We start from the raw sequence: 115,343 nt of genomic DNA, 5'->3' as shown, positions 1-115,343 counted from the left end.
TGAATAAGGAGGTTGTAAATGTTTATTACAAACGATTTAATTACAAGTTTACATTCCATTTTTGGTTCAAAGTTTAGAGAACAACTCGAAAGCAATTTCTTTAAAATAAATAATTATCTAAAAAATAATGAAGAATATAAAAATGAGCATAAATCGAAAGAAAAAAACGCTCATTTATCTGAACAGATTAAACATGACAAAACTAATGTTCACAATGAATTACTAAGATTAAATGGAAGAATAGAAAACCAAATCATCGGAAGAATAGGAGATAACGCAGAAATCAGCGATGCTAGAGTCTCGATTGATGGAACAAACTTCCCGATTCTTGAGAGTAGATTATATTACGATTTAACTAGAATTAACAAATTAGCAGAAATAGCAGATGAGCTTTCAAAAAAACATGAAGAAGCAATAAATGAGACGGCTTATTATAATGAAATCACTTATATTAGTGGTCGGAAATTTGATACGTCATACAAAATTGTACACATACCTCATAAAGATAATGAAGGTAATATTATCAAACTTAAAAGAGGAATTTTAGGAAGCGACAAGAGTCATCCGGAACATATAGTAGCTACTGAATTTTCTAAAAGAAGTGGTGCAACATATGTTTCAAACGCCTCAACTGGAAGTGGCTCTCGTTTAATGTTGCATGGTCAACAAATTTATGAAGGCGAAATATTAGATAGTGTTAAAGATTATGAACCATTAAAAACTAGATGGACATTAGCAATCGGTGATGATAATACTTTAGAAGCTTTTCAACCTTCAGTAGATGCTAAAACCATTAAAGATAAAGGATATAACAATACTGTTAGTGGTTTTGGTCCACTTATTTCTAATGGTGAAATTGTATATAAAAAAGGCGATTACAGTGATAATTCAGAAGAATCGCATCCTAGACAGGTAATCTGCCAATTATACAATAAAGATCTTTTGTTTTTTACTTGTGATGGTAGAGCAAAAGCGCAAGGTGTTTATCAAAAAGGAATGACACTCACTGAAGTAATTGAAACACTAAAATCTGAATACAATATAGGAAAAAATGGAATCACATTTTCTTATAACTTAGATGGCGGGGGCTCAAGTTCTTCAATTCTTAGAGGTAGACGATTAAATAAAGTAACAGATAACAATAATAAATCTGAACGTAAATTACTAGATTTTCTTTATATCGGCAAAGAAAAGAAACAACCAAGAGATAATGATTTACAACAAATACACGATGCTATCGGTGATATTAGACAAGATTTTCTATTTTTATACGGCCTTTATATGAATATTAATTCTATTAATAATAAAGAACTCATCCTTAGCGATGGTGATAAAGGATACGCTGGTATCGTTTTAAACGATAGTAAAGGTGAACTGATGACTAAACTGTATTTAGACACAAGGTTGGCTTTTTATAATTATAAAGATAAAAAATCTTATTTTATAGCAGATAAAGATAAAATTTGGCACAATGACAGAATGTTGGGTAGACATTATAGCAACCCTGAAGCGATTGATAATTGCAACAACATTCAATATGGTGGTGATTACCAAGTTCTTAGTAGCGCTAAAGGCTCACCATATCCCGGCATTTCATCTTCTTTAGTAACACACAAAAATATAGGTTCATTAGAATTTTCTAAAGCTACGTCAGCGTTCCAATATGCTATACCATTTTCTAGAAGTTCAGCAGTAAAATGTAAACGAAGAACTTACACTAAAAAAGATGGTTGGTCAGAATGGTTCGATTTTTAAGAAAAAGGAGTGTTTAGATGCACAATAAAGATGGTTATATGCAATTAAAACTAACTTCAAAAAAGCAAGATCCAGTAAATACAAATGTTGTTTTTTACAATACTGACACAGGCACTGCAACTTTAAATTTTATGTTGATAGAAGATGATTTACCTTTAATGATTAGCCAAAAAAATACGCATACTTTTTTAATATTAAAAACAGCTCCGGATCATTATATTGTAGATGACGTTGAGTATACAGATCCTATCAACGGTAAAGTTTCTTATACAATTCCAAACGATTTTTTATCACTTCCTGGTAAAGTACATGGTCAGTTATATATTGGGATTCGCGGGACGGATGAAGTTTTAACTGAAGTAGATTTTTATTTTGAAATCAAAGATGCGGTAATTAACACAATACCGACCGTTGATAAAATCAAAAGCATCAGAACGTTTGCAGAATTAGAAAAAAACATTGCTTTAAAAGTAGAACAAATTGAAAGTTATTTAAAAAATAGTGATAAAAGCTACAACGATTTAAAAATGCAACTCGAGAATGGCATCAGTTTGATAAACAGAACGAAAGAGAACGCTATAAAAGATGTAGATTCTTCCAAAGCAAACGCTACATCAAGTATCATTGAATTAAAAGACAAAACGCTTAAAGAAATGGATGACTCTAAAAAAGATATAATCCAAAGTGTAAATTCGATCAATACTAAAAATACAGATGATTGGCAAAAAATATCTTTAACTCAATCGAACGGTTCAACCATTTCAATATATGACTTAGATTTTGACAATCCTACTCAAATTAACAAATCTGGTTTTTATTACTTATACAACCCAATTAACGGACCAATAGATAAAAATGGAATGCTTAGCGTAACTTATACCAACAGTAATTACATTAAATTTATATACATGCCATATTCATCAAATGATATGTTTGTTCGTAGCAAAGTTGGCGAGGGAAATTGGTTGCCGTGGCAAAAAATAGAGTCGACCGAAACATCACGAAAATGGTTAGGAACTTTAGACGGGGATATCTTCAAATTAAAAGCTGGTTTATACGAATGTTATATCTCTAACAACAAAAAAGGTACAAATTCACCTAAGACTGATAACACATTAGATTACAACGCTTATATTGATGTTTACGATACTACTAAAGGTAAGTTAGTAGAATTTTATGATTTGAAAAATAACGATAAATATAGAGGAACTTATGATAAAGGGACGAATGTTCTTAGTTGGAAAAAAGAGTATAGTCACGCCGACAATGTTCAGCCATTTTATGAAACGGAATGGATTAATTTTCAATTAGAAAACGGAGTTAAAGATCGTTCGCTTAATTCCGATGTAGAAAAGTTATATTCAAACCAATATAAAGTAGTAAAATCATTTAATGTTACACAAGTGTTTTTTAGAATAAACATTAGCAATCTAGTTAACTCTATCAGTAATGATAATACTATTGGTCGTATTCCACCAAAATTAGTAAAAGACTCTCAAAGTTTTTATATTAGAAGTAGTATCACTAGGTCGCCAGTAATTTGTACGATAAAAATCGACGGTACAATTAAAGTTTATGTAAATAGTAATGATAAATCGAATTGGACAAATGAAGATTATGCAATCGGTTCAACGTCATGGCTATTAGATAACGATGATTATTTTGCTAAAAAACCCACTTCTATTTATATAGAAGGTGAAGGACCTGACGATTTAGAAAATACTAATTTTGTACCTAATATAACAGGGATGGTTTGATATTATTTTTGAAACGGAGATGATATTTTGACTGAAATTTATTACAGTTATAATGGAACACCACACATTGTTATAGATGCATCTGATTTAAAAACTTTACCTAAAAAGGTAACACAAACACCACCACCTAACGGTATCTATTCACCATATATTTTTGATGAGGTAAAAAATGAGTGGATTGGTGGCACACTAGAAGAATACAAAAAGAATTACAAAAGCGAAAACGAAACGTCCGAACCCAAAAATGATGAAAAGGACATCGTAATATCAACTCTATTACAACAAAATTTAGAACAACAAACACAAATTGAAGAAATGAAAAAAGATATGGCTACCGTATTAGAATTATTGGTTGAAAAAGGAAGTGTTGATGATGTACAGAATAGTTGAACGATACTATAACATGGGGTTATTCCCGTTAGAAAAAGTTAAGCAATCTGTTACAGTTAAATGGATTACTAAAGAAGAATATAAAGAAATTACCGGTCAAGATTACGAGCCACTAGCTGAATAGCTGGTGGTTTTATTTTGGATAAAAGCAGGTGTTATATGAAGAACAATATGAAAGATTTAACACTGGCCGAAACTATAGCATCAATAATGGTTTTTAGCTATGGTTTTAGAGAGTTTTTAAGGGGGTTCTTTTGGTTCAAAGAACAAGATGACGTTTTAGATGATAGTTCTTTTTATCTAGCGTTACATCATATTATGCCTATTTGGAGTTGGGGAATTGTTGTGATGTTTGCAGGTTTAATCGTAATGATTTCATCTATATTCCTTGCATCAAGTGATCAAAATACTAAATTTAGCAAACTTATTACATTTGGTGGTTTTTTGTCAGCTATTCTCTATTTTTTGATGACCAGTGCAAGTATTTATCACTCAATCAACTGGCTCACCACTGTACATATGGGGCTAATGTCAGCAACAGGTTTTGTTGCGTCCTTTGTTGGAGGTGCTGACTTATATGCCAGACGAAAATAAGTATGTGCTACGTCATGAGTGGGTTAAATCAAACGGTGATATATATGAAAAAATTAATGAAAATGATAAAAAGAACATCAAAGAAATAGGCGAGTTAAAAACGAAAATTGAGACGCAAACCACATTACAACGGCAAACCTATGAGGCTCAAAAAGAGACCAATTACAACATCAAAGATTTAACCAAAGTTATGACCAACGTAGGTAATGAAATGACCGATATTAAGTACAAAGTTATGTCTCATGACGAAAAAATTGAAAATATTCAAGGGACGATAGAAACAAAACAAAAAGGTAGTGTTCAAATCATTGTAGCGCTCATAGGTTTGGCCGGTACTTTAGTGGGTGCTGCCTTTGCTTTTGCACAAGTCTTTTTTTAAGTCGACTTTAATTAGTCGGCTTTTTATTTTGGAGGTGGATAAATGGGATTACCAAACCCGAAAAAACGAAAACCTACAGCATCAGAGGTTGCAGCATGGGCGAGAAGCAGGATAGGTAAAAGGCTAGATGTCGATGGTTATTATGGCGCGCAATGTTGGGACTTACCTAACTTCATTTTCAAAAGATATTGGAATTTTTTTACAACAGGTAACGCTATCGCTATGGCATGGTATCGCTATCCTAGAGGGTTTAAATTTTACAGAAATACAGCGTCATTTGTTCCCAAGCCTGGTGATTTTGCTGTTTGGGGGACAGGTTCATTTAACAACGGTACAGGTCACACAGCTGTAGTTGTAGGACCAAGTAACCGCAATTATTTTACTAGCGTTGACCAAAATTGGCGAAATGCCAACGGCTATACAGGTTCTCCTGGTTCGTTAGAAAAACATAGTTATTACGGTATTAGCGGGTTTGTTAGACCACCATATCAAAAAGAAGTTAAAAAGAAACCTAAACCAACAACTAAGCCTACTAAACCTGTACCTAGTACATCGCCTACACCAGACAAAAATACCACTGAACAAACAAAGCCAACTACCAAAAAAGTTAAAAAAGTCCAATACACTGACTTTCTATACTCTCTAGATAAAGAATTAGAATACAACGACCATTTAATCGTAGATGACGGCAATTTGATGACTAAGCCTAAAGGTATATACATCAAAGAATGTCCTCATTTGCGTGATGTTGAAGAGTTGTATTTGCAACGTAATAGGTTTGTTAGCAAAGATGAATATCCACACGTCTATATTGATCGTGAACAAATATGGACCCCAAGACCACCTGATACAGAGGCGCCCTCACACCCAGGTTGGTTAGTGTTAGAAGTTTGTGGCGCGCAAACAGAAAGCAAACGCCAATTCATGCTAAACCAACTACAAGCGTTGATATATGGTGTGTGGTTAATGAGTTGGTCAAAAATTAAGCTATCTGAAAGCACAATTAAAGCCGACCCTAATATATGGCGTTCGATGAAAGATTTAATCAATTACGACATGATAAAAAACGGCATTCCAGACGAAAGTAAGTATAAAGAAGTCGAGAGCAAGATTATCGAGATGTATCTCAAAAAAGATAATTTACTAAAAGAGAAAATAGTGACGACTACAAGCACAAAAATAATTAAAATTAAATCTGATAAAGAGGCTAAAACAACTAAACCGACAGTTACAACACCATCTACTTCTAAATCTAAATCAAAACAAACTAAAGCTAAGGTTACAGTAGAAAAGAGTGGGTTTACATTTACTCAAGCGCTTAACTTACAGATGAGTAGAGGGTACCCACAAAAAAGTAATGGTTATAGTTGGTACTTCCCTAGCCGTTCAGCTGTTAGTGCAGCGATGAACCCTACATCTATATGGAATAGCTCATCACAACGATACCAGATGCTTAATTTAGGCAAGTATCAAGGTATTAGCGTATCAAAATTGAATGTTATCTTAAAAGGACGTGGAACGTTATCAGGTCAAGGTAAGGCGTTTGCAGACGGTTGTAAAAAATATAACATTAATGAGATATATTTGATTGCGCATGCGTTACTGGAAAGTGGTAATGGTACAAGTAACTTTGCTAGTGGGCGTTATGGTGTATATAACTACTTCGGTATAGGTGCTTATGACAACAACCCTAACAATGCTATTGCTTTTGCGCGTGGTAGAGGTTGGACGACACCGGCAAAAGCTATTATCGGTGGCGCTAAATTTGTTAGACAAGATTACATCAACAAAGGGCAAAACACATTATACCGTATGCGTTGGAACCCTAAAAACCCTGCCACACATCAATATGCAACAGACATACGTTGGTGCGAACATCAAGCAAGTACAATATACAGTTATTACAAAAAAATAGGGTTAAAAGGTCTCTACTACGTTAGGGACAAATATAAATAAGGCTATCTACTGTGAGTAGGTAGCCTTTAATTATTCAAAGAAGGTGCATATATGATAATCAAAATGACAGATGTAGAAACACATATCAACCCTAGAAATGTTGATATAGGGGATATTGGTAGTCGTTTCTACACAGAAGATGAAAACACTGCATTTATCAGAATTAGAATCAATTACGATGGACAACCAGTCAATCTAAACGATACTGATATGAAACCGAAACTAGATTTGTTCATGCAAGATGGCTCTATATTCATTGATGAGCCTACAGAAATGTTAATCGCAGAAAGTGGATTGATTCAATACAACATACCTACTAAAGTCATCAAACATGCTGGTAGAGTATCGTGTAAATTATTCATGGAAAATTCTAACAAGACTATTCACGTAGCTAATTTTACGTTTCAAATTATTGATAGTGGTATAGAAAATGCGGTTACTAAAGTTGTAGACGAAAGTATTTTACAATCATTAATCAAAAAAATTATGCAAGAACAAGGTTATCACACACCAGAAAACCCTACAGACCATAACGACAATACACCAATTAACACATCTTCAACATCGCAACTGAATGGCTTAACTGGAGTGTTTATTGGCGATAGTATTACAGAAAAGAACTTCAGAACAACTACGAATTACCATCAATTCATTGCAAATAGAACAGGACTAAAAAACGTAAATATGGGAATTAGTGGTACTGGTTATCAAGATAGAAAAAATGTGGCGTACGATATCAAAGAACAACCAGATTTTATAAGCGTGTTCTTAGGTACAAATGACTGGGGATTAGTTGGCGATAAAATTAGACCGTTAGGAGATCCAGATAATATATCTCCTAGCACTGTTGCAAGTGCAATCTACTATACTTATAAACAACTAACAGAGCAATTTCCAACAACGCCTATTGTAGTCCTAACGCCATTGCCAAGATTGGAATGTAATCCAATGAATGAACAACAAAACAAAGCGGATTACACACTAGGTGACCTTGTAAATGTAATTAAAAAGGTTGCTAGCAAATTCTCATTGCCAGTTTTAGATTTATATCACGATAGTAATTTGAAAGTATGGATTGACTATGTTAATAAAACATATTTTTCATACGAACCTGGTAAAGAAGATGGATTACATCCAAATGCAAAAGGTCATGAGTTTATATCTCATCAAATACAATCGTTTTACGAAAATTTTGCGGTAGTTTCTCCTAAGGTTGAGTATAAGAAACCTAAACGAAATGATGAAACATTAGATAATGGTGCAATAGTAAGTTATATAACACCTAAGTCGATTTATTGGAAACCAAAACAAAGTTTAATTCTAAATTTTGATAAATCTACTTTAGATTTAACAGGTCGAAAAATCATCAAAGTAGAAAGTGATAATGGTAGTTTAATCAACCAAATGGGTATGACTGCAAATTCACCTTTCTGGTATACAATCCCAGATTATCCAGATGGTTCTCAATACAACAGAACTAAAGAGGTTATAGAATTCACAAACACATTAGAAACAATGGACTATACAAGTGGTCGTGGTTATGAATATTTACCGACAGTCTTGAAAGTTACGCATGTTGACGCAAACAGTAAGGTTGTAGGTTCGTATAGTGATACTGATGGAATGTCTACGGCAACTAATAGCGAATCTCCAAAAGTTGATGTTGATAGTCCTTTATATCGCACGCCTAAATCAGATAAACCAGATGAAGATTTAGGCAACGGATTATTTGCCACTTATTTATATCCTAAAAGAATGTTTTGGATTAAAGGACAAAGTTTCGCTATCAATATAGATCCTTTCGATATGAATGTAGAAGAAATTTATATAAGTAGTATTGAAACAGCCACAAGTAAAATCGGCAAACCTAGCAGTGTATCTGTAAACACACCGGCTTATTATCAATTGAACAATTACGCAGATGGCAATGATTATAATAGATTAACTGAAATTACAAACTTCTTAAAAGATGTACCAATTGAAACGTCGACATCTAGCAGAATAGATTATAAACAGATAGAATTAAAAATCATTTATAGCAAAACACCTATAAAGACAACTGCGACCAACAATACCACTACAGTCACACCAGTAATACCAATAGCTAACAGTGACGGCACATATACTGCGACGCTCACACCTACTGGCATTTATTGGAAGAATGACCAAAGTTTTACAGTGAATGTAGATTCTAAAGCGTTAGATTTAACTAATAAAACTGTTACGAAAATAGAGTATCAAAACAAAACATTGAATAATGCTAGCGCTATATTTAGTAACTCTCCTACTTGGTACACGGTGCCTAAGTATAATGATGGAGAAATGTATAACAAAACATCTAGCGTTCAAGACTTCGTAAATGTTTTAACACAAGAAAGCGTTGATACTAACGGAAGAGTTAAATATAAAAATGTAGAGATTAAAATAACATATAAATAATTTAAAGCTAACCTTTAAGGTTGGTTTTTTATTTTGAATAAGGAGTGAAAGAAATGGAAAGTATTATCGCATTTGCAACAGTGATTTCAGTTATCACAATCGCATTAACACAATTAGTTAAGCAAGCTGGAGTACCTAAAAATATTGTACCTTTAATAGCTATTGGTATAGGTATCGTTTTAGGTGGTATTACAGCTTTTATTCCCGAAATTGTAACAGAGTTATCAATTGGTGGTCGATTGCTTGCTGGTTTAATAAGTGGGCTAATGGCTACTGGTATTTGGGAAACAGTTCGACCACGTACAGGTTCAACTAAAGATAAAAATAATAAAATTGGTGGAGGTCGTGCATAATGGCAGAAAAATGGAATGGCGTTCCCGTTAAATATGATTTTTTACCGATTGGGACACGTAGAAGTGGGCAACCCTTAACAAGTAAAAAACCATTATTTGCGGTAGCACATGATACAGGTAATCCTGAAACAACAGCACAAACAAACGTGAATTATTATAAAAATACGTATATGATTGATTGGTCGATTGTTGCTAGCGCTCATATATTCGTTGATGATAAGGAATGTATTGTCTGTATTCCAGTTACCGAAAAAGCATGGCATGTTTTATACAATACACCGACAGACAATCAATGGTATAACGCCGATGCAAATGATGTAGCGTTTGGCGTGGAAGGTAGTTACTTCCCTAGTAGTCAAAAACGTTCTCGTAAGTCATTAGATAATATGGCACGTGTATTAGCTTATTTATGTAACTATTGGGGCATTGATTACAAAACAGAAGTGCCGGGACACCAAGACATTCAAGATGATAAAATTGATCCCGGAAACTTATTAGAGGCTTGCGGATATTCACGAAACGTTAAGCATCTAGATAAACAGATTGCTAAATACATCAATGGTGTTAAGTCCTCACCAAGTAAGAAACTATCAACGAAAACAAACAAAAAGCCGACACCTTCGCCACAAAGTGTGGTTAAGTATAAACAAGCAATTGAATACATGCACAGCTTGAAAGGTCAGTTTGTAGACTTTGATAATATGTATGCTTTTCAATGTGCTGATGTCGTTGTAGACTTCATATATCATGTGACAGGTGGCGTAAGATTTTATGGTAATGCCAAAGAATTGCATACTTTAAATGCTATGCCTAAAGGTTGGAAAGTAGTTAAAAATACAAGAAATTATGTTCCTCCTATTTGCGCTATTGCAGTGTATACTGAAGGTATTTATAGAGAATGGGGACATACAGGTTTAGTTTGGGACAATTCGGGTGGTACAAATACATTCACAATCTTAGAGCAAAACTATGATGGAAATGCCAATACACCAGCTAAATTGCGTGAAGATGATTATACAGGATTAACCCACTTCATTGTTCCAGACTTTGCTGATGATAGCGTAGATTTAACAGATATTAAAGAAGTTAAAACAGCGACACGTAAATCAAATGGATCATTGACTATAAATGCAACGCCTCCTAAAAAACTTACATGGAGTAACCAACCATACTTCAAAGCTGTTGCAGATAATGCTGGTGTAAGTATTTGTAGACCAAATCATAACAATGTCATGGTTGTTACAAACGAAACATACAAACCGGGTGAGGTATTTTATGTTTATGAAATTCGTGATGGTTGGGCTAGAGTATACAGTGCTAGCAATAACGGTTTTGTATGGTATGAACGTCTTATCGTTAAAGATATTTATAAAACTTCAGGTGGAAGTAAATTAGCGAATAAACCGAACAAACAAATAGTTAATCAGAAAAACAAACTAGATAGCACTACTGGCTTAAAAGTAGGTAACATTCCTCCTAAAACGATGAAGAAATCATCTAAAGCTAAATTTAGAGCAAGAGTTGACCATTACGGAGCCACTTTAGTTAAATTTAAAGGCAAGGAATGGTATACGACAAACGACGTATATAGAGCAGGTTATAACCAATTCTATGTGTTTGAAATTAAAAACGGTTGGTGTCGTGTTTATTCTAAAAATAACAATGGTTATATTTGGCATGAACGTTTAAGAATTACAAAAGTGTATTAACATGTTATAGTAATAGTACGACATTATACAAAGATCTCCAAATTAGGGTAGTCACTAGGACTACCCTCTTTTTTATGCTATAATTAAATAGAAATTGCGGTACACATCTGCGGAGTGTACTTGAGGTTAACTGTTGCGACGGTTGCCTATTAATTATGTTATAATTAACTTACAAGGGTTTTGCGCCCAGTTAAAAATTTAATGATCTTTTGGAACAACTCGATTGAGCATGTTCCCTTCTAAGCTACCTAACATGTCACTGGGTAGCTTTTTTATGTTATAATAGATACATGCCCAATTTGTGATAGTAGAGATTTTTAAGATTTATTTATGAGGTTAAACCACGTTCTTATGAGCGTGGTTTTTTATGTGAGGGACTCGGGTCCCTAAAAAGTCCCTAAAAATTTGTATTATATGGTGTGTTATTAATAGGCAAAATAAAAAGAACCCCGTCGTTATGGGATTCTTAATTTCGAAAAGTGTTTAATTTTCGGTTAATAGCGTCCTGGGAGGGATTCGAACCCCCGACCGATGGCTTAGAAGGCCATTGCTCTATCCAGCTGAGCTACCAGGACATGATTTTTTAACACAAGAATAATTATAGCTAAAGAAACCTTATTTATCAATAGCTTTGATATAAAAAAAGTTTATATTTTTCACTAATTATGCGTATTTGTAACTCTTGCGAAACGAATTGACCAAAATTAGACGTTAAACCTTCTATAGGCTATCTGCCGATTTTGAATTTCAACGTTAGTCATCAATAGTAGTACGATGAAATGCGTGAACAGAAATGGTATTGATAAAGTAATGTCGTTTAATTAGTATTATCATTTATTAATACGCGTTTATTTACGATTATGCTTTGTTTTATGGATGAAAATAGACACAGATTAACTTAGCAAGGACTATAATTGATGAAATAAACTGTTTAAGCGAGGGTTTTATAATCTAATTTTAAGCGAATGTAAAGGTATTGTAAACGTTTGCAGAATTGTCTGATTTTGTACAACATATATGAATGCCTAAGTGTATTCTAAGAAATCAAATGCCTACAGTTTTGATGTTTAATGTTTGAGTTAAGAAAGATAGAACGCAAAACGAACAAATCGGTATATAGTATAAGTATCAAAACGATAGGTAAACAAAAACTTACCAATTCATCGTTTTTAGTTTTAAGAAATAGCTTAATGTATTTCGAACAAACGAGTGCATTAAGATTCAAATATTCTAACTAAAAAGAAATGGAGCGATTTAAATGTCAAAATTAGTACAAGCAATTTCAGATGCAGTTCAAGCAGGCCAAAACCAAGATTGGGCTAAATTAGGTACAAGCATTGTAGGTATCGTAGAAAACGGTGTTGGCATTTTAGGTAAATTATTCGGATTCTAATATTTCGACTAATAACATTTCATTAAAATATAAATCTACATTATAAAGGAGATCATTATCATGGAAAAAATCGCAAACGCAATCAAAGGCGCAATTGAAGCAGGCCAAAACCAAGACTGGACTAAATTAGGTACAAGCATTTTAGATGTAATTTCTAACGGTGTAACAGAATTAAGTAAAATCTTTGGTTTCTAATATCTTAAAACATACAGTTTAAATATATAAATAAAAGAAATGGAGCGATTTAAATGTCAAAATTAGTACAAGCAATCTCAGATGCAGTTCAAGCAGGCCAAAACCAAGATTGGGCTAAATTAGGTACAAGCATTGTAGGTATCGTAGAAAACGGTGTTGGCATTTTAGGTAAATTATTCGGATTCTAATATTTCGACTTAAACATTTCATCTAAATATAAATAAACAGTACAAAGGAGATTATAATCATGGAAAAAATCGCAAACGCAATTAAAAGTGCAATCGAAGCAGGTCAAAACCAAGACTGGACTAAATTAGGTACAAGCATTTTAGATGTAATTTCTAACGGTGTAACAGAATTAAGTAAAATCTTTGGTTTCTAATTCAACGCTTTTTTTAAACTTAGTTAATATCATAAATATACAAACAGAAATGGAGAGATAAATATGCAAAAATTAGCAGAATCTATCGCAGCAGCAATTCAAGCAGGTCAAGATAAAGACTGGGGTAAAATGGGTACTGACATCGTAGGTATCGTAGAAAACGGTATTAGTGCTTTAGGTAAAATCTTCGGTTTCTAATATACATTTTAAGTCATATGGACCAGGGCAAGCGCTCTGGTCTTTTTTTAATTTATAGATCAATTTCTGTTAAAATACATAGTAGTAAATAATGAGTAAGGATGAAACGATGAAATATAATACAATTCTATTAGACTTCGATGATACTTTAGTTGATTTTTATGATGCTGAAGATAAAGCATTTCATAATATGGCAAAGCATTATCAACATTATCCAACAGCTGAAGACTTTCAATTTTTTAAACAAATTAATCAAGCACATTGGGAGGCATTTCAAGAAAATAAACTTACTAAAGAAGAAGTTCTATCCCACCGTTTTATTGAATATTTTAATCATTATGGTATAGAGGTTGATGGCAAACAAGCGGATATTATGTTTAGAGATGAATTAGCAAAGGCACCTATTAAGCACTTTGATTCAACATTAGAAACGATAGATCGCTTAGCTCAAAATAATGAACTGTATATCGTAACGAATGGCGTTACGGATACGCAAAAAAGACGTATTGCGCAATTACAGTTTAAAGATACATTTGCGGGTGTGTTTATTTCAGAAGAGACTGGCTATCAAAAGCCTATGATAGAATTTTTTGATTATGTGTTCGATGAAATAGGTGAAGCGAAACGAGAAAGTGCCATTATCGTAGGAGATTCGTTAACTTCAGATATATTAGGAGGCAAAAATGCTAATATCGCTACATGCTGGTTTAATATAAGAAACAAGAAGAACACCTCTAACATAGAGCCGGATTATGAAATTAAATCATTAGACGAATTAGTTAAATTAATTGAAATGGATAATGAAACATAGCTGAGTGCAGGGCTTAACGTAGAAGGCTCCGAACAGAGACGTCACACATATGTTAAGTTGAGCTAGTGAGCTATTAATTCTCAGTTATTCAAAAATTGAAGCCAGTAAATGAATTAAGTCAAAACACATTTACTGGCTTTTTTCTAGTAATTGAATTTTGGTTTTATATAGAAACGATTTGAATCACTTTTTTGTTCACGTTATAAAACGATTATTTAGGAGACCAAACAAGTACATCGTGGCCTTCAGGATTTTTGGCATGAACATCCTCAAAATCTTGATTGATTAAAAAGTTTTTAGAATTTTGACGTGCAATCGCTTTGATAGGCATATTATAAGATTTGGCGTAATCAATGAGTGATTGGCCGTATCCTTTGTTTTGGTACTTCTCTAATACTTCCAATTTCCATAATAGTAAATAGTCGTCAAATTCTGGAAAATAAATTTCTTCAACATCACCTTTTTTTAACAACGCCATACGCGCAACAAGGTTTTCACCATGGAAAATGCCATAGAATGGTGAATCGGAACTAGCGTCTATCATTTGACCTTGTAGTTCTTCTACCATGTATAAATCTTTATTTCCAAACGCTCTAAAAGCTTCAAATAACTCGTCTGTTTTATAATTTATTTCAAGATGTTTAACTTCACTCATTTTCATTATCCCCCTTATTTCTTTTGTTTTATTATAACTTAAATAATATGTAAATATCATTCAATTATATTTACCTTAGCAAAGGCATCTTTTACAATACTATTTATAATTTTTTAAGCCGTAAAATTGTCATATAGTGCTATAATCTTTATACTATATGAGTAATAGCTATGTTGAAGGAGTATGGATATGGACTGTCGAGTAACTCAGTTTAAAGAAAAAGATTTATTTATTTCAAAATTAAAAGAAAGTGACAAGCGATTATTAGCGTTTTATCAGTATGATTCTGTTGCATCATCTAGCTTCACTGCTAGAATGGAACGTCCAAATAATGGTAGAGAACAACAATTAGCACAAATCATTAAAGACCATATGGCAGATTTAAAATTAACGACTTCTCAACTAGAGCACATAGAGGCGCTTGGACAAGGTGCAAAAGTAGTCATCGGTGGTCAACAAGCCGGTCTATTTGGTGGACCTTTATATACGTTCCACAAAATACTTTCAATTGTTACGTTAAGTAATCAACTAACTAAAGCATACGGTGAAACGGTTGTACCAGTATTTTGGATTGCTGGGGAAGATCATGATTTTGATGAAGTCAATCATACGTATGCATATAATGCCAATGAGGCACAATTAAAGAAAGTTAAATATCATACAATGACACCACCAGAAACTAATGTTTCAAGATATACACCTGATAAAGAAGCGCTACTTAATGCATTAAATCTTTTCTTCAAAGAATTAAAAGAAACTAAGCATTCTAAACCTTTATATAACTTATGTGTGGATATTATTAATACGTTTGATACATGGACAGATATCTTTAAAGCTTTATTACATGAAGTCTTTAAAGATTACGGTTTGTTACTCATTGATGCACAAAATAATAACCTAAGACAACTGGAGAAACCATTATTAAAAGAAATTGTAAATCAACACACTAAAATTGATCAGGCATTTAGACAAACACAAGAACAAACTATTGAGGCTGGGTTAATACAAATGATTCAGACTGACACGAATGTTCATTTATTCCTTCATGAAGATGGGATGCGACAATTAATAACAAGAGATGGTGACCATTTTAAATTAAGTAAGTCAGAGAGCACTTTCTCAGAAAAGGAACTCATGGAATTGATAGAAGCTGAGCCAGAGCGATTCTCAAACAACGTTGTCACAAGACCAGTCATGGAAGAATGGTTATTCAATACTGTAGCATTCATAGGTGGCCCAAGTGAGATTAAGTATTGGGCAGAATTAAATGGTGTGTTCCATTTACTAGATGTTGAAATGCCTATTGTTTTACCACGTATGAAAATCACTTATATGATGGAGAGAACAGAAAAGCTATTGAAGCAATATAATTTGAATGTTGAAAAAGTAATTCAAACTGGTATTGATGATGACAAAAATAAATTTGTACGAGAAAAAGCATCCAACACCTTCATTCAACAAGTAGAAGAATTGCAAGCCAAACATGACAATGTATATGAGCAATTATTAAATGAAGTTCAAGGGAACCAAGACAATTTAAATTTAGTTACTAAAAATAGAGACATTCATAATAAACAATTTGATTATTTACTTAAGCGCTATTTATTAAATATTGAACGAGAAAATGATATTAGCATGAGACAATTTAGAGAATTGGATTTCGTATTACATCCTCACCACGGACTGCAAGAAAGAATTTGGAATCCACTCCAAATTATGAATGATTTTGGGATTGATGTGTTCAGTCCCTCCACTTATCCACCACTTGAATACACATTTGACCAAATTATTGTAAAACCTTAATAAATCAGGCATTAGCCCTATTTTATCGGAATGATAAAATAGGGTTTTTTTGTATAGAAAAAAGAATTTTAAGATATTTTACAGAATTAGTGGAGGATAGTGGGGATATGTGGTAAATTATAAATAAGGTGAGGTGATAATAATGTTCATGGGAGAATACGAACATCAACTTGATGCTAAAGGACGTATGATAATTCCATCTAAGTTTAGATATGACTTAAACGAACGTTTTATTATCACACGAGGCCTTGATAAATGTTTATTCGGTTACACACTTGAAGAATGGCAACAAATAGAAGACAAAATGAAAACCTTACCTATGACAAAAAAAGACGCACGTAAGTTTATGCGTATGTTCTTCTCAGGTGCGATTGAAGTGGAATTGGATAAGCAAGGGCGTATTAATATTCCTCAAAATTTAAGGAAATACGCTAATTTAACAAAAGAATGTACAGTAATAGGCGTCTCAAATCGAATTGAAATTTGGGATAGAGAAATTTGGAAAGATTTTTATGATGAATCTGAAGAAAGTTTCGAAGATATTGCTGAAGATTTAATAGATTTTGATTTTTAATGGAGGAATAGGTCGTGTTTCATCATATTAGCGTCATGCTCAACGAAACAATAGATTATCTAGACATCAAGGAAGATGGTATTTATGTAGACTGTACGCTTGGTGGCGCGGGTCATGCTCTCTATTTATTAAATCAATTAAACGATGACGGTAGATTAATTGCGATTGATCAAGACACAACAGCATTAGATAATGCTAAAGAAGTATTGAAAGATCATCTACACAAAGTCACGTTCGTACATAGTAATTTTAGAGAATTGACTGACATTTTAAAAAATTTGAACATTGAAAAGGTAGACGGAATTTATTATGACTTAGGCGTTTCGAGTCCACAATTAGATGTTCCAGAGCGAGGATTTAGTTACCATCATGATGCCAAACTGGATATGAGAATGGACCAAACGCAGCAACTTAGCGCATATGAAGTAGTCAATCAATGGCCATATGAAGCGCTTGTTAAGATTTTTTATCGTTATGGAGAAGAAAAATTTTCTAAACAAATAGCGAGACGAATCGAAGCACATCGTGAACATCAGCCTATCGAAACTACATTAGAGCTAGTTGACATTATTAAAGAAGGCATTCCTGCTAAAGCTCGAAGAAAAGGTGGTCATCCTGCAAAACGTGTATTTCAAGCTATACGTATAGCAGTCAATGATGAGTTATCTGCATTCGAGGGTTCAATTGAACAAGCGATTGAGCTTGTGAAAGTTGGAGGCAGAATTTCAGTAATCACTTTCCACTCTTTAGAAGACAGATTATGTAAGCAAATGTTCCAAGAGTATGAAAAGGGTCCTGAAGTGCCACGAGGGTTACCAATTATTCCTGAAGCTTACACACCTAAACTTAAAAGAGTAAATCGTAAACCAATAACGGCAACTGACACAGATTTGGATGAAAATAACAGAGCGCGCAGTGCAAAATTACGTGTTGCAGAAATTTTAAAATAAGGAGTAATTGACGATGGCTGTAGAAGAAATATATGAACCATATGAAGACGTTCAGCACAATAGTATACCGAAACAACAACCTCAACCAAAACCACAAACACGAACTGTCACAAAAAAGGTTGTAGTTCAACTCACAAGGTTTGAGAAATACTTATACATAACACTTGTTACTGCAATTGCAGTTATTGCTATCTATATGCTATCTTTAAAAATGGATGCGTATGATACTAATGGAAAAATTGCAGATTTAGATTCTAAAATTGAACAACAATCAAGTGAAAATAGCGCGATTCAATCTGAAATAAAGAAAAGTTCTTCTTACCAACGCATTTACGACAAGGCTAAAGCACAAGGTATGAGCCTAAATAACGACAATGTAAAGGTAGTGCGTATAAATGGCGAAGCGAAAAATTAAAATTAGAAAAAATAAATTAGGAGCAGTCCTCCTTGTTGGTATATTCGGACTGCTCTTTTTTATATTGGTTTTAAGATATGCGTACATAATGATTACAGGTCATTCAGATGGACAGGATTTAGTTATGCGAGCAAATGAAAAGTATCTTGTTCAAACCAATGAACAGGCGGAACGAGGTAAGATCTACGATAGAAACGGTAAAATTCTCGCAGAAGATGTAGAAAGATACAAAGTTGTGGCTGTTGTTGATAAAAGTGCAGGTAAAAGTGGTGATAAACCACGCTATGTCGAAGATAAGAAAAAAACTGCTAAAGCATTATCTAAAATTATAGATATGAAACCTGAAGAAATTGAAAAAAGGCTTAATCAGAAAAAAGCATTCCAAGTAGAATTTGGGCAAAAAGGAACCAATTTAACGTATCAAGATAAACAAAAACTCGAAAAAATGGATTTACCTGGCATCACATTATATCCAGAAACTGAACGATTTTATCCAAATGGTAATTTCGCGTCTCATTTAATTGGGATGGCTCAGAAAAATCCGGATACAGGCGAATTAAAAGGTGCACTTGGTGTAGAAAAAATCTTTGACAGTTATTTAAGTGGTACTAAAGGTGCGTTGTCGTATATTCAAGATATTTGGGGATATATAGCTCCAAATACTAAAAATGAAAAATCACCTAAACGTGGCGACGATGTTCATTTAACGATTGACTCTAATATTCAAGTGTTCGTAGAGAAAGCACTGGATGATATGGTTAAGCGATATCAACCAAAGGATTTATTTGCTGTTGTGATGGATGCACAAACGGGTGAGATTTTAGCTTTTAGTCAACGACCTACGTTTAATCCAGAAACTGGCGAAAACTTTGGGAAAAAATGGGCGAACGACTTATATCAAAATACGTATGAACCTGGTTCAACGTTTAAATCATTCGGTTTAGCAGCAGCTATACAAGAAGGTAAGTTTGATCCTGATAAGAAATATGAGTCTGGACACCGTGATATTATGGGGTCTCGAATTTCTGACTGGAATAGAACTGGTTGGGGAGAAATCCCAATGTCTCTTGGATTCACTTACTCTTCAAATACATTGATGATGCATTTACAAGACCTTGTAGGTGCTGACAAAATGAAATCTTGGTATGAACGATTTGGCTTTGGTAAAAAAACAGGCGGTCTATTTGATGGTGAAGCTGAAGGTCATATTGCCTGGTCAAATGAATTACAGCAAAAAACATCAGCATTTGGACAATCTACAACTGTAACGCCAGTACAAATGATTCAGGCACAATCTGCTTTCTTTAATGATGGCAATATGTTGAAACCTTGGTTTGTTGAAAGTATTAACAATCCAGTTTCTAAGAAAACATTCTATCAAGGCAAAAAAGAATTTGCAGGCAAACCCATCACTGCTTCAACTGCAAGTAAAGTAGAAACTGAACTAGATAAAGTAGTTAATAGTAAGAAAAGTCATGCGATGAACTATAGAGTAGACGGCTATGATATTGAAGGTAAAACTGGTACCGCCCAAGTAGCAGATGAAAAAGGCGGCGGTTATGTTAAAGGTGAGAACCCTTACTTTGTAAGTTTCATAGGCGACGCACCTAAGAAAAATCCTAAGGTTATCGTTTATGCTGGAATGAGCTTAGCTCAGAAAAACGACCAAGAAGCCTATGAAATGGGTGTAAGTAAAGCATTTAAACCAATCATGGAAAATACACTTAAATATTTAAATGTAGGTTCTAAAACAGATGAAACAAAATCAGCACAATATTCAAAAGTTCCGAATGTATCAGGACAGTCTACAGATAAAGCGAAAGAAAGTCTGCAATCTGAAGATTTACAAGCAGTAGTTATTGGTAATGGAGATAATGTTAAATCGCAATCGATTAAACCAAACAAAAAACTATTGCCTAACAGTAAAGTGCTTTTATTAACTGATGGTGATATTACAATGCCAAATATGAAGGGTTGGACAAAAGACGATGTGCTTGCCTTCCAAGAATTAACGGGCATTAACGTTACAACAAAAGGTAGTGGTTACGTCACAAAACAATCGGTTACGAGTGGAACAACATTAAAAGATAATAGTAAAGTTGAAATTGAATTATCTACTGAAGACCCTGATGACACGTCGACGAATGCTAGTGCTAATGATTCAACATCAAATGATGCTTCTAATAAAGAACAATCAAGTGATGATTCGTCAGATAAAGACAAATCAAATTCGTCTTCTGACACTAGTGGGGAAGACAACAAAGAAGATTCATCTCGTTCATCTAGCCAAGACGAGTAGTCCAGTACGACACACGATGCTAATGAGTAATCAGATCTTGTCTTGAAAAGGTAGATGATGAGGTACAGGTATTGGATGAACACTGATGTTTTTATAAATTACGTATCATCAAAGTGTTTCATTCAATACTGTACTCATATTTAAATGAATTTACTTACAAATATTGATAAAATAAATAAGATATTATAACGAAGTTAACTCAGAGTACAACGTTTAAAAATTAAATATATAAAGGAGACCATTATGCTTTTTATACTCGCGTTTATCGCACTACTAATTACTTTTATTTTAGTACCAATATTAATCCCGACACTTAAGCGAATGAAATTTGGACAAAGTATTCGTGAAGAAGGTCCGCAAAGTCACATGAAGAAGACAGGAACACCTACAATGGGTGGTTTGACCTTTTTAATTAGTATTATCATCACATCAATTATTGCAATTTTCTTTGTAGATAATTCAAATCCAATCATATTATTATTATTTGTAACAATTGGTTTTGGTTTGATTGGCTTTATCGATGATTACATCATCGTAGTTAAGAAAAACAATCAAGGTTTAACAAGCAAACAGAAATTTTTAGCACAAATCGCTATTGCAATAGTATTCTTTGTACTTAGTGACGTATTTCATCTTATAGCGTTTTCAACTGATTTAAATATACCTTTTACAAATATTAGCATTCCATTATCATTTGCTTATGTTATTTTTATCGTATTTTGGCAAGTTGGATTCTCAAATGCTGTGAATTTAACAGATGGTTTAGATGGCTTAGCAACAGGACTATCAATCATTGGCTTTACAATGTATGCCATTATGAGCTTTGTTTTAGATTCACCAGCAATTGGTGCATTTTGTATCATAATGATTTTTGCTTTATTAGGATTTCTTCCATATAACCTTAATCCTGCAAAAGTATTTATGGGTGATACAGGTAGTTTAGCTTTGGGTGGTATTTTTGCTACAATCTCAATTATGTTAAATCAAGAATTATCATTATTACTAGTTGGATTAGTATTTGTAATCGAAACAGCTTCAGTTATGTTACAAGTTGCTTCTTACAAACTTACAAAAAAACGTATCTTTAAAATGAGCCCAATCCATCATCACTTTGAATTAAGTGGTTGGGGAGAATGGAAAGTTGTAACAGTATTTTGGACAGTTGGTTTAATTTCAGGATTAATCGGATTATGGATAGGAGTGCATTAGCATGCTCGATTATAAAGGATTAGAAAATAAAGATGTCCTTGTGGTAGGATTAGCAAAAAGCGGATATGAAGCGGCTAAGTTACTAATTAAACTAGGTGCAAATGTAACAGTCAATGATGGCAAAGATTTATCTCAAGATCCACATGCCAAGGATTTAGAAGCATTAGGTGTTAAAATTGTTGATGGTGGGCATCCTTTATCGTTACTTGATAATAATCCTATTATTGTCAAGAACCCTGGTATCCCATACACCGTTTCTATTATTAAAGAGGCTTATCAACGTCATTTAAAGATTTTAACTGAGGTCGAATTAAGCTATTTAATATCTGAAGCACCTATTATTGCAGTTACTGGTACCAATGGTAAAACAACTACCACTTCTTTAATAGGGGATATGTTCAAGAAAAGTAGATTGACTGGTCGTTTATCTGGAAATATAGGTTATGTGGCATCTAAAGTAGCACAAGAAACGTCACCAGATGAATTTCTCATAACTGAATTGTCATCTTTTCAATTATTAGGTGTAGAACAATATCGTCCTCATATTGCAATTATTACAAACATATATTCAGCGCATCTTGATTATCACGAAACGCTTGAAAATTATCAAAATGCTAAGAAACAAATCTATAAAAATCAAACTGAAGATGATTATTTAATATGTAATTATCATCAAAGACAATTAATTGAGTCAGAGAGTTTAAAAGCTAAGACACTGTATTTCTCTACACATCAGGAAGTTGACGGTATTTACATTAAAGATGGCTTTATTATCTATAAGGGCATAAGAATCATCAATATTGATGATTTAGTTCTACCAGGTGAGCACAATTTAGAGAATATTCTCGCTGCAGTATTGGCCTCTATTCTAGCTGGTGTCCCAATAAAGGCCATCGTTGATAGTTTAACGACATTCTCCGGTATAGATCATAGATTGCAATATATTGGCGCCAATCGCACGAATAAATATTATAATGATTCTAAAGCTACGAATACATTAGCAACACAGTTTGCATTAAATTCCTTTAAACAACCTATAGTATGGTTATGTGGTGGTTTAGATCGTGGGAATGAATTTGATGAATTAATCCCTTATATGAAAAATGTTCGTGTTATGGTTGTTTTTGGTCAAACGCAAGAAAAATTTGCTAAACTTGGCAATAGTCAAGGCAAAATCGTCGTCAAAGCTACAGATATTGAAGATGCAGTCAAAAAAGTACAAGATGTAGTTGAACCGAATGATGTTGTCTTATTATCTCCAGCTTGTGCAAGTTGGGATCAATATAATACATTTGAAGAACGTGGAGAAAGATTTATAGAGAGCTTCCGTGCCCACTTACCATCTTATTAAAGGTTGTGAAATCAAGTGAAAGATAAACGACGTAAACATAATAAGGTGAGCTCGATTCAAAGTCTTATCGAAAAGAGAAATCGAGAACTAAATAATGAAGACCACCTTTCAAATCATGTAAATAATAATGACTTACCCACTGATGATGACCAATTGTACAAAATAAAAAAGCAAACCGTTGAATCAAATCAAGAACAAGACAATGAGAACAATTCAGCAGACAAACAGAAAACGGAAAGCCAAATCAAGGACTCTGAATCATTAGAACAAAATGCATTTAGTGATCCATCGCATAAAAACATAGGAAAAAAAGCAAAGAATGATCATCGTCATGATAGTGAAAAACTAGAAAAAAGGCGTACGCTTTCTACTCAGTCAGAAGAACCTACGCACAAATTTACAGTCAAAGATAGGTTGAAAGAATTTAACGATAATCGTAAGAGACGAAAGCGTGAAAAGGATGCTCGATTCGATCATTTATCACCTCAAGAAAGAAAAGAACAACTAAGAATTCAGCGAAGGAAACGTCAAAAAAGAGTTCAGTATATTATCCTAACCGTTTTAATACTGTTAATTATCTTATTTTTACTTTATATGTTTACACCACTAAGTAGAATTTCAAATATTAAAATTAGTGGAAATAACAACGTAACCGATAGTCAAGTTAAAAAAGCTTTAGATGTTAAAGACAATTCAAGAATGTATACGTATAGTAAACGTAAAGGGATTCAAAATCTGAAGAAAAACGATTTAATCAAAGACGTTAAAATTAAAAAACAATTACCTAATACATTGAAAGTACAAATAACTGAAAATCAAGTTGTGGGTGTTGTCAAAGAGAAAAATAAATATGTGCCAATCATTGAAGGCAACGAAGAATTGAAAAATTTTGATGGTAATATTGCAGGCAGCGGTCCAATTATAGATGGATTTAAAGGTAAAGAAAAAGATAACATGATTAAAGCGTTGTCTAAGATGTCTCCAGAAGTTAGAAATATGATTTCAGAAGTGAGTTACGCACCCAAACAAAATAGTCCTAATCGAATTCTTTTATATATGCAAGATGATATGCAAGTAGTAGGTAATATCAAAACAATTGCTAATAAAATTAAATATTACCCTCAAATGTCTCAATCTTTAGCGAAAGATGATTCAGGAAATCTAAAAACACAAGGATATATAGATTTATCTGTAGGTGCATCATTTATCCCGTATAATGAAAATAGTAGCGGAGATTCTAAATCTGATCAAAATGTTCGTCAAAAATCACAACAAGAAACAGATGCAAAAGATGAGTTACAAAGTGCTTTAAATAAAATTAACGAACAATCAGATTCAAATAATTAAAAAATTTCGATATTAATATGTGTTTATAGTTCACAAGCCTTTCGACGTATTGTAAACTAAACATAGTGTATTTTAATAGTAATTTGTCAGGAGGTGCCTATCTATGGAGGAACATTACTATGTAAGCATAGATATTGGTTCATCAAGTGTAAAAACAATAGTAGGCGAGAAATTTCACAATGGTATCAATGTGATAGGTACAGGACAAACCTACACTAGCGGTATTAAGAATGGATTAATTGATGATTTTGACATTGCTAAACAAGCAGTTAAAGATACAATTAAAAAAGCTTCTATCGCATCAGGTGTAGACATTAAAGAAGTTTTCTTAAAATTACCTATCATAGGTACAGAAGTATATGATGAAGCAAATGAAATTGATTTTTATGAAGATACTGAAATAAACGGCACACATATTGAAGAAGTGCTAGAAGGTATTCGTCAAAAAAATGATGTAGCGGATACTGATGTCATTGATGTTTTCCCGATTCGTTTTATAGTAGATGGGGATAACGAAGTATCAGACCCTAAAGAATTAATTGCTAGACACTCATTAAGAGTTGAAGCTGGGGTTATTGCAATTCACAAATCTATTTTAATCAACATGATTAAATGTGTAGAATCATGTGGTGTAGACGTTTTAGATGTTTATTCAGATGCATATAACTATGGTTCAATTCTTACTGCCACTGAAAAAGAATTAGGCGCGTGTGTTATTGACATTGGTGAAGATTTAACACAAATAGCCTTTTATGAACGTGGCGAATTAGTAGATGCTGATTCAATTGAATTAGCAGGGCGCGATATTACTGATGATATTGCTGAAGAATTAAATACTACATATGAAACAGCTGAAAAGATTAAACATCAGTATGGTCATGCTTTTGCTAATTCAGCATCAGAACAAGATGTATTCAGCGTTGACCAAGTAGATAGTGATGAATTAGTAGAATATACTCAAAAAGACTTAAGTGCAGTAATTGAGAGAACAATGCAAGATATCTTTAATGAGGTATTTGATGTATTAGTCGACTTAGGTTTAACACGAGTAAACGGTGGTTTCATTGTAACAGGTGGTTCTTCAAACTTATTAGGCGTTAAAGAATTACTCAATACGATGGTAAATGAAAAAATCAGAATTCATACACCATCACAAATGGGTATTAGAAAACCAGAATTCACATCAGCGATTTCTACTATATCTAGTAGCATCACTTTTGATGAACTGCTAGATTATGTTACAATGAGTTATCAAGATAATGATGAATTTGAAGAAGAAGTTATTGAAGATAACGAAAAAGAACATACTTCTAAATCTGGTGGATTTGACTGGTTTAAACGTAAGTCAAATAAAAATGAAGATACTTATGAAGAAGACTACAACGAACCACATGAAAGAGCAGAAAAAGTAGACAATGATGATAAGTATGAAAGCCATGAAACTCATCACGATACGACAGAACATTATGATGATGATCAAGAAAAACCTCAAAAAGAAGAGGGTAAATTTAAAAAACTTATGAAATCTCTATTTGAATGATGGGCCATTAAGACTAGGAGGAAATATAAATGTTAGAATTTGAACAAGGATTTAATCATTTAGCGACATTAAAAGTCATCGGTGTAGGTGGTGGCGGTAACAACGCTGTTAACCGTATGATCGACCATGGTATGAATAATGTGGAATTTATTGCAATTAACACAGATGGACAAGCTTTAAACTTATCTAAAGCAGAATCTAAAATCCAAATTGGTGAGAAATTAACACGTGGACTTGGTGCAGGTGCTAACCCAGAAATTGGTAAAAAAGCAGCTGAAGAATCTCGTGAACAAATTGAAGATGCTATCCAAGGTGCAGATATGGTATTCGTAACTGCTGGTATGGGTGGCGGTACTGGTACAGGTGCTGCACCAGTAGTAGCTAAGATTGCTAAAGAAATGGGAGCATTAACTGTAGGTGTTGTAACGCGTCCATTCGGATTTGAAGGACGTAAACGTTCAACACAAGCAGCTGCTGGTGTTGAAGCTATGAAAGCAGCTGTAGATACATTAATCGTTATCCCTAACGACCGTTTATTAGACATCGTTGACAAATCAACACCTATGATGGAAGCATTTAAAGAAGCAGATAACGTATTACGCCAAGGTGTTCAAGGTATCTCTGACTTAATTGCTGTATCAGGTGAAGTAAACTTAGACTTTGCTGACGTTAAGACAATCATGTCTAACCAAGGTTCAGCATTAATGGGTATTGGTGTATCTTCTGGTGAAAACAGAGCAGTTGAAGCAGCTAAAAAAGCTATTTCATCACCATTACTTGAAACTTCAATCGTTGGTGCTCAAGGTGTGTTAATGAACATCACTGGTGGAGAATCACTTTCATTATTCGAAGCGCAAGAAGCAGCTGACATCGTACAAGATGCAGCAGATGAAGATGTGAATATGATCTTTGGTACAGTTATCAATCCTGAATTACAAGATGAAATCGTAGTTACTGTAATTGCAACAGGCTTTGAAGATAAACCAACTTCACAAGGACGTAAAGCTTCAAGCACAGGTTTCGGATCAAGTGCAACTTCAGGTACGTCATCTCAAGCAAGTACACCTAGAGAAGAATCATTCTCTCAAAGTTCATCAAGCACGCGTTCTTCTGAAAGCGTATCTGAAAGAAGTCATACTACTAAAGATGACGACATTCCTAGCTTCATCAGAAATAGAGAAGAAAGACGTTCTAGAAGAACTAGACGTTAATTCAAATAAGTTTAGACTATATTTCGTTGTATGATTAAGTGTTTTTATCGTCTTAATCATTCCTAAAAGGGAGTAGAACGACGAATTCACTTGTGGATTCATGTTCGCTCCCTTTTTATTTACTTTCAAGTAAAGTGAAGATTGTTATATAATATAATTATATTCAATTTTAGAGTAAGGCTTTTTAAATCGATAAATATAAAACATTAAATTAAGGTGGTTTGATTTCGTGTCAGAGAAGTTTGTGAAGTATCCCCATTACTTAAATTATGAATCTAAAGACTTGATGCGTGTAAATTTGGGATTCACTACAAGAGAGGGTGGCTATAGCCTATATCCTGAAGCGTCATTTAATATGGCTAGATATGTGGATGATGAACCTGAAAATATTACGAAACATCAAGAAATATTGGCGGATGCAATTGGATTTGAAAGCGCGCATTGGGTATTCCCGATTCAAACACATGAAAATCGTGTGATTGAGATTACACAAAGTCATCGTGGGACTAACATTGATAGTTTAACAGATGAACTATATGGTATTGACGGGATGTATACATATGAATCTGATACGTTATTAACTATGTGTTATGCAGACTGTGTACCCGTTTACTTTTACAGTGAGAAACACCACTATATAGGTTTAGCACATGCAGGATGGCGAGGTACTTATGGCCAAATCGTTAATGAAATGTTAAAACAAATTGATTTTGATCTAAAAGATTTAAATATAGTGATAGGACCATCGACATCAACGACGTATGAAATTAATGATGATATTAAATCGAAGTTTGAAACGTTACCAATTAATGTAGAGTCATATATTGAGACACGTGGAGAAAATCGACATGGCATTGACTTAAAGCGTGCTAATGCATTATTACTTCATCATTATGGTGTGCCAATGGACAATATATATATTACTGACTATGCTACATCAGAAGATTTGTCTCTTTTCTTTTCATATCGTATTGAAAAGGGCCAAACAGGAAGAATGTTGGCATTTATAGGACAAAAATAAGCTATTTAAAGTATTGATTGTCGTAATACAATAGATATGTGAAAGTCAATATTAATAATCATTGTACTTAACAAATGTTGAAGAGGTTGGGTAGAATATGGACGTAAAAGATAATTTAAAAAATATTGAAAGTGAAATTCAAGCACACTATGAAAATAGTGAAGCAAGTTCCTTGCCAAACGTGATTGCAGTGACAAAATATGTTACAATAGACCGTGCTAAAGAAGCTTATGATGCTGGGCTAAGACATTTTGGTGAAAACAGATTAGAAGGCTTTTTACAGAAGAAATCTGCGTTACCTGACGATGTTACGATGCATTTTATAGGTTCTTTACAATCTAGAAAAGTAAAAGAAGTAATTAACGACATTGATTACCTGCATGCATTAGATCGACTTAGTCTAGCTAAGGAAATTAATAAACGAGCTGATCATGAGATTGCCTGCTTCGTACAAGTTAATGTCTCAGGTGAAGAATCTAAACATGGTATTGCTTTGAATGAAGTTAATCACTTCATAGAACAAATGAAACAATATGACAACATTAAAATTGTCGGATTAATGACTATGGCACCCTATACAGATGATACAGCTTATATTCGTCAGTTATTTAAACAATTACGATTAAAACGAGATGAAATTAAAAACCTTAAATTAGATTATGCACCATGTGATTATTTATCTATGGGAATGAGTAATGACTATGCAATTGCTGTAGAAGAAGGTGCTTCATTTATAAGAATAGGGACTAAACTTGTTGGAGAATAGGAGTGAGCCCCGTGGCTATTAAAGATTTATTTAATAATTTTTTTCTAATGGATGATGAAGAGGAAGTAGAAAGCCCTGAAGAGCGACAACGTCGTGTAGTTCAGAATGAAGAAACAGAAACAAATCATGTTCAGCAGAATCAACCACAACAATCTGAACGTTCATATAGCAATCAAAGTAAATTAAAGAGCGTACCGCAAAAGAAAACATCAAGAAATTATAACTCAGAAGAAAGGAATGTGCGTATGAATCAACCACCATCAAAGTCAAACAGTAAAAATGTTGTGACGATGAATCAATCGTCACAAAGCTATAGTGGCAATGAAAGTTCAAAAATGTGCTTATTTGAGCCACGTGTATTTTCTGATACGCAAGATATCGCAGATGAATTAAAAAACCGTCGCGCTACATTAGTTAATTTACAACGCATTGACAAAATTTCAGCTAAACGTATTATTGATTTCTTAAGTGGTACAGTTTATGCGATTGGTGGGGATATTCAACGTGTAGGTACTGACATATTCCTTTGTACACCTGATAACGTGGAAGTTGCGGGAAGTATCACAGACCACATTGAACAAATGGAAACGCAGCACTACGAATAAGGAGACATTATATGGATGTAGGTTTATTAGCTACTATTTTTAATTTTATAATATTTCTAGTACAAATATATTATTTTGGAATGATTATATATTTCTTTACATCTTGGGTACCAAGTGTTAGAGAATCTAAATTAGGCCAAATACTAGGTAAATTATATGAACCATTTTTAGAACCATTTAGAAAGATTATCCCACCAATTGGAATGATTGACATTTCTTCACTTGTAGCTTTGTTTGTACTTGTATTATTCCAAGCTGGGTTAAGAAGTATTTTTAATATGATACTTATTTATTTAGTGTAATAATTAACGAAGTTAAAGAGGCTGAGACAATACAAATGTTTGTTTCAACCTCTTTTATCATTTGAATTAGATATAAGAGAGGTGTAACAGTAATCGATATTTATCAACATTTTAGAGATGAGGAGCAAGTGCTAATCGATCAATTAATAGATAAGTGTGATCAGGTCGAACAGCAGTATGCACCTATTTTGACAAACTTTCTTGATCCGAGAGGGCAATATATTCTTGAAATTATCACAGGCAGTTATGAAGATATGCATGTGACATTTTTTGGTGGAAATCACGCTGAAAGAAGAAGAGGAATAATAGCACCGAGTTACTTTGATCCGGAGGAAGACGATTTTGAAGAAGTATTAATTCAGATTAATTACCCTGAAAAGTTTGTTCATCTTCAACACCAGCATGTGTTAGGCACACTCATGTCATTAGGAATTGAAAGAGAACAAGTCGGAGATATCATTGTAGGAGAACGTATTCAATTTGTTTTGACAAAGCAACTAGAATCATATATTATGTTGGAATTAACAAAGATAAAAGGTGCTACAGTTAAACTTAATTCTATTCCATTTAAAGATATGATACAATCAGTAGAGAATTGGAAAATTCAAGGAAGTACTGTAAGCGCATTGAGATTAGATGTCGTCGTAAAAGAAATGATTCACAAATCTAGATCAATTGCGAAACAATTAATTGAAAAGAAACGTGTCAAAGTAAATCATACTATTATTGATTCACCAGATTTTCAAATACAAACCAATGATTTATTATCTATTCAAGGATTTGGAAGAGCCCAAATTACTGATATAGGTGGTAGAACTAAAAAAGACAAAATACACATTAATTATCGAACATTGTTTAAGTAATAAATAGAAGTCAATTTAAAATTGATTTAAGGAGGATGTAGGATGCCTTTTACACCTAGTGAAATAAAAAATAAAGAATTTACAAAAGTGAAAAATGGTCTTGAACCAGCTGAAGTAAGTGATTATTTAAATCAATTAAGTCATGAAATTGAACGATTAAAAGATGAAAAAAAACAACTTGAAAAAGTAATTGAAGAGAGAGATACTAATATTAAATCTTACCAACAAGTACATCAATCAGTTAGCGATGCACTTGTTCAAGCACAACAAGCTGGTGAAGAAACAAAACAAGCAGCAAATAAAGAAGCGGAAGCTGTGATTAGTAAAGCACAGGCACAAGCAGATTTAATCGTAAATGATGCTATTGAGAAAGCGCGTCATTTATCATTCCAAACGGAAGATATGAAACGTCAATCTAAAATCTTTAGATCTCGTTTCCGTATGTTAGTGGAAGCTCAATTAGACTTATTAAAAAATGACGATTGGGATTATTTACTAAACTACGATATCGATGCAGAACAAGTTACGCAAGAAAATTTTCAACATTTAAATAGTCAAGATATTACACCTGAGGAACAACTTAACGCTCAGGCTCAGCAATCTGAAAGTACGGTTACGAGCGAAAGTGATAGCCAATCAACCGATTCACTAAGTACAAGTGACGCTACTAGTACAAGTGAACCTGTTGCTTCAGAGGCAAGTGTGAGTCAAAGCGAATCAACATCAAATACAAATAAATAAATGTTATCAAATAAGACAGACACGTAGGAGATAATCAACTTTTTACAGCGAATTAGGGTCGGTGAAAGCCTAATAAAAGTCTATCTCTTATATCACTGACTTAGACAAAGTAATACGATATATATGAGAGAACTCTAAGTTGAGTTAACAAGGGTGGTACCGCGGTCATTCCGTCCCTTTTTAATTGAACTTAGAGTTTTTTTTTACATTTAAGGAGTGAAAACAATTATGAACTATAAAGATACTTTATTAATGCCAAAGACTGACTTTCCAATGCGTGGTGGATTGCCAAATAAAGAACCTCAAATCCAAGAACAATGGGAAGCTAACAACCAATACCAAAAAGCACTAGAAAAAAATAAAGGTAACCAATCTTATATCCTACATGATGGTCCACCGTATGCAAATGGTAATTTACACATGGGACATGCATTAAATAAAATCATTAAAGATATCATCGTCCGCTATAAAACGATGCAAGGATTTTATGCACCATACGTTCCAGGTTGGGATACGCACGGTTTACCAATTGAACAAGCTTTAACTAAAAAAGGCGTTGATCGTAAAAAAATGTCAATTGCCGAATTTAGAGAAAAATGTAAAGAATTTGCATTAGAACAAATTGAATTACAAAAGAAAGATTTTAAACGTCTTGGTGTGCGTGGTGACTTCAATGATCCATACATCACTTTGAAACCAGAATATGAAGCGGCACAAATTCGTTTATTCGGTGAAATGGCTGATAAAGGATTAATTTATAAAGGTAAAAAACCTGTTTATTGGTCACCTTCAAGTGAATCATCTTTAGCTGAAGCGGAAATTGAATACCATGATAAACGTTCAGCATCAATTTATGTTGCGTTTGATGTAAAAGATTCAAAAGGTATTGTAGATGAAGATGCACAATTTATTATTTGGACAACTACACCATGGACTATTCCATCAAACGTTGCGATTACTGTTCACCCTGAACTTAAATATGGTCAATATAACGTGAATGGTAAGAAATATATCATTGCACAAGCTTTATCTGAAAATGTAGCAGAAGCATTAGAATGGGATAAAGAAGCAATTCAATTAGAAAAAGAATTTACAGGTAAAGAATTAGAGTACGTTGAAGCCCAACACCCATTCTTAGATCGTGTATCACTTGTAATTAACGGTAACCATGTTACAACTGATGCAGGTACAGGTTGTGTTCATACCGCTCCTGGTCACGGGGAAGATGACTATATCGTTGGACAAAAATATGATTTACCAGTAATTAGTCCTTTAAATGATAAAGGTGTGTTCACTGAAGAAGGCGGACAATTTGAAGGTATGTTTTACGATAAAGCTAACAAAGCAGTTACTGATTTATTAACTGAAAAAGATGCTTTATTAAAACTTAACTTTATTACACATAGTTATCCTCATGATTGGCGTACTAAGAAACCAGTTATTTTCCGTGCAACACCACAATGGTTTGCTTCAATCAATAAGGTAAGACAAGATATCTTAGATGCAATTGAAGATACAGAATTCAAAGTAGATTGGGGTAAAACACGTATCTATAATATGATTCGTGATCGCGGAGAATGGGTTATTTCTCGTCAACGTGTATGGGGTGTACCATTACCAGTATTTTATGCTGAAAACGGCGATATTATCATGACTAAAGAAACGGTTAACCATGTAGCAGATTTATTTGAAGAACATGGCTCAAATATTTGGTTTGAAAAAGAAGCGAAAGACTTATTACCTGAAGGATTTACACATCCTGGTAGTCCAAATGGTACGTTTACAAAAGAAATGGATATCATGGATGTTTGGTTTGACTCAGGTTCATCACACCGTGGTGTATTAGAAAATCGTCCAGAATTAAGTTTCCCTGCAGATTTATACTTTGAAGGTAGTGACCAATATCGTGGTTGGTTTAACTCTTCAATTACTACTGCTGTGGCAACAAGAGGACAAGCACCATATAAATTCTTATTATCTCACGGTTTTGTAATGGACGGTGAAGGTAAGAAAATGAGTAAATCACTTGGTAATGTTATTGTTCCAGACCAAGTTGTAAAACAAAAAGGTGCTGATATCGCACGATTATGGGTTAGTAGTACGGATTACTTAGCTGACGTTCGTATTTCTGATGAAATCTTAAAACAAACATCTGATGTTTATCGTAAAATAAGAAATACATTAAGATTCATGTTAGGTAATATTAACGATTTCAATCCGGAAACAGATGCAATTCCTGAATCTGAATTATTAGAAGTAGACCGTTACTTATTAAACCGTTTACGTGAATTCACTGCAAGCACAATTAACCATTATGATAACTTTGATTATTTAAATATTTATCAAGAAGTTCAAAACTTTATTAATGTTGAATTAAGTAACTTCTATTTAGATTATGGTAAAGATATCCTTTATATCGAAGAGAAAAATGCGCATAAACGTCGCAGTATGCAAACAGTGTTATACCAAATCTTAGTTGATATGACGAAATTATTAGCACCTATTTTAGTCCATACAGCTGAAGAAGTTTGGACACACACACCACATGTGAAAGAAGAAAGTGTTCATTTAGCTGATATGCCTAAAGTAGTTGAAGTTGATCAAGCATTACTTGATAAATGGAATCAATTAATGGCATTACGTGATGATGTTAACCGAGCATTAGAAGTAGCACGTAACAATAAAGTAATCGGTAAATCACTCGAAGCAAAAGTTGTTATTGGTAATAACGACAACTTTAACGCTGCAGAGTTCTTACAACAATTTGATGATTTACAACAATTATTCATAGTTTCACAAGTTGAAGTTACAGATGCTGTGGACAATGCAGAGACTTACAAACATGGTGATATCAGAATTGACCACGCTGAAGGCGAAAAATGTGAAAGATGTTGGAACTACACTGAAGCATTAGGCGCAGTAGGTGAATTAGAACACTTATGCCCACGATGCCAACAAGTAGTTAAAACGTTAATTTAATAGTATGTGAGCAAAAAGGAGCTGGACAGAAATATTTTTTCTAAAATTTATTTCATTGTCCTGCTCCTTTTTAATAATTACAATATAATTTATACATAAAAAGAATATTAATATACAATGTTTCACTTTATGATTTAAGGTTATTTAGAAAGATATATTCATAGTTAAATGACAGAGCGAATTTCTAATAAACAGAGGTGGAACGATGAGTAAAATTTTATTAACAGGTGCATCTGGCTATATTGGTGGACACTTGCAAGCGCAATTAAAAGAGAATTACGAAATTATCGCAATTTCACGAAATATTAAAAATAAAGAAAATGAACAGAATGTCACTTGGAAAGCTGCTGATTTATTTGATTTAGATGAAATCACAGAGGTAATGGAAGGGGTAGATACTGCAATTTACCTTGTTCATTCTATGATGCCTAATGCAAAATTGACGCAAGCAAATTTTGAAGATATGGATGCCTTATTAGCGGATAATTTTGCGAGAGCTGCTAAAAAACAAGGCGTAAAACATATTGTTTTTATGAGTGGTTTAATTCCCAATGAAGACAAGCTGTCGGCGCATTTACGTAGTCGTTTAGAATGTGAGAAAATTCTTGGGTCTTATGGCATACCGGTTAGCACATTGCGAGCAGGTTTAATTATTGGGGCAAAGGGAAGTTCTTACCCGATTTTAAAACGTTTGGTTGAACGTTTACCCGGAATGGTCTTACCTAGTTGGGCATATAATATGATTGCGCCCGTTTCAATCAACGATGTTATTGATAAACTCGCACTATTAGTCGAACGTACACCACAACATAATGAGGCTTTTGATATTACAGGTCCAGAAATTATGAATTATAAGGAATTAATACAACGCACGGCAGTAGTGTTAAATAAACGTTTACCAATCGTTGACTTACCAATTATCCCTATTTGGGTTAGTCGATATTGGGTACAACTTATTTCACAGGTGCCTAAAGAGATGGTTTACCCACTTATGAATAGTTTAGTTCATGATATGATTCCACAACCAGAACGCACACATCCTGATATATCTATTGGTAAGATGTCATATGAGGAAAGTGTAGAACAAGCGCTAAATGAAGAAAATAAAATGAATCAAAAACAAAATAAAAACAAAAAATCATCAAGTAAAAGTAAAAAAGAAAGCATCAAAGATGTAAGAGCAATATCACGTTTTAGTATTCCGGCCAATTATTCAATGGAAGATGTGGCTAAAACATATGCAACGTTTATTAACAATATTACGTTACATTTGATCAATGGCACTATAAATGAAAATAAATTTGATATTACACTGCCGTTTATGAATCAATTTATCTTAAAAATGGAACGTGATATGGAAGATTCTTCTGAGGATATGATTGTTTACAAAATCGTAGGTGGTAATTTAGCATTATCCAACAATGGTGGAAATGCTCGATTTGAATTTAGACGTATTTTAGATACGAATGAAGCAATCGTTGCGTTACAAGAATATGAGCCGACATTGCCTTGGGTAGTTTATAAATATACACAAGCCAATATTCATAAAACAGTTATGGAATTATTTGTTAATCATATGAATAAACTTGCTGAAGAAGATAAACAAGCGTCATCACACAATAATCAGCTATTCAGTACTATTGCGATGACTACAGGTGCGATTGTGGGTGCTTATGTTGGATCAAAAATATATCATCTGATTAAAGCATAAATCATCCATAATGATATAATGCATACGTTAATTTATTTTAAAAGAACGTCCGAGTTATAGTGTTGATATAGTTGAAAAGGGAGTGGAACAGAATTCTTTTAAATTCGTCGTCCGCTCCCAGCTTCTTTGCTTGTGGAATTTCTTAATGAAATTCTCTCTGCTGGGCACCGACCCCAACTTGCTTAGCTTGTAAAATCACTTTCGTGATTTTTTGTGTTGGGGCCCCGCTCACCTCCGCAAGGATGACTGGAATTGAGAAAAGCTTGATTTAAGTGCCTTCTCAGTTCAGTCCGCTACTGCGAATTCGCAAAATAGCTTCATTATATTATTTATGTCCTAGCCTCTTTTTAATTCATTAGCATAATTTAAAAAAGTAAACTAAGTAAAATGTAAATACTTTATCTTGAAGTCCATATTTAGAAGGGCGAACTAAAAAACATAAATTGTAATATACATACAAAGACTGATAAAATTTGATAGATTTTAAGGTAAAATAAAAAGTATTATTTTCATCAAAGTGTTTAATGCATCCGATAAAAATGATGCAGTTGATTTACAGTCATATTAGGAGGCCACAATGTTTCATTCCAAGCATGCACATTTCGTAAATGGTATAACATTAAATGTGAGAAATTTAGCTAATTTAAGACCATTTTATGAAACGGTATTAGGATTTGAAGTGATTACCGAAACACACCAATCTGTCCAATATGAGATTGGTCAATCTAATCATTTTATAACTTTAAAAGAAATTGTAAATGGTAGGGAACCGCTATTATCTGAAGCCGGATTATTTTATATAGGTATTTTGCTTCCTAATATAGAAGATTTAGCAGATTTACTTGTACAAATGACAGATTTTGAAATTCCAGTAAATGGTGGAGAACAAAGTGTCTGTACCTCTCTTTTTATTGAAGATCCAGAGGGAAATGCATTTAAGTTTTATGTCAATCACGATATAGATGACTGGGTGTACGATAATAAATATGTGAAATTGGATGTTGAAGCAATTAATGTTCCACGATTATTAACGCATGTAACAGATCAAACTTGGCAAGGCATTCCTAAAGGAACTAAAATTGGAAATGTATCTCTTAAATCGATACGTATGTCTGAAGTCAAATCATATTATTTAAACTATTTTGGACTTGAAACATCTGCATATTTAGATAAATTTTCACTCTATATGTCTTCAAATCAATATCATCATCATTTAGCAATTAATCAATGGTTATCAAGTACGAAGCGCGTTATGAATCCTATCACATATGGTCTCGCATTAATTGATTATTATTATCCTGAAACAACGCATATCGATGTAAATGGTCCAGACGGACTTCAATTTAGATTTAATTTTATAGAAGTAGTGTGATTAAATGAAGAAATTTATAGCTATAATGTTATTAGGTAGTGCACTTTTCACTGTTGGAGCAATATATGATGGTATTGATAATCAAGATATGACACAACCTACAATTCATTTTTGGGAAAAGAATCCAATGAAATTCAATTTATATGCTAAGGGGCAGTGTACGTATTACGTGTTTGACAGAATACGACAAGATGGTAATATGATTAGCAATAAATGGGGCGATGCTAAGTATTGGGCTGCAAAAGCTGATGAAGAAGGATATACAGTAAATAATGAACCTAGTGTTGGCGCAATTTTGCAATATCCTAAAGGTCAATATGGTCATGTAGCATATATAGATAAAGTTCACCAGGATGGGTCGCTAACAGTATTTGATATGAACTATAATAAACCGTATGAAGTGACTAAAAGAACAGTTCATGACAATCAAGTAGACGAATTTAATTATATTCACCCAAAGGAAAATAAAAATGAAACAGCATAGTGAACTACAGTTACACCTCTCATGAGTTATTTGTAACTGTAGCTTTTTTTATGTATGGGAGTAAGCTATAATGTAGAGTGTTGTCAAAGTGTAGTGTGTGAATGGAGGCACGTGAATGAAAAAGAAATATTATATAACGATATCTTTAATCGTAGCAATTACAATATTAATCATTGATCAAGTAACTAAACGCATAATAGCTACAACAATGAATATTGGTGATTCGTATGAAGTTATTCCCAATTTTTTAAATATAACATCACATAGAAATGACGGTGCGGCGTGGGGAATATTAAGTGGTAAAATGGGATTCTTTTATATTATTACGCTTATAATTCTCGTCGTACTTGTATTATTTTATATTAAAGAAGCAAAGTATAATCTGTTTATGCAAGTTGCAATTAGTTTATTATTTGCAGGCGCATTAGGTAACTTTATTGATCGATTAGTAAATGGTGAAGTAGTTGATTTTGTTGATACGACTATTTTCGGATATGATTTTCCAATATTTAATGTTGCGGATTCTAGTCTAACAATAGGTGTATTATTCATCATCATTGCCTTACTTAAAGATGCAAATTCGAAAGAATAGGAGGCTGTAATTTGAAAACACATGAATTTAAAATAGAAGACCAAGCTTATGTTGGACAGCGTATTGATAAATTATTACCCGAATACAACAATGATTGGTCAAGAAGTCAAATACAAGATTGGATTAAAGAAGATTTAGTAACAGTAAATGACAAAGTGATTAAATCTAATTATAAAGTTAAATTAAATGACAGTATTATTGTTACTGAAAAGGAAGTCGTTGAAGCTGATATTCAGCCTGAAAATTTAAACTTAGATATTTATTATGAAGATGAAGATGTTGCGATTGTATATAAACCTAAAGGTATGGTAGTTCACCCTTCACCAGGTCATTATTCAGGTACACTGGTTAATGGATTAATGTATCAAATTAAAGATTTATCTGGTATTAATGGTGAGATTCGTCCTGGTATCGTACATCGTATTGATAAAGATACATCAGGGTTATTAATGGTTGCGAAAAATGATATCGCGCATCGTGGTTTAGTTGAACAGTTAATGGATAAATCTGTTAAGCGAAAATATACTGCATTAGTACATGGAAACATTCCACATGATTACGGTACAATCGATGCGCCAATAGGAAGAAATGAGAAAGATAGACAATCCATGGATGTTGTTGATAATGGTAAAGAAGCCGTGACGCATTTCAATGTGTTGGAACATTTTAAAGATTATACATTAATTGAGTGTCAATTAGAGACAGGGCGTACACACCAAATCCGTGTGCATATGAAATATATAGGATTTCCTCTTGTTGGAGACCCTAAATATGGTCCGAGAAAGACACTTGATATTGGTGGTCAAGCTTTACACGCAGGGGTTATTGGGTTTGAACATCCAGTCACACATGAATACATTGAACGACAAGCGGAGTTACCTGAAGCATTTGAAACATTATTAGAAGATATCCGTTTAAGAGAAGCATAAGTTAATCATTCAATGGTCTAAATGGAATTTAATCTAATAAAAAAGGATTATTTAACACAGAGAATTTTAAAATTTGCATTGACTTATAAGTCAAAAAGCATTAAGCTAATAACAGTTCAAAAAGAAAACGATGTCTTTAAACGAAAGTCCAGAGAGGCTTCAAAGACAATGAGTATAATTCTATACACTTTCTTAAAATCATTCATTGAGCACATTGATGAATTGTTTAATGAGAATGACTTTATCATGTATCGTATAAACATACATGTCCGTATATAAATTAAACCTCATGTCTTTGATTAAAGACATGAGGTTTTTTAATATTAAGAGGTGAGATAATGTCTGAGCGTATCATCATGGATGAAGCTGCAATACAACGTACTGTAACGCGTATGGCGCACGAAATTCTAGAATACAATAAAGGTACAGAAAATCTTGTGTTACTCGGTATCAAAACGAGAGGCGAATACTTAGCACGACGTATTCAAGACAAAATCAATCAAATTGAACAAAAAGCAGTTCCGACAGGCACAATTGATATTACGCATTTTAGAGATGATATTGAAATTACTAACAAGAAAATCACTCAAGACGCAATAGATATTGATGCTGATATTAATAACAAGGTCGTCATCATTATTGATGATGTGCTTTACACTGGTAGAACTGTTAGAGCTTCACTAGATGCGATTCTATTACATTCTCGACCAATTAAAATTGGATTGGCTGCACTTGTAGATCGAGGACATCGTGAGTTGCCTATCAGAGCAGATTTTGTAGGAAAAAATATTCCAACTGCTAAAGAAGAATCCGTTTCTGTGTTCTTAAATGAAAAGGATTCACAGAACGCAGTTATAATTGAATAAAGGCCTTTTAAATCAGTACGAGAGACTGAAAAAGGTAAAGTATTCAATAGTGAGTGTCAGTATTAAAGTTTCAATATAAGTAATAATGCGCTCACTAAAACAGAATACTTTGTCACGTATGTACAGATTGCGTTGGATATGAAAACGTATCTGCTTACTAAATACGATTTTTTAGTCTCTTTACATTTATATGTTAAAGAGACTTTTTTTATGAAAGGAAGAAAAAAATGGAAAATGAACAAATGTTTGAACGCACCGTTAAGCCGGTGTTAGACGTACAGGATAAACCGCAACCGGCACAGTGGGCATTACTGAGTTTGCAACATTTATTTGCAATGTTTGGTTCTACTGTATTAGTACCTTTCCTTACTGGTTTACCTATATCAGCAGCTTTACTTGCATCAGGAATAGGAACATTGCTTTACATCCTAATTACTAAAGCAAAGATTCCAGCATATTTAGGCTCAAGCTTCGCATTCATCACACCGATTATTACTGGCTTGAGCACACACAGTCTAGGTGATATGTTGGTCGCATTATTCGCTAGTGGCGTCATGTACGTCATCATCGGTATTCTAATCAAAATAAGTGGTACTGGATGGTTAATGCATTTACTTCCACCAGTAGTAGTGGGGCCAGTAATCATGGTGATTGGTTTAAGCCTAGCACCAACAGCAGTCAATATGGCAATGTTTGAGAATTCAGGTGATATGAAAGGGTACAACTTAAGCTATTTAGTTGTAGCACTTATCACATTACTTGTAACCATTATTGTCCAAGGGTTCTTCAAAGGATTCTTATCACTGATACCGGTACTTATTGGTATCATCGTCGGCTACATTGTTTCAATCTTTATGGGATTAGTAAACTTTTCAAATATTGCGAAAGCAAATTGGATTGACTTCCCTCACATCTATTTACCGTTTAAAGATTATGTACCGTCGATACACCTTGGTTTAATACTCGTCATGTTACCAATTGTGTTCGTAACAGTGAGTGAGCATATCGGTCACCAAATGGTAATCAATAAAATTGTAGGTAGAAACTTCTTCGAGGATCCAGGTTTACATCGCTCAATTATCGGTGACGGTGTGTCAACCATGTTCGCAAGTATTATTGGTGGTCCACCAAGTACAACATACGGCGAAAACATCGGTGTTCTAGCAATAACAAAAATTTATAGTATTTATGTTATTGGTGGCGCAGCGGTTATCGCGATTGTCTTATCATTCATTGGAAAGTTCTCAGCGTTGATTTCATCAATACCTACCCCGGTAATGGGCGGCGTATCCATCTTGCTCTTCGGTATTATTGCAGCAAGCGGACTCAGAATGTTAGTTGAGAGCAATATCGATTTCGCAAGCAACCGTAACCTAGTCATTGCTTCAGTCATCTTAGTTGTAGGTATTGGTAACTTACTTATCAATTTAAAAGGTTTAGGTGTAAACCTTCAAATCGAAGGTATGGCACTCGCAGCACTTTCAGGTATTATCTTAAATTTAATTTTGCCAAAAGAAAAACAGGAATCAAAAAACTAATTTAACAAGGATTATTTATCAGGAGGCGCTTTATGAATAACTTATTATCTATGGAACATTTATCTAACGAGGACATTTACGATTTAATTCAAACAGCTTGTGATTACAAATCAGGAAAACAACCATTACCACAATTCGAAGGAAAGTTTGTTTCAAATTTATTCTTCGAAAACTCAACACGTACTAAATGTAGCTTTGAAGTAGCAGAGCAAAAATTAGGTCTTAAAGAAGTTAACTTTGAAACAAGTACATCATCAGTACAAAAAGGAGAATCACTGTACGACACATGTAAAACGCTTGAGAGCATCGGCGTTGATTTACTTGTCATAAGACATTCTCAAAATGCATATTATGAAGAACTAGAAAATCTTAATATCCCAATTGCAAATGCTGGTGATGGTAGTGGTCAACACCCTACACAAAGTTTATTAGATATCATGACAATTTATGAAGAGTATGGGTCATTTGAAGGATTAAATATCTTGATCTGTGGTGATATTAAAAATTCACGTGTAGCAAGAAGTAATTTCATAAGCTTAACATCACTAGGTGCAAATGTGATGTTCTCAAGTCCAGATGAATGGGTTGATGAATCTTTAGATGCACCATATGTGCAAATTGATGATGTTATCGACCAAGTAGACATTGTTATGTTATTACGTGTTCAACATGAACGTCATGGTATAACGGGTGAAGCTAACTTCGAGGCAAATGATTACCATGAACAATACGGTTTAACAATGGATAGATATAATAAGTTGAAAGATAAAGCAATTGTTATGCACCCTGCACCAGTTAATAGAGGTGTTGAAATTGATTCTGAATTAGTGGAAGCGCCTAAGGCACGAATTTTCAAACAAATGACAAATGGCATGTATTTAAGAATGTCAGTAATCAATAAACTATTATCAGGAAAAGAGGCGTAAACGTTGAAATTAATCAAAAATGCTCAAATTTTAGATAACGGTGAACTTAAGCAAACATCTATTTTAATTGACGGTCAACATATTAAAGAAATAAGCAATAATATTGAAGTTGATGAAAGTGTTGAAGTAATTGATGCACAAGGACATTTTGTAGCACCTGGTTTAATTGATGTTCACGTTCATTTACGTGAACCAGGTGGAGAACATAAAGAAACGATTGAGACAGGTACGAAAGCTGCAGCTCGTGGTGGGTTTACAACTGTATGTCCAATGCCAAATACACGTCCAGTACCGGACACTGTGGAACATATGGAGCGTTTACAACAATTAATTCAAGAGAACGCACAAGTACGTGTATTACCATATGCATCTATAACCGTACGCCAAGCTGGAAAAGAACATGTTGATTTTGAAGCACTAGCTAAGCAAGGTGCTTTTGCGTTCACAGACGATGGCGTAGGTGTTCAAGAATCAGCAATGATGTATGAAGCAATGCAACAAGCAGCTAAAGTTAATAAAGCTGTGGTAGCACACTGCGAAGATAATAGTTTAATTTATGGTGGTGCAATGCACCAAGGTAAACGAAGCGAAGCGTTAGGTATACCTGGCATTCCGAATATTTGTGAAGCGGTACAAATCGCGAGAGATGTGCTACTAGCTGAAGCAGCAAATTGTCATTATCATGTATGTCATGTTTCAACGAAAGAAAGTGTTAGAGCTATTCGTGATGCTAAAGCAGCTGGTATTCATGTGACAGCCGAAGTTACACCACATCACTTATTACTAACTGAAGATGATGTACCAGGTGATAATGCAATTTATAAAATGAATCCACCTTTAAGAAGTAAAGAAGATAGAGAGGCCTTATTAGAGGGGTTATTAGATGGAACGATAGATTGTATTGCAACTGACCATGCACCACATGCGAAAGAAGAGAAAGCACAACCGATGACTAAAGCGCCTTTCGGTATTGTAGGAAGTGAAACTGCATTCCCATTACTATATACGCATTTTGTAAAAAATGGAGATTGGTCATTGCAACAATTAGTGGATTACTTAACTGTTAAACCAGCACAAGTATTTGATTTACCATATGGCAAATTGGAAGAAGGACACTTAGCTGATTTAACAATGATTAATCTGGAAGAAGAGCGCGAAATCAAAGGTGAAGATTTCTTATCTAAAGCAGATAATACACCATTTATTGGTTACAAAGTTTATGGTAACCCAATTTTAACTATGGTAGAAGGCGAAGTTAAATATAAGGAGGATAAATAAATGCTTGAGCGACGCTATCTTGTATTAGAAGATGGGACTTATTATGAAGGATATCAATTGGGATCTAACAACTTATCAGTTGGAGAAATCGTATTCAACACAGCGATGACAGGATACCAAGAAACAATCTCAGACCCTTCATATACTGGTCAAATCATTACATTCACATACCCATTAATTGGTAATTACGGTATTAACCGAGACGACTTTGAAGCACTAACACCAACATTAAATGGTGTAGTAGTGAAAGAAGCAAGCACTCATCCAAGTAACTTTAGAAATCAAAAAACGTTACACGATGTGCTTGTACAATACAAGATACCTGGTATCTCAGGCGTAGATACACGTAGTATTACTCGTAAGATTAGACAGCATGGTGTACTTAAGGCAGGGTTCACTGATAATCGAGAGGACATTGACACACTAATCAGTACATTACAAGGTACAACGTTACCTCGAAATGAAGTGGAAACAATATCTACTAAAACACCATACGTCTCTACAGGATCTGATTTGAGTGTCGTCTTGTTAGACTTTGGTAAAAAGCAAAACATTGTAAGAGAATTAAATTTGCGTGGGTGCAATGTGACAGTAGTACCTTATGACACATCGGCTGAAGAGATATTAGCTATGTCACCTGATGGCGTGATGTTATCTAATGGCCCTGGTGACCCAGATGTGGTAGAAGTTGCATTGGATATGATTAACGGTATTTTAGGCAAAATTCCATTCTTCGGTATATGCCTAGGACATCAATTATTCGCGCTATCTCAAGGTGCGACGTCATTTAAAATGAAGTTCGGTCATCGTGGTGCAAATCACCCTGTAAAAGATTTACGAACTGGAAAAGTAGATATCACAAGTCAAAACCATGGTTACGCTATTGATAAAGATTCATTGGCACATACTGACTTAGAAGTGACACATATTGCGTTAAATGATGGTACGGTTGAAGGATTAAGACATAAGACATTACCAGCATTTTCGGTGCAATATCATCCTGAAGCACGACCAGGCCCAAGCGATTCAAATTATTTATTCGATGAATTTATGGCTATGATGAAAGAATTTAAAGAAAAGGAGCAAACAGCAAATGCCTAAACGTGACGATATACAAACGATTCTAGTTATTGGATCAGGTCCAATTATCATTGGACAAGCTGCAGAATTTGATTACGCAGGTACTCAAGCGTGCCTTGCTTTAAAAGAAGAAGGCTACCGTGTCATATTAGTCAACTCTAACCCAGCAACGATTATGACAGATAAAGAAATTGCAGATAAAGTTTATATCGAACCGTTAACACATGACTTTATTGCACGTATTATTCGTAAAGAACAGCCTGATGCACTGTTACCAACATTAGGTGGTCAAACAGGTTTGAATATGGCAATTCAATTACATGATAGTGGTGTACTTGAAGCAAATAATGTGAAATTACTAGGTACGGAATTAAAGTCAATTCAACAAGCAGAAGATAGAGAATTATTTAGATCATTAATGAATGATTTAAATGTACCTGTCCCTGAAAGTGATATTGTAAATACTGTTGAACAAGCATTTGCGTTTAAAGACGAAGTAGGCTATCCACTCATTGTTCGTCCTGCCTTTACAATGGGAGGTACTGGTGGTGGTATTTGCTACAATGATGATGAATTAAAAGAAGTAGTGAGCAATGGGCTACATTACAGTCCAGCGACACAATGTTTAATTGAAAAATCTATTGCGGGCTACAAAGAAATTGAATATGAAGTCATGCGAGATAAAAATGACAATGCAATTGTTGTTTGTAATATGGAAAATATTGACCCAGTTGGTATTCATACTGGAGACTCTATCGTAGTAGCGCCGAGTCAAACGTTATCAGATGTTGAATATCAAATGTTACGTGATGTATCTTTAAAAGTAATTCGAGCATTAGGTATTGAAGGTGGATGTAACGTCCAACTTGCATTAGACCCACACTCATTCAATTACTATATTATAGAAGTAAATCCACGTGTATCACGATCATCAGCGCTTGCATCTAAAGCAACTGGCTACCCAATTGCAAAATTAGCAGCAAAAATAGCAGTAGGATTAACATTAGATGAGATGCTTAACCCTGTCACAGGCACATCATATGCTGCCTTTGAACCAACGTTAGATTATGTTATTTCAAAGATACCGAGATTCCCATTTGATAAATTTGAAAAAGGCGAACGTGAATTAGGTACTCAAATGAAAGCCACTGGTGAAGTAATGGCTATCGGTCGTACATATGAAGAATCATTATTGAAAGCAATACGTTCACTTGAATATGGTGTACACCATTTAGGCTTACCAAATGGAGAAAGTTTTGATTTAGATTATATTAAGGAACGCATCAGTCATCAAGATGATGAAAGACTCTTCTTTATAGGTGAAGCAATTAGACGTGGTACGACGCTTGAAGAAATACATAATATGACGCAAATTGATTATTTCTTCTTAAATAAATTCCAAAATATTATTAATATCGAACATGAGTTGAAAGCACACCCTGGAGATTTAGACTACCTTAAATATGCTAAAGACTATGGCTTTAGTGACAGAGTGATTGCACATCGATTCGGTATGACTGAAGCAGAAGTTTATCAATTGCGCCAAGAAAATGGCATTAAACCTGTATACAAAATGGTTGACACTTGTGCTGCTGAATTTGAGTCAACAACACCCTATTACTATGGCACCTATGAGACTGAGAATGAATCCATCGTGACAGATAAAGAAAAAATCTTGGTACTTGGATCAGGTCCAATTCGAATTGGGCAAGGGGTGGAATTTGACTATGCTACTGTACATGCAGTATGGGCAATTCAAAATGCCGGATACGAAGCAATTATCGTGAATAATAATCCTGAAACAGTATCGACTGACTTTTCAATATCAGATAAATTATACTTCGAACCATTAACTGAAGAAGATGTAATGAATATCATCAATTTAGAACAACCTAAAGGCGTAGTCGTGCAATTTGGAGGTCAGACGGCTATTAACTTAGCGGATAAATTAGCTAAACATGGGTTTCAAATATTAGGAACGTCTTTAGACGATTTAAATCGTGCCGAAGATAGAAAAGAATTCGAAGCCTTACTGCATACCATTAATGTACCTCAACCTAAAGGTAAAACTGCGACTTCTCCAAAAGAAGCACTTGAAAATGCCCGTGAAATTGGCTACCCGGTTGTGGTGAGACCATCATATGTACTCGGTGGTCGTGCTATGGAAATAGTGAATAGCGACGCTGAATTAGAAAACTACATGGAACAAGCTGTTAAAGCGAGCCCAGAACATCCAGTATTGGTAGATAGATATTTAACTGGTAAGGAGATAGAGGTTGATGCGATATCAGACGGTGAAACAGTCATCATTCCTGGTATCATGGAGCACATCGAACGTGCAGGTGTTCATAGTGGTGACTCAATCGCTGTTTATCCACCACAAACTTTAAGCCAGGAAGATATTAATACGTTAGAAGACTACACAATTAAATTAGCTAAAGGGCTTAATATCGTAGGCTTGATTAATATCCAATTTGTGATCGCACATGATGGTGTTTACGTACTAGAAGTAAACCCTCGTGCAAGTCGAACTGTACCATTCTTAAGTAAAATCACAGACATTCAAATGGCACAACTTGCGATGCAAGCTATAATGGGAACGCAGCTTAAAGCGTTAGGCTATAAGCAAGGCATCCAACCATATTCAGAAGGTGTCTATGTAAAAGCACCTGTCTTCAGTTTTAATAAATTGAAAAATGTCGATGTGACTTTAGGACCAGAAATGAAATCTACCGGTGAAGTGATGGGTAAAGATCTAACTTTAGAAAAAGCACTTTACAAAGGATTAACGGGTAGTGGTGTAGAAGTTAAAGATCATGGTACTGTACTTATGACAGTAAGTGATAAAGATAAAGACGAAATTGTAAAAATTGCTCACCGTTTAAATGAGGTAGGGTATAAGATTCTAGCTACTCAAGGAACGGCACAAAAATTAGAAGAACATCATATTCCAGTTGAAGTTGTAGGCAAAATTGGTGGCGATGATGATTTATTAACACGTATCCAAAATGGTGAAGTACAAATTGTCATTAATACCATGACTAAGGGTAAAGAAGTAGAGAGAGACGGTTTCCAAATTCGTCGCACAACAGTTGAAAATGGTGTGCCATGTTTAACATCATTAGATACTGCGAATGCTTTAACAAATGTGATTGAAAGTATGACATTTTCAATGAGAACGATGTAATATGACAATTCAAGAACGACAAGGTTGTATTGAGTCAGGATTTTCTTAGTCAGACGACTGCGACCGCGTCGTTCATTTTCAAAGGAGTTATAATATGAAAGATTTACCTATCATAGCACTAGATTTCGAATCCGCAGAAAAAGTGAATACATTTTTAGATAAATTTGATGAACCACTTTTCGTGAAAATCGGAATGGAACTCTTCTATCAAGCAGGGCCAGAGTTCATTAAATCTATTAAATCACGTGGTCATGATATTTTCTTAGATTTGAAGCTACATGATATTCCAAACACAGTTGAAAAAGCAATGGAAGGCTTAGGAAAGTTAGATGTCGATTTAGTTAATGTGCATGCAGCTGGAGGTACAGCCATGATGAAAGCTGCAGTAAGGGGATTGCACAAATTTAGTAATGATACAAAGATTATTGCTGTTACACAATTAACATCTACAACTGAAGAAATGTTGCGTAATGAGCAAAACATTCAAACAACAATCGAGGAAGCCGTATTAAACTATGCGACATTAACGCAACAAGCAGGTTTAGATGGTGTTGTATGCTCTCCATTAGAAGCAGAATTATTAACAAATGAATTAGGTTCAGACTTTTTAAAAGTAACACCTGGAATTAGACCAAAAGGGGCAGCTGTAGATGATCAAAAGCGAATCACTACACCTGAAGACGCTAAACAATTAGGGGCAACACATATTGTAGTTGGACGACCAATCACGCAAAGTGAGAATCCTGTAGAAAGTTATCACACTATTAAAGAAAGTTGGTTAAGTTAATATGGCAAAAGAAATAGCAAAATCTTTATTAGATATCGAAGCAGTAACATTATCTCCAAACGACCTATATACATGGAGTTCAGGAATTAAATCTCCGATATACTGTGATAATCGTGTAACATTAGGCTATCCAGAAGTACGAAGTGCCATCCGTGATGGATTGAGCCAGTTGATTATTGAACAATTCGGTGATGTAGATATTATATCTGGTACAGCAACAGCAGGTATTCCGCATGCAGCGTATATCTCTGAGAAATTAAATTTACCAATGAATTATGTTCGTTCGAAAAGTAAAAGCCATGGCAAACAAAACCAAATTGAAGGCGCTTTAAGCAAAGGCAAGAATGTCGTCGTTGTCGAAGATTTAATCTCAACAGGTGGATCTTCAATTACTGCAGTTGAAGCATTAAAAGAAGCGGGGGCCAATGTCGTAGGCGTAGTAGCCATTTTCACTTATGGCTTAAAGAAAGCAGATGACATGTTTAATGATATCAATGTCCCTTACTACACATTAAGTAACTATAATGAGTTAATTGAAGTTGCACGTGAAGAAGGTAAAATTTCTGAGCATGATATACAAACTTTAGTTGAATGGAGAGACAACTTGTAATATGCTATGTCAAAAGGGGGATTGATTAATATGACAGATAGTGAAGCGAATCGTTTCTATAATAATATGAAGCACGTTAATGAATTCTTATATAGAGATGAAGACTTCAAATCCCCAGACAACGCAATGTCGATTGATAATAGCATTAAAGAAATAAGTAAAAATCAATCTAAAGTAAACATGGACTCATTTGTACATACAAGTGACCTCTTTAAAAAGGCTAAGCAATCGCTTAGACAAAAGGGTAAAATCGATTAAAAAAAACGTGGTATAGGCGCACACAATCATCTAAAGTAATAGATGACATGTTGTCATATCTATACCACGTTTTATATGTTTAGAAATATAATACATAACGCTTAGCGAATAAAAATTTTAATAAGTACCCATCCGATAAGTAAAACAATAAGCATACATAAAATAGGTATAACAAGATGCATCATAATTGAAAGCCTCCAATTGAACTTTATTCTAATTTTAACTTGAAAATAGAATAAGTCAAAAATTTAGATTAACGAAATTATATAGTTAAATTTTTTTAAAATGATATAGATTAGTTTAAAATAAGTATTAAAGATAAAGAGAGGGGAATCAATGTGGAAATACCTAAAATAACAACATTTCTAATGTTTAATAATCAAGCAGAAGAAGCAGTTAATTTATATACGAGTCTGTTCGATAATAGTGAAATTTTAACTATGGTTAAATATGGAGAGGATGGACCGGGTGTGCCAGGCACAGTACAACATTCTATATTTACGCTAAATGGGCAAGTATTTATGGCAATTGATGCGGATAATGGTGAGAATTTGCCCATGAATCCGTCAATTTCTTTATATATTACGGTTGATAATGCGATGGAAATGGAACGACTATTCAGTGGTTTGAAGAAAGAAGGCGCAATATTAATGCCTAAAACTGCGATGCCGCCATTCCGTGAATTTGCATGGGTACAAGATAAATTTGGTGTTAGTTTTCAACTGGCATTACCTGAAAAATAAAACATGGGATTAGAACTGGATGTAGTTGTGCGTTCGGTTCTAATCCCTTTTTAAATATACTTTCATCATTTTAGTGTCTGTGCGATGCAGCTTATTTAACTTTCATACTTTGAATTTTGTCATAATCTGGCGTTGCGAATAATGTTTTTTGATTATCATACGTTACAAATCCTGGTTTAGCACCAGATGGTTTGTGAACATTTCTAATTTCTGTATAGTCTACAGGAATTTGTCCAGAATTTCCGGCTTTTGAGAAATAACCAGCTAACATAGCAGCTTCTTTAATCGTTTGTTCACTTGGTGCATCATTAAGAATAACGACATGAGAACCTGGAATATCTTTTGTATGGAACCAAATATGTGACTTTTGAGCTTTACGATTTGTTAAATAATCATTTTGTTTATTATTTTTGCCTACTAGTATCGTATCCCCATCTGTAGAAAGATAGGTTTGAAGTTGAAGTGTATCATTCTTTTTCTTTTTAACGTTTTTACGTTGTTTCATAAATCCTTGTTCTGCTAGTTCATCACGAATATCATCTATCTCATCAACCGTAATATGGTCGAGTTGCTGTTCAATATTTGCAAAGTAATCGATGTTCTCGCGCGTTAATTGAATTTGATGATCTAATTCGCGTTCACGTGTTTTCATTCGATTATATTGCTTGTAATAATATTGTGCATTAACTGACGGTGATTTAGTAGGGTTTAATGGAATCGTAATGTCTTCATTCGTATAGTAATTGAGAACAGTTACAGCATCATCGCCTTGCTTAATGCGGTAAATATTAGCAGTAATGAGTTCACCGTATAGTTGCTGTTTATCTTTATCTTTAGCACTTTCATACTCCGTAATCAGTTTGCTCAATTTATGTTGATATTTTTGAGATTGCTGTTGAACAAAGCGTACTAAATCATTTGCGCGTTGTTTGACACGTTCGCGTTCTCCACGGGCATCATAATACCGGTCTAGTAATTCATGTAAGGATGCATATTCAACCATATCATCATGAAACTGTTCTAATTTCATGAAATAAAAATCTTCTTTTCCAGTTTCATGATTTTTATGGAAAACAGGTACAGGTGTTTGTAACGTTTGAGCGATAACCTCATCATAAGCTTTAGGTAGAGTGTCTGTTGTCATAAATTGATAGCGATTGACTATTTCATTAGTAATCAGTGGACTAAAACCTTCAAACGTGTTCAATAACTGCTTTGCAAGTTTACCACTATTAAAATCTACATATTTTAAAGCTTCGTCCCCAGAAACGTCAAATGGATTTAATTTATTTTGTGTTGGTGGTGCTTCATATTTAAAACCCGGCATAACCGTACGATACTGATTTGTATTCGGGGTTAAATGTTTAAATCCTTCAATAATTTTATAATTTTCATCAACAAGTAATAAATTGCTATGTTTACCCATAATTTCTAAAATAACGGTGCGATAAATGGTATCCCCAATTTCATCTTTACTTTCAACATCGATTTCAATACGGCGGTCATTACCGATTTGACGTACTGATTTAATAATGCCACCTTCTAAATGTTTCCTAAATACGCGTGCGAACATTGGTGGTTCAAATGGGTTATCATACTTCTTCGTTGTGATATGCATTCTTGAAAAACTAGGGTGTATGGATAGTAATAGTTGATGATTTTTGCGATTTTGGCGTACAACCATAAGAATCGTATCATTTTCTGGTTGATTAATCTTATGGATTCGTCCAGATACTAAAAACTGTAGTGATTCAACTATTTTTCTAGTGAATAAGCCATCATATGCCATAAATAATTTCCACCTTCAATTTAATCATTCAGTATATTGTAACATGGTAAAAAGAAAGCGTCATGATTTAAGTTTATGTTACATACTCTATACAATTTTCACTACAATATGATATTATATTTAAATAATAGAAGAATAGCTTAGAGAGGTCGTAAGGCATGGATAATGAAAAAGGATTACTAATTGTTCTTTCAGGTCCTTCAGGAGTAGGTAAAGGAACTGTACGCAAAGAGATATTTGATGATCCAACTACATCATATAAGTACTCTATTTCAATGACGACACGTAATATGCGTGAAGGTGAAGTTGATGGTGTAGATTACTTTTTTAAGACGAAAGAAGAATTTGAAGCTTTAATTCAGGAAGATCAATTTATTGAATATGCTGAATACGTTGGAAATTACTATGGTACGCCTGTTCAATATGTTAAAGATACTATGGCTGCTGGACATGATGTATTTTTAGAAATTGAAGTAGAAGGTGCTAAACAAGTAAGAAAGAAATTTCCAGATGCATTATTTATCTTCCTTGCACCACCTAGCTTAGACCATTTGAAAGAACGATTAGTTGGACGTGGCACTGAGTCAGATGAGAAGATTCAAAGTAGAGTAAATGAAGCACGTAAAGAAGTAGAGATGATGAATCTTTATGATTACGTTGTAGTCAACGATGAAGTCCATTTAGCGAAAGATCGTATTCAATCAATTGTTGAAGCAGAACACTTAAAACGCGAACGTGTTGAAGCTATATATAGAAAAATGTTATTGGAGGCCAAAAAATAATGTTAAACCCACCATTAAACCAGTTACAATCGAAAATCAATTCTAAGTATTTAATTGCTACGACTGCAGCTAAGCGTGCACGTGAATTAGATGAAAGACCTGAAACAGCTTTATTAAGTGGATATCATTCAGCTAAACCAGTTGGTGAAGCATTAGAAGAAATTGCTAGCGGTAAAATCACACCAGTCGTTTCTGACGAATTCACTATGTAAAACCAAATGAAATTAATTTATCCATATGCACATCTTATTGATTTGAGTATTACGCTTCTTCAATAAGATGTGTCTTTTTAATTACACCTTTAATTTGTGTATAATAAATTTAATATAAATTATGATTAATAATCGATATAGTAAAAGGGAGAAATACGATTATGAAACACATTTTGCTAGCTGTTACAGGTGGTATTGCAGCATATAAAGCTATAGATTTAACGAGTAAATTAACACAAGCTGGTTACGATGTACGCGTAATGTTATCTGAACATGCGCAAGAATTTGTTACACCACTTGCTTTTCAAGCAATTAGTAGAAACCCAGTCTATACCAATACATTTAAAGAAGAGAACCCGCAAGAAATTCAACATGTCGCATTGGGTGATTGGGCAGATGCGATTATCATTGCGCCTGCAACTGCAAATGTGATTGCGAAATTGAGTGTGGGTATTGCAGATGATATGCTGACATCTACGTTGTTAGCAACTGAGACACCTACCTTTATTGCTCCGGCAATGAATGTACATATGTATGAGAATAAGCGTACACAGCACAATATTAACGTATTAGCACAAGATGGCTATCGCTTTATTGAACCTGGGGATGGTTATTTAGCGTGTGGTTATGTAGCAAAAGGAAGAATGGAAGAACCATTACAAATTGTTAAAGTCATCAACGACTTTTTCAAATCACAAAAGGTAAAGGCGCATAGTTCATTTAAAGGTAAACATGCATTAGTTACAGCTGGGCCAACTGTAGAAGTGATTGATCCTGTTCGTTATGTATCCAATCGTTCTTCAGGGAAAATGGGTTACGCTCTAGCTGAAGCGCTACAAAAAAGAGGCGCACACGTTACGTTAGTGACAGGGCCAACGCAATTAGTAGATCCTATTGGTATGGACATTGTACATATTGAAAGTGCGGAAGACATGTTTGAGGCAGTAACGACACGTTTTGATCAGCAAGACATTGTATTTAAAGCGGCAGCTGTATCTGATTATACGCCGATGGAAGTATTAGATCATAAAATGAAGAAACAAGATGGCGACTTAGCCGTTACCTTTAAACGAACTAAAGATATTCTAAAATATTTAGGTGAACATAAAGCACATCAATATTTAGTAGGTTTCGCTGCTGAAACGCAAAATATCGAAGCCTATGCGCAAGATAAATTAAAACGAAAAAATGCTGATGTGATTATTTCGAATAATGTAGGTGACAAAACGATTGGTTTTAAATCAGATGATAATGAATTAACCATGCATTTTAAAACTAATGAAATGATTAATATTAAGAGAGGCAAAAAGGTTCAATTAGCTGAACAAATTTTAGATGAATTAGAAACTAGGTGGCAATAATGATTGCGAAGGTAATCGTAGATATTCCTTCTAAGAGTGTGGACTTTAAATTTGATTATTTGATACCAGAGCATTTAGAGGCTTTTATTCAGGTAGGGGTTAGGGTGGTTGTTCCATTCGGTCCGCGTACAATTCAAGGATATGTCATGGCTATTGAAAATGAACCAAGTGATGATATTAATATTGAGAAATTGAAAGTAATCAAAGAAATTCAAGATATGAAACCTGAATTAACCTCTGAATTGATTCAATTGAGTGAATGGATTAGCCACTATCATGTATCTAAGCGCATTTCAGTACTTGAAGTAATGTTGCCCAGTGCAATTAAAGCAAAGTATACGAAAGTCTTTGAAGTTGTGAAATATAATGATATCGATGACCAATTGATTGAATACTTTGATGCTACGGGGCAATATAAATATAAAGAAGCGCAAAAGAATAATCATCTTCCTGTTTTAAATAAATTGTTAAAAACAGGCGCAGTGAAAGAAGTTACAATATTATCTCAAAATGTAAAAAAGAAAACACAGAGAGCGGTACGTATCGTAGAAGGTTATCATCCAGATGAGGTCTTAGCTAAACTTGAGAAGAAAATAAAGCAGTATGACGTGTATGCTTATCTATTAGATGAACAACATAATACAGTATTTCTGAAAGATATGGAAGAGATGGGATTCTCAAAATCAAGTATAGATGGGTTAGTTAAGAAGGGTTATATTGAGAAATATGATGCCGAAGTAGAACGTGATCCGTTTGCACATCGTATATTTGAACGTGAAGAGAAGCGGGAACTTACTTCAGAACAGCGTGTTGCTTTTCAACAGATTAAAGACAAAATCGATAATAAAGCGCAACGTACATTCTTATTACATGGTGTGACAGGTTCAGGTAAAACAGAAGTTTACTTACAGACAATCGAAGAAGTACTCAATGAAGGTAAAGAAGCAATGATGTTAGTGCCTGAAATTGCTTTAACTCCACAAATGGTCTTACGATTTAAACGCCGATTTGGTGATGACGTAGCGGTGCTACACTCTGGTCTATCTAATGGAGAACGCTACGATGAATGGCAAAAGATTAGAGACGGTAGAGCACGTGTCAGTGTTGGTGCACGATCAAGTATCTTCGCACCATTCAAAAATTTAGGCATAATTATTATTGACGAGGAACATGAATCAACATACAAGCAAGAAGATTATCCACGGTATCATGCTAGAGATATCGCTGAATGGAGAAGTCAATATCATCAATGTCCTTTAGTATTAGGAAGTGCAACACCAAGCCTTGAATCATACGCACGAGCTGAAAAAGGCGTGTATCAGTTACTATCATTACCTACCAGAGTGAATCAACAAGCATTACCTTCGATAGATATCGTTGATATGCGCGAAGAATTGAGTGCAGGAAATCGATCAATGTTTTCTAACGAATTAAGAGAAGCAATTGAAGAGCGCTTACGTAAAAATGAACAAATCGTTTTATTTCTTAATCGTCGTGGCTATGCATCATTTATGTTATGCCGAGATTGCGGTTATGTGCCTCAATGCCCACATTGTGATATTTCATTAACGTACCACAAGTCAACAGATCAATTGAAGTGTCATTATTGCGGTTACCATGAAGTACCTCCAAATAAATGTCCTAATTGTGAAAGTTCTCATATTCGCCAAGTAGGTACAGGTACACAACGTGTGGAAGAAATATTACAACAAGAATTTGAAGGTGCACGTATTATACGAATGGATGTAGATACTACTTCTAGAAAAGGCGCGCATGAAAAATTACTATCCGAATTTGAACAAGGTAAAGGCGATATTTTATTAGGCACACAAATGATTGCAAAAGGGTTAGATTATCCAAATATCACCTTAGTAGGCGTTTTAAATGCTGATACTATGTTGAATCTACCTGATTTTCGTGCGAGTGAGCGGACATATCAACTGTTAACACAAGTGGCTGGAAGAGCAGGACGACATGAAAAGCCGGGTAACGTCATTATTCAAACTTATAATCCTGACCATTATGCAATCGAAGATGTTCAAAAAAATGATTATTTAACTTTCTATCATAAAGAAATGGAATACAGAAAAATGGGCAAGTATCCACCTTATTATTTTCTAATCAATTTTACGATTTCGCATAAAAATATGAAGAAAGTGATGGAAGCATCCAAACATATACATCAAATCTTACTGCAGCATCTCACAGATCGTGCGTTAGTGTTAGGACCATCACCAGCTGCAATTGCTCGTATTAACAACGAACATCGATTCCAAATCTTAGTGAAATATAAGCGTGAACCGGAATTGTTAAAAGCACTTCAATATTTAGATGATTATTATCATGAGGCATATCTTAAAGACAAACTTGCATTAAAAATAGATATCAATCCGCAAGTATTAATGTAAACAAAAAGAGTTACGTAGTTATTAGGTTTAAAGACCTAACTTACGTAACTCTTTCTTTCGTAAATATTAGTTTTTACATGACAACATTACCGTTTTCATCGGCTGGTCTAAATAATGTAAGAATAGCACTAATGATTGCAATGATATGTGGAATACCTGTCCAACAGAATAATAAGTGTAAAAGACCAGACATTGTTTTACCGGCATAGAATTTATGAACACCGAAACCACCTAAAAATATAGCTAAAACAATATAAATAATTTTATTTACTTCCATTTTGGCACCTCCTTTAATTGTGCAAGTGATGATAAGTTAAGTTACTTTTATTTTAATAGACTGAAAAATAAAAGCAATTAATAGTAGCTAGAATGGATAAATTTCAGACTAAGGTCGCAATTCAAAGTGAATTAAGTTATAATTGTATGATGAATTTTTTCAGGAGGAGCAAAATAAATGGCGATACAAAAATTAGTCCAGTCAACGCATCCTGTATTAACGAAACAAGCGGAACGCATAACAACATTTGATGCTACATTAAAAGATTTATTATTAGATATAGAAGATACATTATATGCTAATGAGGCATCAGCGCTTTGCGCACCTCAAATTGGTATTAGTAAGCAAGTAGCTATCATTGATATGGAACTTGAAGGATTGCTACAACTAATCAATCCTATAATTAAAACGGAGTCTAAAGATAAAGTCACAGACCTTGAAGGTTCAGTAAACACACCAGGTATCTACGGGGAAGTCGAACGAAGTAAAATGATAACTGTAGAAGCCAATGATTTAGAAGGTAATACGATAGAATTAACCGCTTATGATGATATAGCGAGAATGATGTTACACATCGTTGACCAATTAAACGGTATATCATTTACTAAGCGTGCACAGCATTTATTAACTGATGAAGAAGTGGAGGCGTATTTTGAAAATGACTAAAGTGATATTTATGGGAACACCTGATTTTTCAACTAAGGTATTGGAAATGTTAATAGAAGAACACGACGTTATCGCAGTCGTAACGCAACCTGATAGACCAGTGGGACGTAAACGTGTATTAACACCACCACCTGTTAAACGAGTGGCTGAAGAACACAATTTACCTGTTTATCAACCAGAAAAATTAGCGCAATCTGACGAATTGGCACAACTGTTACAATTAGAACCTGATTTAATTGTTACTGCTGCATTTGGTCAATTATTGCCTGAGACATTACTACAATTACCTAAATTAGGTGCAATTAATGTCCATGCATCATTGTTACCTAAATACCGTGGTGGTGCGCCCATACATCAAGCAATTATTGATGGTGAGGCACAAACTGGTATAACAATTATGTATATGGTTAAAAAGTTAGATGCTGGCAATATTATTTCACAAAAAGCAATTGATATAGAAAATGATGATAATGTAGGTACGATGCATGATAAGCTTAGTATATTAGGCGCAGATTTATTGAAAGAAACATTACCAGCAATTATCGATGGTACAAATGATAGTACGCCTCAAGATGATACGCAAGCCACATTCGCTTCAAATATTAGTAGAGAAGATGAACGTATTGATTGGACGATGACCGCTGAAGATATTCATAATCATATACGTGGATTATCACCATGGCCTGTTGGCTATACTACGATGGATGATACAAACTTGAAATTGTATGCTGCACATATCGTGCATAACAAAAAAGGGCAACCAGGGGAGATCGTCGAAACGACTAAAAAAGCAATTATAGTTGCTACAGGCTCTGATGATGCAATTGCCTTAACTGATATTCAATTAGCTGGTAAAAAACGTATGCTAGCAGCAAATTATTTAAGCGGTGTTCAAGAATCGCTAGTTGGGAAATTATTAAAATGACACAAACAGTAAGAGAATTAGCATTTCAAACAATTCAAGAAATCTTTAATGATTATGCTTACAGTAACTTAAGAATCAATGAGGTACTTTCTACCGGGGACGTATCTAGTATTGATAAACCTTTGTACACTGAACTCGTGTATGGAACTGTAAAACGGAAAATGACGCTGGATTTTTATCTTAGACCTTTTGTAAAAACGAAAATTAAAAGTTGGGTCAGACAATTATTATGGATGAGTTTGTATCAGTATATTTATTTAGATAAAGTTCCTAATCACGCCATTATAAATGAGGCAGTTAATATTGCGAAACGTCGTGGTGGTCCTCATAATGGTAATGTTGTTAACGCTATATTGAGAACAATCTTTAGAAGTGAATTGCCAAGCTTAGATTCAATTAAAAATGATAAACAACGTATGGCTATTGAGTATAGTATTCCAAAGTGGATTATAGAGCATTGGATTACGCATTATGGTGTTGAGACTACACGTGAAATAGCATATTCATTTATGGAACAAACTGCAAGTACTGTGCGTGTTAACACAAGTAAAAATAAAGTTGAAGATGTCGTAGCAGGGTTACAAGCAGAGGGATATGACGTTGAAGTGGATGAACTGATTCCTTATTGTTTACATTTAAAAGGACGTCCAATAATTGAATCCGACAATTTTAAAAATGGAAATATTTCAATTCAAGATAAGAGTTCAATGTTTGTAGGATATTTAATGGGTGTCGAAGACAATGATGTTATTTTGGATGCATGTAGTGCACCAGGTGGCAAAGCGTGTCATATTGCAGAATTATTAGCATCAAGTGGTCATGTGGATGCGACAGATATTCATAAGCATAAAATTGGTTTAATTAAAGAAAATATTGGAAAATTACAACTTAAGAACATTAAAGCATTTGATCATGATGCAACACAACCATACAAAGATGTATATGACAAAATACTTGTTGATGCACCATGTAGTGGTTTAGGCGTATTACGACATAAGCCAGAAATTAAATATGTTCAAACAAAGCAAGATATTCAAGACTTGGTTGAATTACAGTTACAGATATTAGACAATGTTAAAGAAAACTTGAAACCTGGTGGAACTCTAGTCTATTCAACGTGTACGATTGAACAACTCGAAAATGAAAATGTGATTTATACCTTCTTAAAAAATAATAAAGACTTTGAATTTGAATTAATGACACATCCTGTTAGCGGTGAACAAGTAAAAACAATACAGATTTTACCCCAAGATTTTAATTCAGATGGCTTTTTCATCACAAAAATAAAAAGAAAGGAAAGTTAAGATGATAACTACTGAAAAAAAGAAGAAAAATAAATTCTTGCCTGACTTTGATAAACAGTCGATTTATTCACTTAGATATGATGAAATGCAAGAATGGTTAGTAGACCATGGCCAACAAAAATTTAGAGCTAAGCAAATATTTGAATGGCTATATCAAAAACGTGTAGATAGTATTGATGAAATGACGAATTTATCCAAAGATCTTCGTCAAGTGCTAAAAGATAACTTTGCTATGACCACTTTAACGACTGTTGTAAAACAAGAAAGTAAAGATGGGACCATAAAATTCCTATTTGAATTACAAGATGGTTATACAATTGAAACCGTATTAATGCGCCATGACTATGGTAATTCAGTTTGCGTAACGACTCAGGTTGGATGTCGTATCGGTTGTACGTTCTGTGCTTCTACATTAGGTGGCTTAAAACGTAACTTAGAAGCAGGAGAAATTGTTTCACAAGTTTTAACAGTTCAAAAAGCATTAGATGCGACAGATGAACGTGTATCTCAAATTGTAATTATGGGAATTGGTGAACCTTTTGAGAATTATGATGAAATGATGGATTTCTTACGTATCGTTAATGATGACAATAGTTTAAATATCGGTGCACGTCATATAACAGTGTCAACATCAGGTATTATTCCACGTATTTATGATTTTGCTGAAGAAGATATTCAAATTAACTTTGCCGTAAGTTTGCATGCAGCCAAAGATGACATTCGTTCTAAATTAATGCCAATTAACAGAGCTTACCACGTAGATAAATTAATGGAAGCAATTCAATATTATCAAGAAAAAACAAATCGTCGTGTGACATTTGAATATGGATTATTTGGTGGCGTCAATGATCAATTAGAGCATGCACGTGATTTAGCGCATCTTATTAAAGATCTAAACTGTCATGTTAATTTAATACCAGTAAACCATGTTCCAGAACGTAATTACGTTAAAACACCTAAAGATGATATTTTCAAATTTGAAAAAGAATTAAAACGATTGGGCATAAATGCTACAATTAGAAGAGAACAAGGATCAGATATTGACGCGGCATGTGGACAATTAAGAGCGAAGGAACGACAAGTAGAAACGAGGTAATCACAATGCTAAACGCACAATTTTTCACAGATACTGGACAACATAGAAATAAAAATGAAGATGCAGGAGGTATTTTTTATAACCAAACTCACCAACAATTATTAGTACTATGCGATGGTATGGGTGGTCATAAAGCGGGGGAAATTGCAAGTCAGTTTGTTACGTATGAGCTTCAAAAACGTTTTGAAGCTGAAAATTTTATTGAGTATGAACAAGCCGAAACTTGGTTGCGTTTCAATTTAAAAGAGATTAATCGTGAGCTATTTGAATACGCTCAAACAAATGAATCGTATAAAGGTATGGGTACAACATGTGTTTGTGCCCTTGTATTCGATAAGCACTTGGTTGTGGCAAATATAGGGGACTCTAGAGCATATCTTATTAATTCTAGAGAAATCGAACAAATTACGTATGATCATTCATTTGTTAACCATTTAGTTATGTCAGGTCAAATTACTGAAGAGGAAGCATTCACACACCCACAACGTAATATTATTACTAAAGTGATGGGAACAGATAAACGTGTAAGTCCAGATATATTTACGAAACGATTTAATTATTATGACTTTTTAATGTTGAATTCTGATGGTTTAACAGATTATGTCAGAAGTGAACGTATTCTTGAAGCGTTTAATACGTCGTTATCATTAGAAGAACATGGTGAACAGCTTATTCAATTAGCACTAAACCATGATTCTAAAGACAATATTAGTGTTTTAATAGCAGCTATTGAAGGTGATCATCTATGATTGGAAAGTTAGTTAGTGAACGATATAAGATAGTGGATAAGCTTGGTGGCGGAGGAATGAGTACCGTTTACTTAGCAGAAGATACCATTTTAAATCGTGAAGTGGCGATTAAAGCAATCTCAATTCCTCAGAATGAAAAAGAAGAAACAATGAAACGTTTCGAGCGAGAAGTCAATAATGCAACGCAACTCTCACATGAAAACATTGTTGAAGTGTATGATGTTCAAGAAGATGAAGAGTGCTTCTTTTTAATTATGGAATATATAGATGGACCTACTTTATCTGAATACATACATAGTCATGGTCCTTTAAGTATTGATACAGCAATTGACTTTACCAATCAAATTTTAAAAGGTGTGGCGCAAGCGCATGACAAACTTATCATACATAGAGATATTAAACCTCAAAATATCTTAATTGATAAGAATAAGACACTTAAAATTTTCGATTTTGGAATTGCCAAAGCTTTAAGTGAAACATCTATGACGCAAACAAACCACGTGCTCGGTACTGTACAATACCTTTCACCAGAACAAGCTAAAGGTGAAACTACGAATGAAGCGACAGATATTTATTCCATAGGTATTGTACTTTTTGAAATGTTAGTTGGGGAACCACCTTTTAATGGCGAAACAGCTGTTAGTATAGCGATAAAACATATTCAGGATTCCATACCTAATGTAACCGAGATAAGATCTGATATACCTCAATCCTTAAGTAACGTTGTCCTTAGAGCAACAGAAAAGAAAGCAACGGATCGTTATCAAAGTGTCAATGATATGAAAGAAGACTTAAGTAGTGTACTTGTATCTAGTCGTGCTAATGAAAAAAAGCATTCAATTGAAGAAGATGATACAAATACCGTTGCCATTGATAGACAAGATATCAGAAGTAAAATAAAGGAAGAAAATGAGCAAAAACAAATCGCTCAAACCATGCAAATACCTATTGTCAATGAGCACCATTTCCAAACTAACGAGGCGCAAATTTACGAGCCACCAAAGAAAAAGCGTTCTAAAAAGAAAAAATTTGCCATTGCGTTGATTTTACTGTTATTAGTCGTAAGTTTATTTGGGTTTATTGCGATGGGCATGTTTGGCAGTAAGTATTCAGAAATGCCAGATCTTAAGGGTAAAACTGAAAAAGAAGCAGAAAAAATATTACGTCAATCTCATTTAGAAATTGGCAATATTTCTAGAGACTATAGTGATGACTATCCAGAAAATAAAATCATCGAGACAAAACCGAAACAAGGTGAAAGAGTGAATCAACATGAAAAAGTTGATATCGTGCTTTCAAAAGGACCAGAACGTGCTAAAATGCCGAATGTTATAGGAATGAAAAAAGCTGATGCACTTGATAAATTAAAACAATTTAAACTTGATCATGTAACAGTGAATCAAGAATACAATAATCAAATACCTAAAGGTGCTATCGCCAAACAAAGTGTTAATCCGGATAGTTATGTACGTGTGAATGATCACCAAATCACGTTAACTGAGTCGTTAGGTGTTAAAAAAGTATACGTAAAAAATTATGAACATAAAAATTATAAAACTGCTCAGAAAGAACTTGAAAAAAATGGTCTAAAAGTACAAATAACGACTGAATCAAGTAATAATGAAAAAAAAGATAATATTATTTCACAAAGTCCGAAAAATTCAGAAATTGATGAAGGAAGCACAGTTCAACTGATTGTTTCGAAAGGAAAAGCAACTTCTAAAGACGAAGATAAAGAAGACGAGAAGTCTAATGATTCTAGTAAAGATAAGGACGACGACGCAAAGAAAGTTAAAAATTACACCGAAACATATCATATCCCATATACGGGAGACGATGAAAGTCAAAAAGTTCAAGTTTATATAAGAGATAAAGACAATAGTGGCGCATCTGCGAGTCAAACGTTTAGTATAAAAGGTGATAGAACGATCACGATTCCGCTTAAAATTGAAGAAGGATCTGACGCAGGCTACACCATTAGAGTAGATGGCGATATTATTGCAGATAAAGATATAGATTATTAAAATTCAACCTTTTAGTGAATGAAAGCAATCAAACATTCACTAAAAGGTTTTTTAAATCTTTATAAAAACTATAAAAATATTATGTAAACTTTAAACGTACTCCGCTTTGATAACTTTGACTTTAAACAAATATGTTCTGGATATAATATTCTCTAAGGTTTTGCTATAATAATGAAATATAAATAATGATTAAGAGGTGTCATTTTGGAAACTGGACGTATTATTAAATTAATTAGTGGTGTATATCAAGTAGATGTAGATGGAACTTTATATGATACTAAACCACGTGGTCTTTTCAGAAAAAAGAAGTTTTCACCAATTGTAGGGGACATTGTTGATTTTGAAATTCAAAATACCAATGAAGGTTATATTCATCATGTTCACGATCGTCATAATGCATTGAAACGACCACCAGTTAGTAATATTGACGGCTTAATCATCGTGATGAGCGCTGTAGAACCAGATTTCTCAACACAATTGTTAGATCGTTTTCTAGTTATTGCGCATTCATATGATTTAGAACCGAGTATACTAGTGACTAAAAAGGATTTAGCGTCTGATGATGACATTAAAAAAATTAATGAATGGTTAAATATTTATGAAACTATTGGCTACAATACTCAATTTGTTGGCAAAGATACGTCTAAACAGGAAGTAGTCGCTTCTTGGCCGAAAGGACTTATTGTACTAAGTGGTCAATCAGGTGTTGGTAAGTCGACATTTATAAATGCTTTTAAACCAGAATTAAATTTAGAAACCAATGATATATCAAAATCCCTTAACCGTGGTAAACATACGACGAGACATGTAGAATTATTCGAAAGGGAATCTGGTTTTATTGCAGATACACCAGGCTTTAGTGCATTAGATTTTGATCATATTGAAAAAGATGAATTGAAACACTATTTTATAGATATTCATCACTATGGCGAGGCATGCAAATTTAGAAACTGTAATCATATTAAAGAACCTCATTGTCATGTTAAGCAACAATTGGAGAGTGGTCATTTAGCACAATTTCGCTATGATCATTACATTCAATTATTTAATGAAATTTCAAATAGAAAGGTAAGATATTAATGAAAAAAATCTATCCATCACTTTTATCCGCTGATTTTTTAAATTTAGAAGATGAAATTAAAGCTTTAGAAAAAGCACAAGTTGATGGTTTACACTTTGATGTGATGGACGGTCAATTTGTACCAAATATATCGATTGGTTTGCCGATTCTTGATTCAATTCGAACTGCTACACAATTACCAATTGATGTTCACTTAATGATTGAGCAACCTGAGCAGTATATTAACACCTTTGCTGAACACGGTGCTGACATGATATCGGTGCACGTCGAGTCTACGCAACATATTCATAGAGCGCTTCAAATGATTAAGAATGCTGGTAAAAAAGCAGGCGTTGTCATTAATCCTGGTACACCAGTTGAAGTATTATTACCAGTTCTTGAGATTGTAGATTATGTATTAGTGATGACAGTCAATCCAGGTTTCGGTGGTCAATCATTTATTGAAGCATGCGCATCAAAAGTGAAGTCACTTAGAGATCTAAGACAATCTTTAAATTTAAATTTTGATATTGAAGTTGATGGTGGCATCAATGATGAAACTATCCAATTGTGTGCTGATAATGGAGCAACTATGTTTGTTACAGGTTCTTATTTCTTTAATCAAAAGGATTATAACAAGGTGACACAATTACTGAAAGGCTGATTTTAATATGCGAATCAATTTATTATGTAGTGACCGACATTTACCACCACAAGTATTGAGCACTCAAAAGCATGAACATTGGGGTGGCATTGATAGAGGAACACTGATTCTAGTTAACCATGCCATCACACCGACGTTCTCAATTGGTGACTTTGATTCTGTTTCAGAAGAAGAACGTCAACAACTCAAACATCAGTTGAATATTAAGCCGGTCAAAGCTGAAAAAGATGATACGGATTTAGCATTAGGTGTAGAAGAAGCTGTTCATAGAGGCTTTACGCAAATACATATTTATGGCGCAACTGGTGGTAGATTAGATCATTTTATGGGTGTCATGCAAATATTGCAAAAACCAAAGTATATAGAACGAAATATATCAATTATTGTGGAAGATGATCAAAATGAAATTAAATTATTGAAACAAGGTACCCATAAAATTCAAAAATCACTTCATTTCCCATATGTATCATTTATTCCAGTTACTGAAAATGTTGTTTTATCATTAAAGGGCTTTAAATATAATTTGAATAAGCAACTTCTAGAAAAAGGATCGACACTTACTTTATCTAATGAAGTAAAAGAAGCTGTCGCGGAAATCATTTTACATGACGGACAAGTACTTCAAATGAGAAGTAAGGATGCAAGTTAAAAAAGAACATAAAAAAATGCCTTCACCACATATGAAGGCATTTTTTAGTGCATTATATTTATTAAACTCTAGTAACTTTACCAGATTTTAAAGCACGAGCAGAAACCCAAACTTTTTTAGGTTTTCCGTCAACTAAAATTCTAACTTTTTGAAGGTTAGCATTAAATCTGCGTTTATTCGCATTTAAAGCGTGTGAACGATTATTACCAGTCGATGCTTTACGACCTGTTACGTAACATTGTTTACCCATCAAAGTACCTCCTTTAATAAATATAAATACACTTGACTACTTATATACTTAAATAAGATACCATATATGAATTTTTAAAGCAATGAAATTAAAAGGTATTTCTCTAAAAATGTTTTGAATTTTATAATTTATGGTATAATTGTAAGCTGAGGAGTTATGTAGTACATTTAATTAGGTTATAAAGACTTATTTATGGAAGAATCGGTTAATTTCTACAATGAATTTAATTGTAAATGTTTATAGTTTCGTCATTTTTAAACAAAATTCAGGAGGAATATAAAGATGACAATAGAAATCTCAAATGATTATGGTAAAATCGATATCTCAAATGAAGTCATTGCTTCAGTAGTAGGCAGTAAAGCTGTTGAAAGTTATGGTATTGTTGGTATGGCATCTAGACAACAAGTGCGAGATGGTATTGCCGAAATTTTAGGACATGAAAATTATGCTAGAGGCATTGAAGTCAAAGAAAACAATGGTGTCATTGATATAGATATGTATATTATCGTTAGCTACGGTGTTAAAATCTCAGAGGTAGCTAATAATGTACAATCATCAGTAAAATACACACTAGAAAACTCACTCAATGTAAAAGTGAATTCAATTAATATATTTGTACAAGGTGTAAGACTTAATAATAAGGGCAAGTAGGTATAGGAGGACTTAGCAGGATGATTAGCAAAATTAATGGTAAATTATTTGCCGATATGATAATACAAGGGGCACAAAATTTATCTAATAATGCAGATTTAGTAGATTCTTTAAATGTATACCCTGTGCCAGATGGTGATACAGGTACTAATATGAATCTTACAATTACTTCTGGACGTGAGGAAGTTGAAAATAATTTATCTCAAAGTATTGGTGAATTAGGGAAGACATTCTCTAAAGGATTACTTATGGGTGCACGAGGTAACTCAGGTGTAATTCTTTCTCAATTATTTAGAGGATTCTGTAAAAATATTGAAACTGAAAATGAAATTAATGCACAACAACTTGCTAGTAGTTTCCAAGCAGGTGTTGATACTGCTTATAAAGCTGTAATGAAACCAGTCGAAGGGACAATCTTAACTGTTGCTAAAGATGCAGCCAAGGCAGCGGTTAATAAAGCTGAAGAAACAGATGACTGTGTTGAAGTTATGGAATATACAATTGCAGAAGCTGAAAAGTCATTAAATAATACACCCAATTTACTTGCTGTATTAAAAGAAGTTGGCGTAGTTGATAGTGGTGGTAAAGGGCTATTATGTGTTTATGAAGGTTTCTTAAAAGGTTTAACAGGCCAAACGATTGAAGTGAAAAAAGAAAAATTAAACACAGAAGAGTTAGTGCATGAAGAGCATGACTTTCATGGCGTAATTAACACTGAAGACATTAAGTATGGCTATTGTACTGAAATGATGGTACGTTTTGGAAAAGATAAAAGAGAATTTGATGAGCAAACATTTAGAACAGATATGAGTCATTTTGGTGATTCATTACTCGTTATTAATGACGATGAAATTGTAAAAGTCCATGTACATACTGAAACACCAGGTGATGTGTTTAACTATGGTCAAGAGTATGGTGAGCTTATTAAATTAAAAGTTGAAAATATGCGTGAACAACATCGTGAAGTCATTAGAAAAGAAAAGCAAAATCATCAATCAGACCAACAAGAAGAATCAAAAACAGTTGAAACAGCAATTATTGCTATTTCTATGGGTGATGGTATTTCAGAATTATTTACATCTATGGGTGCGACACATATTATAAGCGGTGGACAAACAATGAATCCATCTACTGAAGACATTGTAAAGGTCATTGAACAATCTCAATGTAAACGTGCCATTATTTTACCAAATAATAAAAATATAAGAATGTCGAGTGATCAAGCTGCAACTTTAGTTGAAGCAGATACAGTTGTAATTCCTACAACATCTATTCCACAAGGTATTGCGGCCTTGTTCCAATACGATCCATCATCATCACTTGAAGATAATCAATCTCACATGACAACAGCTTTAGATAGTGTGAAATCAGGCTCAGTAACATTTGCTGTTCGTGACACTAAAATTGATGGCGTAGAGATTAAAAAAGGCGAATTCATGGGATTATCTGAAAGTAAAATTGTGACAAGTAATGATGATGAATTTGCGACAATCACAGGTTTACTTAAAGCGATGCTAAATGAAGATAGTGAAATCTTAACTATTATCGCTGGTGAGGATGCAAATACTGAAACCTCAGATAAATTAGTAGAGTGGGTTGAAAGCGAATATCCAGACGTTGAAGTAGAAGAACATAACGGTGGCCAACCTATCTATCAATATTTATTCTCAGTCGAATAAATATCAATTGAAAAGCTATGAAGGGTCGTGGACATAAAGTTCCTGGATGAGTAAATTAAGACAATTTCTATTGAAATAATATAGAAATTGTCTTTTTTTATATTTTTTTGATTATTTTCAGCTCGTTGAGTTGTTACTTTTATTATATTAAGCGTTATTCATATAAAACCAAGTTCTCTTTTGACTTTATTTATCCCTTGGACAGACATCTGAGTGAAACTTAAGATCGCCTTCATAAATCCAAAAGTCAGCACCACATCAATTTTGCTTTGACTGTAGATGATTATCGTTTCTAGTTCTGAAAGCTTTTTGTTAATTTGGGATTTAAAATACTCCCAGTTATAATTCTTCATTATTTTTATTTGTTTTTGAATTGAAGTTTATACATTGATTTTTCTGAGAACATTCTAAACAAACATCACATTCATATAATTTTAAGTCACATTTAAAACCATACTTATCATAGCGATAGGGATACCGTTTAAAACATAAAATAGTTCATATATACATGTGTTTAATGATTACAAAAAATATAAATATTAAAATATTAAAATTTTAATAGTATTTTTAATGTGTATTAGTATAAAATATATGTATATTAAACAATAGGAGTATGCACATGGGAAATATACTTTTAGTAGTTATTGGTCTTAGTATCATATGTTTTATATTAATGCTTTTTAAAAAGAAACCAATTGCTGTTACAGCTTTGGCGGTTTTAATCACAACATCATCTACACTTATAGCAATGCCACTCAATAGAGTTAATGCACAAAGTAGTGCACTTACTAAAGAGAAAGTTAAATTTGTTAAAGGTATTGATGGAGACACTGTTCAATTACTTTATAAAGGGAAGAAATCAACCTTTAGATTATTGTTGATTGATACACCTGAAACTAAGGATCCACGAAAGCCTGTTCAAAAATATGGTCCGGAAGCTAGTCAATTTACAACACGAATGTTGGCTAATGCGCGTACGGTACAAGTTCAATTTGATCGTGGTCAACGAACAGATAAATATGGTCGTTATTTAGCATACGTTTATGCAGATGGTAGAATGGTTAATGAAGCGGTTGTTAGACAAGGATTAGCTAGAGTGACTTATATCTATCCGCCGAACAATACATTTGAACAAATGTTAAAGGTAAGACAATCCAAAGCACAAGCTGAAAAGCTAAATATATGGTCTACAACCACGTCGAACACGAAAGCTAAGACGGGTCAAACATCATCTACAAAAGCATCTGTAAAATCATCAACTAAACCGAAAACATCAACCTCGTCAACTTCAAAGACAACGAAAAAGCAATCAACAGAAAATTATAAAAATTGTACTTTATTGAGAAAGAAATATCCAAATGGTGTGAAAAAGGGTCATCCTGCTTATCAAACAAAGTTTGACCGCGATAAAGATGGATGGGCATGTGAACGTTAAACATGTATCGTTCAGTGAATTAGAGTGAGGCTTGGACATAAATAATATAATAAATCTATTTTGCAAATTCGCAGTAGCTGACTGTACTGAGAAGACGCTTAAAGCAAGCTGGGGGTGGGACGACGAATTCAAAAAGAATTCTGTCCCACTCCCGCCTTTTTAAATATCAAAGGTTTAACAATCAATTATTCTGCTTAATCATGATAAAATAAATATTAATATTATAAATACTAGGTGAGAAGTTATGTCTAAAGTCAATTTAATAGAAAGTCCATATCCGCTTCAAAAGATTAAAGGGCTAGGACCAAAACGAATTGCTTTATTGCAAGAACTCAATATTAATACGGTAGAAGACTTGGTGCTTTATTTACCGAGTCGCTATGAAGATAATACAGTTGTAGACTTAAATATGGCTGAAGATCAATCTACAGTGACAGTTGTTGGAGAAGTTTATTCTATGCCGACGGTTGCTTTTTTCGGAAGAAATAAATCGAAGTTAACAGTCCATTTAATGGTGGACAATATCGCAGTTAAATGTGTCTTCTTTAATCAACCATACTTAAAAAAGAAAATTGAACTTCATGGTACGGTAACTGTTAAAGGAAAATGGAATAGTGCGAAACAAGAAATTAACGGAAATCGTATGTTCTTTAATGCACAGTCTCAAGATGCATCTGAAGTTAAATTAGAACCTGTGTATCGTATCAAAGAGGGCATTAAACAAAAGCAAATGCGAGATATGATTTATCAAACGTTAGATGATGTTACGATACATGAATGGTTGACAGATGAATTAAGACAGAAGTATAAATTAGAATCTTTATCTGATACCATACATGCACTGCACCATCCTAAAGATCGCCATGACTTATTACGTGCTAGACGGACGTATGCCTTTACCGAATTATTCATGTTTGAATTACGAATGCAATGGTTGAATCGTCTAGAGAAGACATCGGACAAAGCCATTGAAATCAACTATGACATCCAAAAGGTAAAAGCGTTTATAGAAACATTACCTTTTGAGTTAACGGATGCGCAAAAAAAGAGTGTGAACGAAATCTTTAGAGATTTGAAAGCACCGATTCGCATGCATCGATTATTGCAAGGTGATGTAGGTTCAGGGAAGACAGTTGTTGCAGCTATTTGTATGTATGCGTTAAAAACAGCTGGATATCAGTCTGCGCTAATGGTTCCTACTGAAATTCTAGCGGAGCAACACGCAAATAGTTTAACTGAGTTATTTGGAGACTATATGAACGTCGCATTATTAACTGGATCCGTTAAAGGTAAAAAAAGAAAAGTCCTCTTAGAACAATTAGAGAATGGCACCATTGATTGTCTAATAGGTACACATGCGCTTATACAAGATGATGTAGCATTTCAAAATGTAGGACTGGTTATTACCGATGAACAACACCGTTTTGGGGTCAATCAACGTCAACTGTTAAGAGAAAAAGGAGCGATGACGAACGTCCTCTTCATGACAGCGACACCGATTCCTAGAACCCTAGCTATTTCAGTATTTGGTGAAATGGATGTTTCATCTATTAAACAGTTACCCAAAGGGCGTAAACCGATTATTACGAACTGGGCAAAACACGAGCAATACGAACAAGTGCTGTCTCAAATGACAACGGAACTTAAAAAAGGTCGTCAAGCTTATGTGATTTGTCCGCTCATTGAAAGTTCGGAACATTTAGATGATGTACAAAACGTAGTTGAGTTGTACGACTCACTTCAAGCCTATTATGGAGAGGGGAGTGTCGGTTTATTACATGGCAAAATGTCGGCTGAAGAGAAAGATGAAGTTATGACGCGTTTTAGTCAACATGATATAGACATTCTTGTCTCTACAACTGTAGTAGAAGTTGGTGTCAATGTACCGAACGCAACGTTTATGATGATTTATGATGCAGATCGATTTGGACTATCTACTTTACATCAGCTAAGAGGTCGTGTTGGACGAAGCGAACATCAAAGTTATTGCGTACTTATTGCGTCACCTAAGACGGAAACAGGAATAGAACGAATGACTATAATGACGCAAACAACGGATGGTTTTGAGTTGAGTGAACGTGATTTAGAAATGCGTGGACCCGGAGATTTCTTTGGCGTTAAACAAAGTGGTTTACCGGATTTCATGGTAGCGAATATTGTGGAAGATTATCGAATGCTTGAAGTCGCTCGAGATGAAGCGGCAGAGTTGATTCAATCGGGAGAATTCTTTACAGAAACATATCAACATTTACGTGATTTTATTGATCAGAATTTACTACATATGAGTTTTGATTAGTGTTTAAAGGTAATTATTTTTAAAAAGTAAAATATAGCACTATGATATTTGTTGAGCTTATTAAACGGAAAGTGTTATGATATGTGAGGAATGTTTAAGACTTGGTACTAATTTCGCATTTAAAGGGGGATATGTATGAAATTAAAAAAAGCAGAACGTCGTGAGGCGATTCAAAAAGCAATTGAGCAAAACCCCTTTATTACGGATAGTGAATTATGTGAACAGTTTGAAGTAAGTATTCAAACGATACGTTTAGATAGAACAAATCTAAATATTCCAGAACTACGTAAGCGTATTAAAATAGTAGCTGAGCAAAACTATGAACAAATTCGTGCGCTTGAAGCAAATGAAGTGGTTGGAGATTTAATTCAAGTTGAACCAGACATAACTGCACAATCACTCATTGAAATCACTGAAGAATCAGTCTTTGCAAAGACACAGATTGCACGAGGTCATGTTTTATTTGCTCAAGCGAATTCGCTTTGTGTCGCTCTAATACATAAATCAACCGTATTAACACAAGAAAGTAATGTCGCTTTTATCGAGAAAGTAAAACTGGATGACACTGTAAGAGCTGAAGCACGCGTTGTTAATAAAACAGCGCAGCATTATATTATTGAAGTGAATTCATATGTAAGAGATACATTGGTGTTTAAAGGAACGTTTAAAATGTTTTATATAAGCGAGGATGAATAACATGGTTAAGATTGCTATTGATATGATGGGCGGAGATGACGCGCCTGGTATCGTGTTAGAGGCTGTTGAAAAAGCAGTAAATGATTTTAAAGATTTAGAAATAATTTTATTTGGAGATAAAAACCAATATACACTCAATCATGAACGAATTGAATTTAGACATTGTTCTGAAAAAATAGAGATGGAAGACGAACCAGTGAGAGCGATTAAACGTAAAAAAGATAGCTCAATGGTCAGAATGGCGGAAGCAGTGAAAAATGGCGAAGCGGACGGATGTGTTTCTGCAGGTAATACAGGCGCACTTATGTCAGCTGGATTGTTTATTGTCGGACGTATTAAAGGTGTTGCCAGACCAGCCCTTGTAGTAACATTACCAACAATTGATGGTAAAGGTTTTGTATTTTTAGATGTTGGTGCCAATGCTGATGCAAAACCTGAACATTTATTACAGTATGCGCAACTTGGTAATATCTACGCTAAAAAAATTCGAGGCATTCAAAACCCTAAGGTCTCATTATTAAACATCGGTACAGAACCAGCTAAAGGTAATACATTGACTAAAAAAGCATATCAATTACTAAAAGATGATCAAAGCTTTAATTTTGATGGTAACATTGAAGCTAAAACATTAATGGAAGGTAACACTGACGTTGTTGTAACTGATGGCTACACTGGGAATATGGTGCTAAAAAATATCGAAGGTACTGCAAAATCCATTGGTAAAATGTTGAAAGAAACATTTTTAGGAAGTTTAAAAAACAAACTTGCTGCATTAGTGTTAAAAAAGGACTTAGACACATTTACTAAAAAAATGGATTATGCAGAATACGGTGGTTCGGTATTATTAGGTCTAGATGGTACAGTTGTTAAAGCACATGGTGGTTCTAATGCTCGCGCGTTTTATTCTGCAATCCGACAAGCTAAAATTGCCGGTGATGAGAAAATTGTCGAAATTATGAGAGAGACGGTAGGTGAAAAGGATGAGTAAAGTAGCAATTATTTTCCCGGGTCAAGGTGCACAAAAAGTTGGTATGGCTAGCGATTTATATAATGAAGATACAAAAGCAACAGAGATTCTAAACATAGCACAAGAAGCCGTAGACTTCGATTTATTAGAAACAATGTTTACGGATAGTGACAACAAATTAGGCGAAACTGAACATACACAACCAGCTTTATTAACACATAGCATCGCCTTATATCGTGCCTTAAATTCTATTAATGCTGACTACACGATGGGACATAGTCTAGGTGAATACTCTAGTTTAGTCGCTGCAGGCGTATTAAAGTTTGAGGATGCAGTTAAGATTGTTCGTAAACGTGGTCAACTCATGGCTCAAGCTTTTCCAAATGGTGTAGGTAGTATGGCAGCTGTATTAGGTTTAAGCTATGAAGAAGTAGATAAAATTTGCAAAGACTTATCAACATCTGAAGAACTGATTGAACCTGCGAATATTAACTGCCCTGGACAAATTGTAGTGTCAGGTCATAAATCACTCATTGATAAATTAGTTGAAGAAGGTAAATCATTAGGCGCTAAACGTGTCTTGCCTTTAGCAGTTTCTGGCCCATTCCATTCGTCAATGATGCAAGTGATTGAAAAAGACTTCGAGTCGTATATTAATCAATTTGAGTGGCATGATGCAGCATTCCCTATTGTGCAAAATGTCAATGCGCAAGGTGAAACGGACGCAACAACTATTAAGCAAAATATGATTAAGCAATTATATTCACCAGTTGAATTTATCAATTCTGCAGAATGGTTAATTGAACAAGGCGTCGATCATTTTATAGAAATTGGTCCAGGCAAAGTGTTATCCGGTTTAATTAAGAAAATCAATCGTGATGTTAAATTAACATCAATTCAAACATTAGAAGATGTGAAAGGTTGGAATAATCATGACGAATAAAAATGCATTAGTAACTGGTGCTTCAAGAGGTATAGGTCGTAGTATCGCATTACAATTAGCTGAAGATGGTTTCAATGTAGCTGTTAACTATGCTGGTAATAAAGAAAAGGCTGAAGCGGTTGTGTCTGAAATTAAAGCAAAAGGCGTTGAAAGTTTTGCAATTCAAGCTAATGTAGCTGAAGGCGACGAAGTTAAAGCGATGATTAAAGAAGTCGTTAGTCAATTTGGTTCATTAGATGTACTTGTAAATAATGCTGGTATCACGCGTGATAATTTGTTAATGCGTATGAAAGAGCATGAATGGGATGATGTAATTAATACAAACTTAAAAGGCACTTTCAATTGCATTCAAAAGGCGACGCCACAAATGCTTCGTCAACGTGGTGGTGCAATTATTAACTTATCAAGTATAGTTGGTGCAATGGGTAATCCAGGTCAAGCAAACTATGTCGCTACGAAAGCAGGTATAGAAGGATTAACTAAATCAAGTGCACGTGAACTTGCATCACGTGGTATTACTGTAAATGCTGTAGCACCAGGATTTATCGTTTCAGATATGACAGATGCACTTAGTGATGAATTAAAAGCACAAATGTTAGAACAAATTCCATTATCTCGATTTGGTCAAGATACAGATATAGCGAATACAGTTGCATTTTTAGCATCTGATAGAGCAAAATACATTACTGGCCAAACCATTCATGTTAATGGTGGTATGTACATGTAATCATCTAAAGTTAGTTAGTTGAAATAAGTTTTATTTCGATAACACTTTGATGAGAAATCGCTTTGTTAAACAAAATACTATTTATAATGAGTATTTAAGAAATGCTTGTATTTTACCCATTAAAATGGGAAAATATAATAGTCTATGGATAGACACTTTCAAAGGAGGTGAATCGACGTGGAAAACTTCGATAAAGTAAAAGATATCATCGTTGACCGTTTAGGTGTAGATGCTGACAAAGTAACTGAAGACGCATCATTCAAAGATGATTTAGGCGCTGACTCACTTGATATCGCTGAATTAGTGATGGAATTAGAAGATGAATTTGGTACTGAAATTCCTGATGAAGAAGCTGAAAAAATCAACACTGTTGGTGATGCAGTTAAATACATCAATAGTCTTGAAAAATAAAAAACTTACATCTGAGTCGTCTACAAGATGGCTCAGATTTTTTTCTTAAGAATCAAACAAAGCATAAATATATGGGAGGTTCTAATGTGACTAATCCAAAAAAAATAGAAATGGTTAATGATTTTCAACAACAGTTTGCGAAGAAAATGAATGAATTAGGATTTACATATTCAAATATCGAGTTATATCAACAAGCATTTTCTCATTCAAGTTTTATCAATGACTTTAATATGGATCGTTTAGCGCATAATGAGCGACTCGAATTTTTAGGCGATGCGGTATTAGAATTGACGGTATCACGCTACCTTTTTGATAAACATCCAGATCTTCCTGAAGGTAACTTAACAAAAATGCGTGCAACAATTGTATGTGAGCCCTCACTTGTAATATTTGCTAATAAAATCGAGCTAAATCAACTCATCCTATTAGGTAAAGGTGAAGAAAAAACGGGTGGAAGAACGCGCCCTTCACTTGTGTCTGACGCATTTGAAGCCTTTGTTGGGGCTTTATATCTCGATCAAGGATTAGATGTCGTATGGCAATTTGCTGAGAAAGTCATTTTCCCATATGTAGAAGATGATGAATTAGTTGGTGTTGTCGACTTTAAAACACAATTTCAAGAGTATGTTCACAGTCAAAATCGTGGAGATGTAACTTATCGATTAATTAAGGAAGAAGGCCCAGCGCATCATCGTTTATTTACATCGGAAGTTATTTTGGAAAATAATGCAGTTGCAACAGGTCAAGGTAAAACTAAAAAAGAATCTGAACAAAAAGCAGCAGAGCGTGCTTACTCAGAACTTAAGAATAATAGCAGTGTTTAAGATGACCAATCATCTTTAAAATATTGTCCTCCTCTCAACTAGAATGAGTGGAATGATTAGCAAGGAGAATAGTATGGTGTATTTAAAATCAATTGATGCCATAGGTTTTAAATCATTTGCAGATCACACAGATGTCCAATTTGATAAAGGTGTGACAGCAATAGTTGGGCCTAATGGTAGCGGCAAGAGTAACATTACCGATGCTATCAAATGGGTATTAGGTGAACAGTCCGCAAAATCATTACGTGGCTCTAAAATGGAAGATATTATCTTTTCAGGAGCTGAACATCGAAATGCTCAGAATTATGCAGAAGTACAATTGAAACTTGATAATAAAGCCAGAAAATTACAAGTTGATTCAGATGATATTGTCGTGACGCGTCGCTTGTACCGCAGTGGTGAGAGTGAATATTATCTTAATAATGATAAAGCACGCTTAAGAGATATTACTGAATTGTTTTTGGATTCTGGTTTGGGAAAAGAAGCATTTAGCATTATATCTCAAGGTAGAGTTGATGAAATTTTAAACGCTAAACCGATTGATCGTCGTCAAATTCTTGAAGAATCTGCTGGCGTATTAAAATACAAAAAACGAAAAGCTGAATCACTACAAAAATTAGACCAAACAGAAGACAATCTTACACGAGTTGAAGATATCTTATATGACTTGGAAGGGCGCGTAGAACCATTAAAAGCAGAAGCGTCTAGCGCAAAAGAATATTTGAAACTCTCTGAAGAAATGAAACAAAGCGATGTCATTGTTACTGTACATGATATCGATCAGTATTCGGAAGATAATCGTGAATTAGACGTCAAACTTAATGACCTAAAAAGCCAACAAGCAGATAAAGAGGCGAAACAAGCACAAATAAATCAATATATTCAAAAGCAAAAGTCTCAACGTCAACATATTGATAATGATATTGAACAATTGAATTATGATTTAATTAAAGCTACAGAAGCATATGAGAAGTTTACAGGTCAATTAAATGTCTTAGAAGAAAGAAAACGTAATCAATCAGAAACGAATGCGCGCTTTGAAGAAGAATTAGATAATTTAAATCACGAATTTAAGAACGCTCAAGATGAAAAAAATGAGATTACGCAACAAATTGAGACGTTAAAAGAAAAACAGAAAACGTTAAATAATGATATTCATGAACTAGAATCACAACTTTACGTTTCTGATGAACAACATGATGAAAAACTCGAATCTATTAAAAATGAATACTATGAATTAATGTCTGAACAATCAGATGTCAATAATGACATTCGTTTCTTAGAGCATACCATTAAAGAAAATGAAGCTAAGAAATCACGCTTAGATTCACGTTTAGTTGAAGCATTTAATCAACTCAAGGCGTTACAAAGCGAAATTGCCTCTACAGAACAACATCATCAAGCTACAATTAAACAATTGAGCAATATTGAAGACCAAATAAGTCGAATAGAGCAACAATTATCAAAAGCGAAACAAATTCAAACTGAATACGAAGATAAATTGTATCAAGCATATCGTTATACGGATAAAATGAGAGCTCGAATTGAAAGTTTGGAAACACAAGAGGAAGACTATACGTACTTCTTTAATGGCGTTAAGCATGTGTTAAAAGCTAAAAACGATAGCTTACAAGGTATTCATGGTGCAGTTGCAGAAGTGATTTCTGTACCATCAGAATTGACACAGGCAATTGAGACCGCATTAGGCGCTTCATTGCAACATATCATCGTTGACGACGAAAAAGATGGTCGCCAAGCAATCCAATTCTTAAAGCAAAAAGGACTTGGTAGAGCAACATTTTTACCATTAAATGTTATTAAATCAAGACAGCTATCTCATCATATTCGTCAAATTGCTGAAAGTACAGCAGGTTATATTAATGTTGCTTCTGATGCAATTACAGTGAATGCGCAATATCAAGCCGTAGTTGAAAATTTAATTGGTACGACGATTATTGTAGATAATCTAAAGCATGCGAATGAACTGGCGAGAGCGATTCAATATAAAACACGTATCGTTACTTTAGAAGGCGATATTGTTAATCCAGGTGGTTCTATGACTGGTGGTGGTGCGCGTAAGACGAAGAGCATTTTATCACAAAAAGATGAACTGACTACAATGCGTGACCAATTAAAAAATTATGAATCGCAAACTAAAGATTTTGAAAAACAATTGCAAAATCAAAAAGATGACGTCGAGCAATTAAGTGAAACGTATTTTAATTTGAGTCAACAATATAATGAAGTGAAAGAACAATCACATAACGAAGCGTTAGCATTAGACCGTCTTAAAACACAAGAAGCACATATTAAAGATGAGCATGAAGAATTTGAGTTTGAAAAGAATGACGGATACCAAAGTGAAAATAGTCGTGTTACTTTAAATGAAAAACAAGCACGTTTATCTATTATTCAAGGTAAGTTAAAACAACTTGAAACGGACATTGAACGTTATACGCAATTATCTAAGGAAGGTAAAGAGACGACTACGCAAGTACAACAGCAATTAAACCAAAAACGCTCTGATTTAGCAGTTATTAAAGAACGAATACATGCACAAAAAGGGGCATTAACCCGTACAGATAAACAGATTGCAACGATTCATCAACAGTTAACGAACGTTGAAGACAAGATTAAACTCTTTAATTCTGATGAAATGATGGGTGATCAAGCATTTGATAAATTACAACAAGAGATTAAATCTAAGGAAAATTCACGACAATCAATTACTAATCAATTAAAAGATTTGAAAAAGCAACGTGTAGATGTCAATGAAGATGTGGAAATACATGAAGCACAGTTACAAGAATGCCATCAAGATTTATTATCGATAGAAAGTTTCTATCAAGATATCAAAGCGCAACAATCTAAATTAGATGTATTAATTCATCATGCCATTGATCATTTAAATGATGAATATCAATTAACAGTCGAACGTGCCAGAGATGAATTCTTCTCGGAAACACCAATTGAGTCGCTAAGAAAGAAAGTTAAATTAACTAAAATGTCAATCGATGAATTAGGCCCTGTTAATATTAATGCGATTGAACAATTTGAAGAGTTAAATGAGCGCTATACTTTCTTAGATGAACAACGCACAGACTTGCGTGAAGCGAAACAGACACTTGAGCAAATTATTAATGAGATGGATCAAGAAGTGAAGGGTCGTTTTAAAGAGACATTTTTACAGGTTCAATCTCATTTTACGACAGTATTTCAGTCGTTATTTGGTGGAGGACATGCTAAATTAGAATTAACAGATGATGATTATTTATCAGCTGGTGTCGATATTATTGTTCAACCGCCAGGCAAAAAATTACAACACTTGTCGTTGTTAAGTGGTGGTGAACGTGCCTTATGTGCAATTGCATTGCTATTTGCTATCTTGAAAGTACGATCTGCACCATTTGTTATACTGGATGAAGTAGAAGCGGCACTTGATGAAGCAAATGTCATTCGATACGCACAATTTCTAAAAGAGTTATCAATGCAAACTCAATTTATTGTGATTACGCATCGAAAAGGGACAATGGAATATTCAGATCGTTTGTATGGTGTGACAATGCAAGAATCAGGGGTTTCAAAATTAGTAAGTGTTAACTTAAATACTATTGATGAGGTCATGAAGGAGGAACAAGCATGAGTTTCTTTAAACGTTTAAAAGATAAATTTTCTACGAAATCAACGGAAGATATAGAACAAGAATTATCACAAGATGAAAGTGAGCAGAGTAGCACACCACGTGATGATAATGAAGAAGTATCACAACCGGCACCTAAGAAGAAACCACGTAAGTTAAGTGAAGCAGATTTTGATGATGATGGTTTAATCTCGATTGAAGATTTTGAAGAAATTGAAGCACAAAAAATGGGTGCTAAGTTTAAAGCAGGTCTTGAAAAATCACGTCAGAACTTCCAAGAACAACTTAATAATTTAATTGCGCGTTATAGAACGGTTGATGAAGATTTCTTCGAAGCACTTGAAGAAATGTTAATTACTGCCGACGTTGGTTTCAACACAGTGATGCAATTAACAGAAGAATTACGTACGGAGGCACAACGTCGTAATATTAAGGAAACGGAAGATTTACGTGAAGTCATTGTCGAAAAGATTGTTGAAATATACCATCAAGAAGACGACCAATCTGAAGCTATGAATCTTGAAGATGGCCGATTAAACGTCATTTTAATGGTTGGTGTAAACGGCGTAGGTAAAACAACTACTATCGGTAAACTTGCACATAGATATAAAATGGAAGGCAAAAAAGTAATGCTTGCAGCTGGAGATACATTCAGAGCTGGTGCTATTGATCAATTACAAGTGTGGGGTGACCGAGTAGGTGTTGAAGTTATACGCCAAAGTGAGGGATCTGACCCTGCAGCAGTTGTTTATGATGCAATTAATGCGGCTAAAAATAAAGGCGTCGATATTTTAATTTGTGATACTGCAGGACGTTTACAAAATAAATCAAACCTAATGCAAGAATTAGATAAAATGAAACGTGTTATTAGCAGAGCTGTACCAGATGCACCTCATGAAGCTTTATTGTGTTTAGATGCAACAACAGGCCAAAACGCCTTATCTCAAGCACGTTCATTTAAAGAAGTTACAAACGTATCAGGTATCGTATTAACTAAATTGGATGGTACGGCTAAAGGTGGTATTGTGCTTGCAATTAGAAATGAACTTCATATCCCAGTTAAATATGTAGGCTTAGGTGAAAAACTTGACGACTTGCAACCATTTAACCCAGAAAGCTACGTTTATGGATTATTTGCAGATATGATAGAACAAAATGAAGATATTCCAGATGAAGTTGCTGAATTAGATTTTAATAACGAGGATCATCCACATGGGGAAAAATGATTTAGTTAAAACATTACGAATGAATTATTTGTTTGATTTCTATCAAACGTTATTAACTGATAAGCAAAGAAATTATTTAGAGCTATTCTATTTAAAAGACTATTCATTAAGTGAAATTGCAGAGACATTTGATGTGAGTAGACAAGCAGTTTATGATAATATAAGAAGAACTGGCGATTTAGTTGAAGATTATGAATCTAAGTTGAATTTATATGAAAAATTCGAACAACGTCGTAACATTTATGAAGCAATGAAACAATCTTTAAATGATGCTACAGCGTTAGAACAATATATTAATCAATTAGAAGAATTAGAATAAACAGATATATAAAGGAGGGCATTTGGTATGGCATTTGAAGGATTATCCGATCGCTTACAAGCTACGATGCAAAGAATGCGTGGTAAGGGTAAAGTCACAGAAGCTGATATTAAAGCTATGATGAGAGAAGTACGATTAGCATTATTAGAAGCCGATGTAAACTTTAAAGTAGTTAAAGAATTTGTGAAAACTGTGTCAGAACGTGCCTTAGGATCAGATGTAATGCAATCATTAACACCTGGTCAACAAGTCATTAAAATTGTACAAGACGAATTAACACAATTAATGGGTGGCGAAAACGCAACGATTAAAATGGCGAACAAGCCACCAACTGTTGTGATGATGGTTGGTTTACAAGGTGCAGGTAAAACGACTACTGCCGGTAAATTAGCATTATTAATGCGTAAAAAATACAATAAAAAACCTATGTTAGTAGCTGCAGATATTTATCGTCCAGCTGCAATTAATCAATTACAAACTGTAGGTAAACAACTTGATGTTCCTGTGTATAGTGAAGGTGATCAAGTCAAACCACAACAAATCGTGGAAAACGCATTAAAGCACGCTAAAGAAGAACATTTAGATTTTGTAATCATTGATACAGCAGGTCGTTTGCATATTGATGAAGCATTGATGAATGAATTACAAGAAGTTAAAGAAATTTCTAAACCAAATGAAATTATGTTGGTTGTGGATGCAATGACTGGTCAAGACGCAGTTAATGTTGCACAATCATTCGATGATCAATTAGATGTGACTGCCGTTACATTGACTAAATTAGATGGCGATACGCGTGGTGGTGCAGCGTTATCAATTCGTTCAGTAACACAAAAGCCAATTAAGTTTGTTGGTATGAGTGAGAAGATGGATGGACTTGAACTCTTCCACCCAGAGCGAATGGCTTCTCGTATACTTGGTATGGGCGATGTACTAAGTCTTATCGAAAAGGCACAACAAGATGTTGACCAAGAAAAAGCTAAAGACTTAGAACAAAAAATGCGTAATTCAACATTTACATTGGATGATTTTCTTGAACAATTGGATCAAGTTAAAAACCTTGGCCCACTGGATGATATTATGAAAATGATTCCTGGAATGAACAAAATGAAAGGCATGGATAAGCTTAATATGGATGAAAAACAAATTGACCATATTAAGGCGATTATCCAGTCTATGACACCAAGTGAAAGAGAAAATCCAGCAGTCTTAAATGTTTCTAGAAAAAAACGTATTGCTAAAGGTTCAGGTCGTTCATTACAAGAAGTGAATCGCTTAATGAAGCAATTTAATGATATGAAGAAAATGATGAAACAATTTAGTGGTGTTGGTCGTAAAGGTAAAAAAGGTAAACGAAGTCAAATGGAAAATATGTTAAAAGGCATGAACTTACCATTTTAATGATTTAAAAATATCGGACGCTTTTTGATAAGCGCTCGATATTTTTATGTCGGTTTATTTCATAAACCCAGATAAAGGAACACCATAGCTAAAGTTAGTGCGTAAGTCCCACTAACTAAATAAATTTAGAAGTGGGGCTTTAGGTAAAGAAAAAAGTCTTTACAAATAATCAAGTTACTGTTAATATTATTTCTTGTAGAAAATAAAAAGTAAAAGATTTAAAGGAGAGTTTTATATATGGCAGTTAAAATTCGTTTAACTCGTTTAGGTTCAAAAAGAAATCCATTCTATCGTATCGTAGTTGCAGACGCACGTTCACCACGTGATGGTCGTATTATCGAACAAATCGGTACTTACAACCCAGCTAGTGTTAATGCTCCAGAAGTTAAAATTGACGAAGAATTAGCATTAAAATGGTTAAAAGACGGTGCTAAACCAACTGATACAGTTCATAATATCTTATCTAAACAAGGTATTTTAAAAACTTTTGATGAACAAAAACACGCTAAATAATTTAGCTTAAACTTTAATATAAAGTTTCTTAAGGCGCCATTACGTGGCGCCTTTTTCAATACTGAAATATTCATGTTAATATGAAAGAAATAAATTAATGTATTAAGAGAGGTGCGACTATGCAAGTTGAAGTGGGTCAAATTGTAAACACTCACGGTATTAAAGGTGAAGTCAAAGTCAAATCGAATTCTGACTTTACAGAAACGCGTTTTCAACCTGGTGAAGTATTAACCGTAAAACATAATAACAATGAAATTCAATTAACTGTCACATCGTATCGTGTACACAAAGGATTTCATATGCTTAAATTTAAAGACATTAATAACATTAATGAAGTTGAACAGTATAAAGGTGACTTCTTATATCAAGAACGCGATCACGAAGATATTGAATTAGCAGAGAATGAGTTTTACTATTCAGATATTATAGGATGCACCGTGTTTGATGATGAAGAGACGCCTATTGGGCGAGTCATCAATATTTTTGAAACTGGCGCAAATGATGTTTGGGTCGTTAAAGGTGATAAAGAATACCTAATTCCTTATATAGCTGATGTTGTTAAGGCCATTGACATTGAAAATAAAACAATCCACATAACACCTATGGAAGGGTTGTTAGACTAATGAAAATTGACTATTTAACTTTATTTCCAGAGATGTTTGATGGCGTACTCAATTACTCCATTTTAAAACGAGCACAAGATAAAGAAATTATTAGTGTAAATACAATTAATTTCAGAGATTACGCTATCAATAAACATAATCAAGTAGATGATTATCCATTTGGTGGTGGGCAAGGTATGGTATTAAAGCCAGAGCCGGTTTTCAATGCTATGAAAGACTTGCAACGCACTGAAGAGACGCGTGTGATTTTAATGTGTCCTCAAGGTAGACCATTCTCTCAAAGTATTGCACAAGAGCTAAGTGAAGCAGAACATATTGTATTTATTTGCGGACATTATGAAGGTTATGATGAACGTATCAGAGAACATCTTGTGACAGATGAAATTTCAATGGGAGATTATGTGTTAACTGGAGGCGAATTGCCTGCCATGACGATGACAGATGCAATTGTACGATTAATTCCTGGCGTATTAGGTAATCAACAGTCGCACCAAGATGATTCTTTTTCAGATGGACTTCTAGAGTTTCCACAATATACACGCCCTAGAGTATTTGAGGATATGACTGTTCCAGATGTATTGTTGTCAGGTAATCATGCAAATATCGAACAATGGCGACATGAACAAAAATTAATTCGGACGTTTAATAAGCGACCGGACTTACTTGATCATTATCCTCTAACAGAAGAAGATAAAAAAATAATAGAAAGCTATAAAAAGCAATTGAAAAACTAGTAGTATTATGCTAATATATATCAAGTGTGAAAAGACACTAAATATCACTATGGTCCGCTGCTATATGAATGTCTAGGCAAGAACATAGGTTGAAGGAGAGTATATCAATGAGTAATCATAAGTTAATCGAAGCAGTTACTAAATCACAATTACGTACAGACTTACCAACATTCCGTACTGGTGACACTTTACGTGTACACGTACGTATCGTTGAGGGTTCACGTGAACGTATCCAAGTATTCGAAGGTGTTGTAATCAAACGCCGTGGTGGAGGAATTTCTGAAACTTTCACAGTTCGTAAAATTTCTTCAGGTGTAGGTGTGGAACGTACATTCCCATTACACACTCCAAAAATCGAAAAAATCGAAGTTAAACGTCGTGGTAAAGTACGTCGTGCTAAATTATACTACTTACGTAGTTTACGTGGTAAAGCTGCTAGAATCCAAGAAATTCGTTAATCAGCAAATTGAGTATATGAATAAGATAAAGGTTAGTTACAACGTTTGTCTTACTAACAAAGCTTCCAATCATCTTCTTTTTCAAGTTGAGATTGGAAGCTTTTATTTATTGTATTTAAAATTTTGAAGTCTGACCTTAGACGTAGTTGTTTATTTCAGTTTATTGTTTTCTTTTTACCCATAAGCTAAATAGTACGCTACCTATAACGCCGATGATACTTAAAATGATAAGTAGATAGAAATGCGGCGGGGTATAAGAGACTTTAATCACCTTATCACCTTTATTTACCGGTATTGCCGTCATAATACCATTTGCTTGTTGTACAGGTACATCTTTACCATCGACGTATGCATGCATGCCTTTTGCATATACAGTTGGTAGTACAACATAGCCTGATGCATTCTTGGGTTTATGAACAATATAACCATTTCTCATGCTTTTAACCTTCACAGGTGTAACGTCTTTAGACGCTTTTTGTAAAGTACTGTAATCTTCACCATAGATGCCTTTAACAGATAAACGATAATTACCTTTCGATAGTTGAATATTAAGTTTATTAGATGCTTTTACGCGCATTGTAACAGGAGTGACAAAACGTCGATATTTATAACTTAGATTATTTCGGCTTTGTGAATATTCGTTAACACCGACTGAATGCGCTTTGTCAGGCGACAGCAATTCGACATCCATTTCCACATACATATCTTTATATTGATTAGCGACTGATTTAGGTAAAGATAACGTAACACCACCATTATCCTTTTGCACAGTAAGATGGTTGTGATTGTGCCATGTTGAATCATTTGTCGACATGTTCGCTTTGTCTAACAAGTTTTGATTTGATTTAAATGAAGTATTCGCTTTCTCTGGCTGACCATTTAAGACGATGCCTTTTAACATTGCTTGCTCACGATCTAATGGTGACTTTAAGTCATTAGAATTATAAATTCGATTCGTCACATGAGCTGCTGGGTAGTCAATCGTATTTTCGGAGTGAATGAGCGTATCTTTACCATTCAAAATGGTATCTTTCTTTTTAAATCCGTAAGGCATATTTTGATCTTCAGGATGACGTAAACGATCTTGAACATTCCATAGCGCAGCTAAGTTCGCACGATTTCCTAAAAAGCGATACGTGCTATTTTTATCCACAGGCATATTGATTTGCATTAATTTATCATAATATTTCAATATATCGCCATCAAAAATGCTAGAATATAGCGATATACCATTATAGTGATAAATAAATGGTGAATTTAGTGCGTATGCTGACATATAATCGATACGGTGAAATGGGTCATTTTGATGCTGTTTGATCGTATCGATTTTTTTGGCAATTGTGTCATCAAAGTATGATGGATCATTTAAAGTATGGATTGTCGTTGCATATGGATCTATTGTTCTTTGTCTTGAATCATGTGTCATTACAATTTGCTGGCCGAAAAAGAGCACAATCAACGATAACATGATTATTGGTTGCTTAAGTAGAGATTTACGATAAATGAATAAACCTAATACAATGATGATAAATAATGCTATAGGCATCCAATCCACAAAATCATCGGCAATGATGTATCGGCACAATCCTGCAATAAATACAGGTATAGCAGCAACTAAATACTGTTTCATTGTTATTTCAGATAAGTGATGAATATATAACGCAATAAGTCCACTTGTAGATAACACTAAGAAATAAACCCAGCGACGTTGCGGTAAAGAGAATCCGTTAAAAGCACTATCAAAGTATTGTGATAATGAACCAATAAGTAAGAACCAAGTTATAATCGCAAAAACTTTATAGTAGTAGTGTTTATATAATTTAGGCGTTAACAATGCCACGAGTGCGACAAGTGAAATTGTGACATAGAAACCATTTGAAAATATGTAATAATTATTTTTTGTTAAATCAGTAAACAAAGAAATATTAAATTCTGAATTTTGTTGACGATCATTAGTTAAGAATGATGATACACCAGTGTAAAATCCTAATATACTTGATAAAAGCGCAAACATAGCACCAATAATTAATAAGTAACATTTCTGCCAGCGTGATACGATATCATAGCGATATTGAAACACAACTCGCAAAATGAAATAAATACCTAACACAATGGCTTGATAATAAGTAAAATAGAAATTTGAAAAGAGTGTAATCGCTACTGCAAAAATAAACAAACCAATCTTCTTACGTTGGAAAAAGCGTTCCATTCCCCATAAAGATAATGGTAATACAATTAATAGGTCACCATAAAATGACCATGTGAAATTGTAATATAATACGACTGTTGATGCACCATATAGTAGTGTTGCTATTAATAGAGGTACAGATTTTAATCTTAAATATCTAAAATAATAAAATGCACAAATAAAAGTGATTATCGTACGGACATAAGCTACAATGAGTTGGTTTGTTGGCCAAAAGCGGATATTGTGCGGTTGCCAATGAAATAATTGCTCGCCAATCCATACAAAAATAAAATTGACCCACATGATGGGGGATAGGGAATAATAGTATGCTAAACCTTTTACATAATCCCCACCCAGTCCAAATGAGTGATCGTAAAATCCTTTTAAGTGTGTGTAATGTTCATATAAATATAATTGAAATGGCATCATTTGTCTAAAGCCATCGCCAGATCCACTAAACACTACACCATCTTTAAGATAATCACGTATAAATGGATAATAAATCGTTAGTGTTACGACATTAGCTATGATAAAAATAAAACCAAATCTCCATAAAGGTTTCGACCATATTTTTTTAATCAATTTACTTCCTCATCTTTCGTTTTTTTAAATTATAATTTTTAATAAATATAGCACTTAAAAGCATGCTTATGAGTGATGTGATAATCATAGTATTCCAGTAAGGTGGTTGATATTTGATGACAATCTGCTTAGCATTTTTATTGACTGAAACACCAGTCATCATATAATTAACTTTCTGAACTTTGGCAGGTGCACCATCTACGTACGCATGCATACCTTTACGGTAAGGAATATTAATGGCAGCAATACCACCATCATGATGATTGAGATTGACTTGAACACCATTTTTAATATCCTTATAACCAGCACTAAAATGAGCATCCCTATGTGCCTTTTTAAGCGTATCATAATTCTCGCCATTTAATTGTTGTAATTCGATATAAAATTCGCCATCAGGTGAAAGGGTTATCGTAATATCACCATTTTTATCTGATTGCGCTCGATAAAGTTGCGTATCTACCCCTGTACGATAAGTAGAGTTGTTAAACAAGCGATGATTTGCATAATTATTAATCGCAACTGTGTAATTACTATCAGGATTGCCTCGCTTAATCTTCATAGTTAAATAAAAGTCATCGTATTTATCACGTAAATGTTTCGGTAAATGTAGTTTTATTGTGCCACCTTGTTCACCGGTAACTTTATAGCGATGTTTACCATTAAGTTTAATATTCTGATGTTGCATATCGACTTTCGATAATAAATTTGGCGACGATGATTTATAAGACGTACCTTTATTATCCATTACGACACCGTTCAACATTGCATGTTCTCGATCGATAGCTGTGTTTAAAGATTTAGAATCATAGATGTTATTTGTTACTTTTACGCTTGGTAAGTTAAGTGAATTTTCATATATAGTGTATTGTCCACTTGTTTTAATTTTTTTAAAATAAGCAGGCAAATTGCCTTGGTAATCTTTCAACATCATATAGCGTACCGAGAAAAGGCTTGCGATATTTTGTCGACCATTCGTTGATTGATAGCGACTTAACGACTCTTCGGCAAGATTGATTTTAAGGGCATCATAATAGTAATCCAGAATATGATGATGGAAGATGCTAGAATACAAACTCAATCCCTTAAAGTGTTGATACATCGGTGTATTATCCTGTTCATTTACACGCCAATCAATACGTTCATCTTCCCGTTTACTGTTATTCATTATATTGACTAAAGAACGTTGTAAATCTGAACTATATAAACTTGAGTTAATATAAAACGTATTCGCACGTTCTTCATGATCTTTAAAATAAATTTGATTTTTAATAAAGACGAAAGAAACCATTATATTAAGTAAGAGAATAGATATTCCAAAAATATAACTTAAATTAATACGGTAATGTCTGTCTTTTAAAATTAAAATAAGTAAACCTATAATTGAAACGATTGGCACAAGGATAAGCCAAGCTACAAATTTATGATACGTAATCGCACTGGCGAAAATGATGAGTTCAGCAATAATATTACTAAATACGTAAGTTTTAATTTTTAATGTTCTAAAATATTTAATGAATAACCCAATTAACATTGCTGAATTGAATGAAAGTATAAAATGCCAGCGTTTTTGTGGTGCGGAAAATCCATTAAACACCTGATCAATAAATGGCACAAAGCTGAGTAAGATAAACACTAGTGTTAACATGGCGAATAAGCGATAGTAGTAATGTTTATAAAGCTTAAAGCACAATAGCGCTTGAATTGTTAAGAAGAGTAACACAATTAAATAGTTATCAAAGAAGATATTTGTGTTAATATTCAGCTTTTCAAAGGTATCCACCGTTCCAGAGAAGGGGACACGACGATTGTTTAGGAAGCTTTGAACACCATGGAAAAACATAAATAAACTGTTACCTAATCCTAAAATAGCACTAATTACAAATAATATTATCGCTTTACCGCGTGAAATAATATCTTTTGAATGTCTAAAGATGATACGAATAAGTATGTAACCTGCACCTATTAGACAAAGGTAATATGCAAAATAGAAATTATTTATCATGATCAGTGTGACTGTAACAATGAAAAGACCCAATTTCTGTTTTTGAAGCACGCGTTCAATCGAGAGCAAGAGTAACGGCAACCAAATGAAGACATCACTAAAGAATGGCCAATACACTGTAAAGCGATAATATAGTGGCGACATGACAAATAAAAACGCCATGATAAGACTTATCCACGTATTACGTGATAAGTATTTGCTATAAAGATAGGTACAATACATTGCAATTGTAGCTTTAATTATAGAGATAACGAGTGCATTTACCATCCAAAATAGTAAGCCTTGTGTGTTTATATGTATAATCGTTTTTAATAGTATGATACATAGAACATTGATAATAAATAGGATGTTCGTTGAAAAGTAATAACTTAAATCAGTGAAAAAGTCTCCACCTAATCCAAAATCAGAAGCATAAAAGAGGTTACCGTGACTCCACTTTTCAAATAAAAACATCTGAATCGGTACCATCTGTTCAATACCATCATTTGGACCTGTAAATAATATACCGTCATGAATGAAGCGGTAAATAATATAGCTATGTCCTAAGAGTGACAAAGTAAAAAATATACCTATATATATAAATATTTTCTTCATAACTTACCTCTAATAATCGGATTGAAATTTAAATAGTACATTTAAATTGTAGGGGATAGTTCATATGAATAAAAGTAATTATGCTTTTTACCATGATTCCTTTTATTGCACTTTCTCGTTTTAAATGATGAATGCTAAAATAAAGGGTGAACCAATTAAACAGTGGCTCTTATTTATAATTTCAATTATAATCAACAAGTTAAAGTAAAATATAAAGAAAGTAAGGTGACAATCAATGGCAATACAATGGTATCCAGGACATATGGCAAAAGCTAAAAGAGAAGTTACAGAACAACTGAAGAAAGTAGACGTTGTATTTGAATTAGTTGATGCACGAATTCCATATAGTTCTCGTAATCCAATGATTGATGAAGTAATTAAACAGAAACCACGTGTGGTTATTCTCAATAAAAAAGATATGGCTAATTTAAATGAGATGCAGAAATGGGAAAGCTTCTTTATAGATAAAGGATATTATCCTGTTGCAGTAGATGCAAAACATGGTAAAAATTTAAAGGGCGTCGAAACTGCGGCGATTGCTGCAACAAAAGAAAAATTTGAGCGTGAGAAAGCTAAAGGTCTTAAACCAAGGGCCATCAGAGCTATGATTGTGGGGATACCTAACGTGGGTAAATCGACATTAATTAATAAATTAGCAAGAAAGAATATTGCTCAAACTGGTAATAAACCTGGTGTGACAAAACAACAACAATGGATTAAAGTAGGACAGTCGCTACAATTGTTAGATACACCTGGTATCTTATGGCCTAAATTTGAAGATGAAACGGTTGGTAAGAAATTAAGTCTAACGGGTGCGATTAAAGATAGCATCGTACATTTAGATGAAGTTGCAATCTATGGTCTACAATTTTTAATTCATCATGATTTAGATGGATTTAAACAACATTATAAAATTGATGTACCTGCAGATGCCGAAATATTAGAATGGTTTGATGCGATTGGTCGTCGACGCGGTCTTTTACAAAGAGGAAATGAAGTGGATTATGAAGCGGTTATTGAACTTATCATAAACGATGTACGCAATGCTAAAATTGGTACATATTGTTTCGACTTATATTCAGAAATGAAGTGTGAATTAGAAAATGACACAGACAATAAATGAAATTAAACGTATATTAGCTGACATACATTCATTAGATGAATTAGAGCAGCATGAATTCAACCAAGACACCCGTAAAGGTGTACACCAAGCTATATCAAGACGTCGTAAACAACTGCTTAAAGAACAAGACATTGTCGACCACTATTATCAAATGAATCAATTTGAGGATGCGTTGTTAGCTACCCATCCCGAAGCATTAATCTGTGGGATTGACGAAGTGGGTCGCGGTCCGCTTGCAGGGCCCGTGGTTGCATGTGCGGTTATATTAAATCAAGGTCATCGCTATTTAGGTTTAGATGACTCTAAGAAAGTATCGGCGACTAAAAGACGAGTGCTTAATGCACAACTTAAAGTGGGTGTACTTGAATACGCCTATGGTATAGCAAGTCCTAAAGAAATTGATGAATTCAATATTTATAATGCAACTAAAATAGCAATGAATCGAGCTTTGACTCAACTGGTAAATCAGCCAGATCATTTACTCATAGATGCAATGGCTTTAGACACTCAAATCCCTCAAACATCGATTATTAAAGGTGACGCTAAGAGTGTATCAATTGCAGCAGCGAGTATAATGGCAAAAGAGTATCGAGATGATTTGATGAGAGAAATTGCTGAGGAATATCCAGGTTATGAATTTGAAAAAAATGTTGGTTATGGAACGAAAGCACACTTAGAAGGTTTAGATAACTATGGCGTTACGCCTCATCATCGACGTAGCTTCGAACCAATCAAATCTATGACGTAATTATTTGAATTTTAAATTAATTGCAAAAAGTAGAATACTTTCAGTTTACAATAGCGCTTTCATTTTCTATAATTATAACTGAACTTAACCTAAGAAGTAGGAGGATGGAAGATGAATATCCACGAGTATCAAGGTAAAGAAATATTTCGTTCTATGGGCGTAGCCGTTCCAGAAGGACGAGTTGCATTTACTGCTGAAGAAGCAGTGGAGAAGGCAAAAGAATTAGACACTGAGGTTTATGTGGTTAAAGCACAAATCCACGCTGGGGGTAGAGGTAAAGCAGGTGGAGTTAAAATTGCTAAATCATTATCTGAGGTTGAAACTTATGCCAATGAATTATTAGGTAAGCAATTAGTCACACATCAAACTGGACCTGAAGGTAAAGAAGTAAAACGTTTGTACATCGAACAAGGTTGCGATATTCAAAAAGAATATTACGTAGGTTTTGTTATTGATCGTGCAACTGACCGCATAACTTTAATGGCTTCAGAAGAAGGCGGTACTGAAATTGAAGAAGTTGCTGCTAAAACACCAGAAAAAATATTCAAAGAAACAATCGATCCAGTTGTTGGATTATCACCATATCAAGCGCGTCGTATTGCTTTCAATATTAATATTCCAAAAGAATCAATTAACAAAGCAGCGAAATTCTTAATTTCTCTATACAATGTATTTATTGAAAAAGACTGCTCAATCGTTGAAATTAACCCATTAGTTACTACTGGAGACGGTGACGTTTTAGCGTTAGATGCTAAAATTAATTTCGATGATAACGCATTATTTAGACATAAAGATATTCAAGAATTACGAGACTTAGAAGAAGAAGATCCGAAAGAAATCGAAGCATCTAAATATGACTTATCATACATTGCATTAGATGGAGATATTGGTTGTATGGTTAATGGTGCTGGTTTAGCTATGGCTACAATGGATACAATTAATCATTTTGGTGGAAATCCAGCTAACTTCCTAGACGTAGGGGGCGGTGCTACAAAAGAAAAAGTTACTGAAGCATTCAAAATCATCTTAGGTGACGACAATGTTAAAGGTATCTTTGTAAACATCTTCGGTGGAATCATGAAATGTGATGTTATCGCTGAAGGTATTGTGGCAGCAGTTAAAGAAGTTGAATTAACTTTACCACTAGTTGTCCGTTTAGAAGGAACAAATGTAGAACGCGGTAAAGAAATCTTAAATGAATCAGGTTTAGCAATTGAACCAGCAGCTACAATGGCTGAAGGTGCACAAAAAATTGTTAAGCTTGTTAAAGAAGCGTAAGGAAAGGATGGGAACACTAAGATGAGTGTATTTATAGATAAGAATACTAAAGTAATGGTACAAGGTATTACAGGGTCTACTGCCCTTTTCCATACAAAACAAATGCTTGATTATGGCACACAAATTGTCGCAGGGGTAACACCAGGTAAAGGTGGACAAGTTGTTGAAGGCGTGCCTGTTTATAACACTGTTGCTGAAGCTAAAGAAGAAACAGGTGCTAATGTATCTGTAGTTTATGTTCCAGCGCCATTTGCTGCGGACTCTATTTTAGAAGCTGCGGATGCAGATTTAGATATGGTAATTTGCATCACTGAACATATTCCTGTTGTAGACATGGTCAAAGTTAAACGTTATTTAGAAGGTAGAAAAACACGTTTAGTAGGACCTAACTGTCCAGGTGTTATTACTGCTGATGAATGTAAAATTGGTATTATGCCAGGCTATATTCATAAAAAAGGTCACGTTGGTGTTGTATCTCGTTCTGGTACATTAACATATGAAGCAGTTCATCAATTGACTGAAGAAGGTATTGGTCAAACTACAGCTGTAGGTATTGGTGGCGACCCAGTCAACGGTACAAACTTTATCGACGTGCTTAAAGCATTTAATGAAGATGAAGATACGAAAGCTGTAGTAATGATTGGTGAAATCGGTGGTACAGCGGAAGAAGAAGCTGCTGAATGGATTAAAGCTAATATGAATAAACCAGTTGTTGGATTTATTGGCGGTCAAACAGCGCCTCCAGGCAAACGTATGGGTCACGCTGGTGCAATCATCTCTGGTGGTAAAGGTACAGCAGCCGAAAAGATTAAAACATTAAATGATTGTGGTGTAAAAACTGCTGATACACCTTCTGAAATCGGTACAACATTAATCGAAGCAGCTAAAGACGCTGGTATCTATGAAGAATTATTAACAATTAAATAATGAGATTGTAAATCAATAAATGATCCACTATACTCCGTCCAAAGTATTATAACTTCTAAATACTTTGAACGGAGTTATTTTGTTTTAAAATACGTCTCTTTTTATAATAAATTTTCGAGAAATATATTTATTTTTTATTTAATAGTGATATTATATTTATAGTGTATGAATGATAGGGGAGAACAACATGAAACGACAACATTCAATAATAAGACCGCTTTGAATTTATGATTTGCACTGAAGACGTATCTTATATTAGGGCCATCATAAATGATTGGAAGTGGGTTTTAAATATGATTTTTACAAAGCTTAGCATAGAAGAATTTAATACATTCGTAGATCATCATTTTTCACATTATACACAGGTAAAAGATTTATATATTTATCGTAAGGAACGACATTTAGGTGCTCACCTTGTCGGAGTGAAGGAAAATAACACTGTTATTGCAGCATGTTTATTGACAGATGCTCGAGTGTTAAAGGCATTCAAATATTTTTATACACATCGTGGGCCAGTCATGGATTATTCTAATTTGTCATTAGTTGAATTTTTCTTTAAAAAATTAACACAATATGTACGTCGTCGAAGAGGCATTTTTATACAGGTTGATCCATATATAGTTGAGAATGTTAGAACTGCTGATGGCGACATAATTGAACACATTAATAACGATAACTGGTTTGAAGTAATGAATCGACTTGGTTATCAACATCAAGGATTTACTACTGGTTACTCAGGAATGAGTCAAATTAGATGGCATTCTATTTTAAATTTAAAAGATAAAAGCGAACAACAATTGTTAAAAGAGATGTCGTATCAAACGCGACGCAATATCTTAAAAACAATAGAAATGAATGTACAAATTAAAACATTGTCTATTGAAGATACGAATAGATTTTATAGATTATTTCACATGGCTGAAGAAAAACATGGTTTCCATTTTCAAGAAGAACCCTATTTTAGAAAGATGTTAGACACTTATGGAGACAATGCGTGTTTGAAACTAGCTTATATTGATTTAAATCATTATTTAAGAACCTTAAAGTCCAAAGCTAATGATTTAGAATGTGCGATGACTGAAATCAAACAAATGCTAGATGTCAATGTCAATTCAAAAAAGACAAAAGTGAAATATCAACAAATTAAACAGCAATTAGATAGCACGCATAATAAAATTAGAAATACTGAGCAGTTAATCATTACAGATGGTACATTATTAGATTTAGCAGCGGCATTATTTATTCATAATGCGCATGAAATGTATTATTTATCAAGTGGCTCAAATCCTAAATATAATGAATTTATGGGGGCATATCGATTACAATGGGATATGATATGTCACGCGAAACAACTAGGTATTCATCGGTACAATTTTTATGGAATTACTGGTGACTTTGGCAATGAAGCAGAAGATTATGGTGTGCAACAGTTTAAAAAAGGGTTTAATGCCTTTATTGAGGAATACGTAGGGGATTTTATTAAGCCAGTCAATAAATTTTTATACAAGCTATACCGAAAATGAGTAAAACTAATTGGGAACAACTAAATTAACGTCAACTTGAACCTTTCGTCTGCGGACACATGTAACATGATAACTTCAAAATAATCTGAGACTTTTAAGTTTCAGATTATTTTATTTGTTTTAATCTATATTGGATAGTTTACATAATTCAATGTAGAAATTACTCATTAAGTGTTAATGAATATTTGTGCTAAATTGTATTGTAATTGAAATGTGCACCAAGACATATTTATTCTATAATGTTATCAAAGGAGACGACTTCATGATTAACAACGATATGATACTTTTGAAATTGATATGGGCGGGATATACGACACAACATCTTCATCATTTATTAAGATTGTATCCTGACTTTTTTAGCTACTCTAATAATGACCAAATTGGCACAATTAAAATCTGGGACACTTTATATCACCAGGGCCATTGTTACAATAAATTCTATGATCTAGACGAGAAAGATATTCTATCATTTCTTAACCAATATAATATAAATTTTATAACAATATTTCATGGGAACTATCCTAAACTATTAAAAGAAATTTACGATTATCCATTTGTATTATTTTACCGCGGTAAGATTAACTTGCTAACATCGTTAAATACATTAGGCGTTGTAGGCTCAAGAAGCGCAACACAGTATTCTGCTAAAGCAATTCAATACTTATTTCCACAATTTACGCATATTCCTTTAACAATCATTTCTGGTTTGGCGAAAGGTGCCGATAGTATGGCGCATCAATTCGCGTTGAAATACCATCTTCCAACTATAGCTATCTTAGGTTATGGCCATTTACATCATTATCCCAAAGAAACTCAAGAATTACGCAATATAATTGAAGAAAAAGGATTAGTCATAAGTGAATATCCACCCTTTGAACGTATCAGACGCTATTACTTTCCGCAACGCAATCGATTGATAAGTGGTCTTTCTAAAGGTGTATTAATTACTGAAGCTCGGGTTAAGAGTGGTAGTCAAATTACTATTGATTGTGCACTAGAACAAAATAGAAATGTATACGTACTGCCAGGCTCACTTTTCAACCCATTAACGAAAGGGAATTTGAGACGTGCACAAGAAGGAGCGATGATTGTTACTAAAGCAGATGATATCACTTGTGATTATTAACATACATAAATATAGCCGTTTTATTGTATAAATAATGTACATTTATTTCTAATATATAGCTAAAAATATTATTAAAATAAGTTTAAAAAACACTTAAATAGAATTTAAATATTGACAAAATCAAAATTGACCGTTTATCATTTATCTTTAGTAATTGAAATAGCAAGGGGGAATTCACTTTGGCAGATAATTTAGTCATAGTTGAGTCGCCTGCAAAAGCTAAAACCATTGAAAAATATTTAGGTAAAAAGTATAAAGTGATAGCTTCTATGGGACACGTTAGAGATTTACCAAGAAGTCAAATGGGTGTCGATGTAGAAGATAATTTTGAACCGAAATATATTACAATTCGCGGTAAAGGACCAGTAGTAAAAGATTTAAAAAAATACGCTAAGAAAGCTAAAAATGTCTTTCTTGCGAGTGACCCTGACCGTGAAGGTGAAGCGATTGCTTGGCATTTATCAAAAATTTTAGAACTTGATGATACAAAAGAAAACAGAGTAGTATTTAATGAAATTACAAAAGATGCTGTAAAAGAAAGTTTCAAACACCCTCGTGGCATTGAAATGAATTTAGTAGATGCACAACAGGCACGCCGTATTTTAGATAGATTAGTTGGTTATAACATTTCACCAGTTTTATGGAAGAAAGTGAAAAAAGGACTTTCAGCAGGACGTGTTCAATCTGTTGCTTTAAGATTAGTTATCGATAGAGAAAACGAGATTCGTAACTTTAAGCCTGAAGAATATTGGTCTATAGAAGGTGAATTTAGATATAAAAAATCAAAATTTACTGCTAAGTTTCTTCATTATAAAAACAAACCATTTAAGTTAAAAACTAAAAAAGATGTTGAAAAAATCACAACTGAACTAGACAGCGATAAATTTGAAATAACAAATGTGAATAAAAAGGAAAAAACTAGAAATCCTGCTAATCCGTTTACAACATCAACATTACAACAAGAAGCCGCGCGTAAGTTGAACTTTAAAGCGCGAAAAACAATGATGCTTGCGCAACAATTATATGAAGGTATTGATCTAAAACGACAAGGCACAGTTGGATTAATCACATATATGCGAACGGACTCTACTCGTATTTCACAAACAGCAAAAGACGAAGCAAAAAAATATATTGAAGATAAGTATGGTAAAGATTATATTTCTAATCGAACAGCGAAAGGTAAACAAGGTGACCAAGATGCCCATGAGGCAATTCGTCCAACGAGTACTTTACGCACACCTGATGAAATGAAATCGTACTTAACGAGAGATCAGCATCGTTTATATAAATTGATTTGGGAACGTTTTGTGGCAAGTCAAATGGCACCAGCAATCCTAGACACGGTTGCTTTAGATGTTACTCAAAATAACATTAAATTTAGAGCGAACGGTCAAACAATTAAATTTAAAGGTTTCATGACACTTTATGTTGAGGCCAAAGACGATAAAGATAATGAAAAAGAAAACAAATTACCAAATTTAAGTAAAGGTGATGAAGTAACTGCGACGCAAATTGAGCCAGCACAACACTTCACACAACCACCGCCACGATATACAGAAGCACGTTTAGTCAAAACATTAGAAGAACTAAAAATCGGTAGACCATCAACTTACGCACCTACTATTGATACAATCCAAAAACGTAATTACGTCAAACTTGAAAGCAAACGATTTATTCCTACAGAATTAGGTGAAATCGTTTACGAACAAGTAAAGGACTATTTCCCTGAAATTATTGATGTGGAATTTACGGTTAATATGGAAACATTATTGGATAAAATTGCTGAAGGAGATATCGGGTGGAGAAAAGTAATTGATAACTTTTATGGAAGTTTCAAATTAGACGTTGAACGTGCTGAGGAAGAAATGGAAAAAGTTGAAATTAAAGATGAACCAGCCGGTGAAGATTGCGAAGTTTGTGGTTCGCCTATGGTAATTAAAATGGGACGCTATGGTAAATTCATGGCATGTTCAAACTTCCCAGATTGTAGAAATACGAAAGCGATTATTAAAACGATTGGTGTTACATGTCCTAAATGTAAAGATGGAGATGTTGTTGAAAGAAAATCTAAGAAAAATAGATTATTCTATGGTTGCTCAAATTATCCCGAATGTGATTTTATTTCTTGGGATAAACCTGTTGGCCGTGATTGTCCTAAGTGTAATCATTACTTAATGGAACATAAAAAAGGACGTAGCTCACAAGTTATATGTTCTAACTGTGATTACAAAGAAGAAGTTCAAAAATAGATAGAAATTAAAAGGAGGAAAACCATGAGTCAAACTGTAAATATTGTTGGCGCAGGCTTAGCTGGTTCAGAAGCTGCTTACCAATTAGCTCAACGAGGAATCAAGGTTAATTTGATTGAAATGCGTCCTGTTAAACAAACACCAGCGCATCATACTGATAAATTTGCAGAACTAGTATGTTCTAACTCACTTCGTGGTAATGCTTTAACAAATGGTGTAGGTGTACTAAAAGAAGAAATGAGACGATTAGACTCGTTAATTATTTCTGCTGCTGATAAAGCGAGAGTGCCTGCCGGTGGTGCATTAGCAGTTGATCGACATGATTTTTCTGGTTACATTACTGAAACTTTAAGAAATCATCCAAACGTTACAGTAATTAATGAAGAAATAAATAGTATTCCTGAAGGGTATACGATTATTGCTACGGGCCCATTAACTACTGAAAATTTAGCTAAAGAAATCGTAGACATAACTGGTAAAGATCAACTTTATTTTTATGATGCTGCCGCTCCAATAATAGAAAAAGAATCCATAGATATGGATAAAGTGTATTTGAAATCACGTTATGATAAAGGTGAAGCAGCTTATCTGAATTGTCCAATGACCGAAGAAGAATTCAATCGCTTTTATGATGCAGTACTTGAAGCAGAGGTTGCACCAACAAATGAATTCGAAAAAGAAAAATACTTTGAAGGATGTATGCCTTTTGAAGTAATGGCTGAACGTGGACGTAAAACATTATTATTTGGACCCATGAAACCAGTGGGACTTGAAGACCCAAAAACAGGCAAACGTCCATTTGCTGTTGTTCAATTAAGACAAGATGATGCTGCAGGCACGCTATATAATATTGTTGGTTTCCAAACACACTTAAAATGGGGTGCTCAAAAAGAAGTCATTCGCCTTATCCCTGGTTTAGAAAATGTAGATATCGTTCGATATGGTGTCATGCATCGAAATACTTTTATTAACTCTCCTGACGTGTTGAATGAAAAGTATGAATTGATTAAAGAAGATCGAATTCAATTTGCAGGTCAAATGACAGGTGTTGAAGGCTATGTTGAGAGTGCAGCAAGTGGCCTTGTTGCTGGCATCAATCTAGCTCATAAAATATTAGATAAAGGTGAAGTAATATTCCCAAGAGAAACAATGATAGGTAGTATGGCATATTACATCTCTCATGCCAAAAATGAAAAGAATTTCCAACCTATGAATGCTAATTTTGGTTTACTCCCATCACTTGAAAAACGTATCAAAGATAAAAAAGAACGTTACGAGGCACAAGCAAATAGAGCACTCGAATATTTAGAAAATTATAAGAAAACACTTTAAAAATAATATAAACTTTATAATTGATAGAAAATATGTCAATTCAAAGTTTTAAAGAATTCTCAAAAGATTTTGAATTCTATAGCTAATTGTTTTAGTCCCTTTCATGTTATATGCTACAATGCATATGATGGAGGGGATTTTTAAGTGGAAGAAATCCAAGTTACATTCTTAAATATGCTCAAAGTTGAAAGGAATTTCTCCGACCATACTTTAAAATCATATCATGATGATTTAGTACAATTTAATCGTTTTTTAGATCAAGAGTTATTAAGCATAAAAAATTTTGAATATAAAGATGCTCGAAATTATTTAAGTTATTTATATTCGCAAAATTTGAAACGTACTACTGTATCAAGGAAGATTTCAACGTTAAGAACTTTCTATGAGTTTTGGATGACACAAGATGAGACAATCATCAATCCTTTTGTTCAACTGGTTCATCCTAAGAAGGAAAACTATTTACCACAGTTTTTTTATGAAGAAGAGATGGAGGCTTTATTTAAAACTGTAGCTCAAGATTCTAAAAAGGGATTACGTGATCGAGTTATTTTAGAATTATTGTATGCAACTGGTATACGTGTTTCAGAACTAGTAAATATACAACTTAAAGATATTGATATGTCTTTACCTGGTGTAAAGGTACTAGGAAAGGGAAACAAAGAGCGATTTGTTCCGTTTGGAGAATTTTGTCGCCAAAGTATTGAACAATATTTAAGTGAATTCAAACCGATACAACATGCCAAACATTCATATTTGTTAGTTAATATGAATGGCGCACCTATAACTGAAAGGGGCGTTAGGTATGTATTAAATGATGTTGTAAAACGTACAGCAGGAGTGACAGAAATTCATCCCCATAAACTTAGACATACGTTTGCAACACACTTACTCAATCAAGGAGCGGATTTGAGAACGGTACAATCTTTATTAGGACATGTAAATCTATCAACCAGTGGACGATATACACATGTATCTAATCAACAATTACGTAAAGTGTATTTAAATGCACATCCTCGAGCGAAAAAGGAGAGTAAATAAATGAGTAAAACATCATTACATGCAACAACGATTTATGCTGTTAGATACAATGGTGAAGCGGCAATGGCTGGTGATGGACAAGTGACACTTGGTGAGCAAGTCATTATGAAACAAACAGCACGTAAGGTTCGTAGATTATACGAAGGGAAAGTGCTTGCTGGATTTGCTGGAAGTGTTGCAGATGCTTTCACATTGTTCGAGAAATTCGAAACAAAGTTACAACAATTTAGTGGTAACTTAGAACGTGCAGCTGTTGAGCTAGCACAAGAATGGCGTGGGGATAAACAACTGCGTCAATTAGAAGCAATGTTAATTGTAATGGACAAAGATGCAATATTAGTGGTGAGCGGAACTGGAGAAGTGATTGCGCCAGATGATGATTTAATTGCAATTGGTTCAGGTGGAAACTACGCATTAAGTGCTGGAAGAGCGTTGAAACGCCATGCTAGTCATTTATCAGCAAAAGAAATGGCTTATGAAAGTTTGAAAGTTGCATCTGACATTTGTGTGTTCACTAATGATAATATTATAGTGGAAACACTTTAACGTTAAACAAATGGAAATGAATATAAATGGACGTATATTAGGTTGGAGGTAAAAGATATGGATGCAAATGGTATAAAATTAACACCTAAAGATATCGTATCTAAATTAAATGAATATATAGTTGGGCAAGATGATGCTAAACGTAAAGTTGCCATTGCGTTAAGAAATCGTTATAGAAGAAGTTTGCTTGACGAAGAAACTAAACAAGAAATCGCGCCTAAGAATATTTTAATGATTGGTCCAACTGGTGTTGGTAAAACGGAAATAGCTAGACGTATGGCTAAGGTTGTTGGCGCCCCATTTATCAAAGTGGAGGCCACTAAGTTTACTGAAGTAGGTTACGTTGGACGAGATGTTGAGAGTATGGTTCGTGATTTAGTGGATGTGGCAGTAAGACTTGTTAAAGATCAAAAGAAAGACTTGGTCAAAGATGAAGCGCTTAATAAAGCAAATGAAAAATTAGTTAAATTATTAGTGCCAAGTATGAAGAAAAAAGCATCAAATAATAACAATCCATTAGAGTCATTATTTGGTGGCGCAATTCCAAACTTTGGTAATAATGATGATGAGGAAGAAGAAACACCAACTGAAGAAATTAAAACGAATCGTTCAGAAATCAAAAAACAATTATTAGATGGTAAACTTGAAGAAGAGAAAGTTAGAATTAAAGTTGAACAAGATCCAGGTGCGCTTGGAATGCTAGGTACTAATCAAAATCAGCAAATGCAAGATATGATGAATCAACTCATGCCTAAACGTAAGGTTGAACGTGAAGTGCCTGTTAAAACAGCGCGTAAGATTTTAGCTGATGATTTCGCGGATGAGTTAATAGACCAAGAGACGGCGAATCAAGAAGCATTAGAGTTGGCAGAACAAATGGGTATTATCTTCATTGATGAAATTGACAAAGTAGCAACGAATAATGCTAATAGTGGTCAAGATGTTTCAAGACAAGGTGTTCAACGAGATATCTTGCCAATCTTAGAAGGTAGCATGATTCAAACTAAGTATGGTACTGTAAATACTGAACATATGCTATTTATTGGTGCGGGGGCATTCCATGTATCTAAACCTAGCGATTTAATACCTGAATTGCAAGGTCGTTTCCCGATTAGAGTAGAATTAGAAAGCTTAACTGTGGATGATTTCTACAGAATATTAACAGAACCTAAACTATCACTTATTAAGCAATATGAGGCACTACTCCAAACTGAAGAGGTCACTGTGAACTTTACCGAGGAAGCGATTACAAGATTGGCTGAAATGGCTTATCAAGTAAACCAAGACACTGATAACATTGGTGCGCGTCGTTTACACACAATCCTAGAAAAAATGCTTGAAGATTTATCATTTGAGGCACCTAGCATGCCAAATGCTGTAGTAGATATAACACCACAATATGTTGATGATAAGTTGAAATCTATTTCAACAAATAAAGATTTAAGTGCATTTATTTTATAATATAAATAAAGGAGAAATTTTATGAGCTTATTATCTAAAACTAGAGAATTAAATACACTATTACAAAAACATAAGGGTATTGCCGTTGACTTTAAGGACGTTGCTCAAACAATTAGTAGCGTTACTGTAACGAACGTATTTATTGTTTCACGTAGAGGTAAAATTTTAGGTTCAAGTTTGAATGAACTTTTAAAGAGTCAAAGAATCAATGACATGTTAGAAAGTAAACATATTCCTAGTGAGTATATTGAACTATTAATGGATGTTAGACAAACTGAATCAAATATTGATATTAATAATGAATTAACAGTATTCCCTCCAGAAGACAAAGAATTATTTAACGACAGTCGTACGACTGTATTTCCTATTCTTGGTGGGGGAGAAAGATTAGGTACATTAGTACTTGGTCGTGTTAAAGATGACTTTAACGAAAATGATTTAGTATTAGGTGAATATGCTGCTACAGTAATTGGAATGGAAATTTTACGTGAGAAGCATAATGAAGTTGAAAAAGAAGCGCGTGATAAAGCAGCTATTACAATGGCTATTAATTCATTATCTTATTCAGAAAAAGAAGCTATTGAGCATATCTTTGAAGAATTAGGTGGTAATGAAGGCTTACTTATTGCTTCTAAAGTAGCAGATAGAGTAGGTATCACACGTTCAGTTATCGTTAACGCATTACGTAAACTTGAAAGTGCTGGTGTAATCGAATCACGATCCTTAGGGATGAAAGGTACCTTTATTAAAGTTAAAAAAGAAAAATTTCTTGAAGAATTAGAACGTAATAAATAATTAGTATTAGCATAATTATTCTAATAAATTGAAGTTTAACTGCTGCGAGGCTAAAACATGTATCTGCAGCAGTTTTTTAATTGCTCGAAATATCGAAAGAGTTACGTATTGACGTAATCAATAAATTAACGTTGCACGGCAATTAAAAGTATGATATTATTATTGTCGGCTATAAAGCCAATACACACATAATAAACGCACATGTAGAGGGTGCAATTCAATCATTGTCTTTATATGAGTTTATTATGGAGGTAAATAACCACTAGGAGGAATTTAAAATGGCAGTAATTTCAATGAAACAATTACTAGAAGCCGGTGTTCACTTCGGTCACCAAACACGCCGTTGGAACCCAAAAATGAAAAAATATATCTTCACTGAAAGAAATGGTATCTATATCATTGACTTACAAAAAACAGTGAAAAAAGTTGAAGAAGCGTATAACTTCATCAAACAAGTATCAGAAGATGGCGGTAGAGTCTTATTCGTTGGTACTAAAAAACAAGCACAAGAATCAGTTAAAGCTGAAGCAGAACGTGCTGGTCAATTCTACGTTAACCAAAGATGGTTAGGCGGAATTTTAACTAACTATAAAACAATTTCTAAACGTATTAAACGTATTTCTGAAATCGAGAAAATGGAAGAAGACGGTTTATTCGACGTTTTACCTAAAAAAGAAGTTGTTGAACTTAAAAAAGAATACGACCGTTTAATCAAATTCTTAGGCGGTATTCGTGATATGAAATCAATGCCTCAAGCATTATTCGTCGTTGACCCTCGTAAAGAGCGCAACGCGATTGCTGAAGCACGTAAATTAAATATTCCAATCGTTGGTATTGTTGACACTAACTGTGATCCAGATGAAATTGATTATGTTATCCCAGCGAACGACGACGCTATTCGTGCCGTTAAATTATTAACTGGTAAAATGGCTGACGCTGTCTTAGAAGGTCAACAAGGTGTTTCTAACGATGAAGTAGCTGCAGAGCAAAACATCAATTTAGATGAAAAAGAAGAATCTCAAGAATCAGAATCAACTGAAGAAAATACTACTGTTGAATCAAACTAAGATATAGTTTAAATGGGTGATAAGATGTAATGCTTATCGCCCTTTTTTCAAATAATAAAAAATAATAATTAAAGTTAACTAGAGTATTGGAAATTATAGTGACTTTAATGGTAATATTTAGGTATCATCTATTATTACAATTAGAAATATTGGAGGAATAATTAATGGCAATTTCAGCAAAACTTGTTAAAGAATTACGTGAAAGAACTGGCGCTGGTATGATGGATTGTAAAAAAGCGCTAACAGAAACTGATGGTGACATCGATAAAGCGATTGATTACTTACGTGAAAAAGGTATCGCTAAAGCAGCTAAAAAAACAGACCGTATTGCAGCTGAAGGTTTAGTACATGTTGAAGTTAAAGGAAACGAAGCTGCTATCGTTGAAATCAACTCTGAAACTGACTTCGTAGCTCGTAATGAAGGCTTCCAAGAATTAGTTAAAGAAATTGCTAATCAAATTCTTGATAGCAAAGCTGAAACAGTAGATGCTTTATTAGAAACTAAATTATCAAGTGGTAAAACAGTTGATGAAAGAATGAAAGAAGCAATCTCAACAATCGGTGAAAAATTAAGCATCCGTCGTTTCGAAATCAGAACTAAATCTGATAACGATGCATTTGGTGCATACTTACACATGGGTGGACGCATTGGTGTGTTAACTGTAGTTGAAGGTTCTACTGATGAAGAAGCTGCTAAAGATGTAGCAATGCACATCGCAGCTATCAATCCAAAATATGTTTCTTCTGAACAAGTTAAAGAAGAAGAAATCAACCACGAAAAAGAAGTATTAAAACAACAAGCATTAAATGAAGGTAAACCAGAAAAAATCGTTGAAAAAATGGTTGAAGGTCGTTTACGTAAATATCTTCAAGAAATTTGTGCAGTTGATCAAAACTTTGTTAAAGATCCAGATCAAACAGTTGAAGCTTTCTTAAAATCTAAAGGTGGTAAACTTGTTGACTTCGTTCGCTATGAAGTAGGCGAAGGTATGGAAAAACGTGAAGAAAACTTCGCAGATGAAGTTAAAGGTCAAATGAAATAATCTGTCGACAGGATTTACAAGAAAGAAGACACCTTTGAGGTTTTCTATTATAAAGTCATACTTTATGTTAGAAGGCGCGTCAGTGTCTTCTTTACTTGTATATATTACATATTTTTACAATAGAGAGGAAAAAACAATGGCGCAAACTTCTAAATATAAACGTGTAGTATTAAAACTTAGTGGTGAGGCACTCGCAGGAGACAAAGGTTTTGGTATTAATCCAATCATTATTAAAAGTGTAGCACAGCAAGTAGCTGAAGTTGCTAAGATGGATTGTGAAATCGCAGTTATCGTTGGTGGCGGTAATATTTGGAGAGGGAAAACTGGTAGTGACTTAGGTATGGACCGTGGTACAGCGGATTACATGGGTATGCTTGCTACAGTTATGAACGCTCTTGCACTTCAAGACAGTTTAGAACAATTAGAATGTGACACTCGCGTGTTAACTTCTATTGAAATGAAACAAGTAGCTGAACCTTATATTCGTCGACGAGCTATTAGACATTTAGAGAAGAAACGTGTTGTAATTTTCGCAGCAGGTATTGGCAATCCTTACTTCTCTACAGATACAACTGCAGCGTTACGTGCAGCAGAAGTCGAAGCCGATGTTATTTTAATGGGTAAAAATAATGTTGATGGTGTATATTCAGCAGACCCTAAAGTAGATAAGAATGCGGTTAAGTATGATCACTTAACACATATCCAAATGTTACAAGAAGGATTACAAGTGATGGATTCAACAGCTTCATCATTCTGCATGGATAATAATATTCCATTAAATGTATTCTCAATTATGGAAGAAGGAAATATTAAACGTGCAGTTATGGGCGAGAAAATAGGTACATTAATAACTAAATAATTAGAGGTGTAATTAGTATGAGTGACATTATTCAAGACACTAAAGCTAGAATGAGTAAATCTATCGATAATTTATCACGTGAATTAGCAAATATCAGTGCTGGAAGAGCAAATTCAAATTTATTAAGTGGCGTAACAGTTGATTATTATGGAGCTCCAACTCCAGTTCAACAATTAGCTAGTATCAATGTGCCAGAAGCACGTTTATTAGTTATTTCTCCATATGATAAAACTTCAGTGGCTGATATCGAAAAAGCAATTAACGCTGCGAACTTAGGTGTAAATCCTACAAGTGATGGCGAAGTTATTCGTATCACAATTCCTGCTTTAACTGAAGAACGTCGTAAAGAGTTAGTGAAAAATGTTAAGAAAATTGGTGAAGATGCGAAAGTTTCAATTCGAAACATTCGTCGCGATATTAACGACCAATTGAAAAAAGATGAAAAAAATGGAGACATTACTGAAGACGACTTAAGAAGTCAAACAGAAGATGTACAAAAAGCAACTGATAATTCTATTAAGGAAATTGATCAATTAGTAGAAGACAAAGAAAAAGACATTATGTCTGTTTAATGAGTTCGACAATAAATTAATTCATTTAATAATGTGTAAGTTGTATTTAAAGCGTACTTTATACATTACTATAAATTATTTTAGTCTAAACTGTGCCAATTCAGACTTTGGTACAGTTTTTTCATTTGCTTATTCAATGCCATTATCGAGTATGATAAAATGATAGATGATTTCTTAAATAACTAATATAATATAATAGAGATGATCAGGCTCGGAGGAAAGACCATGTTTAAAAAGCTAATAAAAAGAAATAAGACTAAAATCAGTCAGAACGATGATTTAGATTTACATAATTTACCTGAACATGTAGCGATTATCATGGATGGCAATGGACGTTGGGCCAAAAAGCGTAAAATGCCTAGAATAAAAGGTCACTATGAAGGTATGCAAACGATTAAAACGGTAACGCGAGAAGCAAGTGATTTGGGCATTAAATACTTAACCTTATACGCTTTTTCAACTGAAAACTGGTCTAGACCTGAAAATGAAGTGAATTATATCATGAATTTGCCTGTAAATTTTTTGAAAACATTCTTACCAGAACTCATTGAAAAAAATGTTCAAATTGAAACAATTGGATTTCTGGAAGCCGTTCCTAAATCGACGATAGAAGCGATTGAACACGCAAAAGAAAAAACTAAAAATAATACAGGATTAAAATTGATATTTGCTATTAATTACGGTGGACGTGCTGAAATTGTACAAAGTATGAAATCAATTTATGATGAACTTCAACATAACGGTCAAGGCAGTAAAGATATTGACGAATCAATGATAACCAAGCATTTAATGACACATTCATACCCAGATCCTGAATTATTAATTCGTACTTCTGGCGAACAACGTATTAGTAATTTCCTTATTTGGCAGTCTTCTTATAGTGAATTTATATTCAATGAGAAATTATGGCCAGACTTTGACGGTGAAGAATTTAAAAATTGTTTAAAAATATATCAATCTCGCCAAAGACGCTTTGGAGGGTTAAGTAAGGAGTAGCGTATGAAAGTTAGAACTTTAACCGCAATTATTGCTTTGATAATATTTCTCCCAATTTTATTAATGGGTGGAACAACACTCATGTTGTTTGCGTACTTACTCGCTTTAATTGCTTTAAAAGAACTCTTAAATATGAATATGATTAAATTACTTTCAGTCCCTGGCATTTTTAGTGCATTAGCATTAATCATTATTATGTTGCCTCAATCAGCAGGTGACTGGGTTAGTGATATTCAGTTAAAAAGTTTAATCGCAATGAGTTTTATTTTATTAAGTTATACTGTATTGTCTAAGAATAGATTTAGTTTTATGGACGCAGCATTTTGTCTGATGTCAGTTGCATACGTAGGCATTGGATTTATGTATTTCTATGCAACACGTTCAGATGGTTTACATTACATACTTTATGCATTTTTAGTGGTATGGTTAACTGATACAGGGGCTTATATTTTCGGTCGTTTGATGGGGAAACATAAATTGTGGCCAGTGATCAGTCCAAATAAAACAATCGAAGGCTTTATTGGTGGCTTAATTTGTAGTTTAATAGTACCAATTGTTATGTTATGGTTTGTTGATTTTAATTTAAACATTTGGTTACTATTATTAGTAACAATCATCTTAAGTATTTTTGGTCAACTAGGTGATTTAGTTGAATCAGGATTTAAACGTCATTTTGGTGTTAAAGATTCTGGACGAATTTTACCAGGTCATGGCGGCATATTAGACCGCTTTGATAGCTTTATGTTTGTTTTACCATTACTCAACATTTTATTAATACAAATGTAGTATGATTTTAATGTTTTATTTATATATGAAAAATGTATAGTGCTATAATTGAGGAGTTATTGAGTGCACATTTGACTAGATATAGTAGATGATGTAATTCTTAACTCCTTTTATTAAAAGTAAAATTCTTGAATAATTTAACTAAATCATAGATAATCTACATCATTCTTATGAATAAAGTAGAAAATTAATTTAATTGAGGTGTAACACGTGAGTTATTTAATCACTATTGTCTCATTTATAATCGTGTTTGGTGTACTGGTTACAGTACATGAATATGGTCACATGTTCTTTGCTAAGCGTGCTGGAATAATGTGTCCTGAATTTGCGATAGGTATGGGACCCAAAATCTTTAGTTTCCGAAAGAATGAAACGTTATACACAATCCGTCTATTACCAGTCGGTGGATATGTAAGAATGGCTGGGGATGGTTTAGAAGAACCGCCAGTTGAACCAGGCATGAATGTTAAAGTTAAGCTTAATGATAAAGATGAAATTACGCATATTATTTTAGATGATCAACATAAATTTCAAAAAATAGAAGCAATCGAAGTCAAAAAATGTGACTTTAAAGAAGATTTATATATAGAAGGTATTACATCATATGACAATGAGCGCCATCACTTTAACATTGCTGAGAAGGCCTATTTCGTTGAAAATGGAAGCTTAATCCAAATTGCACCACGCCATCGCCAATTTGCACACAAGAAACCATTACCAAAATTTTTAACATTATTTGCAGGCCCTTTGTTTAACTTTATATTGGCTTTGGTTTTATTTATTGCATTAGCTTATTTCCAAGGTACACCTACTACTTCAGTAGCGCAATTAGCTGATAACTACCCTGCACAACAAGCAGGATTAAAAGCTGGGGATAAAATTGTTCAAGTAGGTCCATATAAAACAAAGGATTTTGACGATATACAATCTGCTGCGAATAAAATTAAAGATAACAAAACAACGATAAAATTTGAAAGAGATAATCAAATCAAGTCAGTTGATATAACACCTAAGAAACAAGTAATTAAACAAACAAAATTAAATTCTGAAACGACATACATTTTAGGCTTCCAGCCGGAAAAAGAACATACATTAATTAAACCAATAGCTTTAGGGTTTGATCAGTTTGTAAGTGCGAGTACGTTAATATTTAAAGCAGTAGGCACAATGATTGCAAGTATATTTACTGGTCAATTTTCTTTAGACATGTTAAATGGTCCAGTGGGTATTTATCATAATGTCGATTCTGTTGTGAAACAGGGTGTTATTGCATTAACGTATTACACTGCACTGTTAAGTGTTAACTTAGGTATAATGAACTTGTTACCAATCCCAGCACTTGATGGTGGTCGAATCTTATTCGTACTTTATGAAGCCATCTTTAGAAGACCAGTGAATAAGAAAGCTGAAACAATGATAATAGCAGCTGGTGCTATATTTGTCTTAATTATCATGGTTCTAGTAACTTGGAACGACATACAACGTTATTTCTTATAAATTAAGGAGGAGTAAGTGATGAAACAATCGAAAGTTTTCATTCCAACAATGAGAGATGTACCTGCTGAAGCAGAAGCATTAAGTCATCAATTATTATTAAAAGCAGGGTTAATTAAACAAAGCACAAGTGGTATTTATAGCTATTTGCCACTCGCTTCTCGTGTCTTAAATAATATTTCTAAAATTATTCGTGAAGAAATGGAACGTATAGATGCTGTTGAAATTTTAATGCCTGCGCTTCAACAAGCAGAACTTTGGGAAGAGTCAGGTCGTTGGGGTGCCTATGGTCCAGAACTTATGCGATTAAAAGACCGTAATGGTCGTGAATTTGCACTAGGACCAACGCATGAGGAAGTAGTCACTTCTATCGTGAGAGATGAACTTAAGTCATATAAACAATTACCATTATCTTTATTCCAAATTCAGTCTAAATACCGTGATGAAAAGCGTCCACGTTTCGGGTTATTACGTGGTAGAGAGTTTATTATGAAAGATGCTTATTCATTCCATGCTGATGAAGCATCACTTGATGATACGTATCAAGATATGTACAACGCTTACGGTCGTATATTCAAACGCGTTGGTATTAATGCGCGTCCAGTAGTTGCAGATTCAGGTGCGATTGGCGGTAATCATACACATGAATTTATGGCGCTAAGTGAAATTGGTGAAGATACGATTGTTTATAGTGAACATAGTGATTATGCAGCTAACATTGAAAAAGCTGAAGTTGCATATTATCCAAATGAAAAACATACTGAAGTTGCACCACTTGAAAAGATTGAAACACCTAATGTTAAAACTGCTCAAGAATTAGCAGACTTTTTAAATCGTCCATTGGATGAAATTGTGAAAACGATGATATTCAAAATTGATGGTGAATTTATCATGTTCTTAATCAGAGGTCACCATGAGTTAAATGATGTCAAAGTTAAAGCGTACTTCGGAACAGATCATGTTGAGATGGCAACTGAAGATGAAATTATTAATTTATTAAGTGCAAGTCCAGGATCATTAGGACCAATTCATGATAAAGAAATTAAAATTTACGCTGATAATTTTGTTAAAGATTTAAATAATTTAGTTGTAGGTGCAAATGAAAATGGCTACCATTATGTAAATGCCAATAATGGACGCGACTTTAATGTTGATGAATATGGTGATTTCCGCTTTATCTTAGAAGGTGAACCATTAAGTGATGGCTCTGGTGACGCGAAATTTGCTGAAGGTATTGAAGTTGGTCAAGTATTCAAATTGGGAACAAAATACTCAGAAGCAATGAACGCAACATTCTTAGATAATCAAGGTAAAGCTAAACCATTAATCATGGGATGTTACGGTATTGGTGTATCAAGAACATTAAGTGCTATTGTCGAACAAAATAATGACGAAAATGGTATTATTTGGCCAAAATCAGTAACACCGTTTGATTTACACTTAATAACAATAAATCCTAAAAAAGATGAACAACTTGAATTAGGTAATCAATTGTATGAAACATTGCAACAACAATATGATGTACTTTATGATGACCGTAAAGATCGTGCAGGCGTTAAATTCAACGATGCAGATTTAATTGGTTTACCTATACGAATTGTCGTAGGTAAAAATGCGAGTGATGGTATCGTCGAAGTCAAAGTGCGTCAAACTGGTGAGAGTGAAGATGTTCATATAAATGATTTAATTGACTATATCGCTACATTATACAGTCAATTATAATATGGTGAACGCTTAGACGTATGATTTAAGCGTCTAAGTCATTACTGAGTTAATATAGCAATCAATGCACTAATCGAAATGAGGTTAAGACAATTTCATAGTTGTCTAAGCCTCTTTTTTATTAAAAGAATTAAACGCAGCAAATGAAATGCATCACTCAAAGTAGTATAATAGATATCAAGTTTGTAGTTAGAACATAACACTTTACGTTAAAACAAAATTGAGAAAAGAGT

Annotated in this window: 106 protein-coding genes, 1 tRNA gene and 1 pseudogene (1 of these 108 only partly in view); 100 read left to right on the top strand and 8 right to left on the bottom strand. The window is 33.9% G+C overall.

The window, feature by feature from the left end:
• The 11 genes in view from JVV30_RS00850 to JVV30_RS00800 are tightly spaced (at most 53 nt apart) and all read left to right on the top strand, a layout consistent with a single transcriptional unit that may run on beyond the window.
• Window positions 1–7 carry the end of an SGNH/GDSL hydrolase family protein gene (locus JVV30_RS00850; protein WP_204192956.1) on the top strand. It extends 1,835 nt beyond the left edge of the window, so the window shows 7 of its 1,842 coding nt (coding positions 1,836–1,842); its start codon lies off the left edge, out of view; the stop codon is at window positions 5–7.
• A gap of 11 nt (window positions 8–18) precedes the next feature.
• Complete coding sequence (locus JVV30_RS00845) at window positions 19–1,755, top strand: phosphodiester glycosidase family protein (protein WP_204192952.1); 1,737 nt, start codon at window positions 19–21, stop codon at window positions 1,753–1,755.
• 17 nt (window positions 1,756–1,772) lie between these two features.
• On the top strand, window positions 1,773–3,512 hold the full coding sequence (locus JVV30_RS00840) for a BppU family phage baseplate upper protein (RefSeq protein ID WP_204192949.1): 1,740 nt from the start codon (window positions 1,773–1,775) through the stop codon (window positions 3,510–3,512).
• 27 nt (window positions 3,513–3,539) lie between these two features.
• Complete coding sequence (locus tag JVV30_RS00835; RefSeq protein ID WP_204192946.1) at window positions 3,540–3,902, top strand: hypothetical protein; 363 nt, start codon at window positions 3,540–3,542, stop codon at window positions 3,900–3,902.
• Window positions 3,883–4,026 carry an XkdX family protein gene (locus tag JVV30_RS00830; protein ID WP_233663324.1) on the top strand — a complete coding sequence of 48 codons (144 nt, stop codon included), beginning with the start codon at window positions 3,883–3,885 and terminating at the stop codon, window positions 4,024–4,026. Before JVV30_RS00835 ends, JVV30_RS00830 begins: the two co-directional genes overlap by 20 nt.
• Window positions 4,027–4,061: 35 nt before the next feature.
• Window positions 4,062–4,496: a hypothetical protein gene (locus JVV30_RS00825; RefSeq protein WP_053019258.1), complete on the top strand. Its 435-nt coding sequence runs from the start codon at window positions 4,062–4,064 to the stop codon at window positions 4,494–4,496.
• Window positions 4,480–4,875: a hypothetical protein gene (locus tag JVV30_RS00820; RefSeq protein WP_204192943.1), complete on the top strand. Its 396-nt coding sequence runs from the start codon at window positions 4,480–4,482 to the stop codon at window positions 4,873–4,875. Before JVV30_RS00825 ends, JVV30_RS00820 begins: the two co-directional genes overlap by 17 nt.
• A gap of 42 nt (window positions 4,876–4,917) precedes the next feature.
• Window positions 4,918–6,831 (top strand): glucosaminidase domain-containing protein, encoded by a 1,914-nt coding sequence (locus JVV30_RS00815; protein ID WP_204192940.1) that lies wholly within the window; start codon window positions 4,918–4,920, stop codon window positions 6,829–6,831.
• A gap of 51 nt (window positions 6,832–6,882) precedes the next feature.
• The gene (locus JVV30_RS00810) at window positions 6,883–9,270 is read left to right on the top strand and encodes an SGNH/GDSL hydrolase family protein (RefSeq protein ID WP_204192937.1); all 2,388 of its coding nucleotides are present in this window, start codon (window positions 6,883–6,885) and stop codon (window positions 9,268–9,270) included.
• A gap of 53 nt (window positions 9,271–9,323) precedes the next feature.
• The gene (locus JVV30_RS00805) at window positions 9,324–9,623 is read left to right on the top strand and encodes a hypothetical protein (RefSeq protein ID WP_048681864.1); all 300 of its coding nucleotides are present in this window, start codon (window positions 9,324–9,326) and stop codon (window positions 9,621–9,623) included.
• Complete coding sequence (locus tag JVV30_RS00800; protein WP_204192934.1) at window positions 9,623–11,332, top strand: peptidoglycan recognition protein family protein; 1,710 nt, start codon at window positions 9,623–9,625, stop codon at window positions 11,330–11,332. The genes JVV30_RS00805 and JVV30_RS00800 overlap by 1 nt, the downstream gene beginning before the upstream one ends.
• Window positions 11,333–11,833: 501 nt before the next feature.
• On the opposite strand, the gene JVV30_RS00795 is transcribed toward JVV30_RS00800, so the two are convergent.
• Window positions 11,834–11,907, bottom strand: a tRNA-Arg gene (locus JVV30_RS00795).
• 683 nt (window positions 11,908–12,590) lie between these two features.
• Here JVV30_RS00795 and JVV30_RS00790 point away from each other — a divergent pair.
• The 6 genes from JVV30_RS00790 (at window position 12,591) to JVV30_RS00765 (ending at window position 14,311) form a co-directional block, all read left to right on the top strand.
• Window positions 12,591–12,725, top strand: coding sequence for a phenol-soluble modulin PSM-beta-3 (locus tag JVV30_RS00790; RefSeq protein ID WP_011276028.1), 135 nt, complete (start codon window positions 12,591–12,593; stop codon window positions 12,723–12,725).
• A gap of 60 nt (window positions 12,726–12,785) precedes the next feature.
• Window positions 12,786–12,920 carry a beta-class phenol-soluble modulin gene (locus JVV30_RS00785; RefSeq protein WP_070855429.1) on the top strand — a complete coding sequence of 45 codons (135 nt, stop codon included), beginning with the start codon at window positions 12,786–12,788 and terminating at the stop codon, window positions 12,918–12,920.
• Window positions 12,921–12,973: 53 nt separating this feature from the next.
• Window positions 12,974–13,108: a phenol-soluble modulin PSM-beta-3 gene (locus JVV30_RS00780; RefSeq protein WP_011276028.1), complete on the top strand. Its 135-nt coding sequence runs from the start codon at window positions 12,974–12,976 to the stop codon at window positions 13,106–13,108.
• A gap of 59 nt (window positions 13,109–13,167) precedes the next feature.
• Entirely contained in the window at window positions 13,168–13,302 is a 135-nt protein-coding gene (locus JVV30_RS00775) for a beta-class phenol-soluble modulin (protein ID WP_070855432.1), read from the top strand.
• 63 nt (window positions 13,303–13,365) lie between these two features.
• Window positions 13,366–13,500, top strand: a complete 135-nt coding sequence (locus tag JVV30_RS00770; RefSeq protein WP_070855434.1) for a beta-class phenol-soluble modulin — start codon at window positions 13,366–13,368, stop codon at window positions 13,498–13,500.
• A gap of 109 nt (window positions 13,501–13,609) precedes the next feature.
• Window positions 13,610–14,311: a YjjG family noncanonical pyrimidine nucleotidase gene (locus JVV30_RS00765; RefSeq protein ID WP_053029180.1), complete on the top strand. Its 702-nt coding sequence runs from the start codon at window positions 13,610–13,612 to the stop codon at window positions 14,309–14,311.
• Between the two features lie 211 nt (window positions 14,312–14,522).
• On the opposite strand, the gene JVV30_RS00760 is transcribed toward JVV30_RS00765, so the two are convergent.
• Window positions 14,523–14,966 (bottom strand): N-acetyltransferase, encoded by a 444-nt coding sequence (locus tag JVV30_RS00760; RefSeq protein ID WP_053029181.1) that lies wholly within the window; start codon window positions 14,964–14,966, stop codon window positions 14,523–14,525.
• Between the two features lie 189 nt (window positions 14,967–15,155).
• Here JVV30_RS00760 and bshC point away from each other — a divergent pair, with 189 nt between their 5' ends.
• The 32 genes from bshC (at window position 15,156) to JVV30_RS00600 (ending at window position 51,303) form a co-directional block, all read left to right on the top strand.
• A complete protein-coding gene (gene bshC, locus JVV30_RS00755) occupies window positions 15,156–16,769 on the top strand; it encodes a bacillithiol biosynthesis cysteine-adding enzyme BshC (protein ID WP_204192931.1) in 1,614 nt (537 codons plus the stop codon).
• Window positions 16,770–16,911: 142 nt separating this feature from the next.
• On the top strand, window positions 16,912–17,343 hold the full coding sequence (gene mraZ, locus JVV30_RS00750) for a division/cell wall cluster transcriptional repressor MraZ (protein ID WP_053029183.1): 432 nt from the start codon (window positions 16,912–16,914) through the stop codon (window positions 17,341–17,343).
• A 14-nt stretch (window positions 17,344–17,357) separates the two neighbouring features.
• Complete coding sequence (gene rsmH, locus JVV30_RS00745) at window positions 17,358–18,293, top strand: 16S rRNA (cytosine(1402)-N(4))-methyltransferase RsmH (protein WP_070855437.1); 936 nt, start codon at window positions 17,358–17,360, stop codon at window positions 18,291–18,293.
• Between the two features lie 13 nt (window positions 18,294–18,306).
• Complete coding sequence (ftsL, locus tag JVV30_RS00740) at window positions 18,307–18,708, top strand: cell division protein FtsL (protein ID WP_070855439.1); 402 nt, start codon at window positions 18,307–18,309, stop codon at window positions 18,706–18,708.
• On the top strand, window positions 18,689–21,007 hold the full coding sequence (locus JVV30_RS00735) for a penicillin-binding protein (protein ID WP_204192928.1): 2,319 nt from the start codon (window positions 18,689–18,691) through the stop codon (window positions 21,005–21,007). Before ftsL ends, JVV30_RS00735 begins: the two co-directional genes overlap by 20 nt.
• 243 nt (window positions 21,008–21,250) lie before the next feature.
• Window positions 21,251–22,216: a phospho-N-acetylmuramoyl-pentapeptide-transferase gene (mraY, locus tag JVV30_RS00730; RefSeq protein ID WP_053029187.1), complete on the top strand. Its 966-nt coding sequence runs from the start codon at window positions 21,251–21,253 to the stop codon at window positions 22,214–22,216.
• Between the two features lies 1 nt (window position 22,217).
• Window positions 22,218–23,567, top strand: a complete 1,350-nt coding sequence (gene murD, locus JVV30_RS00725) for a UDP-N-acetylmuramoyl-L-alanine--D-glutamate ligase (protein WP_070855443.1) — start codon at window positions 22,218–22,220, stop codon at window positions 23,565–23,567.
• Between the two features lie 15 nt (window positions 23,568–23,582).
• Complete coding sequence (locus JVV30_RS00720; protein ID WP_070855445.1) at window positions 23,583–24,914, top strand: FtsQ-type POTRA domain-containing protein; 1,332 nt, start codon at window positions 23,583–23,585, stop codon at window positions 24,912–24,914.
• Between the two features lie 103 nt (window positions 24,915–25,017).
• Window positions 25,018–26,454, top strand: a complete 1,437-nt coding sequence (ftsA, locus tag JVV30_RS00715; RefSeq protein WP_053029190.1) for a cell division protein FtsA — start codon at window positions 25,018–25,020, stop codon at window positions 26,452–26,454.
• Between the two features lie 29 nt (window positions 26,455–26,483).
• Window positions 26,484–27,665: a cell division protein FtsZ gene (ftsZ, locus tag JVV30_RS00710; RefSeq protein ID WP_053029191.1), complete on the top strand. Its 1,182-nt coding sequence runs from the start codon at window positions 26,484–26,486 to the stop codon at window positions 27,663–27,665.
• A 229-nt stretch (window positions 27,666–27,894) separates the two neighbouring features.
• Window positions 27,895–28,686, top strand: a complete 792-nt coding sequence (gene pgeF, locus JVV30_RS00705) for a peptidoglycan editing factor PgeF (protein WP_053029192.1) — start codon at window positions 27,895–27,897, stop codon at window positions 28,684–28,686.
• A gap of 97 nt (window positions 28,687–28,783) precedes the next feature.
• Window positions 28,784–29,452 carry a YggS family pyridoxal phosphate-dependent enzyme gene (locus tag JVV30_RS00700; RefSeq protein WP_070855449.1) on the top strand — a complete coding sequence of 223 codons (669 nt, stop codon included), beginning with the start codon at window positions 28,784–28,786 and terminating at the stop codon, window positions 29,450–29,452.
• An 11-nt stretch (window positions 29,453–29,463) separates the two neighbouring features.
• The gene (locus JVV30_RS00695) at window positions 29,464–30,057 is read left to right on the top strand and encodes a cell division protein SepF (RefSeq protein WP_053029194.1); all 594 of its coding nucleotides are present in this window, start codon (window positions 29,464–29,466) and stop codon (window positions 30,055–30,057) included.
• Window positions 30,058–30,068: 11 nt separating this feature from the next.
• Window positions 30,069–30,359 (top strand): YggT family protein, encoded by a 291-nt coding sequence (locus JVV30_RS00690; RefSeq protein ID WP_070855450.1) that lies wholly within the window; start codon window positions 30,069–30,071, stop codon window positions 30,357–30,359.
• 65 nt (window positions 30,360–30,424) lie between these two features.
• Complete coding sequence (locus JVV30_RS00685) at window positions 30,425–31,222, top strand: YlmH family RNA-binding protein (protein WP_256323753.1); 798 nt, start codon at window positions 30,425–30,427, stop codon at window positions 31,220–31,222.
• A 42-nt stretch (window positions 31,223–31,264) separates the two neighbouring features.
• The gene (locus JVV30_RS00680) at window positions 31,265–31,963 is read left to right on the top strand and encodes a DivIVA domain-containing protein (RefSeq protein WP_053029197.1); all 699 of its coding nucleotides are present in this window, start codon (window positions 31,265–31,267) and stop codon (window positions 31,961–31,963) included.
• 228 nt (window positions 31,964–32,191) lie between these two features.
• The gene (gene ileS / locus JVV30_RS00675) at window positions 32,192–34,942 is read left to right on the top strand and encodes an isoleucine--tRNA ligase (RefSeq protein ID WP_070855454.1); all 2,751 of its coding nucleotides are present in this window, start codon (window positions 32,192–32,194) and stop codon (window positions 34,940–34,942) included.
• Window positions 34,943–35,147: 205 nt separating this feature from the next.
• Window positions 35,148–36,653, top strand: a complete 1,506-nt coding sequence (locus tag JVV30_RS00670) for an NmrA family NAD(P)-binding protein (RefSeq protein ID WP_070855456.1) — start codon at window positions 35,148–35,150, stop codon at window positions 36,651–36,653.
• Window positions 36,654–37,230: 577 nt separating this feature from the next.
• On the top strand, window positions 37,231–38,025 hold the full coding sequence (locus tag JVV30_RS00665; RefSeq protein ID WP_070855458.1) for a VOC family protein: 795 nt from the start codon (window positions 37,231–37,233) through the stop codon (window positions 38,023–38,025).
• Window positions 38,026–38,029: 4 nt separating this feature from the next.
• Entirely contained in the window at window positions 38,030–38,509 is a 480-nt protein-coding gene (locus JVV30_RS00660) for a CHAP domain-containing protein (protein ID WP_070855459.1), read from the top strand.
• A gap of 115 nt (window positions 38,510–38,624) precedes the next feature.
• Window positions 38,625–39,101, top strand: coding sequence for a signal peptidase II (gene lspA, locus JVV30_RS00655; RefSeq protein WP_053029201.1), 477 nt, complete (start codon window positions 38,625–38,627; stop codon window positions 39,099–39,101).
• Between the two features lie 11 nt (window positions 39,102–39,112).
• Entirely contained in the window at window positions 39,113–40,030 is a 918-nt protein-coding gene (locus JVV30_RS00650) for an RluA family pseudouridine synthase (RefSeq protein WP_070855461.1), read from the top strand.
• Window positions 40,031–40,368: 338 nt separating this feature from the next.
• The gene (gene pyrR, locus JVV30_RS00645) at window positions 40,369–40,896 is read left to right on the top strand and encodes a bifunctional pyr operon transcriptional regulator/uracil phosphoribosyltransferase PyrR (RefSeq protein ID WP_053029203.1); all 528 of its coding nucleotides are present in this window, start codon (window positions 40,369–40,371) and stop codon (window positions 40,894–40,896) included.
• 227 nt (window positions 40,897–41,123) lie between these two features.
• Window positions 41,124–42,434, top strand: coding sequence for a uracil-xanthine permease family protein (locus JVV30_RS00640; protein WP_053029204.1), 1,311 nt, complete (start codon window positions 41,124–41,126; stop codon window positions 42,432–42,434).
• Window positions 42,435–42,466: 32 nt separating this feature from the next.
• Window positions 42,467–43,360, top strand: coding sequence for an aspartate carbamoyltransferase catalytic subunit (locus tag JVV30_RS00635; RefSeq protein ID WP_053029205.1), 894 nt, complete (start codon window positions 42,467–42,469; stop codon window positions 43,358–43,360).
• A 3-nt stretch (window positions 43,361–43,363) separates the two neighbouring features.
• Window positions 43,364–44,638, top strand: a complete 1,275-nt coding sequence (locus JVV30_RS00630) for a dihydroorotase (RefSeq protein ID WP_204192925.1) — start codon at window positions 43,364–43,366, stop codon at window positions 44,636–44,638.
• Window positions 44,639–45,739, top strand: coding sequence for a carbamoyl phosphate synthase small subunit (locus tag JVV30_RS00625; RefSeq protein ID WP_070855466.1), 1,101 nt, complete (start codon window positions 44,639–44,641; stop codon window positions 45,737–45,739).
• Entirely contained in the window at window positions 45,732–48,905 is a 3,174-nt protein-coding gene (gene carB / locus JVV30_RS00620; RefSeq protein WP_204192924.1) for a carbamoyl-phosphate synthase large subunit, read from the top strand. Before JVV30_RS00625 ends, carB begins: the two co-directional genes overlap by 8 nt.
• Before the next feature lie 94 nt (window positions 48,906–48,999).
• On the top strand, window positions 49,000–49,692 hold the full coding sequence (gene pyrF / locus JVV30_RS00615; RefSeq protein WP_070855470.1) for an orotidine-5'-phosphate decarboxylase: 693 nt from the start codon (window positions 49,000–49,002) through the stop codon (window positions 49,690–49,692).
• Window position 49,693: 1 nt separating this feature from the next.
• The gene (gene pyrE / locus JVV30_RS00610) at window positions 49,694–50,302 is read left to right on the top strand and encodes an orotate phosphoribosyltransferase (RefSeq protein WP_070855472.1); all 609 of its coding nucleotides are present in this window, start codon (window positions 49,694–49,696) and stop codon (window positions 50,300–50,302) included.
• A 30-nt stretch (window positions 50,303–50,332) separates the two neighbouring features.
• On the top strand, window positions 50,333–50,560 hold the full coding sequence (locus tag JVV30_RS00605; protein WP_070855474.1) for a hypothetical protein: 228 nt from the start codon (window positions 50,333–50,335) through the stop codon (window positions 50,558–50,560).
• A gap of 338 nt (window positions 50,561–50,898) precedes the next feature.
• A complete protein-coding gene (locus JVV30_RS00600; protein WP_070855476.1) occupies window positions 50,899–51,303 on the top strand; it encodes a VOC family protein in 405 nt (134 codons plus the stop codon).
• A 91-nt stretch (window positions 51,304–51,394) separates the two neighbouring features.
• Here the strand turns inward: JVV30_RS00600 and JVV30_RS00595 are convergent, their stop codons facing one another.
• Window positions 51,395–53,092 (bottom strand): Rqc2 family fibronectin-binding protein, encoded by a 1,698-nt coding sequence (locus JVV30_RS00595; RefSeq protein WP_204192922.1) that lies wholly within the window; start codon window positions 53,090–53,092, stop codon window positions 51,395–51,397.
• A 158-nt stretch (window positions 53,093–53,250) separates the two neighbouring features.
• Between JVV30_RS00595 and gmk the strand changes: the two genes are divergently transcribed.
• The 4 genes from gmk (at window position 53,251) to priA (ending at window position 57,855) form a co-directional block, all read left to right on the top strand.
• Window positions 53,251–53,874, top strand: a complete 624-nt coding sequence (gene gmk, locus JVV30_RS00590; RefSeq protein ID WP_053029214.1) for a guanylate kinase — start codon at window positions 53,251–53,253, stop codon at window positions 53,872–53,874.
• A complete protein-coding gene (rpoZ, locus tag JVV30_RS00585; protein WP_011275989.1) occupies window positions 53,874–54,086 on the top strand; it encodes a DNA-directed RNA polymerase subunit omega in 213 nt (70 codons plus the stop codon). Before gmk ends, rpoZ begins: the two co-directional genes overlap by 1 nt.
• Window positions 54,087–54,247: 161 nt before the next feature.
• Complete coding sequence (gene coaBC, locus JVV30_RS00580) at window positions 54,248–55,447, top strand: bifunctional phosphopantothenoylcysteine decarboxylase/phosphopantothenate--cysteine ligase CoaBC (RefSeq protein ID WP_070855480.1); 1,200 nt, start codon at window positions 54,248–54,250, stop codon at window positions 55,445–55,447.
• The gene (priA, locus tag JVV30_RS00575) at window positions 55,447–57,855 is read left to right on the top strand and encodes a primosomal protein N' (RefSeq protein WP_053029218.1); all 2,409 of its coding nucleotides are present in this window, start codon (window positions 55,447–55,449) and stop codon (window positions 57,853–57,855) included. Before coaBC ends, priA begins: the two co-directional genes overlap by 1 nt.
• Before the next feature lie 73 nt (window positions 57,856–57,928).
• Here priA and JVV30_RS00570 read toward each other — a convergent pair whose 3' ends face one another.
• A complete protein-coding gene (locus JVV30_RS00570) occupies window positions 57,929–58,132 on the bottom strand; it encodes a TM2 domain-containing protein (protein ID WP_053029220.1) in 204 nt (67 codons plus the stop codon).
• A gap of 177 nt (window positions 58,133–58,309) precedes the next feature.
• Between JVV30_RS00570 and JVV30_RS00565 the strand changes: the two genes are divergently transcribed.
• The 9 genes from JVV30_RS00565 to JVV30_RS00525 all read left to right on the top strand — a co-directional run bounded on the left by JVV30_RS00565 (window position 58,310) and on the right by JVV30_RS00525 (window position 67,269).
• Entirely contained in the window at window positions 58,310–58,798 is a 489-nt protein-coding gene (locus JVV30_RS00565) for a peptide deformylase (protein WP_070855482.1), read from the top strand.
• Window positions 58,791–59,723, top strand: coding sequence for a methionyl-tRNA formyltransferase (fmt, locus tag JVV30_RS00560; RefSeq protein ID WP_070855673.1), 933 nt, complete (start codon window positions 58,791–58,793; stop codon window positions 59,721–59,723). Before JVV30_RS00565 ends, fmt begins: the two co-directional genes overlap by 8 nt.
• Window positions 59,720–61,027, top strand: a complete 1,308-nt coding sequence (gene rsmB, locus JVV30_RS00555) for a 16S rRNA (cytosine(967)-C(5))-methyltransferase RsmB (protein ID WP_070855484.1) — start codon at window positions 59,720–59,722, stop codon at window positions 61,025–61,027. Before fmt ends, rsmB begins: the two co-directional genes overlap by 4 nt.
• 1 nt (window position 61,028) lies before the next feature.
• Entirely contained in the window at window positions 61,029–62,123 is a 1,095-nt protein-coding gene (gene rlmN, locus JVV30_RS00550; protein WP_053029227.1) for a dual-specificity RNA methyltransferase RlmN, read from the top strand.
• Between the two features lie 5 nt (window positions 62,124–62,128).
• Window positions 62,129–62,872: a Stp1/IreP family PP2C-type Ser/Thr phosphatase gene (locus JVV30_RS00545; RefSeq protein ID WP_053029229.1), complete on the top strand. Its 744-nt coding sequence runs from the start codon at window positions 62,129–62,131 to the stop codon at window positions 62,870–62,872.
• Window positions 62,869–64,896 carry a Stk1 family PASTA domain-containing Ser/Thr kinase gene (pknB, locus tag JVV30_RS00540; RefSeq protein WP_070855486.1) on the top strand — a complete coding sequence of 676 codons (2,028 nt, stop codon included), beginning with the start codon at window positions 62,869–62,871 and terminating at the stop codon, window positions 64,894–64,896. The genes JVV30_RS00545 and pknB overlap by 4 nt, the downstream gene beginning before the upstream one ends.
• Window positions 64,897–65,100: 204 nt before the next feature.
• Window positions 65,101–65,976, top strand: coding sequence for a ribosome small subunit-dependent GTPase A (rsgA, locus tag JVV30_RS00535; protein WP_070855488.1), 876 nt, complete (start codon window positions 65,101–65,103; stop codon window positions 65,974–65,976).
• A complete protein-coding gene (gene rpe / locus JVV30_RS00530) occupies window positions 65,976–66,620 on the top strand; it encodes a ribulose-phosphate 3-epimerase (RefSeq protein ID WP_070855490.1) in 645 nt (214 codons plus the stop codon). Before rsgA ends, rpe begins: the two co-directional genes overlap by 1 nt.
• Window positions 66,621–66,627: 7 nt before the next feature.
• Window positions 66,628–67,269, top strand: coding sequence for a thiamine diphosphokinase (locus JVV30_RS00525; protein ID WP_204192921.1), 642 nt, complete (start codon window positions 66,628–66,630; stop codon window positions 67,267–67,269).
• A gap of 61 nt (window positions 67,270–67,330) precedes the next feature.
• Here JVV30_RS00525 and rpmB read toward each other — a convergent pair whose 3' ends face one another.
• A complete protein-coding gene (gene rpmB, locus JVV30_RS00520; RefSeq protein WP_011275976.1) occupies window positions 67,331–67,519 on the bottom strand; it encodes a 50S ribosomal protein L28 in 189 nt (62 codons plus the stop codon).
• A 282-nt stretch (window positions 67,520–67,801) separates the two neighbouring features.
• On the opposite strand from rpmB, the gene JVV30_RS00515 reads away from it, so the two are divergent.
• Both JVV30_RS00515 and fakA read left to right on the top strand, forming a co-directional pair.
• Window positions 67,802–68,170, top strand: a complete 369-nt coding sequence (locus tag JVV30_RS00515; RefSeq protein ID WP_011275975.1) for an Asp23/Gls24 family envelope stress response protein — start codon at window positions 67,802–67,804, stop codon at window positions 68,168–68,170.
• A gap of 20 nt (window positions 68,171–68,190) precedes the next feature.
• On the top strand, window positions 68,191–69,849 hold the full coding sequence (gene fakA / locus JVV30_RS00510) for a fatty acid kinase catalytic subunit FakA (RefSeq protein WP_070855494.1): 1,659 nt from the start codon (window positions 68,191–68,193) through the stop codon (window positions 69,847–69,849).
• Here fakA and JVV30_RS00505 read toward each other — a convergent pair.
• Window positions 69,825–70,341, bottom strand: a pseudogene (locus JVV30_RS00505) (transposase); the annotation flags it as partial. The gene fakA and the pseudogene JVV30_RS00505 overlap by 25 nt on opposite strands.
• 127 nt (window positions 70,342–70,468) lie before the next feature.
• On the opposite strand from JVV30_RS00505, the gene JVV30_RS13150 reads away from it, so the two are divergent.
• The 16 genes from JVV30_RS13150 to rplS all read left to right on the top strand — a co-directional run bounded on the left by JVV30_RS13150 (window position 70,469) and on the right by rplS (window position 87,059).
• On the top strand, window positions 70,469–71,284 hold the full coding sequence (locus JVV30_RS13150) for a thermonuclease family protein (RefSeq protein WP_204192919.1): 816 nt from the start codon (window positions 70,469–70,471) through the stop codon (window positions 71,282–71,284).
• Between the two features lie 244 nt (window positions 71,285–71,528).
• A complete protein-coding gene (recG, locus tag JVV30_RS00495) occupies window positions 71,529–73,580 on the top strand; it encodes an ATP-dependent DNA helicase RecG (RefSeq protein ID WP_070855498.1) in 2,052 nt (683 codons plus the stop codon).
• A gap of 135 nt (window positions 73,581–73,715) precedes the next feature.
• Window positions 73,716–74,276 (top strand): transcription factor FapR, encoded by a 561-nt coding sequence (gene fapR / locus JVV30_RS00490; protein WP_070855501.1) that lies wholly within the window; start codon window positions 73,716–73,718, stop codon window positions 74,274–74,276.
• Between the two features lies 1 nt (window position 74,277).
• Window positions 74,278–75,264 carry a phosphate acyltransferase PlsX gene (gene plsX / locus JVV30_RS00485; RefSeq protein WP_053029247.1) on the top strand — a complete coding sequence of 329 codons (987 nt, stop codon included), beginning with the start codon at window positions 74,278–74,280 and terminating at the stop codon, window positions 75,262–75,264.
• The gene (gene fabD / locus JVV30_RS00480) at window positions 75,257–76,186 is read left to right on the top strand and encodes an ACP S-malonyltransferase (protein WP_070855502.1); all 930 of its coding nucleotides are present in this window, start codon (window positions 75,257–75,259) and stop codon (window positions 76,184–76,186) included. Before plsX ends, fabD begins: the two co-directional genes overlap by 8 nt.
• Entirely contained in the window at window positions 76,176–76,913 is a 738-nt protein-coding gene (gene fabG, locus JVV30_RS00475) for a 3-oxoacyl-[acyl-carrier-protein] reductase (protein WP_053029252.1), read from the top strand. Before fabD ends, fabG begins: the two co-directional genes overlap by 11 nt.
• 177 nt (window positions 76,914–77,090) lie before the next feature.
• On the top strand, window positions 77,091–77,324 hold the full coding sequence (locus JVV30_RS00470) for an acyl carrier protein (RefSeq protein WP_001830184.1): 234 nt from the start codon (window positions 77,091–77,093) through the stop codon (window positions 77,322–77,324).
• A 71-nt stretch (window positions 77,325–77,395) separates the two neighbouring features.
• Complete coding sequence (gene rnc / locus JVV30_RS00465) at window positions 77,396–78,148, top strand: ribonuclease III (protein ID WP_306431568.1); 753 nt, start codon at window positions 77,396–77,398, stop codon at window positions 78,146–78,148.
• A gap of 73 nt (window positions 78,149–78,221) precedes the next feature.
• Window positions 78,222–81,791: a chromosome segregation protein SMC gene (gene smc, locus JVV30_RS00460; protein WP_204192917.1), complete on the top strand. Its 3,570-nt coding sequence runs from the start codon at window positions 78,222–78,224 to the stop codon at window positions 81,789–81,791.
• Window positions 81,788–83,014 carry a signal recognition particle-docking protein FtsY gene (gene ftsY / locus JVV30_RS00455; RefSeq protein ID WP_053029258.1) on the top strand — a complete coding sequence of 409 codons (1,227 nt, stop codon included), beginning with the start codon at window positions 81,788–81,790 and terminating at the stop codon, window positions 83,012–83,014. Before smc ends, ftsY begins: the two co-directional genes overlap by 4 nt.
• A complete protein-coding gene (locus JVV30_RS00450; RefSeq protein WP_053029260.1) occupies window positions 83,001–83,333 on the top strand; it encodes a putative DNA-binding protein in 333 nt (110 codons plus the stop codon). The genes ftsY and JVV30_RS00450 overlap by 14 nt, the downstream gene beginning before the upstream one ends.
• 27 nt (window positions 83,334–83,360) lie before the next feature.
• Window positions 83,361–84,731 (top strand): signal recognition particle protein, encoded by a 1,371-nt coding sequence (ffh, locus tag JVV30_RS00445; RefSeq protein WP_204192915.1) that lies wholly within the window; start codon window positions 83,361–83,363, stop codon window positions 84,729–84,731.
• A 237-nt stretch (window positions 84,732–84,968) separates the two neighbouring features.
• Entirely contained in the window at window positions 84,969–85,244 is a 276-nt protein-coding gene (gene rpsP / locus JVV30_RS00440; RefSeq protein ID WP_011275962.1) for a 30S ribosomal protein S16, read from the top strand.
• Between the two features lie 119 nt (window positions 85,245–85,363).
• On the top strand, window positions 85,364–85,867 hold the full coding sequence (rimM, locus tag JVV30_RS00435; protein WP_070855509.1) for a ribosome maturation factor RimM: 504 nt from the start codon (window positions 85,364–85,366) through the stop codon (window positions 85,865–85,867).
• On the top strand, window positions 85,867–86,601 hold the full coding sequence (trmD, locus tag JVV30_RS00430; protein ID WP_070855511.1) for a tRNA (guanosine(37)-N1)-methyltransferase TrmD: 735 nt from the start codon (window positions 85,867–85,869) through the stop codon (window positions 86,599–86,601). The genes rimM and trmD overlap by 1 nt, the downstream gene beginning before the upstream one ends.
• 107 nt (window positions 86,602–86,708) lie before the next feature.
• Window positions 86,709–87,059 carry a 50S ribosomal protein L19 gene (gene rplS, locus JVV30_RS00425; RefSeq protein WP_002448843.1) on the top strand — a complete coding sequence of 117 codons (351 nt, stop codon included), beginning with the start codon at window positions 86,709–86,711 and terminating at the stop codon, window positions 87,057–87,059.
• Window positions 87,060–87,219: 160 nt separating this feature from the next.
• Here rplS and JVV30_RS00420 read toward each other — a convergent pair whose 3' ends face one another.
• Window positions 87,220–89,829 carry a YfhO family protein gene (locus JVV30_RS00420; protein ID WP_204192914.1) on the bottom strand — a complete coding sequence of 870 codons (2,610 nt, stop codon included), beginning with the start codon at window positions 89,827–89,829 and terminating at the stop codon, window positions 87,220–87,222.
• Window position 89,830: 1 nt separating this feature from the next.
• Window positions 89,831–92,425, bottom strand: coding sequence for a YfhO family protein (locus JVV30_RS00415; protein WP_070855514.1), 2,595 nt, complete (start codon window positions 92,423–92,425; stop codon window positions 89,831–89,833).
• A gap of 235 nt (window positions 92,426–92,660) precedes the next feature.
• Between JVV30_RS00415 and ylqF the strand changes: the two genes are divergently transcribed.
• The 20 genes from ylqF (at window position 92,661) to JVV30_RS00315 (ending at window position 115,110) form a co-directional block, all read left to right on the top strand.
• Window positions 92,661–93,548 carry a ribosome biogenesis GTPase YlqF gene (gene ylqF, locus JVV30_RS00410; RefSeq protein WP_053029272.1) on the top strand — a complete coding sequence of 296 codons (888 nt, stop codon included), beginning with the start codon at window positions 92,661–92,663 and terminating at the stop codon, window positions 93,546–93,548.
• The gene (locus JVV30_RS00405; RefSeq protein ID WP_070855515.1) at window positions 93,529–94,296 is read left to right on the top strand and encodes a ribonuclease HII; all 768 of its coding nucleotides are present in this window, start codon (window positions 93,529–93,531) and stop codon (window positions 94,294–94,296) included. Before ylqF ends, JVV30_RS00405 begins: the two co-directional genes overlap by 20 nt.
• Window positions 94,297–94,407: 111 nt before the next feature.
• On the top strand, window positions 94,408–95,574 hold the full coding sequence (sucC, locus tag JVV30_RS00400) for an ADP-forming succinate--CoA ligase subunit beta (RefSeq protein WP_053029276.1): 1,167 nt from the start codon (window positions 94,408–94,410) through the stop codon (window positions 95,572–95,574).
• 21 nt (window positions 95,575–95,595) lie between these two features.
• Window positions 95,596–96,501: a succinate--CoA ligase subunit alpha gene (gene sucD / locus JVV30_RS00395; RefSeq protein WP_053029278.1), complete on the top strand. Its 906-nt coding sequence runs from the start codon at window positions 95,596–95,598 to the stop codon at window positions 96,499–96,501.
• A gap of 293 nt (window positions 96,502–96,794) precedes the next feature.
• Window positions 96,795–98,024 (top strand): aminoacyltransferase, encoded by a 1,230-nt coding sequence (locus JVV30_RS00390; protein WP_053029280.1) that lies wholly within the window; start codon window positions 96,795–96,797, stop codon window positions 98,022–98,024.
• A 262-nt stretch (window positions 98,025–98,286) separates the two neighbouring features.
• Window positions 98,287–99,150: a DNA-processing protein DprA gene (gene dprA, locus JVV30_RS00385; protein WP_070855516.1), complete on the top strand. Its 864-nt coding sequence runs from the start codon at window positions 98,287–98,289 to the stop codon at window positions 99,148–99,150.
• A gap of 179 nt (window positions 99,151–99,329) precedes the next feature.
• Complete coding sequence (gene topA / locus JVV30_RS00380) at window positions 99,330–101,399, top strand: type I DNA topoisomerase (RefSeq protein WP_070855518.1); 2,070 nt, start codon at window positions 99,330–99,332, stop codon at window positions 101,397–101,399.
• Between the two features lie 24 nt (window positions 101,400–101,423).
• Window positions 101,424–102,731: an FADH(2)-oxidizing methylenetetrahydrofolate--tRNA-(uracil(54)-C(5))-methyltransferase TrmFO gene (gene trmFO / locus JVV30_RS00375; protein ID WP_053029285.1), complete on the top strand. Its 1,308-nt coding sequence runs from the start codon at window positions 101,424–101,426 to the stop codon at window positions 102,729–102,731.
• 174 nt (window positions 102,732–102,905) lie between these two features.
• Window positions 102,906–103,769, top strand: a complete 864-nt coding sequence (xerC, locus tag JVV30_RS00370; RefSeq protein ID WP_239469276.1) for a tyrosine recombinase XerC — start codon at window positions 102,906–102,908, stop codon at window positions 103,767–103,769.
• A complete protein-coding gene (hslV, locus tag JVV30_RS00365; protein WP_204192912.1) occupies window positions 103,770–104,315 on the top strand; it encodes an ATP-dependent protease subunit HslV in 546 nt (181 codons plus the stop codon).
• 57 nt (window positions 104,316–104,372) lie between these two features.
• Window positions 104,373–105,776 (top strand): ATP-dependent protease ATPase subunit HslU, encoded by a 1,404-nt coding sequence (gene hslU / locus JVV30_RS00360; RefSeq protein ID WP_204192910.1) that lies wholly within the window; start codon window positions 104,373–104,375, stop codon window positions 105,774–105,776.
• A 21-nt stretch (window positions 105,777–105,797) separates the two neighbouring features.
• Window positions 105,798–106,571: a GTP-sensing pleiotropic transcriptional regulator CodY gene (codY, locus tag JVV30_RS00355; protein ID WP_070855523.1), complete on the top strand. Its 774-nt coding sequence runs from the start codon at window positions 105,798–105,800 to the stop codon at window positions 106,569–106,571.
• A 278-nt stretch (window positions 106,572–106,849) separates the two neighbouring features.
• Entirely contained in the window at window positions 106,850–107,638 is a 789-nt protein-coding gene (gene rpsB / locus JVV30_RS00350) for a 30S ribosomal protein S2 (protein WP_070855525.1), read from the top strand.
• Between the two features lie 164 nt (window positions 107,639–107,802).
• Window positions 107,803–108,681, top strand: a complete 879-nt coding sequence (gene tsf / locus JVV30_RS00345; protein ID WP_204192908.1) for a translation elongation factor Ts — start codon at window positions 107,803–107,805, stop codon at window positions 108,679–108,681.
• 136 nt (window positions 108,682–108,817) lie between these two features.
• Window positions 108,818–109,540 carry a UMP kinase gene (pyrH, locus tag JVV30_RS00340; protein ID WP_053029298.1) on the top strand — a complete coding sequence of 241 codons (723 nt, stop codon included), beginning with the start codon at window positions 108,818–108,820 and terminating at the stop codon, window positions 109,538–109,540.
• A 17-nt stretch (window positions 109,541–109,557) separates the two neighbouring features.
• Window positions 109,558–110,112 carry a ribosome recycling factor gene (gene frr, locus JVV30_RS00335; protein ID WP_070855527.1) on the top strand — a complete coding sequence of 185 codons (555 nt, stop codon included), beginning with the start codon at window positions 109,558–109,560 and terminating at the stop codon, window positions 110,110–110,112.
• Between the two features lie 225 nt (window positions 110,113–110,337).
• Window positions 110,338–111,108 carry an isoprenyl transferase gene (locus tag JVV30_RS00330; protein ID WP_070855529.1) on the top strand — a complete coding sequence of 257 codons (771 nt, stop codon included), beginning with the start codon at window positions 110,338–110,340 and terminating at the stop codon, window positions 111,106–111,108.
• A 3-nt stretch (window positions 111,109–111,111) separates the two neighbouring features.
• Complete coding sequence (locus JVV30_RS00325; protein ID WP_053029303.1) at window positions 111,112–111,894, top strand: phosphatidate cytidylyltransferase; 783 nt, start codon at window positions 111,112–111,114, stop codon at window positions 111,892–111,894.
• Between the two features lie 210 nt (window positions 111,895–112,104).
• Window positions 112,105–113,391, top strand: coding sequence for an RIP metalloprotease RseP (gene rseP, locus JVV30_RS00320; protein ID WP_070855531.1), 1,287 nt, complete (start codon window positions 112,105–112,107; stop codon window positions 113,389–113,391).
• Between the two features lie 18 nt (window positions 113,392–113,409).
• Window positions 113,410–115,110, top strand: coding sequence for a proline--tRNA ligase (locus JVV30_RS00315; RefSeq protein ID WP_070855534.1), 1,701 nt, complete (start codon window positions 113,410–113,412; stop codon window positions 115,108–115,110).
• Window positions 115,111–115,343: the final 233 nt, after the last annotated feature.

Source organism: Staphylococcus sp. GDY8P47P, from assembly GCF_016892225.1.
Classification (GTDB): domain Bacteria; phylum Bacillota; class Bacilli; order Staphylococcales; family Staphylococcaceae; genus Staphylococcus; species Staphylococcus borealis.
This window is presented reverse-complemented; position numbering and strand designations above follow the sequence as displayed.

Coding starts and splice junctions, on each gene's coding strand:
- fapR (WP_070855501.1), top strand. CDS start 73,716: ATGAAATTAAAAAAAGCAGAACGTCGTGAGGCGATTCAAAAAGCAATT.
- rsmB (WP_070855484.1), top strand. CDS start 59,720: ATGACACAAACAGTAAGAGAATTAGCATTTCAAACAATTCAAGAAATC.
- JVV30_RS00665 (WP_070855458.1), top strand. CDS start 37,231: ATGTTTCATTCCAAGCATGCACATTTCGTAAATGGTATAACATTAAAT.
- JVV30_RS00670 (WP_070855456.1), top strand. CDS start 35,148: ATGAGTAAAATTTTATTAACAGGTGCATCTGGCTATATTGGTGGACAC.
- JVV30_RS00640 (WP_053029204.1), top strand. CDS start 41,124: ATGGAAAATGAACAAATGTTTGAACGCACCGTTAAGCCGGTGTTAGAC.
- JVV30_RS00450 (WP_053029260.1), top strand. CDS start 83,001: ATGGGGAAAAATGATTTAGTTAAAACATTACGAATGAATTATTTGTTT.
- fmt (WP_070855673.1), top strand. CDS start 58,791: ATGACTAAAGTGATATTTATGGGAACACCTGATTTTTCAACTAAGGTA.
- JVV30_RS00785 (WP_070855429.1), top strand. CDS start 12,786: ATGGAAAAAATCGCAAACGCAATCAAAGGCGCAATTGAAGCAGGCCAA.
- JVV30_RS00545 (WP_053029229.1), top strand. CDS start 62,129: ATGCTAAACGCACAATTTTTCACAGATACTGGACAACATAGAAATAAA.
- plsX (WP_053029247.1), top strand. CDS start 74,278: ATGGTTAAGATTGCTATTGATATGATGGGCGGAGATGACGCGCCTGGT.
- JVV30_RS00570 (WP_053029220.1), bottom strand. CDS start 58,132: ATGGAAGTAAATAAAATTATTTATATTGTTTTAGCTATATTTTTAGGT.
- JVV30_RS00390 (WP_053029280.1), top strand. CDS start 96,795: ATGATTTTTACAAAGCTTAGCATAGAAGAATTTAATACATTCGTAGAT.
- JVV30_RS00700 (WP_070855449.1), top strand. CDS start 28,784: ATGGACGTAAAAGATAATTTAAAAAATATTGAAAGTGAAATTCAAGCA.
- fabD (WP_070855502.1), top strand. CDS start 75,257: ATGAGTAAAGTAGCAATTATTTTCCCGGGTCAAGGTGCACAAAAAGTT.
- JVV30_RS00760 (WP_053029181.1), bottom strand. CDS start 14,966: ATGAGTGAAGTTAAACATCTTGAAATAAATTATAAAACAGACGAGTTA.
- JVV30_RS00330 (WP_070855529.1), top strand. CDS start 110,338: ATGTTTAAAAAGCTAATAAAAAGAAATAAGACTAAAATCAGTCAGAAC.
- carB (WP_204192924.1), top strand. CDS start 45,732: ATGCCTAAACGTGACGATATACAAACGATTCTAGTTATTGGATCAGGT.
- pyrH (WP_053029298.1), top strand. CDS start 108,818: ATGGCGCAAACTTCTAAATATAAACGTGTAGTATTAAAACTTAGTGGT.
- JVV30_RS00805 (WP_048681864.1), top strand. CDS start 9,324: ATGGAAAGTATTATCGCATTTGCAACAGTGATTTCAGTTATCACAATC.
- sucC (WP_053029276.1), top strand. CDS start 94,408: ATGAATATCCACGAGTATCAAGGTAAAGAAATATTTCGTTCTATGGGC.
- ftsY (WP_053029258.1), top strand. CDS start 81,788: ATGAGTTTCTTTAAACGTTTAAAAGATAAATTTTCTACGAAATCAACG.
- codY (WP_070855523.1), top strand. CDS start 105,798: ATGAGCTTATTATCTAAAACTAGAGAATTAAATACACTATTACAAAAA.
- tsf (WP_204192908.1), top strand. CDS start 107,803: ATGGCAATTTCAGCAAAACTTGTTAAAGAATTACGTGAAAGAACTGGC.
- JVV30_RS00325 (WP_053029303.1), top strand. CDS start 111,112: ATGAAAGTTAGAACTTTAACCGCAATTATTGCTTTGATAATATTTCTC.
- rpoZ (WP_011275989.1), top strand. CDS start 53,874: ATGTTAAACCCACCATTAAACCAGTTACAATCGAAAATCAATTCTAAG.
- JVV30_RS00660 (WP_070855459.1), top strand. CDS start 38,030: ATGAAGAAATTTATAGCTATAATGTTATTAGGTAGTGCACTTTTCACT.
- JVV30_RS00800 (WP_204192934.1), top strand. CDS start 9,623: ATGGCAGAAAAATGGAATGGCGTTCCCGTTAAATATGATTTTTTACCG.
- xerC (WP_239469276.1), top strand. CDS start 102,906: ATGCTCAAAGTTGAAAGGAATTTCTCCGACCATACTTTAAAATCATAT.
- JVV30_RS00840 (WP_204192949.1), top strand. CDS start 1,773: ATGCACAATAAAGATGGTTATATGCAATTAAAACTAACTTCAAAAAAG.
- JVV30_RS00595 (WP_204192922.1), bottom strand. CDS start 53,092: ATGGCATATGATGGCTTATTCACTAGAAAAATAGTTGAATCACTACAG.
- pyrF (WP_070855470.1), top strand. CDS start 49,000: ATGAAAGATTTACCTATCATAGCACTAGATTTCGAATCCGCAGAAAAA.
- ylqF (WP_053029272.1), top strand. CDS start 92,661: ATGGCAATACAATGGTATCCAGGACATATGGCAAAAGCTAAAAGAGAA.
- pyrE (WP_070855472.1), top strand. CDS start 49,694: ATGGCAAAAGAAATAGCAAAATCTTTATTAGATATCGAAGCAGTAACA.
- gmk (WP_053029214.1), top strand. CDS start 53,251: ATGGATAATGAAAAAGGATTACTAATTGTTCTTTCAGGTCCTTCAGGA.
- JVV30_RS00680 (WP_053029197.1), top strand. CDS start 31,265: ATGCCTTTTACACCTAGTGAAATAAAAAATAAAGAATTTACAAAAGTG.
- fabG (WP_053029252.1), top strand. CDS start 76,176: ATGACGAATAAAAATGCATTAGTAACTGGTGCTTCAAGAGGTATAGGT.
- mraY (WP_053029187.1), top strand. CDS start 21,251: ATGCTTTTTATACTCGCGTTTATCGCACTACTAATTACTTTTATTTTA.
- rpmB (WP_011275976.1), bottom strand. CDS start 67,519: ATGGGTAAACAATGTTACGTAACAGGTCGTAAAGCATCGACTGGTAAT.
- ileS (WP_070855454.1), top strand. CDS start 32,192: ATGAACTATAAAGATACTTTATTAATGCCAAAGACTGACTTTCCAATG.
- smc (WP_204192917.1), top strand. CDS start 78,222: ATGGTGTATTTAAAATCAATTGATGCCATAGGTTTTAAATCATTTGCA.
- dprA (WP_070855516.1), top strand. CDS start 98,287: ATGATTAACAACGATATGATACTTTTGAAATTGATATGGGCGGGATAT.
- trmD (WP_070855511.1), top strand. CDS start 85,867: ATGAAAATTGACTATTTAACTTTATTTCCAGAGATGTTTGATGGCGTA.
- rpsB (WP_070855525.1), top strand. CDS start 106,850: ATGGCAGTAATTTCAATGAAACAATTACTAGAAGCCGGTGTTCACTTC.
- JVV30_RS00765 (WP_053029180.1), top strand. CDS start 13,610: ATGAAATATAATACAATTCTATTAGACTTCGATGATACTTTAGTTGAT.
- recG (WP_070855498.1), top strand. CDS start 71,529: ATGTCTAAAGTCAATTTAATAGAAAGTCCATATCCGCTTCAAAAGATT.
- JVV30_RS00565 (WP_070855482.1), top strand. CDS start 58,310: ATGGCGATACAAAAATTAGTCCAGTCAACGCATCCTGTATTAACGAAA.
- ftsA (WP_053029190.1), top strand. CDS start 25,018: ATGGAGGAACATTACTATGTAAGCATAGATATTGGTTCATCAAGTGTA.
- rplS (WP_002448843.1), top strand. CDS start 86,709: ATGAGTAATCATAAGTTAATCGAAGCAGTTACTAAATCACAATTACGT.
- JVV30_RS00810 (WP_204192937.1), top strand. CDS start 6,883: ATGATAATCAAAATGACAGATGTAGAAACACATATCAACCCTAGAAAT.
- bshC (WP_204192931.1), top strand. CDS start 15,156: ATGGACTGTCGAGTAACTCAGTTTAAAGAAAAAGATTTATTTATTTCA.
- sucD (WP_053029278.1), top strand. CDS start 95,596: ATGAGTGTATTTATAGATAAGAATACTAAAGTAATGGTACAAGGTATT.
- JVV30_RS00315 (WP_070855534.1), top strand. CDS start 113,410: ATGAAACAATCGAAAGTTTTCATTCCAACAATGAGAGATGTACCTGCT.
- JVV30_RS00825 (WP_053019258.1), top strand. CDS start 4,062: ATGAAGAACAATATGAAAGATTTAACACTGGCCGAAACTATAGCATCA.
- frr (WP_070855527.1), top strand. CDS start 109,558: ATGAGTGACATTATTCAAGACACTAAAGCTAGAATGAGTAAATCTATC.
- fakA (WP_070855494.1), top strand. CDS start 68,191: ATGATTAGCAAAATTAATGGTAAATTATTTGCCGATATGATAATACAA.
- JVV30_RS00815 (WP_204192940.1), top strand. CDS start 4,918: ATGGGATTACCAAACCCGAAAAAACGAAAACCTACAGCATCAGAGGTT.
- hslU (WP_204192910.1), top strand. CDS start 104,373: ATGGATGCAAATGGTATAAAATTAACACCTAAAGATATCGTATCTAAA.
- JVV30_RS00525 (WP_204192921.1), top strand. CDS start 66,628: ATGCGAATCAATTTATTATGTAGTGACCGACATTTACCACCACAAGTA.
- JVV30_RS00770 (WP_070855434.1), top strand. CDS start 13,366: ATGCAAAAATTAGCAGAATCTATCGCAGCAGCAATTCAAGCAGGTCAA.
- rlmN (WP_053029227.1), top strand. CDS start 61,029: ATGATAACTACTGAAAAAAAGAAGAAAAATAAATTCTTGCCTGACTTT.
- lspA (WP_053029201.1), top strand. CDS start 38,625: ATGAAAAAGAAATATTATATAACGATATCTTTAATCGTAGCAATTACA.
- rimM (WP_070855509.1), top strand. CDS start 85,364: ATGCAAGTTGAAGTGGGTCAAATTGTAAACACTCACGGTATTAAAGGT.
- JVV30_RS00790 (WP_011276028.1), top strand. CDS start 12,591: ATGTCAAAATTAGTACAAGCAATTTCAGATGCAGTTCAAGCAGGCCAA.
- JVV30_RS00735 (WP_204192928.1), top strand. CDS start 18,689: ATGGCGAAGCGAAAAATTAAAATTAGAAAAAATAAATTAGGAGCAGTC.
- JVV30_RS00830 (WP_233663324.1), top strand. CDS start 3,883: ATGATGTACAGAATAGTTGAACGATACTATAACATGGGGTTATTCCCG.
- JVV30_RS00415 (WP_070855514.1), bottom strand. CDS start 92,425: ATGAAGAAAATATTTATATATATAGGTATATTTTTTACTTTGTCACTC.
- JVV30_RS00820 (WP_204192943.1), top strand. CDS start 4,480: ATGCCAGACGAAAATAAGTATGTGCTACGTCATGAGTGGGTTAAATCA.
- ftsL (WP_070855439.1), top strand. CDS start 18,307: ATGGCTGTAGAAGAAATATATGAACCATATGAAGACGTTCAGCACAAT.
- priA (WP_053029218.1), top strand. CDS start 55,447: ATGATTGCGAAGGTAATCGTAGATATTCCTTCTAAGAGTGTGGACTTT.
- pyrR (WP_053029203.1), top strand. CDS start 40,369: ATGTCTGAGCGTATCATCATGGATGAAGCTGCAATACAACGTACTGTA.
- rpsP (WP_011275962.1), top strand. CDS start 84,969: ATGGCAGTTAAAATTCGTTTAACTCGTTTAGGTTCAAAAAGAAATCCA.
- mraZ (WP_053029183.1), top strand. CDS start 16,912: ATGTTCATGGGAGAATACGAACATCAACTTGATGCTAAAGGACGTATG.
- trmFO (WP_053029285.1), top strand. CDS start 101,424: ATGAGTCAAACTGTAAATATTGTTGGCGCAGGCTTAGCTGGTTCAGAA.
- ftsZ (WP_053029191.1), top strand. CDS start 26,484: ATGTTAGAATTTGAACAAGGATTTAATCATTTAGCGACATTAAAAGTC.
- JVV30_RS00605 (WP_070855474.1), top strand. CDS start 50,333: ATGACAGATAGTGAAGCGAATCGTTTCTATAATAATATGAAGCACGTT.
- hslV (WP_204192912.1), top strand. CDS start 103,770: ATGAGTAAAACATCATTACATGCAACAACGATTTATGCTGTTAGATAC.
- ffh (WP_204192915.1), top strand. CDS start 83,361: ATGGCATTTGAAGGATTATCCGATCGCTTACAAGCTACGATGCAAAGA.
- rpe (WP_070855490.1), top strand. CDS start 65,976: ATGAAAAAAATCTATCCATCACTTTTATCCGCTGATTTTTTAAATTTA.
- pknB (WP_070855486.1), top strand. CDS start 62,869: ATGATTGGAAAGTTAGTTAGTGAACGATATAAGATAGTGGATAAGCTT.
- JVV30_RS00775 (WP_070855432.1), top strand. CDS start 13,168: ATGGAAAAAATCGCAAACGCAATTAAAAGTGCAATCGAAGCAGGTCAA.
- JVV30_RS00780 (WP_011276028.1), top strand. CDS start 12,974: ATGTCAAAATTAGTACAAGCAATCTCAGATGCAGTTCAAGCAGGCCAA.
- murD (WP_070855443.1), top strand. CDS start 22,218: ATGCTCGATTATAAAGGATTAGAAAATAAAGATGTCCTTGTGGTAGGA.
- rnc (WP_306431568.1), top strand. CDS start 77,396: ATGGGAGGTTCTAATGTGACTAATCCAAAAAAAATAGAAATGGTTAAT.
- JVV30_RS00625 (WP_070855466.1), top strand. CDS start 44,639: ATGCTTGAGCGACGCTATCTTGTATTAGAAGATGGGACTTATTATGAA.
- JVV30_RS00515 (WP_011275975.1), top strand. CDS start 67,802: ATGACAATAGAAATCTCAAATGATTATGGTAAAATCGATATCTCAAAT.
- JVV30_RS13150 (WP_204192919.1), top strand. CDS start 70,469: ATGGGAAATATACTTTTAGTAGTTATTGGTCTTAGTATCATATGTTTT.
- JVV30_RS00405 (WP_070855515.1), top strand. CDS start 93,529: ATGACACAGACAATAAATGAAATTAAACGTATATTAGCTGACATACAT.
- JVV30_RS00845 (WP_204192952.1), top strand. CDS start 19: ATGTTTATTACAAACGATTTAATTACAAGTTTACATTCCATTTTTGGT.
- coaBC (WP_070855480.1), top strand. CDS start 54,248: ATGAAACACATTTTGCTAGCTGTTACAGGTGGTATTGCAGCATATAAA.
- JVV30_RS00635 (WP_053029205.1), top strand. CDS start 42,467: ATGAATAACTTATTATCTATGGAACATTTATCTAACGAGGACATTTAC.
- JVV30_RS00690 (WP_070855450.1), top strand. CDS start 30,069: ATGGATGTAGGTTTATTAGCTACTATTTTTAATTTTATAATATTTCTA.